Source organism: Pseudoclavibacter sp. RFBA6 (assembly GCF_002931575.1).
Classification (GTDB): domain Bacteria; phylum Actinomycetota; class Actinomycetes; order Actinomycetales; family Microbacteriaceae; genus Pseudoclavibacter; species Pseudoclavibacter terrae.
The window spans coordinates 109,564-221,962 of the sequence record NZ_PSUA01000003.1 but is presented as its reverse complement, the minus strand read 5'-3'; the positions used below and the strand labels follow the sequence as shown (position 1 = coordinate 221,962).

General features: G+C 69.3%; 105 protein-coding genes and 1 pseudogene (2 of these 106 running past the window's edge). 49 read left to right on the top strand and 57 right to left on the bottom strand.

The window, feature by feature from the left end; genetic code table 11:
* From C5C17_RS18825 to C5C17_RS18450, 3 genes are all read right to left on the bottom strand, one after another.
* Window positions 1-2,150, bottom strand: the 5' portion of a protein-coding gene (locus C5C17_RS18825) for an efflux RND transporter permease subunit (RefSeq protein WP_258065792.1). The gene continues 1,312 nt to the left of window position 1, outside the view; the window shows 2,150 of its 3,462 coding nt (coding positions 1-2,150); the start codon lies at window positions 2,148-2,150; its stop codon lies off the left edge, out of view.
* Between the two features lie 424 nt (window positions 2,151-2,574).
* Window positions 2,575-2,835 (bottom strand): hypothetical protein, encoded by a 261-nt coding sequence (locus tag C5C17_RS01615; protein WP_146079042.1) that lies wholly within the window; start codon window positions 2,833-2,835, stop codon window positions 2,575-2,577.
* A 302-nt stretch (window positions 2,836-3,137) separates the two neighbouring features.
* Entirely contained in the window at window positions 3,138-4,214 is a 1,077-nt protein-coding gene (locus tag C5C17_RS18450; protein ID WP_181028429.1) for a YdcF family protein, read from the bottom strand.
* A 186-nt stretch (window positions 4,215-4,400) separates the two neighbouring features.
* Between C5C17_RS18450 and C5C17_RS18445 the strand changes: the two genes are divergently transcribed.
* The 6 genes from C5C17_RS18445 to C5C17_RS01580 all read left to right on the top strand — a co-directional run bounded on the left by C5C17_RS18445 (window position 4,401) and on the right by C5C17_RS01580 (window position 10,106).
* The gene (locus tag C5C17_RS18445) at window positions 4,401-5,438 is read left to right on the top strand and encodes a hypothetical protein (RefSeq protein WP_181028428.1); all 1,038 of its coding nucleotides are present in this window, start codon (window positions 4,401-4,403) and stop codon (window positions 5,436-5,438) included.
* Entirely contained in the window at window positions 5,435-6,448 is a 1,014-nt protein-coding gene (locus C5C17_RS19115) for a PadR family transcriptional regulator (RefSeq protein ID WP_104251619.1), read from the top strand. Before C5C17_RS18445 ends, C5C17_RS19115 begins: the two co-directional genes overlap by 4 nt.
* A gap of 277 nt (window positions 6,449-6,725) precedes the next feature.
* Window positions 6,726-7,184, top strand: a complete 459-nt coding sequence (locus tag C5C17_RS18440) for a CrcB family protein (protein WP_181028427.1) — start codon at window positions 6,726-6,728, stop codon at window positions 7,182-7,184.
* Window positions 7,184-7,651, top strand: a complete 468-nt coding sequence (locus tag C5C17_RS01590; RefSeq protein WP_104251617.1) for a CrcB family protein — start codon at window positions 7,184-7,186, stop codon at window positions 7,649-7,651. Before C5C17_RS18440 ends, C5C17_RS01590 begins: the two co-directional genes overlap by 1 nt.
* Window positions 7,652-7,782: 131 nt before the next feature.
* Complete coding sequence (locus tag C5C17_RS01585; RefSeq protein ID WP_104251616.1) at window positions 7,783-8,628, top strand: ABC transporter ATP-binding protein; 846 nt, start codon at window positions 7,783-7,785, stop codon at window positions 8,626-8,628.
* Entirely contained in the window at window positions 8,625-10,106 is a 1,482-nt protein-coding gene (locus C5C17_RS01580; RefSeq protein WP_104251615.1) for a permease, read from the top strand. The genes C5C17_RS01585 and C5C17_RS01580 overlap by 4 nt, the downstream gene beginning before the upstream one ends.
* A 100-nt stretch (window positions 10,107-10,206) precedes the next feature.
* On the opposite strand, the gene C5C17_RS01575 is transcribed toward C5C17_RS01580, so the two are convergent.
* Window positions 10,207-11,400 carry an NAD(P)/FAD-dependent oxidoreductase gene (locus C5C17_RS01575; RefSeq protein WP_104251614.1) on the bottom strand — a complete coding sequence of 398 codons (1,194 nt, stop codon included), beginning with the start codon at window positions 11,398-11,400 and terminating at the stop codon, window positions 10,207-10,209.
* Window positions 11,401-11,579: 179 nt separating this feature from the next.
* Between C5C17_RS01575 and C5C17_RS19110 the strand changes: the two are divergent.
* Window positions 11,580-11,711: pseudogene (locus C5C17_RS19110) on the top strand (DUF3073 domain-containing protein); the annotation flags it as partial.
* Window positions 11,712-11,893: 182 nt separating this feature from the next.
* Complete coding sequence (locus C5C17_RS01565; protein ID WP_104251612.1) at window positions 11,894-12,271, top strand: SdpI family protein; 378 nt, start codon at window positions 11,894-11,896, stop codon at window positions 12,269-12,271.
* 6 nt (window positions 12,272-12,277) lie between these two features.
* Here C5C17_RS01565 and C5C17_RS01560 read toward each other — a convergent pair whose 3' ends face one another.
* The 10 genes from C5C17_RS01560 to C5C17_RS01515 all read right to left on the bottom strand — a co-directional run bounded on the left by C5C17_RS01560 (window position 12,278) and on the right by C5C17_RS01515 (window position 23,783).
* Window positions 12,278-12,481, bottom strand: a complete 204-nt coding sequence (locus C5C17_RS01560) for a YbdD/YjiX family protein (protein ID WP_104251611.1) — start codon at window positions 12,479-12,481, stop codon at window positions 12,278-12,280.
* A 25-nt stretch (window positions 12,482-12,506) separates the two neighbouring features.
* The gene (locus C5C17_RS01555) at window positions 12,507-14,771 is read right to left on the bottom strand and encodes a carbon starvation CstA family protein (protein WP_104251610.1); all 2,265 of its coding nucleotides are present in this window, start codon (window positions 14,769-14,771) and stop codon (window positions 12,507-12,509) included.
* A 117-nt stretch (window positions 14,772-14,888) separates the two neighbouring features.
* Entirely contained in the window at window positions 14,889-15,380 is a 492-nt protein-coding gene (locus tag C5C17_RS01550) for an FBP domain-containing protein (RefSeq protein WP_104251609.1), read from the bottom strand.
* Between the two features lie 25 nt (window positions 15,381-15,405).
* The gene (locus tag C5C17_RS01545; RefSeq protein ID WP_104251608.1) at window positions 15,406-16,086 is read right to left on the bottom strand and encodes an alpha/beta fold hydrolase; all 681 of its coding nucleotides are present in this window, start codon (window positions 16,084-16,086) and stop codon (window positions 15,406-15,408) included.
* 496 nt (window positions 16,087-16,582) lie between these two features.
* The gene (locus tag C5C17_RS01540) at window positions 16,583-17,890 is read right to left on the bottom strand and encodes a M20 family metallo-hydrolase (RefSeq protein ID WP_104251607.1); all 1,308 of its coding nucleotides are present in this window, start codon (window positions 17,888-17,890) and stop codon (window positions 16,583-16,585) included.
* Window positions 17,880-18,998, bottom strand: a complete 1,119-nt coding sequence (locus C5C17_RS01535) for a DUF917 family protein (RefSeq protein ID WP_104251606.1) — start codon at window positions 18,996-18,998, stop codon at window positions 17,880-17,882. Before C5C17_RS01535 ends, C5C17_RS01540 begins: the two co-directional genes overlap by 11 nt.
* A complete protein-coding gene (locus C5C17_RS01530) occupies window positions 18,991-20,880 on the bottom strand; it encodes a urocanate hydratase (protein WP_219820448.1) in 1,890 nt (629 codons plus the stop codon). The genes C5C17_RS01535 and C5C17_RS01530 overlap by 8 nt, the downstream gene beginning before the upstream one ends.
* Window positions 20,873-21,715: an IclR family transcriptional regulator gene (locus C5C17_RS01525; RefSeq protein WP_104251604.1), complete on the bottom strand. Its 843-nt coding sequence runs from the start codon at window positions 21,713-21,715 to the stop codon at window positions 20,873-20,875. The genes C5C17_RS01530 and C5C17_RS01525 overlap by 8 nt, the downstream gene beginning before the upstream one ends.
* 2 nt (window positions 21,716-21,717) lie before the next feature.
* The gene (locus C5C17_RS01520; protein WP_104251603.1) at window positions 21,718-23,106 is read right to left on the bottom strand and encodes a dihydroorotase family protein; all 1,389 of its coding nucleotides are present in this window, start codon (window positions 23,104-23,106) and stop codon (window positions 21,718-21,720) included.
* A 194-nt stretch (window positions 23,107-23,300) separates the two neighbouring features.
* Entirely contained in the window at window positions 23,301-23,783 is a 483-nt protein-coding gene (locus tag C5C17_RS01515) for an Lrp/AsnC family transcriptional regulator (RefSeq protein WP_104251602.1), read from the bottom strand.
* A 141-nt stretch (window positions 23,784-23,924) separates the two neighbouring features.
* Here C5C17_RS01515 and ald point away from each other — a divergent pair, with 141 nt between their 5' ends.
* Window positions 23,925-25,046, top strand: a complete 1,122-nt coding sequence (ald, locus tag C5C17_RS01510; protein WP_104251601.1) for an alanine dehydrogenase — start codon at window positions 23,925-23,927, stop codon at window positions 25,044-25,046.
* 272 nt (window positions 25,047-25,318) lie between these two features.
* Here ald and C5C17_RS01505 read toward each other — a convergent pair whose 3' ends face one another.
* The 5 genes from C5C17_RS01505 to C5C17_RS01485 all read right to left on the bottom strand — a co-directional run bounded on the left by C5C17_RS01505 (window position 25,319) and on the right by C5C17_RS01485 (window position 30,695).
* Window positions 25,319-26,080, bottom strand: a complete 762-nt coding sequence (locus C5C17_RS01505) for an ABC transporter permease (protein WP_104251600.1) — start codon at window positions 26,078-26,080, stop codon at window positions 25,319-25,321.
* Entirely contained in the window at window positions 26,080-26,805 is a 726-nt protein-coding gene (locus C5C17_RS01500) for an ABC transporter permease (RefSeq protein ID WP_104251599.1), read from the bottom strand. The genes C5C17_RS01505 and C5C17_RS01500 overlap by 1 nt, the downstream gene beginning before the upstream one ends.
* Window positions 26,802-27,866 (bottom strand): ABC transporter ATP-binding protein, encoded by a 1,065-nt coding sequence (locus C5C17_RS01495; protein WP_104251598.1) that lies wholly within the window; start codon window positions 27,864-27,866, stop codon window positions 26,802-26,804. Before C5C17_RS01495 ends, C5C17_RS01500 begins: the two co-directional genes overlap by 4 nt.
* Before the next feature lie 49 nt (window positions 27,867-27,915).
* Window positions 27,916-29,598 (bottom strand): aromatic amino acid ammonia-lyase, encoded by a 1,683-nt coding sequence (locus tag C5C17_RS01490; RefSeq protein WP_181028426.1) that lies wholly within the window; start codon window positions 29,596-29,598, stop codon window positions 27,916-27,918.
* Window positions 29,599-29,759: 161 nt separating this feature from the next.
* A complete protein-coding gene (locus C5C17_RS01485; protein ID WP_104251596.1) occupies window positions 29,760-30,695 on the bottom strand; it encodes an ABC transporter substrate-binding protein in 936 nt (311 codons plus the stop codon).
* A gap of 244 nt (window positions 30,696-30,939) precedes the next feature.
* Between C5C17_RS01485 and C5C17_RS01480 the strand changes: the two genes are divergently transcribed.
* On the top strand, window positions 30,940-31,881 hold the full coding sequence (locus C5C17_RS01480) for an asparaginase domain-containing protein (RefSeq protein WP_258065791.1): 942 nt from the start codon (window positions 30,940-30,942) through the stop codon (window positions 31,879-31,881).
* A 393-nt stretch (window positions 31,882-32,274) separates the two neighbouring features.
* Here C5C17_RS01480 and purM read toward each other — a convergent pair whose 3' ends face one another.
* Window positions 32,275-33,387, bottom strand: a complete 1,113-nt coding sequence (gene purM / locus C5C17_RS01475; protein ID WP_374953884.1) for a phosphoribosylformylglycinamidine cyclo-ligase — start codon at window positions 33,385-33,387, stop codon at window positions 32,275-32,277.
* Between the two features lie 193 nt (window positions 33,388-33,580).
* Here purM and purF point away from each other — a divergent pair, with 193 nt between their 5' ends.
* The 4 genes from purF (at window position 33,581) to C5C17_RS01455 (ending at window position 37,313) form a co-directional block, all read left to right on the top strand.
* Window positions 33,581-35,038: an amidophosphoribosyltransferase gene (gene purF / locus C5C17_RS01470; RefSeq protein ID WP_104251594.1), complete on the top strand. Its 1,458-nt coding sequence runs from the start codon at window positions 33,581-33,583 to the stop codon at window positions 35,036-35,038.
* A gap of 187 nt (window positions 35,039-35,225) precedes the next feature.
* The gene (locus C5C17_RS01465; protein ID WP_104251593.1) at window positions 35,226-35,855 is read left to right on the top strand and encodes a biotin transporter BioY; all 630 of its coding nucleotides are present in this window, start codon (window positions 35,226-35,228) and stop codon (window positions 35,853-35,855) included.
* 51 nt (window positions 35,856-35,906) lie between these two features.
* Window positions 35,907-36,608: an energy-coupling factor ABC transporter ATP-binding protein gene (locus C5C17_RS01460; RefSeq protein WP_104251592.1), complete on the top strand. Its 702-nt coding sequence runs from the start codon at window positions 35,907-35,909 to the stop codon at window positions 36,606-36,608.
* A gap of 90 nt (window positions 36,609-36,698) precedes the next feature.
* Window positions 36,699-37,313: an energy-coupling factor transporter transmembrane protein EcfT gene (locus tag C5C17_RS01455; RefSeq protein ID WP_104251591.1), complete on the top strand. Its 615-nt coding sequence runs from the start codon at window positions 36,699-36,701 to the stop codon at window positions 37,311-37,313.
* Between the two features lie 32 nt (window positions 37,314-37,345).
* On the opposite strand, the gene C5C17_RS01450 is transcribed toward C5C17_RS01455, so the two are convergent.
* Window positions 37,346-37,771, bottom strand: coding sequence for a hypothetical protein (locus C5C17_RS01450; RefSeq protein WP_104251590.1), 426 nt, complete (start codon window positions 37,769-37,771; stop codon window positions 37,346-37,348).
* A gap of 83 nt (window positions 37,772-37,854) precedes the next feature.
* Window positions 37,855-38,229 carry a sterol carrier family protein gene (locus tag C5C17_RS01445; protein WP_104251589.1) on the bottom strand — a complete coding sequence of 125 codons (375 nt, stop codon included), beginning with the start codon at window positions 38,227-38,229 and terminating at the stop codon, window positions 37,855-37,857.
* A gap of 243 nt (window positions 38,230-38,472) precedes the next feature.
* Between C5C17_RS01445 and purD the strand changes: the two genes are divergently transcribed.
* The 4 genes from purD to C5C17_RS01425 all read left to right on the top strand — a co-directional run bounded on the left by purD (window position 38,473) and on the right by C5C17_RS01425 (window position 42,717).
* Entirely contained in the window at window positions 38,473-39,756 is a 1,284-nt protein-coding gene (gene purD, locus C5C17_RS01440) for a phosphoribosylamine--glycine ligase (RefSeq protein ID WP_104251588.1), read from the top strand.
* Window positions 39,753-40,646 carry a phosphoribosylaminoimidazolesuccinocarboxamide synthase gene (locus tag C5C17_RS01435; protein WP_104251587.1) on the top strand — a complete coding sequence of 298 codons (894 nt, stop codon included), beginning with the start codon at window positions 39,753-39,755 and terminating at the stop codon, window positions 40,644-40,646. The genes purD and C5C17_RS01435 overlap by 4 nt, the downstream gene beginning before the upstream one ends.
* Before the next feature lie 180 nt (window positions 40,647-40,826).
* A complete protein-coding gene (locus tag C5C17_RS01430; RefSeq protein ID WP_258065788.1) occupies window positions 40,827-42,362 on the top strand; it encodes a SulP family inorganic anion transporter in 1,536 nt (511 codons plus the stop codon).
* Between the two features lie 52 nt (window positions 42,363-42,414).
* Window positions 42,415-42,717: a DUF1905 domain-containing protein gene (locus tag C5C17_RS01425; protein WP_104251586.1), complete on the top strand. Its 303-nt coding sequence runs from the start codon at window positions 42,415-42,417 to the stop codon at window positions 42,715-42,717.
* A gap of 74 nt (window positions 42,718-42,791) precedes the next feature.
* Here C5C17_RS01425 and C5C17_RS01420 read toward each other — a convergent pair whose 3' ends face one another.
* Window positions 42,792-44,276: an MFS transporter gene (locus C5C17_RS01420; RefSeq protein WP_258065787.1), complete on the bottom strand. Its 1,485-nt coding sequence runs from the start codon at window positions 44,274-44,276 to the stop codon at window positions 42,792-42,794.
* A gap of 92 nt (window positions 44,277-44,368) precedes the next feature.
* Between C5C17_RS01420 and C5C17_RS01415 the strand changes: the two genes are divergently transcribed.
* Entirely contained in the window at window positions 44,369-45,076 is a 708-nt protein-coding gene (locus C5C17_RS01415; protein WP_104251584.1) for a TetR/AcrR family transcriptional regulator, read from the top strand.
* Between the two features lie 188 nt (window positions 45,077-45,264).
* Here the strand turns inward: C5C17_RS01415 and C5C17_RS01410 are convergent, their stop codons facing one another.
* The 3 genes from C5C17_RS01410 to C5C17_RS01400 form a co-directional block, all read right to left on the bottom strand.
* Entirely contained in the window at window positions 45,265-46,377 is a 1,113-nt protein-coding gene (locus C5C17_RS01410) for a transaldolase family protein (RefSeq protein ID WP_104251583.1), read from the bottom strand.
* Window positions 46,378-46,602: 225 nt separating this feature from the next.
* A complete protein-coding gene (locus C5C17_RS01405) occupies window positions 46,603-47,454 on the bottom strand; it encodes a hypothetical protein (protein ID WP_104251582.1) in 852 nt (283 codons plus the stop codon).
* A complete protein-coding gene (locus tag C5C17_RS01400) occupies window positions 47,454-48,908 on the bottom strand; it encodes an AI-2E family transporter (protein WP_258065783.1) in 1,455 nt (484 codons plus the stop codon). Before C5C17_RS01400 ends, C5C17_RS01405 begins: the two co-directional genes overlap by 1 nt.
* 119 nt (window positions 48,909-49,027) lie before the next feature.
* Between C5C17_RS01400 and purS the strand changes: the two genes are divergently transcribed.
* Genes purS through C5C17_RS01385 form a run of 3 tightly spaced genes read left to right on the top strand, consistent with a single transcriptional unit; the run spans window position 49,028 to window position 50,634 of the window.
* Window positions 49,028-49,393 (top strand): phosphoribosylformylglycinamidine synthase subunit PurS, encoded by a 366-nt coding sequence (gene purS, locus C5C17_RS01395; RefSeq protein WP_104251581.1) that lies wholly within the window; start codon window positions 49,028-49,030, stop codon window positions 49,391-49,393.
* A complete protein-coding gene (purQ, locus tag C5C17_RS01390) occupies window positions 49,390-50,094 on the top strand; it encodes a phosphoribosylformylglycinamidine synthase subunit PurQ (RefSeq protein WP_068495145.1) in 705 nt (234 codons plus the stop codon). Before purS ends, purQ begins: the two co-directional genes overlap by 4 nt.
* Before the next feature lie 3 nt (window positions 50,095-50,097).
* Window positions 50,098-50,634 carry a DUF3817 domain-containing protein gene (locus C5C17_RS01385; RefSeq protein ID WP_104251580.1) on the top strand — a complete coding sequence of 179 codons (537 nt, stop codon included), beginning with the start codon at window positions 50,098-50,100 and terminating at the stop codon, window positions 50,632-50,634.
* Window positions 50,635-50,712: 78 nt separating this feature from the next.
* Here C5C17_RS01385 and C5C17_RS01380 read toward each other — a convergent pair whose 3' ends face one another.
* Both C5C17_RS01380 and C5C17_RS01375 read right to left on the bottom strand, forming a co-directional pair.
* On the bottom strand, window positions 50,713-51,741 hold the full coding sequence (locus C5C17_RS01380; RefSeq protein WP_104251579.1) for an ATP-dependent 6-phosphofructokinase: 1,029 nt from the start codon (window positions 51,739-51,741) through the stop codon (window positions 50,713-50,715).
* 183 nt (window positions 51,742-51,924) lie between these two features.
* Window positions 51,925-53,445 (bottom strand): MFS transporter, encoded by a 1,521-nt coding sequence (locus C5C17_RS01375; RefSeq protein ID WP_181028425.1) that lies wholly within the window; start codon window positions 53,443-53,445, stop codon window positions 51,925-51,927.
* 54 nt (window positions 53,446-53,499) lie between these two features.
* Here C5C17_RS01375 and C5C17_RS01370 point away from each other — a divergent pair, with 54 nt between their 5' ends.
* Window positions 53,500-54,054: a TetR/AcrR family transcriptional regulator gene (locus C5C17_RS01370; RefSeq protein WP_104251578.1), complete on the top strand. Its 555-nt coding sequence runs from the start codon at window positions 53,500-53,502 to the stop codon at window positions 54,052-54,054.
* A 187-nt stretch (window positions 54,055-54,241) separates the two neighbouring features.
* Here the strand turns inward: C5C17_RS01370 and C5C17_RS01365 are convergent, their stop codons facing one another.
* The gene (locus C5C17_RS01365) at window positions 54,242-55,282 is read right to left on the bottom strand and encodes a LacI family DNA-binding transcriptional regulator (protein ID WP_104251577.1); all 1,041 of its coding nucleotides are present in this window, start codon (window positions 55,280-55,282) and stop codon (window positions 54,242-54,244) included.
* A 190-nt stretch (window positions 55,283-55,472) separates the two neighbouring features.
* Here C5C17_RS01365 and C5C17_RS01360 point away from each other — a divergent pair, with 190 nt between their 5' ends.
* The 3 genes from C5C17_RS01360 (at window position 55,473) to C5C17_RS01350 (ending at window position 58,678) form a co-directional block, all read left to right on the top strand.
* Window positions 55,473-56,408 (top strand): dihydrodipicolinate synthase family protein, encoded by a 936-nt coding sequence (locus C5C17_RS01360; protein WP_104251576.1) that lies wholly within the window; start codon window positions 55,473-55,475, stop codon window positions 56,406-56,408.
* Between the two features lie 204 nt (window positions 56,409-56,612).
* Window positions 56,613-57,914, top strand: a complete 1,302-nt coding sequence (locus C5C17_RS01355) for an Nramp family divalent metal transporter (RefSeq protein ID WP_104251575.1) — start codon at window positions 56,613-56,615, stop codon at window positions 57,912-57,914.
* 191 nt (window positions 57,915-58,105) lie between these two features.
* On the top strand, window positions 58,106-58,678 hold the full coding sequence (locus C5C17_RS01350) for a YdeI family protein (RefSeq protein ID WP_104251574.1): 573 nt from the start codon (window positions 58,106-58,108) through the stop codon (window positions 58,676-58,678).
* 126 nt (window positions 58,679-58,804) lie between these two features.
* On the opposite strand, the gene thrC is transcribed toward C5C17_RS01350, so the two are convergent.
* Window positions 58,805-60,229: a threonine synthase gene (thrC, locus tag C5C17_RS01345; RefSeq protein ID WP_104251573.1), complete on the bottom strand. Its 1,425-nt coding sequence runs from the start codon at window positions 60,227-60,229 to the stop codon at window positions 58,805-58,807.
* 61 nt (window positions 60,230-60,290) lie between these two features.
* A complete protein-coding gene (locus tag C5C17_RS01340; RefSeq protein WP_104251766.1) occupies window positions 60,291-61,781 on the bottom strand; it encodes an amino acid permease in 1,491 nt (496 codons plus the stop codon).
* Window positions 61,782-62,012: 231 nt separating this feature from the next.
* Here C5C17_RS01340 and C5C17_RS01335 point away from each other — a divergent pair, with 231 nt between their 5' ends.
* Complete coding sequence (locus tag C5C17_RS01335; protein WP_104251572.1) at window positions 62,013-62,528, top strand: GyrI-like domain-containing protein; 516 nt, start codon at window positions 62,013-62,015, stop codon at window positions 62,526-62,528.
* 23 nt (window positions 62,529-62,551) lie between these two features.
* A complete protein-coding gene (locus C5C17_RS01330) occupies window positions 62,552-63,007 on the top strand; it encodes a nuclear transport factor 2 family protein (protein ID WP_104251571.1) in 456 nt (151 codons plus the stop codon).
* A gap of 116 nt (window positions 63,008-63,123) precedes the next feature.
* On the opposite strand, the gene galK is transcribed toward C5C17_RS01330, so the two are convergent.
* Both galK and galT read right to left on the bottom strand, forming a co-directional pair.
* Entirely contained in the window at window positions 63,124-64,269 is a 1,146-nt protein-coding gene (gene galK / locus C5C17_RS01325; protein WP_104251765.1) for a galactokinase, read from the bottom strand.
* Between the two features lie 14 nt (window positions 64,270-64,283).
* Window positions 64,284-65,456, bottom strand: a complete 1,173-nt coding sequence (galT, locus tag C5C17_RS01320; RefSeq protein ID WP_104251570.1) for a galactose-1-phosphate uridylyltransferase — start codon at window positions 65,454-65,456, stop codon at window positions 64,284-64,286.
* A gap of 29 nt (window positions 65,457-65,485) precedes the next feature.
* On the opposite strand from galT, the gene C5C17_RS01315 reads away from it, so the two are divergent.
* The 5 genes from C5C17_RS01315 (at window position 65,486) to C5C17_RS01295 (ending at window position 72,026) form a co-directional block, all read left to right on the top strand.
* The gene (locus C5C17_RS01315) at window positions 65,486-66,289 is read left to right on the top strand and encodes a DeoR/GlpR family DNA-binding transcription regulator (RefSeq protein ID WP_258065780.1); all 804 of its coding nucleotides are present in this window, start codon (window positions 65,486-65,488) and stop codon (window positions 66,287-66,289) included.
* A 313-nt stretch (window positions 66,290-66,602) separates the two neighbouring features.
* Window positions 66,603-68,978, top strand: coding sequence for a phosphoribosylformylglycinamidine synthase subunit PurL (gene purL, locus C5C17_RS01310; RefSeq protein ID WP_104251569.1), 2,376 nt, complete (start codon window positions 66,603-66,605; stop codon window positions 68,976-68,978).
* 25 nt (window positions 68,979-69,003) lie between these two features.
* Window positions 69,004-70,152, top strand: a complete 1,149-nt coding sequence (zapE, locus tag C5C17_RS01305) for a cell division protein ZapE (RefSeq protein ID WP_104251568.1) — start codon at window positions 69,004-69,006, stop codon at window positions 70,150-70,152.
* 150 nt (window positions 70,153-70,302) lie between these two features.
* A complete protein-coding gene (locus C5C17_RS01300; protein ID WP_104251567.1) occupies window positions 70,303-71,862 on the top strand; it encodes a sodium-dependent transporter in 1,560 nt (519 codons plus the stop codon).
* The gene (locus tag C5C17_RS01295; RefSeq protein ID WP_104251566.1) at window positions 71,859-72,026 is read left to right on the top strand and encodes a methionine/alanine import family NSS transporter small subunit; all 168 of its coding nucleotides are present in this window, start codon (window positions 71,859-71,861) and stop codon (window positions 72,024-72,026) included. Before C5C17_RS01300 ends, C5C17_RS01295 begins: the two co-directional genes overlap by 4 nt.
* Before the next feature lie 88 nt (window positions 72,027-72,114).
* On the opposite strand, the gene C5C17_RS01290 is transcribed toward C5C17_RS01295, so the two are convergent.
* The 3 genes from C5C17_RS01290 to C5C17_RS01280 form a co-directional block, all read right to left on the bottom strand.
* A complete protein-coding gene (locus C5C17_RS01290; protein WP_104251565.1) occupies window positions 72,115-72,468 on the bottom strand; it encodes a VOC family protein in 354 nt (117 codons plus the stop codon).
* A 100-nt stretch (window positions 72,469-72,568) separates the two neighbouring features.
* On the bottom strand, window positions 72,569-73,405 hold the full coding sequence (locus C5C17_RS01285) for a GyrI-like domain-containing protein (RefSeq protein ID WP_104251564.1): 837 nt from the start codon (window positions 73,403-73,405) through the stop codon (window positions 72,569-72,571).
* 340 nt (window positions 73,406-73,745) lie between these two features.
* Window positions 73,746-74,522, bottom strand: coding sequence for a 1-acyl-sn-glycerol-3-phosphate acyltransferase (locus tag C5C17_RS01280; RefSeq protein ID WP_104251563.1), 777 nt, complete (start codon window positions 74,520-74,522; stop codon window positions 73,746-73,748).
* 198 nt (window positions 74,523-74,720) lie between these two features.
* Between C5C17_RS01280 and C5C17_RS01275 the strand changes: the two genes are divergently transcribed.
* The 3 genes from C5C17_RS01275 (at window position 74,721) to C5C17_RS01265 (ending at window position 76,954) form a co-directional block, all read left to right on the top strand.
* Complete coding sequence (locus C5C17_RS01275; RefSeq protein ID WP_104251562.1) at window positions 74,721-75,455, top strand: triose-phosphate isomerase; 735 nt, start codon at window positions 74,721-74,723, stop codon at window positions 75,453-75,455.
* Between the two features lie 30 nt (window positions 75,456-75,485).
* Window positions 75,486-76,334, top strand: a complete 849-nt coding sequence (locus C5C17_RS01270; RefSeq protein WP_104251561.1) for a class II fructose-bisphosphate aldolase — start codon at window positions 75,486-75,488, stop codon at window positions 76,332-76,334.
* An 89-nt stretch (window positions 76,335-76,423) separates the two neighbouring features.
* On the top strand, window positions 76,424-76,954 hold the full coding sequence (locus tag C5C17_RS01265; protein ID WP_104251560.1) for a YjbQ family protein: 531 nt from the start codon (window positions 76,424-76,426) through the stop codon (window positions 76,952-76,954).
* Window positions 76,955-77,430: 476 nt separating this feature from the next.
* Here the strand turns inward: C5C17_RS01265 and C5C17_RS01260 are convergent, their stop codons facing one another.
* From C5C17_RS01260 to C5C17_RS01235, 6 genes are all read right to left on the bottom strand, one after another.
* Window positions 77,431-78,384 (bottom strand): sugar-binding transcriptional regulator, encoded by a 954-nt coding sequence (locus C5C17_RS01260; RefSeq protein WP_104251559.1) that lies wholly within the window; start codon window positions 78,382-78,384, stop codon window positions 77,431-77,433.
* A gap of 197 nt (window positions 78,385-78,581) precedes the next feature.
* Window positions 78,582-79,883, bottom strand: coding sequence for an NAD(P)H-dependent oxidoreductase (locus tag C5C17_RS01255; protein WP_104251558.1), 1,302 nt, complete (start codon window positions 79,881-79,883; stop codon window positions 78,582-78,584).
* Window positions 79,884-79,930: 47 nt separating this feature from the next.
* Window positions 79,931-80,416, bottom strand: a complete 486-nt coding sequence (locus C5C17_RS01250; protein WP_104251557.1) for a transcriptional regulator GutM — start codon at window positions 80,414-80,416, stop codon at window positions 79,931-79,933.
* A gap of 3 nt (window positions 80,417-80,419) precedes the next feature.
* Entirely contained in the window at window positions 80,420-80,794 is a 375-nt protein-coding gene (locus tag C5C17_RS01245) for a PTS glucitol/sorbitol transporter subunit IIA (protein ID WP_104251556.1), read from the bottom strand.
* 72 nt (window positions 80,795-80,866) lie between these two features.
* Complete coding sequence (locus tag C5C17_RS01240) at window positions 80,867-81,946, bottom strand: PTS glucitol/sorbitol transporter subunit IIB (protein ID WP_104251555.1); 1,080 nt, start codon at window positions 81,944-81,946, stop codon at window positions 80,867-80,869.
* Complete coding sequence (locus tag C5C17_RS01235) at window positions 81,943-82,545, bottom strand: PTS glucitol/sorbitol transporter subunit IIC (protein ID WP_104251554.1); 603 nt, start codon at window positions 82,543-82,545, stop codon at window positions 81,943-81,945. Before C5C17_RS01235 ends, C5C17_RS01240 begins: the two co-directional genes overlap by 4 nt.
* A gap of 274 nt (window positions 82,546-82,819) precedes the next feature.
* Here C5C17_RS01235 and C5C17_RS01230 point away from each other — a divergent pair, with 274 nt between their 5' ends.
* Entirely contained in the window at window positions 82,820-83,704 is an 885-nt protein-coding gene (locus tag C5C17_RS01230) for an aldo/keto reductase (protein WP_104251553.1), read from the top strand.
* A gap of 351 nt (window positions 83,705-84,055) precedes the next feature.
* Window positions 84,056-84,940, top strand: coding sequence for a helix-turn-helix transcriptional regulator (locus C5C17_RS01225; protein WP_104251552.1), 885 nt, complete (start codon window positions 84,056-84,058; stop codon window positions 84,938-84,940).
* Between the two features lie 241 nt (window positions 84,941-85,181).
* On the opposite strand, the gene C5C17_RS01220 is transcribed toward C5C17_RS01225, so the two are convergent.
* From C5C17_RS01220 to C5C17_RS01205, 4 genes are all read right to left on the bottom strand, one after another.
* The gene (locus C5C17_RS01220; RefSeq protein WP_219820447.1) at window positions 85,182-85,526 is read right to left on the bottom strand and encodes a cupin domain-containing protein; all 345 of its coding nucleotides are present in this window, start codon (window positions 85,524-85,526) and stop codon (window positions 85,182-85,184) included.
* A gap of 45 nt (window positions 85,527-85,571) precedes the next feature.
* Window positions 85,572-86,633 carry a zinc-binding dehydrogenase gene (locus tag C5C17_RS01215; protein WP_181028424.1) on the bottom strand — a complete coding sequence of 354 codons (1,062 nt, stop codon included), beginning with the start codon at window positions 86,631-86,633 and terminating at the stop codon, window positions 85,572-85,574.
* 460 nt (window positions 86,634-87,093) lie between these two features.
* Window positions 87,094-88,143 (bottom strand): aromatic acid exporter family protein, encoded by a 1,050-nt coding sequence (locus tag C5C17_RS01210; RefSeq protein WP_181028423.1) that lies wholly within the window; start codon window positions 88,141-88,143, stop codon window positions 87,094-87,096.
* 107 nt (window positions 88,144-88,250) lie between these two features.
* Window positions 88,251-88,910: a hypothetical protein gene (locus tag C5C17_RS01205; RefSeq protein ID WP_104251551.1), complete on the bottom strand. Its 660-nt coding sequence runs from the start codon at window positions 88,908-88,910 to the stop codon at window positions 88,251-88,253.
* Between the two features lie 37 nt (window positions 88,911-88,947).
* Here C5C17_RS01205 and C5C17_RS01200 point away from each other — a divergent pair, with 37 nt between their 5' ends.
* Window positions 88,948-89,850 carry an alpha/beta hydrolase gene (locus C5C17_RS01200; protein WP_104251550.1) on the top strand — a complete coding sequence of 301 codons (903 nt, stop codon included), beginning with the start codon at window positions 88,948-88,950 and terminating at the stop codon, window positions 89,848-89,850.
* Between the two features lie 79 nt (window positions 89,851-89,929).
* Here the strand turns inward: C5C17_RS01200 and C5C17_RS01195 are convergent, their stop codons facing one another.
* The 3 genes from C5C17_RS01195 to C5C17_RS01185 are packed head-to-tail and all read right to left on the bottom strand — an operon-like array spanning window position 89,930 to window position 94,872.
* Window positions 89,930-91,183, bottom strand: coding sequence for a hypothetical protein (locus C5C17_RS01195; RefSeq protein WP_104251549.1), 1,254 nt, complete (start codon window positions 91,181-91,183; stop codon window positions 89,930-89,932).
* Window positions 91,180-93,249 carry a hypothetical protein gene (locus tag C5C17_RS01190; RefSeq protein ID WP_104251548.1) on the bottom strand — a complete coding sequence of 690 codons (2,070 nt, stop codon included), beginning with the start codon at window positions 93,247-93,249 and terminating at the stop codon, window positions 91,180-91,182. Before C5C17_RS01190 ends, C5C17_RS01195 begins: the two co-directional genes overlap by 4 nt.
* A 3-nt stretch (window positions 93,250-93,252) precedes the next feature.
* Entirely contained in the window at window positions 93,253-94,872 is a 1,620-nt protein-coding gene (locus tag C5C17_RS01185) for a phenylacetate--CoA ligase family protein (protein WP_219820446.1), read from the bottom strand.
* Window positions 94,873-95,004: 132 nt separating this feature from the next.
* On the opposite strand from C5C17_RS01185, the gene C5C17_RS01180 reads away from it, so the two are divergent.
* The 4 genes from C5C17_RS01180 (at window position 95,005) to C5C17_RS01165 (ending at window position 97,844) form a co-directional block, all read left to right on the top strand.
* Window positions 95,005-95,469 (top strand): MarR family winged helix-turn-helix transcriptional regulator, encoded by a 465-nt coding sequence (locus C5C17_RS01180; RefSeq protein WP_219820445.1) that lies wholly within the window; start codon window positions 95,005-95,007, stop codon window positions 95,467-95,469.
* Entirely contained in the window at window positions 95,466-96,467 is a 1,002-nt protein-coding gene (locus tag C5C17_RS01175; protein WP_181028422.1) for an alcohol dehydrogenase catalytic domain-containing protein, read from the top strand. The genes C5C17_RS01180 and C5C17_RS01175 overlap by 4 nt, the downstream gene beginning before the upstream one ends.
* An 85-nt stretch (window positions 96,468-96,552) precedes the next feature.
* Window positions 96,553-97,554, top strand: coding sequence for an intradiol ring-cleavage dioxygenase (locus C5C17_RS01170; RefSeq protein WP_104251547.1), 1,002 nt, complete (start codon window positions 96,553-96,555; stop codon window positions 97,552-97,554).
* Window positions 97,555-97,625: 71 nt separating this feature from the next.
* A complete protein-coding gene (locus tag C5C17_RS01165) occupies window positions 97,626-97,844 on the top strand; it encodes a twin-arginine translocase TatA/TatE family subunit (RefSeq protein WP_104251546.1) in 219 nt (72 codons plus the stop codon).
* On the opposite strand, the gene C5C17_RS01160 is transcribed toward C5C17_RS01165, so the two are convergent.
* On the bottom strand, window positions 97,804-100,380 hold the full coding sequence (locus C5C17_RS01160; RefSeq protein WP_104251545.1) for an excinuclease ABC subunit UvrA: 2,577 nt from the start codon (window positions 100,378-100,380) through the stop codon (window positions 97,804-97,806). The two genes, C5C17_RS01165 and C5C17_RS01160, sit on opposite strands and share 41 nt — an antisense overlap.
* Before the next feature lie 146 nt (window positions 100,381-100,526).
* On the opposite strand from C5C17_RS01160, the gene C5C17_RS01155 reads away from it, so the two are divergent.
* Complete coding sequence (locus C5C17_RS01155) at window positions 100,527-101,708, top strand: Gfo/Idh/MocA family protein (protein WP_104251544.1); 1,182 nt, start codon at window positions 100,527-100,529, stop codon at window positions 101,706-101,708.
* A 116-nt stretch (window positions 101,709-101,824) separates the two neighbouring features.
* Here C5C17_RS01155 and C5C17_RS01150 read toward each other — a convergent pair whose 3' ends face one another.
* From C5C17_RS01150 to C5C17_RS01140, 3 genes are all read right to left on the bottom strand, one after another.
* Window positions 101,825-102,865, bottom strand: a complete 1,041-nt coding sequence (locus C5C17_RS01150) for an NAD(P)-dependent alcohol dehydrogenase (RefSeq protein WP_104251543.1) — start codon at window positions 102,863-102,865, stop codon at window positions 101,825-101,827.
* Between the two features lie 99 nt (window positions 102,866-102,964).
* Entirely contained in the window at window positions 102,965-104,632 is a 1,668-nt protein-coding gene (locus C5C17_RS01145) for a threonine/serine exporter ThrE family protein (RefSeq protein WP_104251542.1), read from the bottom strand.
* A 32-nt stretch (window positions 104,633-104,664) separates the two neighbouring features.
* Window positions 104,665-105,738 carry an aminotransferase class V-fold PLP-dependent enzyme gene (locus C5C17_RS01140; RefSeq protein WP_104251541.1) on the bottom strand — a complete coding sequence of 358 codons (1,074 nt, stop codon included), beginning with the start codon at window positions 105,736-105,738 and terminating at the stop codon, window positions 104,665-104,667.
* 263 nt (window positions 105,739-106,001) lie between these two features.
* Between C5C17_RS01140 and C5C17_RS01135 the strand changes: the two genes are divergently transcribed.
* Window positions 106,002-106,370 (top strand): hypothetical protein, encoded by a 369-nt coding sequence (locus tag C5C17_RS01135; protein ID WP_146079041.1) that lies wholly within the window; start codon window positions 106,002-106,004, stop codon window positions 106,368-106,370.
* A 45-nt stretch (window positions 106,371-106,415) separates the two neighbouring features.
* Complete coding sequence (locus C5C17_RS01130; RefSeq protein WP_104251539.1) at window positions 106,416-106,880, top strand: DIP1984 family protein; 465 nt, start codon at window positions 106,416-106,418, stop codon at window positions 106,878-106,880.
* A gap of 248 nt (window positions 106,881-107,128) precedes the next feature.
* On the opposite strand, the gene C5C17_RS01125 is transcribed toward C5C17_RS01130, so the two are convergent.
* Together C5C17_RS01125 and C5C17_RS01120 are read right to left on the bottom strand one after the other, a co-directional pair.
* A complete protein-coding gene (locus C5C17_RS01125; RefSeq protein ID WP_104251538.1) occupies window positions 107,129-107,596 on the bottom strand; it encodes a hypothetical protein in 468 nt (155 codons plus the stop codon).
* Window positions 107,597-107,701: 105 nt separating this feature from the next.
* Entirely contained in the window at window positions 107,702-108,001 is a 300-nt protein-coding gene (locus C5C17_RS01120; RefSeq protein ID WP_104251537.1) for a hypothetical protein, read from the bottom strand.
* A 26-nt stretch (window positions 108,002-108,027) separates the two neighbouring features.
* Between C5C17_RS01120 and C5C17_RS01115 the strand changes: the two genes are divergently transcribed.
* Window positions 108,028-108,564, top strand: a complete 537-nt coding sequence (locus C5C17_RS01115; protein WP_104251536.1) for a CGNR zinc finger domain-containing protein — start codon at window positions 108,028-108,030, stop codon at window positions 108,562-108,564.
* A gap of 152 nt (window positions 108,565-108,716) precedes the next feature.
* On the opposite strand, the gene C5C17_RS01110 is transcribed toward C5C17_RS01115, so the two are convergent.
* Window positions 108,717-110,018, bottom strand: coding sequence for an O-acetylhomoserine aminocarboxypropyltransferase/cysteine synthase family protein (locus C5C17_RS01110; protein WP_258065776.1), 1,302 nt, complete (start codon window positions 110,016-110,018; stop codon window positions 108,717-108,719).
* Between the two features lie 99 nt (window positions 110,019-110,117).
* On the opposite strand from C5C17_RS01110, the gene C5C17_RS01105 reads away from it, so the two are divergent.
* Window positions 110,118-111,305 carry a MalY/PatB family protein gene (locus tag C5C17_RS01105; RefSeq protein ID WP_104251535.1) on the top strand — a complete coding sequence of 396 codons (1,188 nt, stop codon included), beginning with the start codon at window positions 110,118-110,120 and terminating at the stop codon, window positions 111,303-111,305.
* Between the two features lie 27 nt (window positions 111,306-111,332).
* Here the strand turns inward: C5C17_RS01105 and C5C17_RS01100 are convergent, their stop codons facing one another.
* The gene (locus C5C17_RS01100; protein ID WP_104251534.1) at window positions 111,333-111,668 is read right to left on the bottom strand and encodes a chorismate mutase; all 336 of its coding nucleotides are present in this window, start codon (window positions 111,666-111,668) and stop codon (window positions 111,333-111,335) included.
* Between the two features lie 88 nt (window positions 111,669-111,756).
* On the opposite strand from C5C17_RS01100, the gene C5C17_RS01095 reads away from it, so the two are divergent.
* Window positions 111,757-112,399, top strand: partial view of a cation diffusion facilitator family transporter gene (locus C5C17_RS01095; RefSeq protein ID WP_104251533.1) — the 5' portion only. 419 nt of this gene lie beyond the right edge of the window; the window shows 643 of its 1,062 coding nt (coding positions 1-643); its start codon is at window positions 111,757-111,759; its stop codon lies off the right edge, out of view.

Genomic DNA, 112,399 nt, shown 5'->3' with positions numbered 1-112,399 from the left:
TGCACGGTCTCGACGCCTGGCTTGGCCCGCAGGATGTCTTCCACTTGGGAGGCGGCCTCTCCGGAGGCGGCGAGGGTGAGGTTGGGTTCGAGGGCCTGCGTCACCGTGAAGCTGTTGCTGCCGGTGTTGCCGAGGAAGTTGGTCTTCATGAGCGGGGCGAGGGCGCCCGTGAGGATGAGGATGAGGACGGCCGCGCCGAGGGTGATGAAGGGGCGACGGAGGGTCCACCCCAGTACCGGTTCGTAGCCGCGCTGCAGCCAGCTCGATTCTTCGTGCGTGGTTGCAAGCTCGGATTCGGGGCCGTGCTCTGGACGACCTGCGACGCCTGCTTCCTGTTCTGCCTGGCGGCGGCGGGCTCGGCGCGGGTGGAGCTCTTCGTCGTCGCTGCGCAGACCGAGGGGCGCGAACCTTCCAGCGTCGCGCTGCGCGCGTTCGCGGCGCGGGCGCACGCGAACGGCCTCGACGGGGCCGTCGTTGCCTGCCGCCTCCGTCCCGGTATCGGTCGTCGAGTCCTGGGTGGCGACGCCGCCGGTGGCGGGTGCGGTTTCGCTCGCGAGCACTCGCTCACGTTCTCTGCTCGGCTCCGGAGGCGTCGACGCGTCGCCGGGCTCGGTGCCGTTGCCGTTGCCTGACCAGGTCTCCGCCGTGCCGACGCGGGCGGGACGCTTGAGGTGCCGTCCGCCGAGCATCCAGTAGGCGAGCACGGGCACGATGGTGAGGGAGACGAGCAGCGACGCGAGCAGCGCGATGACGCTCGTGAGCGCGAATGGCCGGAAGAGCTCGCCGGAGATGTCGCCGACGAACGCGATGGGGAGGTAGACGGCGACGGTCGCGATGGTGGCGCTCGTGACGGCGGTGGCCACTTCACGGACCGCTTCCGAGATGACCCGCACTCGCTCGCTGCCACGCAGGCTGGCGCCTGGGTGCATCGCCATGTGCCGCTTGATGTTCTCGATGACGACGATGGAGTCGTCGACGACTCGACCGATCGCGATGGTGAGCGCCCCGAGCGTGAGGATGTTGAGGGAGTACTCGGCGGCTTGCAGGCCGATGAACGTGACGAGCAGCGAGGTCGGGATGGAGATCGCGGTCACGAGCGTCGCGCGGAACGACAGCAGGAACACGAAGATGACGATGACGGCGAAGACGAGACCCAGGAGTCCTTCGACGACGAGTGTGTCGATGGACTGCTGGATGAAGGGTGCCTGGTCGAACACGATCTGCAGGGTCGCTCCCCCGCCGATGGATGCTTGGAGCGCGGGCAGCGCATCGCGGACTGCCTGGGAGACCTCGACGGTGTTGGCGTTGGCAAGCTTCGTGACGGAGACCGTGAGGGCGTCTTCGCCGTTGACGCGGGAGATGGAGCTCGCGGGTTCCGGCCCGAGCTCGAGCGTGGCGACGTCGCCGAGGGTTGTCGTGGCCGGGTTCGCGCCGCTCAGCGGAAGGGCGGCGATGGCGTCGACGTTGTCCAGCAGCGTCCCGGCCTGCACGGTGAGGGCGTCTTCGCCCTCGGTGATCTGGCCGATGGGGATGAGCGTGCCGGCGGCGTCGAGCGTGTCCCGGATGCTCTGGATGCTGGCTCCTGCCCCCGCGAGCGCCGCCTGGTCTGGGGTGATCTCGATGCGGGAGACCGGTGCGCCGCTGACCGCCGCTTCGCGGACCCCGTCGAGTTCGGTGAGGCCTGGCACGGTCGAGCTCTCGAGGCTCGCGGCGAGCTCTTCGGCGTTGGTGCCGCCCGTGGCCGCGATCTGGATGACCGGGAAGTCGTCGATCGACCCGCTGAGCACGGTCGTCTCGGTGCCCTCGGGGAGTTGGCTCTCGATGCGGTTGAGGGCCTGCTGGATGCGCTGCTCTGCGTAGACCGTGTCGGTGCCGTACTCGAATTCGACCGTCACGGACGAGAGGTTCGCGCTGGACGTGACCTGGGTCGAGGAGAGCCCCTGGAGCCCCTGAAGCGACGTCTCGACGAGGCGAGACACGTCCTCGTCGACGATCTCGGGTGAGGCGCCCGGGTAGCTCGTGACGACCGAGACGATGGGCAGGGACACTGACGGAATCAGTTCCTGCTTGAGCGAGGTCATCGACAGGCCACCGAAGAGGAGCACGGAGAGCGTCACAAGGGCGATCAGCGCGCGGTTTCTCAAGCTCATCTCAGCGAGTTTGTGCACCCGGTCAGTCTTGCACGCACCTCCGACAGTCCCCGGAACCCCGCTGAGCGCTTCCCGAATTCACGACCCGGGAAGCGCTCAATGGCGTTTGTGCTCGCCTCTCATGGTGCGAAACCAACGATGGCAGAGCTGTAGCCGCTGGATTCCCAGAGCACGAGGTCACCAGTTCCATCGCTGCGCACGCCCAGGGCACGGCTCCCGATGGGCACGCCAGTCTCCGAGTCGAAGACAAGCTGGTGCTGAGAGCCAGTGCCCTCGTCCACGGCTACGGCGACCCCGGGTCGACCCGAGAAGTCGACAGGTGCATCAAGCACGTGGATACCCGGAATGAGCGCGGCGGCCTCGAGCAGGACAGCTCTCGTCGCCGCATCGACCACCCCCGGTTGCAGCAGATCGCCGATCGTACTCAGTGCCCCATCTCCCGACCGACGTCGACCCCCGTCAGGTCGTAGACCTGCTGCAGGGCGACTGCTGGATCCTGGGACCGCTCGATTCCCGCGACCTCGTGAGGACTGAATCGAGTCGAGACGAAGTCCCCTCCCGCAGCGCGCTCAGAGGCGAGATCCAGACCGGCCCCCTCCTGCATCTCCGCCTCACGCGCCTGAAAGGCAGCGATGTCGGCAGCCACGAGCGCAGCATCCGCTTCTGCTGCGTGTTCGTAGCTCACGCCCACGAGCCTTGTCACCCACTCCCCACTCCTGTCAGCAGGAATGTAGAACTCGCGGATCGACGAGTAGTACCAATCCGGTTGCCGATCGGCGGAACCATCCGTCGCGACCTGTTGCCCCTGCAATGTTCGACTCTCGACTTTCAAGAATTCGCCTGGCGCCAGGACGGGATCGCCTGCCTCCTGGACCTGGCGCGCACAACAGGTATTGCAGGTTCGACGGGAAAGAGTTCACGAGAGATTGTGTCGGGTGCGCAATGCGGTGCACCGATGCGCCGGGGTGGGCTCGTCGCGCGCCAAGCTCAGCTCGCCCCGAACGCCACCCAGAGGCTGAGCAGCGGCAGCGGCAGCGCGAACAGGAGCCCCGCCAGGAGGTTGAGCAGCAGATACCGCCTGAGGATCGCCGCGAACTCGCGGAGGATCGCGCTCGGCCAGTAGTAGCGAGCCACCGGCGCCTGCACGGCCTGCGCGTCGATGCCGAGCTCGCGCGCCAGCATCGCCGCTCGCATCGCGTGGTAGTTGCTCGTGGCGATGATCCCAGGGCCCGTCACGCCCTCACGCTCGAGAATCGCCATCGTGAACCGCAGGTTCTCCTCGGTGTTCGTCGACTTCTCCTCGCTCAGGATGCGCGGGCCTGCCACCGCGGGTGCGGTCTCGACGGTGGCGCGGCGGCCATGCACGTTGACGGGGTCGAGCGCCCACTCGCGCATCGCGTGCCCCTCGGCCAGCGCCTCATCACTCCCCTGGCCGCCAGACATGACGACGAGGCCCGCCCCGATACGATCCGCCGCATCCAGCCCCGCACGAATACGCGCGGCGAGGAGAGGCGGCACACGGCGCCCCCCAGACAGCCCGGAGCCGAGCACGACGACCCAGGAGCCCACCGCCCCGCGGACGAGCCGTCCGTAGAACCACGAGTACCCCAGAAACAGCACGAACGCCGCCCCGAGGTAGGCGGCGCCGAGCGCGAAGAACAGTGCGACGGCGAGAAACACGTCACTTCCCGCGAGGAAAGCTGCGAACGGCAGGGCGGCCAGGGCGGTCAGCAGCAACGCCAGCACAAGAGAGAGCAGGTTGCCGAGCGAGCGCCCCTCCCGCCGCACCATGCGAGCACCGTTGACGACGAGCAGCACGATCAGGACCAACAGGAGCAGCGGCGACAACAGGAGCGGCAGCCAAGTGAGGGCGGCGACGAGCCGAGAGACCTGCCCGTCGATGCCGGAGACCGCGGCAAGCGAGATCACACCCGCCGCGACGATCCACACGCCGTTGCTCAACCGGCGCGGCTCCGCCCGCGTTCGGTGCACGGCGATGAAGGACAGCAGGCCACCGGCGACGAGAGCGGCGAGTACCGACACCCATGTCAGATCCTGCGTCATGTCGTCGCGCTCCCTCCGTCTGCATCCGTCGGGGCTGCCGGACCGCACCAGTATGACGCACACGACCCCGCACACAGCCACGACCATCGAGCTATAGCGCGAACGTCCAGACTCGCGATATAACTTGACTCGCAGGTGCGGCGCGGAACCCCGGCAGCGCATCTTCACGACCTCCGAGGAGCAGCCATGGCCATTGAACAGTGGATCGTCGACGGGCCCCGCGTCATCGACGTGCAGACCGTCCGCAGCGTGCGCGCGAGACTGGCAGGCGGTGCCATCAGCGTGCTCGCGCACGACGAGCCGAGCACCCGCATCGAGGTGTCCGCCCTCACCGGACGCGACCTCAAGATCGCCATCGACGGAGACCAGCTCCTCATCGACCACCCCCAGCTGTCGTGGACCGACGTGCAGACCTCCGCGAAGACGCTCTGGAACCAGCCGACCGTCGTCGTGAGCGTGCTCGTCCCAGCAGGTGTCGACGTCGACATCCTCGGCGTCAGCTCCGAAGTGCTCGTCGCAGGCATCGACGGACGCATCGACGTCAACACCGTCGGCGGCGAGCAGTTCCTCGACGCGACCCGCGGCGAGCTGCACCTCAACTCGATCGGCGGCGAGATCAGCGTGCGCGGCCACGCTGGGCGAGCCGTCGTCAAGACGGCATCCGGTGATGTCACCGCGACGGGCCCCCTCGCGAGCTTCGACGGCAGCACCGTCTCGGGCGCCACCATCGTCGACGTCACGTCCGGCTCGCCCACCCTCATCGCCACCAAATCCGTGAGCGGCGCCACGACAGTGCGCCTCCCCGGCGACACGCACCCCAGCTACCAGGTCTCCACCGTGGGCTCCTCCGTGCAGCTCGACGGCCTCCACCTCGAACCGCTTCGCGGAACCACCTACCGCTCGGAGCCCGTCGAAGGCGAGGTCACCGACGTGCGCATCAGCACCGTCACCGGCCGAGTCTCCGTCATGCTCTCCGCGCGCACCCCGCGAGCGGGCGACACACCGGCCGACTTCCATGAGCGCATCGACGCCCGGATCGCGCCCGCGACCGAGGATGACCACACCAGCACGCCCGCAGCAGGGACCACGAAACCCGACATCGCGGGCGCCGATGCCGAACCGGGCGGCAACATCGAGGTCGACGCCAGCGCCGACGCCGACACCGACACCGGCACCGTCACCGACACCGCATCAGACGCCACGAAGCCGGGAGGCACCGCATGACCCCGCCAGTCTTCGCCCACGGGCACCTCCGCCTCTACCTGCTGAGCCTCCTCGAGGACCAGCCACGCCACGGCTACGAGCTCATCCAGGCCCTCTCGGAGCGCTTCGACGGCACCTACTCGCCGAGTGCCGGCACCATCTACCCGCGCCTCGCGAAGCTCGAAGAGGAAGGCCTCGTCACCAAGCACAACGACGGCCGCAAGAGCGTCTATCGCATCACCGAAGCGGGGCGCCGCGAACTCGACTCGAGACGCGACGAGCTCGCCTCCATCGAGCAGGACGTCGACTCGTCCGTGCGCCGACTCGCCGCCGACGTCCGGCACGGCCTCGCCAGCGCACGCGAAGAGCTCCGCGCCGAGTTCGCGCGCCTCGCCCAGGAACTCGGGCCAGACGCGCGTTCTGGCTTCGAGAAGGCGGCAAGCGCGGGCGCAGCTGGAGCGGCATCGGCCCGCGGGTTCTTCGCCGGCGCGGCGAAGGGCTGGAACGAACCCCGCGACGCCCCGATCTCCACCCCGGGCACGACGCCTCCCGGCTCCACCCCGCCCGAATCCACCGACGGCACTGCCGCTCCCGGCGAGCCACGCCCGCAGGACCCGCCGCAGGCCCCGCCGACGCCCTGGGCCCCGGCGGCACCAGATGCGCCCGGTGAAGCGAGCTCGGGGCACCGCACGCACGGCAGGTTCGACACCTGGGCATCGGCGACCAGCTCGCACGTCTGGAACGACGACAGCGGCAGCAGCACGAGTGAGGCTCCGAGAACCGGGCACACGAGTTCCGCAAGCAACCCGCGGCGTGACGCCGGTCGCGAGCAGCTGGAGGCCATGTCCCAGGCGGACCTCGTGCTCAACAAGTTCAGGCACGAGCTTCGGCAGGAGCTTCGCGCCGCGCAGAGTTCGCAGCACCTGTCACCCGGGATCGTGACGTTCCTCGATCAGGAGCTCGAACGAGTCCGCGAGCGCATCTCGCATGCGCTCGGGGCTCGCGACGAGAAGGACGCGCCAGGCGCCTGAATCAGGGCAACGGAGGGCCGCTTCCCGAGACGGGAGGCGGCCCTCCGGCGTCCGCCGCGTCCGCGGCAACCCGCGGCGACTCGCGCCCGGAGCGACCCCGGCACCCCGCGGCGACCGCACGGAGGATTGCCACCTCCCCCGTCCAACTTCGGTGACACGACGCGGATTCTGGCGCGTTTCGGCGCCGGACGCCGCCGTTTGTCACCGAAGTTGGCCAGCGGGCGGGACCCGCGGACACGGGCTGGCGCCGCTCTCGCCCCGGGAGTACGGTTGCCGCGTGCGAACGCCAGCCCGACTCCTCCTCGCCGTGTTCCTCGGCGGAGCCCTCGGCACGCTCGCTCGGGTGTGGCTCGGCTCGGTCGTCTCGACCGCGACGATGCAGCAGGGCTCCGCGAACCTCGTCGAGCTGTCAGCCGGGAGCGTGCACGTGCTCGATGCAGACATCGTGGCCGCCCTCATCGCCAACCTCGCGGGGTCGCTGGCGCTCGGCATCGTGGCGGGTGCCCACTGGCCTGCGCAGCGCGCCGCGTGGCGTGCTGCCCTCGGCCCTGGCTTCTGCGGAGGCTTCACGACGTTCTCGCTCGTCGCACTGGCGCTGGCGCTCGTCTTCTCCACGTCCGCGTGGGCCATCGCCGCGTTCGTGCTCGGCACGCTCGGCGGGGTCCTCGCGGTCATCCTGGGGCGGGCGCTCGGCCGCCGCATCGCTCCGCCGCCGGCGATGGGTGGAGCGCGCTGATGGACGTCCTCTTCATCCTGGCGGTCGCCTTCGCTGGCGGTGTCGGCGCCTGCGTCCGCTACGTCGCGGTCGAGGGCTGGCCGCGGGGCACCACCCCCCTCGCGGCCGTCGTGGGGCCCGGCTCTGCGGCGACGGCTGAAGCTGGGCTCCCCCGCCGCGTGGCACCAGAGTGGCGTCTCATGATCGTGAACGTGGTCGCATCGTTGATCGCCGGGTTCGCGGCGGGACTGCTGCCGCTCCCGACGGTCGCGTCGATGATCGTCATCTCGGGCTTCTGCGGGGGAATGAGCTCCTGGAGCTCCGTGATGCTCGACGCGTCGAACGCGCTCAGCGCGAGGAAGCTCGGAAAGACCGCGATCATCGTGGTCGTTCAGATGCTCTGGGGAGTGTTCGCGGCTCTGATCGGCGTGACGGTCGGCCAGCTGCTCGGCGTGAGCCTGGGCCTCGGCGCCCTCGCCTGGGAGTGACCTCACCGGTGGCATGACGCAGGAGGTCATCCTGGCGGATGACGCGCATCCCGGAATGCCCTCCTCCAGGAGGGGGCGGATGAGCCCGCAGACGGTCGAGGCACGGCCACCCCTGCAGGCACCTTGGAACCATGACTTCTCACCCAGGCTTCCAGACACCAGCAGCGCCGCAGCAGAACACGCGGCAGCAGTCCGCAGAGCAGACCCGGTACGCGCGGCCGGGTCTCGACAATGCAGCCCACCAGCCGCATCCGGGCGCTCACCCCACCGCCGGCGCCCATCAGCCCGGCGCGGTGCTCGCGGCATACGCGCTCACCAAGACCTACGGTGCGACGGTCGCGCTCGCAGGCGTGAGCATCGCGGTGCGGGCGGGCGAGGCGCTCGCGATCATGGGCGCTTCCGGCTCCGGTAAGACGACGCTGCTGCACAGCCTGGCCGGCATCATCACGCCGGACTCTGGCAGCATCGAGCTGCACGGCGACGGCGGCAGGCGTGAGATGACGGACATGTCGGAGGCGCAGCGCACCGACCTGCGCCGCACCGAGTTCGGCTTCGTGTTCCAGGAGGGGATGCTCCTCCCCGAGCTCACCGCACTCGAGAACGTCGCCCTCGCGGCGATGCTGTGCGGCATCGAACGCAAGCGAGCCGAGCATGCCGCCGGCGAGTGGCTCGCGGCTATGGGCCTCCGCGGCATGGAGTCGCGTCGCATCGGCGAGCTGTCCGGTGGGCAGGCGCAGCGCGTCGCGATCGCCCGCGCCCAGGTCACGGGTGCCCGCATCGTGTTCGCCGACGAACCGACGGGTGCACTCGACTCGGCAACGAGTTCCGACGTCATGACGGCGCTGCTGGCCGCGACCTCGCGCGCCGGTCGAAGCCTGGTCGTCGTCACGCACGACCCAGAGGTCGCGGCCCGCTGCGACCGCACGGTGCGGATGCGCGACGGCCGCATCCTCGACGACTCGGCGGCCCGCGCATGACCGCGGCGCAAGGGGCGGACTTCCTCGATCCCACCGCCGACACGCTCCCGTCCGCCGACGCGAAGCCAGCCGTCGCCTCAGCGGCCGCTCAGGCGCCGCGCATCCCAGGCCCTGCGCCTCGCGGCACCGGACGCGTCCCGGTGCTCACGCTCCTGCGGATGCTCACCCGGTCCAACACGGTCGGCGTCGCCGCGGTCGCCCTCCCCGCCGTGGCGTTCGCCGTCGTGACGGCCCTCACGCTGATCGTGGTCGGCGGCACCATCATGCTCTTCAACCCGCCCGCCGGCATGCAGTCGCACGGCTTCTTCGCCGTCTTCGCGCTCACCCTGCTGGCCGTGCCGCTACTGACGCTCGGCGTCGCCGCCGCGCGTCTCTCCGCGAGGCGACGCGACGACCGGCTCGCGACGCTGAGACTGCTCGGCGCGTCCACGACCGTCGTGACGGTGCTCGCGGTCGCCGAGGCGACGCTCATCGCCGTCGTGGGCATCCTGGCCGGGACGGCGCTCTACGCAGCGCTGCTCCCTCTCGTCGGGTTGCTGCATTTCTACGGCGGGGCCGTCGGAGCCGCGTCCCTGTGGGTCGGGTTCCCGATCCTCGCCGCGACCGCCGCTGGCATCGCCGTGCTCGCGGCCGCGAGTTCCTTCGCCGGACTCGCCGCCGTACGCGTCACACCCCTCGGCGTACGCAAGCGCGACAAGGCGCCTCGGGTGAAGTGGCTCGCACTCGCCGGCGGCGTCGTAGCGCTGCTCGTCGCGCTCGGCCTCGTCGGCATGGCCCAGGGGTTCGTCTCGGCGCTCGGCATCGTCGGCATCGTCCTCGCCCTGTTCGTGCCGTTCGCGATCGGGATGCTCGCCATCAACCTCATCGGCTCCCCACTCGTCGGGCTGATCGGCCGGCAGATGGCGAAGCGCGCGAAGACGCCGGCTCGCCTCATCGCTGGACGCCGCCTCGCAGAGGCGCCCGGCGTGGCCTGGCGGAGCGTGTCCGGTATCGCGATGATCGCGTTCGTCGCCGTCATCAGCGGCAGCGGACTCGCGCTGCTGGACATGGTTGGCGGCACCGAGGGTGTCTCAGCGGAGGACCTCACGCTCATGACCGACCTCCGGACGGGCGTCTTCCTGACGCTGTTCATCGCCTTCCTCATGCTGGCGTGCACCGTGGGGGTCTCGCAGGCCGCCGCGATCCTCGATGAGCGCAAGCTGCTCATCTCCCTCGACCGCACGGGCATGCCGCGCAGGGTCTTCGAGAAGGCGCAACGGGCACAGGTCTGGGCGCCCCTGCTGCTCGCCGCCCTCGGCGGGGCGGGCGCGGCGGTCGCCCTGGTGCTGCCGATCGTCGGCGCATCGCTGATCGTCGCGCCACTCGCGATGCTCACGATGGCGCTGTGCTTCGCGCTCGGGTTCGGCGCCGTCTGGCTGGCCCTGATCGGCACTCGCCCCGTGGTGACCTCGGTGCTCGCCTCTCCGCACCGCGGGTAGACGCATCGGGCTGACGTCCGCGAGGCGCCAGCTGGCGTGGGGCTGTGACGAGGGCGCGCAGGGCAGGGTGCCCAGTGCTGGCACACCCTGCGTGCTCCCCCTACTTGACGTCGGCGGGGGTCTCGCCGAGGCGGTCGAACACGCCCTCTGCGAGGCGTTCGGCGTCGAGCCGAGCCGCGACGGGGTTGCGGCGGTTCGTGCCGTAGCCCAGGAGCGCCACACGGTTGTCGCGGCGGCTCCATCCGTCGCGGAGGCGAGCCATGCCTCCCTGCTCGCGCAGCTGCAGGGGCGCGAGGTGCCGCATCGTGGGACGGCTGCCCGTCGCCCAGATGATCGCGTCCGCCTCGAATCGGTCGCCGCTCGCGAGCGTCACGCCGTCCGGCTGGATGCTCGCGAGCGGCCCGCGGGACACGAGCAGCCCGCGGCGGATCGCGGCGAGCGTCCCCCTCGAGAGCGGGATGCCGCGGACGCTGACCTCGCTCGGGAGGCGCTCCCCGCGCTCGACGAAGCGCACGAACTCCGCCTCGTGGCGCGCATCCATCTCACGCTGCCGCGAGTCGGTGCGGGACGGCAGCGTGAGGCGCGGGAGCTCATGGAAGTCGGGCTCGCGTCGTGTCGACCACGCGGTCGCCGCCGCGATCGGCTCGAGCTCGCGCAGAATCGTGACAGCGGAACGGCCGCCGCCGACGACCATGACGCGTTTCCCCGCGAATCCGGCCAGCGACTCGATGTGTGCGGATGGCAATTGCTCGCCGGCGAAGTCCAGTGCGCCCGGATACCAGGGCACGAACGGCGACGACCAGTCGCCCGTCGCGTTGATGACGTACCGCGTCGTGATGGTCCGGGGCGGACGATCACGCACCTGGATGTGCACCGTCAGATGGGGGGACCGACGCATCGCCTCGACCCTCAGCACCCGCACGGGCCGCGCCACGTACAGGTCGTAGGCGTCCTCGTACCGGCGCATGAGCGGCGGCATGATGTCGCGGACGATGGCCTCGGGATCCTGGTCGCTCAGCCGGATACCCAGCTCGGACAAGCCGGGAGGCCCCGTGAGGAGCGGCGTGTGACCGACCGTCTGGAAATCCCAGCCGCGTCCCCACGACCCGCCGGGCTGGGGCTCTGCATCGAAGACAACGAAGTCCCGCAGCGGACGCAGACCCATCTCGGCGAGCGTCGCGGCGACGGTCACACCTGGCACGCCCGCGCCGATGACGACGAGGTCGATGTCGGTCTTCACGCTGAGCACGTCCGGCTTCCTGTCGAGGCGCTGGGGGCGCACCTGTGCGGTCACTCGGGCGGTCGACGAGCTTCCGTCCGGTAGGGGTCAGTCTAGAGACGCAGGGTGACGTGGCCGGGTCGGCGCACCGAAGATTAGCTCGGCCGCCGTGGTAATGTGAGCGTCAGATTTTCGTTAACGACTTGCGACCGGGTGGCCATTCCTGCCCGGCCCGATTTATAAGGGGGTTACGCATGGGGCGTGGCCGTCAAAAGGCGAAGCACACCAAGGTCGCCCGTGAGCTCAAGTACTCCGTACATGAGACGAACTATGACGCGCTGGCACGTGAACTGTCCGGTGGCTCCTCGAGCTATCCGGTGACGCAGCCAGTGACTGAAGAACCAGCCGACGACATCCTCTCGAAGTGGTCCGAGTACCTCGACGATGATGACGCCGACGAAGACGACGACGCGAGCGGCTACGAGCAGAAGCGCGCGTAGGCGTCTGCGCACGGCTCCCCCGAGCCGCGCAGTCGCCGTCTGCCTCTGAGCCGAACCCGAAACCCCCAGTGATCGAACTCCAGCCACCGAGCTTTCCCGCTGCCATCGCTGTGGCGGTCATCCTCATCGTCGGCAATCTCGTGAGCATGCTCACGGTTCGCTGGGGTGCGGACGGCCGACTCGACCGCTGGGGGTATGCGGGGCTGCGGACGGCGGCGACCCGCTCCTCCGATGAGGCTTGGCGCGCTGGACACGAAGCGGCGCTTCGGCCCGCGAACACGGGAGCTGGGGCAGGCATGGTCTTCGCGGTCGTGTCCGTGCTCTCCGCCGGAACTGTCGCGCCGTATCTCGTCTCGCTCGCCCTCGCCGTCGTCGCGACGCTGGCGGGCGTCATCTCGAGCCTGGTGATCGCGCACCGCGCGGCGAAGGGCGTCGCGGGCCTGTAGGCCCCCTCAGCAGCAGCGTCCCTGCGGGTTCCTGTCCTGCTCGTCGGTGCGCTCCCTCCAGAACGCGCGCTCGCCCATCGGCTCGACGCCCGGATGCGCGCGGCGCTGGTGCGCGACGTACACCTCGTAGGCGTTGTCGCCCATCATCGATGTCACGTACCAGCGGACCGCCCGCAGGACGCGCCCGACTGTGGCCACAGCCAGGCGCATCCCGGAGGTCGGGGGGTTCGTCACGTCAGTGCCTCACGAGGTCGGGGCGCTTGTCGGCGGGGACCGCGTCCCACTGGCGCTGCAGCTCGCGCTCGGTCTTCGTCGGCAGGAACCCAGCTGGGGCGTACAGGCGAGACGGCGTCGCCGGGTCCTCCGTGCTCTGACCGAGGTCGCCCCGCATCGCGCGGAAGGTGCGGATGAGCGCGGCGACGATGACGATGATCGAGAGCGTCACGAACAGGATCGACAGCGACCCCTGCACGGTCGTGTTGCGCACGACCGCCTCCATGGCCTCGACGGTCTTCGCGTTGCCGAAGCTCGTCTCGCCAGCCGCAAGCGCGTCCCGGAAGGCTGCGTTCTGCGCCCAGTACCCGACCGCGGGGACCGGCGAGAAGATCTTGAACGCAGACGCCGTGATCGTGACGACCGCGACGAACGCCAGCGGGAGCGCGACGATCCACATCCACGTGAACAGGCCCTTCTTGGCGACGATCGTGAGGCAGATCGCCAGCGCGATGGCGGCGAGCAGCTGATTGGCGATGCCGAACAGAGGGAAGAGCGTATTGATGCCGCCCAACGGGTCGGTGACGCCCATGATGAGGATCGCGCCCCAGCCCGCCACCATGACGGCGGTGGCGATCCAGGCGCCGAGCCTCCAGTCGGGGTCGCGGAACTTCGGCACGAAGTTGCCGATCGCATCCTGCAGCATGAAGCGGGCGACTCGGGTGCCGGCGTCGACGGCGGTGAGGATGAAGAGCGCCTCGAACATGATCGCGAAGTGGTACCAGAAGCTCATCATGCCGACGCCGCCGATGAACTGCTGCATGATCTGCGCGAGCCCAACGGCGAGGGTCGGAGCACCGCCCGTGCGGGACACGATGCTCTCCTCGCCGACGTTCGTCGCCATCGTCGAGAGCGCATCCGGCGACAGGTTGACGCCCGTGAGCCCGAGCGAGTTGACGAAGGCGACGGCACCCTCGATGGTGCCGCCCGTCGCGGCCGCCGACGAGTTCATGGCGAAGTAGATGCCCCGGTCGATGGAGAGCGCCGCGACGAGCGCCATGATGGCGACGAACGACTCCATGAGCATGCCGCCGTAGCCGATGAAGCGGGTCTGCTTCTCCTTCTCGACGAGCTTCGGGGTGGTTCCGGATGCGATGAGCGCGTGGAACCCGGAGAGGGCGCCGCACGCGATCGTCACGAAGAGGAACGGGAAGAGCGAACCGGAGAAGACCGGGCCGTCGACGCGGCTCGCGAACTCGCTGAACGCAGGGACCTCGATCTCGGGCCGCACGACCACGATCGCGCCGGCGAGCATCACGATGACGCCGATCTTCATGAACGTCGAGAGGTAGTCGCGGGGAGCGAGCAGCAGCCAGACGGGGAGCACGGCGGCGACGAACCCGTAGATGATGATGCCCCAGGCGATGGTCGTGCGGTCGAGCGTGAAGATCTGCGTGCCCCACTCGGTGTCGGCGATCCAGCCGCCGGCGACGATCGCGAACATGAGCAGCACGAACCCGATGATGGAGATCTCGGTGATCTTGCCCGGGCGCAGATAGCGCAGGTAGAGCCCCATGAACAGGGCGATCGGGATGGTCATGGAGACGCTGAAGACGCCCCACGGGCTCTCACCGAGCGCGTTGACCACGACCAGCGCGAGGATCGCGACGATGATGATCATGATGACGAGCGTCGCGATCTGCGCCGCGATACCGCCGATCAGGCCGAGCTCGTCGCGCGCCATCTGCCCCAGCGAGCGACCACCGCGGCGGGTGGAGAAGAACAGCACGAGGTAGTCCTGCACAGCCCCCGCCAGGACGACGCCGACGATGATCCACACGGTGCCTGGCAGGTACCCCATCTGCGCGGCGAGCACCGGCCCGACCAGAGGACCGGCACCGGCGATCGCGGCGAAGTGGTGGCCGTACAGCACGCGACGGTCGGTCGGCACGAAGTCCTTGCCGTTCGCCTTGTACTCGGCGGGTGTGGCGCGGCGGTCATCGGGACGCGTGAGCTTGCGCTCGATGAGCTTCGAGTAGAAGCGGTAGGCGATGAGGTAGGTGCAGACGGCCGCGAACACGAACCAGATCGCGTTGACCGTCTCACCGCGGACGATCGCGAGCATCGTCCAGGCCAGCCCGCCCAGGAGTCCGATGCCAACCCAGAGGGCGACTTTCGCCGGCGTCCACCTCGGCTTCTCAGCGTCTGGGTCGAGATCCTCCACCGCTACAGGTGGGAGTTCGGGGTCGCGGAGTGCTGATCCGCTGTTCTTCGCGTCGTGGCTCACAGGTCGCTCCTCGTCGAGTGGCTGTCGTGGAATCCACGATGGACCATGCCACCGACACTCGCCACCTCCGGAAGGAGGGAGTGACCGGATCGAGACGAACCTGCTCCGCGACGAGGATCAGACCCCGTCGCGCAGGTTGCGCGCGAAACTCGCCGCGCGCGTCCGCAGGTTCTCCTTGCGCTGCTCGCGCGCCGCATCCCGGTCGTAGCCGATATACGCGGACGGGGGCAGGCGGCGCACGTTCGCCGAGCACTCGAACGCAGCGCAGACAAGCGTCCCGACGGTGTCGCCTCGCCGCCCGGCTTCCCCCGTGCGCTTCGCGCTGTAGAACACGACGTCGTTGGGCAGCGTCACGTCCTCACACCACGAGCACATCGCCCGCCGCGTCGGCAGCTTGCGCGCCCGCTCGAACACGATCCCGACGAGCTCGCCGTCGACGGGGACCACCGCGTAGGCGCGACGCCCCAGCTTTGGGTCCGTCCAGCCCAGGTAGTCGCGCCTCTCCCAGTCGACATCGTGGAAGCCGGGCGGCAGGGTCACGTCGCTGACCTCCTTGCGCGAGGCGTTCACGAACGCATCCCGAATCTGGGCCTCGGTGAGCTGCTGCATCCGACGAGCGTACCGACCCTCGAGGTCAGAGGCCGTCAGCAAACTCCGCGAGCGCCTTCGCCAGCGGGTCCGGCGCGCCGATGGCGACGTAGTGACCACCCGGCACGACAACCGCCTCGACCCCGGCGCGGTCGCGCGCATGCTGCTTCGCGAACTCGAGCGGGAAGAACAGGTCGTCCTCGGCGGCGATGAATCCCGTCGGCGTCTCCCGGCCCACTCCGGGCCACGGCGCATCCATCCAGGACCCCGTCTCCTCGCGGACGTGCGCCTTCGCATCGACGACCAGGTCGTCTGGGACCAGGTTGTAGAAGACGAGCTCGTCCTCGGAATCGACACCGAGCGCGCTATGGCCCGTGGCATCCCACCACTCCTGCATCGTCTCCCCCGGTTTCGGGATCATCCCGGCGACGTACACGAGCCCGTCGGCGTCGAGGCGCTCAGCCACGAGCGCCGCCGTGAAGCCGCCAAGCGAATGGCCCACGATGACCAGCTGCTCGCCCTGCCCGTCGCCGTCGGAGCTGTCGCCCCTCGCCTCGTCGAGCTGCGCCGACACCGAATCGGCATAGTCGACGAGCGACAGGCCCGCCTCCTCGACCGGCAGGTCGACGGCGATGGCGCGATGCCCCGCCTCCTCGAGCTTCGGCACGACCAGGTGCCAGTCCCAGCTCGACGATCCTCCACCGTGGATGAGCACAAACGTCGCCATGGTGTTCCCCGCTTCCGCATCAGTTGTCTGTGAGCGGATGCACGTGCATCCGACTGCCAAGCCTGGGGGCCGAGCCTGGACTTTCGCCCGACTCGACGCCGTCCGAGCGGTCTCGGGGTGGGGCGCGTGCGTCCCGGCGCCGATTCCGGGCGTTTCGGCGTGGGCTCCGTGAGTCTCGGGATGGGATGCACGCACGCAGATGGGTTGCAAGCCATCCCGAAGCGCGGTGCCCATCCCGAGACCACGATGACCGCAACCCGACGCCAGGAACCCATCTCGAGATGGCTTTCGCCACTCGACCACATCAACCGAGTCTCGGGATGGGTTCCGCGCACGCAGATGGGGTACAAATCATCCCGAAGCGCGGAACCCATCCCGAGATTTCGGCGAGGGGCGAGCGGCGAGGGGCGAGCGGCGAGCGGCGACCGGCGACCGGATGCGCGGGGCGCGGGGCGCGGGGCGCGCACGCGGACGCGGATGCGCCCGCGTCGCGGGCTCAGCTCGCGACGAGCGGACGCTCGCTGCGGTCGGCGGCGACAAGCGCCGTCGCGAGCACGTGGATGCCGACGGCGATGTCTTCTGCCTGCGTGAACTCCTCGGGAACGTGGCTGCGCCCGCCGACGGATGGCACGAAGATCATGCCCATCGGTCCGAGGTGGGCGAGGTGCGCGGCGTCGTGGCCTGCGCCGGAGGGCACCGCCTCCCATGTGTAGCCGAGCGCGTCGGCTGCGTCACCGAGGAGGCGCTGCACGTCGGGGTCTGCCGCGACCGGGTCCTGGTCGTTGAGCCACTCGATGGCGGTCTCGACGCCGCGCAGCGCGGCGCCCGCCGCGATGTCCTCGGCGACGCGACGCTTCGCGCCGTGCAGCCAGGACGCATCCACGCTGCGCATCTCCGCCCAGATGCGCGCCTCGTCTGGAACGATGTTGAAGGAGCCGGGTGACGACTCGATGCGGCCGGTCGTCGACACTCCGTGGATGGGGGCGCCGCACGCTTCTCGCTCGATCGTGAGGATCGCCTCTGCGGCCGCGATGAGCGCATCCTGCCTGCCCTGCATGGGCATGGTGCCCGCGTGGTCGGCGCGGCCGGAGAAGGCGGCCATGAGCCGCTCGATGCCGGCGATCGCCGTGACGACGCCGATCTGCGTGCCGCTGCGCTCGAGCTGCGGGCCCTGCTCGATGTGCAGTTCGAGGTAGGCGTGCAGCGAGCCGGGCGCCCAGGCCTGGCCGAGCGCGCCGCCGGTGTCGAGGCCGAAGCCCGTCATGGCGTCGCCGAGCCGCAGCGCGGAGTCGCCGTCGGTGCGCTCGAGATGCTCTGGCAGCAGGAGTCCGGCGATCGACCGCGACCCGATGCAGGAGACGCCGAACGAGTTCGCCTCCTCGCCGAGGAAGTCGACGACGTACAGGTCGCGCGAGAGGGCGAAGCCCTCCTCTCGGAGCCGCCTCGCGACCTCGATGCCGCCGAGCACGCCGACGATGCCGTCGTAGCGTCCGCCCGCGTGCACGGTGTCGGTGTGCGACCCGGTCATGAGGGGCTTGAGCGCCGAGTTCGCGCCGCGCAGCACGCCGACGACGTTGCCTGCCGGGTCGATGTGCGCCTCGAGGCCCGCGGCGCGCATTCGGTCTCGCACCCACTCGCGCCCCGCGCGGTACGCGTCGGAGAACACGCGGCGCGAGAAGCCCGGCTCGGCGCTCTCGACGAGCCCGGCGAGCTCGGTCAGATCGGCGAGGACCCGCTGCTGGTCGGGCCGGAGCCTGGACGGGTCGACGGCGCCGAGCAGCGCATCCGCGGTGTCAGCTGACATAGCCGACCGTCCCGCCGACGAGACCCGAGTCGCGGTACTTCAGGAAGTCGATGCCCATGATCTGCTCGATCTCCGCGAGCCCGGACTCGTCGATGGCTGACGACGACACGGGCAGGGCAGATGCGGCCACCGAGACGAGCACGACCTCCTCGCCCTCGTAGGCGTCCTTGACCGCGACGGCCTCGCCGAGCTTGGCGTCGAGGATGATGATCGTGTCCGGGTAGGTTGCGATGCGCTCGCCGCCCGACTCGATGGCCATGTACTCGTTGAGGTACGGCACCGTGAAGTCGCCGATGCGGAACGTGCCGTGGTCCCAGCCGCCGTGGGTCTCGGTCGGCACCTCGAAGCCGAGCGGGCCGCGTGACACGACGGTGCCGCCGAGGCGCTCGACCACGGCCTGCACGAACGCCTCCTGCTTGCCGGCGCCCCGCTTGCGCAGCGCCGCGGCCATGTCGCGCCCGAGGTCGAGGGCCAGCGAGATCGAGCCGTGCGCCGCGTGCTCGCGCACATAGCTCAGCTCGACCGGGTTGCGCGCGGCCGCGATGAAGCCGCCCGTGCGCACCGAGATGTCGCGCAGCACGTCATCGCACGTGTTGATCGTGCCTGTGTTCACCGAGAGGAAGTGCCCGTGGAGGGCGCGGTTGCCGCCAGACACGACCTGCGTCGCCACGTGCCCCTCGCGTTCGGCGAGGCCGAGCGAGCCGAGCTTGCCGGTCGGATGCGCACGCACGTCACCGGCCACGTCGAGCACCTTCACGCCGAGCACCGACGACTGGATCCACCCGTTGAGGGTCGTCGAGTAGCCGTTCTGGGCGGTCATGACGGCCGCGATGGGCACATCCGTCGCCCTGATGAGCTCCTGCAGCGCGTGCACGTAGTCGACCGGGCGGATCTCCCAGTTCTTCGCCGCCGGGGCGCCGATGGCCGTGACCGTCGCCACCCAGCTGTCCTCCGGCAGCTCGTCGATGCTCGCGAGCACCGGCCGGTTCAGCTCGGTCGCCATGCGGCCCATGAGCTCGCCGTGGTGCTTCCACCCGCCGCCGCCGCACGCGAGCACACCGCCCCCGAGCACTCCGTGGATGGCGTCTTCCTGGGTGAGTTCACGCACGAGCGTTCCCTTCGGGGTCGGTGTCAGAGCTGGCTGAGAGTGCTTGGGGTTCCGGGGCGGGCGCGGCTGGCCCAGCGGATGCGCCGTGCGCGGCGAGCCCGAGGGCCGCGATGGGCGCATCCCCCGTCTCGCCTCCGCGCGCGATGGCGACGCTCGCCTCCTCGTACCCCGCGGCCGCGTGGCGGATGACGCCGAGGCCCGTGTCGAGGTCGAGCGCGAGGCGCAGCCGCTCGAGGGTCTCCGGTCTGCCGTCGGCGACGATCGACACGCCGGCCGATTGCATCCACCCCGTGTAGCCGCCGCCGCCAGAGTGGATGGCGACGAGGTCGGCACCCGCGGTCGAGAGCAGCATGGCGTCGAGCAGCGGCCAGTCGGTGACCCCGTCAGAGCCGTCTCGCATGCCCTCCGTGCCGATGCGCGGATGCGTCATGCCGGCCGAGTCGAGGTGGTCGCGGCTGAAGAGCACGGGAGCTGTGAGGCGTCCGTCGGCGACGAGCTCGTTCGCGGCCTGCGCGAGGCGCGAGCGCTCGCCGTGGCCGAGCCAGCACGACCGGGCCGGCAGCCCCTGCTGCGGCACATGCACGCCCGCGAGCGCCAGCCACTCGGCGACCTCGGGGCGGTCGGGGAAGAGCGACGAGGCGAGCGCATCCATCGTCAGCTGGTCGTCGACGTCGCCCGACAGGCACACCCAGCGGAAGGGGCCGATGCCGCGCGCGAAGAGCGGCCGCAGGTAGGCCTCCATGAAGCCGGGGATGCGGTTGACCCGGGCGGTCTCGCCCTCCCCCAGGTGCTCGAGCGCTTTCACGCGCAGGTTGTTGCCGTTCTCGAACGCGACCGATCCGCGTTCCTGCAACGTGAGCATGGCCTCGACCTGCTGTGCCATGGATGCGCGTGCGAGCGCCTCGACGCGCTCCGGCTCCGTCTCGCGGGCCGAGATCCACGTGTCGAGCGTGTACTCGAGGGGCACGTAGCCGTACCGCGCGTCGTGCGCGGCGGTCTGGTCGGTGACGATGTCCGGCGTGACGCCGCGGGATGCGAGCTCGGTGAACACGGCCGCCGCGTTGGCGTGCAGCGCGACCGCCGCCGGGATCCCCTCGGCGCGCGCCGCCTCGATCAGCGCGAGCGCGTCGTCGAGAGTCGGCGCTTGCACGTCGATGCCGCCCACCGCGAGCGCCCGGTCGATCTTGACCTGGTCGATCTCCACGGTCAGCGACGAGAGGCCGAGGATTCGAGCAGAGATCGGCTGGGCCGACCCCATCCCGCCGAGGCCCGCCGTGAGCATCCACCTGCCCTCCGCCCGCGCGTCGTAGTGCTGGACGAGCACCTCGCGCAGCAGCTCGTAGGTGCCCTGCAGCACACCCTGGCGGCCGATGTACTGCCAGGCCGCGGCGGTCAGGCCGCCCCAGATGGTCTGGCCGGCGCGGTACCGCTCGTAGAAGCGGTCGCTGGTCGCCCAGTTGCCGACCGTGTTGTTGACGGCGGACAGCACCATGGGCGAGTCGCGCTTCGTCGACATGACGCCGACTGCGGCGCCCGTCTGCAGGATGAGCGTCTCCGCCTCGTCGAGCTCGAGCAGCGAGGTGACGATGCGGCAGGCCTCATCCCAGTTGCGGGCGGCCTTGCCGAGCGATGCGTAGACGATGAGCTCCGCCGCGTTCTCGCCGACCTCGAGCACGTTCTCGAACATGCGAAGCAGGCCCTCGGCCCGCCAGTTCCTGGCCCGCAGCTTCGTGCCGCGGTGCGCCGTGATGGGCTGGGTGCCGCGGGCGAGGATGGGACTGGCGAGGGGCGCGGATGCTGGCGGCGGCGTCCCACCGTTCGTGGACGTCTCGCCGCCCACGCGGGTCTGGCTGTTCGCGGGGGTCGCGGCTGATTCAGGCACTCTGATCGCTCCAGACTTCGAGGTCGACGTTCGATGGCAGTTTCGCGGCGAGCTCCGTGGCTCCCTGCTTGAGGAGCGCGATGCGCTCATCCAGTGCCCCAGTCTGCCGCTCGTCACCGACAAGCGACAGTGAGCACAGCACGCGGCCGCCCGCGAAGACGGGAACGCCGATGCCGACCATGCCCGGGGTGATCTGCCCGTACGAGACGGCGTGCCCCTCGGCGCGCACCTGACGCAGGTACGGCTCGATCATCTCTGGACTCATGGTCGCCGTCGTGTACGCGCGCAGACCGCCGGACAGCAGCTCTCGGACGACCTTCTTCGGCGCGTACGCCAGCAGCGGCAGCGCCGTGGCGCCCGCGTAGAGGCTGCGCACCTTGCCGCGTCCGAACGGGATGCGATGCTGCGGATGCGCGTAGGACACCTCCAGGCACACGGCGGTGATGTGCACCCGCACGGCGAGAATCGCGGTCATGCCGGTGAGCTCGCGGAGGCGCCGAAGCACGGGGGCCGCGTAGCGCACGAGGTGCGGCGAGGCGTCATCGCTCTCCGCGAGACGACTCGACGGCATGAGGTAGCCGTCGATCTCGATCGCGAACCCCGCATCCCGCAGCACCGTCACGTAGCGGTAGACGGTCGAGAGGGGCATGCCGAGCTCGCTGCTGATCTCGGAGATCTTCAGGCGCCCGCGGCCCTGGATGAGCTGCAGGATCTCGAGGCCACGGTGCAGCGACTTGTACGCCGCTCCACCGGTGCCGCTCCCACCGCCGGATGCGGCGGCTCCCCCTGAGATGGGTCGCCCGTTCGGGTCCGCCTTCGGTCGCAGGTCGCTCATGATCAGACCAGGACCTCTCCCCGGCCAGCGCCCGCGAGCAGCCCCGCAGTGTCCGAGTAGACCAGCTCACCACGGGAGAACGTGTGCGTCACGCTGCCACCCGGCGACATGCCCTCGTACGGTGTCCAGCCGGCGTTCGAGAGCATCCGCTCGAGCTCGATGGATGCGTCGCCCGGCGTGAACACGACGATGTCCGCGTCCTTGCCCACCTCGAGCGAGCCCTTGCGCGCGTCGAGACCGTACCGGCGCGCTGGCGCGATGGTGAGCGCATCCACCGCCTGCGACAGCAGCGCCTCGGCTGCGTCGCGACGCAGCGCCCCGCCGAGCGTCGCGGCGACGAGCGTCTGCACGCCGGGCGCACCCGAGCTGTTGTCGAGCATGACGTCGTGCTCCTTCAGCTCGCGTGACCACGGCGCGTGGTCGGAGCTGACGACGCTCACGGCGCCACGCCCGATGCGGTCCCACAGGCCCTCACGTGCGGCGGCATCACGCAGCGGCGGGTTGATCTTGAGGTGCCCGCGCTGCGTCTCGAGATCGTCCTGGGTGAAGGTCAGGTAGTGCGGGCACGTCTCGAGCGTGACGTCTGCGCCCTGCGAGCGGTACCACTCGACGAGGTCGACGCTGCGCGGCAGCGACAGGTGGCAGACGTGCAGGCGGGCGCCGGTGTTCGCGGCGACCTCGAGCGCCGTCAGCACGCCGAGTGTCTCCGAGACCGGCGGACGCGACCGCGAGTGCGACTGCGGGTCGGTGCTGCCCGCCGCCCGCTCCTCCCGGAGGAGCGACTGGATGATCTCGTTGTTCTCCGCATGCGTGCAGAGGGTGCGGCCAGCGTCCCGGACGGCGGCCATGACGCTCAGCAGCTCGCGGTCGTCGATGCGGGGGAAGCGCGTCTCGTGCGTGTGGAAGAGGGAGACCTTGAAGCCGACGGCCCCCGCCTCGGCGAGCTCGCCGGCCGCGCGCCACCCGCCCCCTGGCGCGAGGGTGCCGAGGAGCGCGACGTCGATGTGCGCCTCGTCGTTCGCGAGATCCTGCTTCGCGCGCAGCCTGTCCAGGCTGTTGATGGGGCCGGTGCCGTCGTACGGCATCTCCACGATCGTCGTCACGCCACCCGCGGCCGCGGCCCTCGTCGACGCGGCGATGCCCTCGCCGCCGTGCGAGAGCGAGTGCACGTGCGCATCCACCACTCCGGGCAGCACGTAGGAATCGCCGACGTCGACCAGCCTGGCTCCTGCGGGAGCCGCGGCGCGGGACGCGCCGGTGTGCACCGCGACGATCCGAGGCCCCGCGGCCCACACCTCGCCCGGTCCCCAGACGCCGCGCGCGTCCCGGATCCTCCCGCGCACGATGAGGGTCGCGACGAGGTCTTCCTGCGGCTGCGCTGCTGGCTCCATGCACACAGAATAAGAACGCAACGGTGGGTTCGACTAGTGCGTTCTTAGATCACGGGATGAAGTGCGGGTGCAGGCTGCCGCATGCCGGCCAGCTGGCTGCAGACCTGGGGCTTCAGCAGGCACGAGCAGCGCCGAGCACGCGCACCCCCAACGTCTGTGCCTGAGCTCGGCGCAGTCAGCGCAGGCAGCTCAGTTCAGCGGATGCGGTGGTGGTCGAAGACGATGCTCGTGCGCGTGGATGCGACGGCCGGGTGCGTCGAGAGGTTCGCCACCACGAACTCACGGACATCGTTCGAGTCACGCACGGCCACGTGCACGATGAAGTCCTCCGAGCCGCCGAGGAAGAAGATCTGCACCACCTCGGGCAGGCCCCGCATCTCATCTGCGAAGTGGGCGAGCTCCTGACGCTGCCCGGAGCGGATGTTGACGCTGATCAGGGCCTGGAGGGCGAGGCCAAGCTGCGGTAGCCCGACATCGGCGGTGAAGCGCGTGATGATGCCCCGATCGACGAGCGAGCGCACGCGCGCGATGCACGTCGACTGCGCGATGCCCACGGCATTCGCGAGCTGCGTGTTCGACTGGCGGGAGTTCACCTGGAGCAGATCCACGAGCTGACGGTCGACGTCGTCCAGCAACCCGGCATCCACGCCCCGAAGTTCCTTCGGTGTTCCAGCCATGCGCGTCCCCTCCAATCACAGATTTCTACCAATACTGACCCAAGAACCGTGATCCCTGCGGCTCTCAACCCGTTCGAAACACTTTCTGCACATGATCTCCGAAGAACAGCACCGAATCAGCACGAACACAACGAGGTCATCATGCGCATCGGGATCCCTGCCGAGATCAAGAACAACGAGAACCGCGTCGCCATCACGCCCGCCGGAGTGCACGAACTCGTGCGGCACGGCCACGAGGTGCTCATCGAGTCGGGCGCCGGGCTGGGCTCCGCCATTACCGACGACGCCTACGAGGCCGCCGGTGCACGCATCCTCGCGACCGCCGACGAGGTGTGGGCGCGCGCAGAGCTGCTCCTCAAGGTCAAGGAGCCCGTCGCCTCCGAGTACCGGCACATGCGGCCAGACCTCGTGCTCTTCACCTACCTGCACCTCGCCGCCGACCGGGCGCAGGCGGAGGCGCTCGCCGGCGCGGGCACCACCGCGATCGCCTACGAGACGGTGCAGCTGCCGAACCGCTCACTGCCGCTGCTCACCCCCATGAGCGAGGTCGCTGGCCGCCTCGCGACGCAGGTCGGCGCGTACCACCTCATGAAGGCCGCCGGCGGACGCGGCATGCTGCTCGGCGGCGTCCCCGGAACGCCGAAGGCGAAGGTCGTCGTCATCGGCGGCGGCGTCGCTGGCGAGCACGCGGCCGCGAACGCCGTCGGCATGGGCGCCGATGTCACCATCATCGACCTCAACATCCCCCGGCTCCGGGAGCTCGAGGTGCAGTTCCAGGGCAAGATCCAGACGCGTGCCTCCTCGGCGTACGAGATCGCGGCGCAGCTCGCCGAGGCCGATCTCGTCGTCGGCTCCGTCCTCATCCCGGGCGCCGCCGCGCCGAAGCTCGTGACCGACGAGATGGTCGCCGGCATGAAGCACGGGTCGGTGCTCGTCGACATCGCCATCGACCAGGGCGGATGCTTCGAGGGCTCCCACCCGACGACCCACGACGACCCGACGTTCCCCGTGCACAACTCGATCTACTACTGCGTCGCCAACATGCCTGGCGCCGTGCCGGAGACCTCGACGCGCGCGCTCACGAACGCGACGCTGCCGTACGTGACCGCCATCGCCGACAAGGGGTGGAAGCGGGCCATGCAGGAGAACCCGGCGCTCGCGCTCGGCCTCAACGTGCACGGCGGGCACATCACCAACCGCGGTGTCGCGACGGCCCTCGGCCTCGAGTACCGCCCCGTCGACGAGGTCCTCGCCGCGGAGTGACCGCCGCGCGCTGCCAGGATCCGATCCGCCCGTGTGCGCCGAGGCGAACGCCCCCGCTGCGCGCGGCCCGCGCCTCGATCGCTGCCAGCCAAATGGCCCCGGGCCCCGCGCCGACGCCGCCAGCCAAGTGGCCCTTCTGGAGTATCCAGAAGGGCCACTTGGCTGGTAGCGATCGCACTGTGTGGCCTGTGCCCGGGCCGGGGACCGGGGCGCCAGCGCATGCCGGGGCGCCAGCGCAGGCCAGGGAACCCGCGCAGACGCCGACCGCACAGCTACGCGCTGGTCGTGGCGACGCTCGTGGATGCGGCGGTCGCACCGAAGACGGCACCGGCGCTCGAGCCCGGCCCGGAACCGAAACCGGAACCGGAACCCTTCGGACCGCGCTTCTTCCGGCCGGGGACGACGAGGCGCCCGAGCAGCGCGAGGACGCCATCGACGACCAGCGCGAGGAGCGTCACGAGGATCGCGCCGACGAGCACGCGCCCGTAGTCGGTGACGGCCAGGCCGTCGAAGATGTAGCGTCCGAGGCCGCCGAGGTTGACGTAGGCCGCGATGGTCGCGGTCGCGATGACCTGCAGCACCGCGCTGCGGAGGCCGGCGACGATGAGCGGCATGGCGTTGGGCAGTTCGACCTGCCACACGATCTGCCACTCGGTCATGCCCATGGCTCGCGCGGCATCCACGGTCGCTCGGCTCACGTTGGCGACACCCGAGTAGACGCCCGCGAGGAGCGGCGGAACGGCGAGGATGACCAGCGCGATCACGGGCGGGAACAGGCCGAGGCCCATGAGCAGCACGAGCAGCGTCATGAGGCCCAGGCTGGGGAGCGCCCGGAGCACGTTGGCGGTGGCGACGATGAAGGTCGTGCCCTTGCCGGTGTGGCCGATGACGAGGCCGAGCGGGAACGCGATGACGGCGGCGAGTGCGACGGCGAGCAGCGAGTACCAGAGGTGCTCGCCGACGCGGGCCGGGATGCTCGCGGAGCCGACCCAGTTGGCCGGGTCGAGGAAGTAGGACAGCATCTCGTTGAACATCAGACGTTGCCCTTCCCGATGACGGTGTCGAGCATGGCGGTCTCCGTGCGCTCGCTGGGTGCGCGCTTCGACGCGCGCTTCGCCTTCACGCGACCGCTGCGAAGCCACGGCGTGGTCGCGACGCCGATGAGGGCGATGATGCGGTCGAAGATGAACGCGAGGACGAGGATCGTGATGATGCCCGCGAAGATCTGGTCAGGGTAGTCGCGCTGGAAGCCGGCGGTGAAGAGCTGGCCGAGGCCGCCGACGCCGATGACGGCGCCGACCGAGACGAGCGAGACGTTGGTGACGGCGACCACTCTGAGGCCGGCGACGAGCACCGGGATGGCGAGGGGCAGCTCGACCGCGACGACCCGTTTGATCGCCGAGAAGCCGATGGCGCTCGACGCGTCCTTCACGTCGGCGGGCACGGCGTCGAGCGACTCGAGCACGGTGCGGATGAGCAGCGCCGTCGAGTAGAGCGTCAGCGCGATGACCACGTTGAGAGGGCTGATGATCGGCGTGCCGACGATCGAGGGGATGACCACGAACAGCGCGAGCGACGGGATCGTGAACACGATGCTCGCGACGACGATCGCGACCGCGCGACCCCGGGGGCGCCCGACGAGCAGCATCCCGAGCGGCAGCGCGATGACGAGGCCGAGCACCGTCGGCACGACCGAGAGCATCGCGTGCTGGATGATGATGGGCCAGACGGTGTCCCAGTTCGCGATGAGCCAGTTCATGACCGGTCGCCGCTCGAGTCGGCGACGCGCGCGAACACCGTCTCGCCGCGCACGACGCCGGCGGCGACGCCGGCCTCGTCGACGACGACGGCCAGGCCCGCCGGGGAGGCGAGCACCGCATCCAGCGACCGGCGCAGGTTGTCGTCGAGGGTGACGACCGCGCCGACGGGGACGCGCAGCGAGCTCGCGCGGTGCAGCCAGGCGTCGGGGCGGCCGTTGTCGTCGACGGCGAGCGACCACTCGGAGTTGTGTGGGTCGAGGCTGATGATGCCGGCGACCGGCTCGGCGAGGGGCTCCGCGGCGAGCGCGGCATCCCGGAACGTGAGAGCGCGGTAGCCGCGGTCCTTCGAGATCATGCTGGACACGAACGTGTTCGCCGGCCGTGTCATGACCTCCTCGGCCGCCGCGTACTGGTGCAGCACGCCGCCAGGGCCGAAGACGGCGATCTTGTCGCCGAGGATGAGGGCCTCGTCGATGTCGTGCGTCACGAACACGATCGTCTTCTTCAGCTCGCGCTGCAGGCGGATCATCTCCTGCTGCAGCTCGTCGCGCACGACAGGGTCGACGGCGCTGAACGGCTCGTCCATGAGCAGGATCGGCGGGTCGGCCGCGAGCGCACGGGCCACGCCCACACGCTGCTGCTGGCCGCCCGACAGGTCGGCGGGGTAGCGGTGCACGAGCTCGGGGCGGAGGCGAACCCGCTCGATGGCGTCCATCGCCTTGGCGCGGGCCTCCTTCGCGGGCACGCCCTTGAGCCGGAGCACGGTCGCGACGTTGTCGAGCACGGTCCGATGCGGGAAGAGGCCCGCGTTCTGGATGACATAGCCGATGCCGAGTCGCAGCTGCGTCGAGGGCACATCCGCGACGTCCTTGCCCGCGACCGTGATGCGGCCGCTCGACGCGTCGATCATCTTGTTGATCATGCGCATCGACGTCGTCTTGCCGCATCCGCTGGGGCCGACGAACGCCGTGAAGGAGCCTTCCTCGATGTCGAGGCTGAGGTCGTTGACCGCGGTGGTGCCGTCCGGATACGTCTTGGTGACGCTCTCGAAGGTGATCATGCTGCTCCTTGGCTGGGGACGGGGTGATCGTGGTGCGAGAGCCGACGGCTCACGCGTCCTGCACGTGCTCGCTCAGCTCGGCGATGTCGGCGCGCACGCGGTCGATTCGCTGAGAGGTCATGATGGCGGGGTCGTTGAGCGCAAGCGTTTCACGGATGCGCTTCGAGAGCTGCACCACGAGCGGGGCTCGGTCCTTCATTGAAGGCGCGGGGGCTGCGACGCCCACTCCGACTGCGAGCAGCGCCTCGATCGCGAGGAGCCGCTCGGCGGCCTCCAGGCTGTCCTCGAGGAGGCGCACGGCGAGGTAGCCCTGCGCGTTGTGGTCCTCGACGCCATCGCCGACGACCCCGCCGAGGTGCGAGACGGGCGCCGCGAGCTGCTGGAGTCGCGCCATGAGCGATGAGGCCGTGTTCGCGAGGATGACGGGCACGAACGGATGCTCGGCGTCGTCGATCGACAGCACCTGCTCGACAAGCGAGCGCTCGGAGCGGAGGCGCCTGATCATGAGGGAGCAGCGCCGCTCGCTCATGATGCCGAAGTGCGCGAGGAGGAGGCGGACGGAATCGGCGGTGATCGCCATCTGGATCGTCGAGAAGTTGCCGTTGGAGATGATGACGTCGTTGTCGACGTCGATGTACGGGTTCTCGCTGCGCGCGTTCAACTCGACCGTGACCGACTCGCGCAGCACATCCGCCTGCTCGATGAGCGTGCCGTGCACCTGCGGGACGGTGCGCATGGAGAGCGGGTCCTGCAGTGAGCCTGCCGTCGCAGGGCCGTAGGCGCGACTCGAGCCGAGGAGCGAGCGGAACCGGGCGGCGGCGCGGATCTGACCTGGGTGGGGTCGCGCCGCTACGACCTTCTCCTGGAAGCCCTTGACGCTGCCGTTGAGGGCGTCGAAGGTGTGGGCGACGACGAGGTCCGCTGAGGCGGTGAAGCGGTCGAGTCGCACGGAGGTGAGGGCGGCGATGCCCACCGAGGCGGCGTTCGCGCCGACGAGGGCGAGGCCGTCCTTCGCGGCGAGCTCGAGCGGGACGAGCCCTGCCGTCGCGAGCGCCTCGCGGGCGGGGACGGTCTGCGTGCCCGTCTCGTCGAGCACCCGGCCGCGGCCGACGAGCACGTTGCCGATCGCCGCGAGCATGGACAGGTCCGCCGCGCCGACGGAGCCCTCTGACGGGATGGCGGGGGTCACGCCGCATTCGAGGAGGCAGCGCAGCCCCTCGAAGAGCGACGTCGTCGCACCCGAATTGCCCTGCGCCATGACGGCGAGGCGCGCGAGCATGACGGAGCGAGCCTCGATCGGGGTGAGGTTCCTGCCGACGGCCGCGTCGTGGGACGCGAGGACGAACAGCTGGAACGCGTGCTGCAGCTCCTCGGGAATCTCCTGGTCGCGCAGCGGGCCGAGGCCGCGATTCACGCCGTACGCGGGCTCGCCGCGCGCCATGACGCTCTCGATGACGCCGCGGGCCTCCGCGAGCCGGACCCGGACGTGCGGGTCGATGTCGAGGTGGCCGACCGTGACCGCCAGCCGCTCCAGGATGCGCGGCGTCATTCGGTCGCGGCCGATGACGAAGCTCGAGAGCGGCAGCGACGCCTCAGCGCTGGTCCCCGCGAGCGCGTTGACGCCAGCGGACGACCCGTCCGTGACCGAGCGCTTCGCCTGCGCGGCACGCCTGTTGGGGCGCATCGTGGGGCGCACTTGCGGCCGCTGCTCGGCGTCTGCGTGCTGCTGCATCCGGAACTCGCTTCTGGTGGATCTTGGAACTTGAGGGGTGAAGAAAGCGGGGGAGGTGGGTTTGGCGGTTGTGCCTTGTGGTGCCGCCAGGAGGTGTGGATGCGGACGGCGCTTGGCCGGCCGCATCCACCCTCAGGGCGGTCGTGCAGGTGCTTCGGTGCCTAGGCGCCGAGGAGGCCCTTCTCGGTGAGCCAGTCGGTCGCGGCCTTGGTCGGCTCGACCTTCTCCTCGCCCGAGACCCGCGTGTTCAGCGCGATGAGCTCGTCGGTGGTCAGCTGCGCCGAGATGGCGTCGATGACCTCGGCGACCTCGGGGGTGAGCTTCTCGGTGTTGCCGACCGGGACGACCTGCTGCGCCGGGAAGTTGTTCTTCGGGTCCTCGAGCACGACCAGGTCGTTCTCGACGATCGCGGGCGACGTGGTGAAGATGTTCGCCACCTGCACCTGTCCGCTGACGAGCGCGTCGACCGTTGCCGGTCCGCCACCGTCGGCGATGGGGGTGAAGGCGCTGGGCTCGACACCGTAGTTCGCCTTCAGGCCGGGCAGGCCCTGCGGGCGCTCCTGGAACTCCGCCGGGGCACCGTAGGTGATCTCGGCGTTGTGCGCGGCGAGGTCGGCGATGGTCGTCAGGTTCCACTTCTCAGCGGTCTCCTTCGTGACGACGACCGCGTCCTTGTCCTCGGCCTCGGCCGGGGTGAGGCCCGTGAGGCCCTCCGCCTCGAGTGCCGCGGTGAGACCTGTGTTGATGGTCTCCGCATCGGAGGTGTCCGCCTCGGGGTCGAGGAAGATGAGCAGGTTGCCGGTGTAGTCGGGGATCAGGTCGATCGATCCGTCCGACAGCGCCGGGATGTACGCCTCGCGCGAGCCGATGTTGAACTGCGTCTCGACGGTGAAGCCAGCATCCTTGAGCGCTTCCGCGTACAGGTTGCCGATGATCTCCGACTCCGGGAAGTTCGCCGAGGAGACGACGATGGTGTCGCTGGACGCTGCTCCCTCGTCCGTTCCAGCGTCGGGGGCGGTCGGGTTCGAGCAGGCTGAGAGGAGACCGATCGCTGCAAGCGCAGCGATGCCTCCAGTGATCAGGCGTGTCTTCTGCATTGGGGTTTCCCTATCTTCGGCGGTAGCCAGAACATCAGTGATGTGCGGCCATCTTAGGAATGTGCCCCATGAATTCGGGACGCGCTTCCCGGAAGGCGCGAATTAACTCTGTGTTACGTGCCCAACGCACGGGAAAGCTCCCGTGTTCCCTCGGCTCGCGCCGCACATCTCGATTGGATCTCGGCGACGTCGGCGAAGCCGACCCCCAACGCAGGCCCCAGCGAAACCGGGTAGACATGTGACCGTGACGACCACTGCGCCTCTTCCCCTCATCGCCGTCATCGCGACGGGCGGCACCATCGCCAGCACGACAACCGCCTCGGGGGCGACGACGCCCAGTCTCGGCGCGGATGCGCTGCTCGCAGGGGCAGACGCGCCCGGCGCCCGCCTGCGGCCCGTGAACCTCATGGCCGTCGACTCGTCGAGCCTCACCCTCGGCGAGATGCAGTCCATCAGCGACGAGGTGCGCCGCCAGGTCGAGGACGACGAGGTCAGCGCCGTCATCGTGCTGCACGGCACCGACTCCATGGAGGAGTCGTCGCTGCTCACCGACCTGCAGCTCAAGAGCTCGAAGCCCGTCATCTTCACCGGTTCGCAGTTCACCGCCGAGTCTGAGGCGCCGGACGGTCCCGCGAACGTCGCCGCAGCCCTCGCCGCCGCGCTCGATCCCGCCAATCGCGGGCGAGGCGTGCTCGTCGCGTTCGGCGGCCGACTGCTCAAGGCGTGGGGCCTCACGAAGGCATCCGCGGACCGGGCGGATGCATTCCGGAGCGTCACCGACAGGCCCGCCCGCCGGCTGCATCTGCCGGCACCGGTCACCGGAATGCGCGTCGACACCGTCGCCGTCATGCCGGGCGGCGACGCCACACACCTGCACGCGAGCCTCGAAGCCGGCGTGCAGGGCATCGTGCTCGTCGGCCTCGGCTCCGGCAACGCCAGCCAGAGCATCGTCTCCGCCGCATGGGAGTGCCAGGCTTCCGACATCCCGCTCGTCGTCTCGAGCCGCGTGCCCTTCGGCGTCCTCAAGGCCAGCTACGGCGGAGGCGGGGGCGGGCACGACCTCGCGGTCGTCGGCGCCATCCACGCCGCGGTGCTGCGTGCCGGACAGGCGCGCATCCTGCTCGCCGCCCTCCTCGCCAACGAGGCGACCGGCGAGGAGATCGCGGCGGCGTTCGCCGCCGAGTAGCGGTGCGGGGCGCAGGCGGCGCCATCCCGCCTTTGCCTTTGCCGCTGCGCGGGAGTGCGGCGGCGGACCGTGCGCTGCGGCTTTTCGACCCGGGTGAGTTCAGCCGCTACGGACGCCTGTCCAACTTCCGGGACGAGAGGGCGACGGATGCCCCACAACGCGCGAACCCGGCCGTTTCAGCACTGACCTTGGCCAGGTGGGCGCGGATTTTCCGGGCGCCGCTTCGACGTTGCGCGGACGCCTGTCCAACATCAGTGCGATATCGGGCCCGAGAGCGCCGAAACGCCCTCGGATCGCGTCTATTGCACTGATGTTGGTCAGGCCGCGCGAAGACCCGCGTGCTCGTGGCCGCGCTTCTTCGTCCGTCCGCGAGAAGCGGCGACTCCCGTCCTGCTAGCCGGCGTAGCTGCCGACGAGGCGCACGGCGCCGCCGTCGACGCCCTTGGCGCCCTGCTCGAAGCCGTCGAAGTCGCGGGCCTCGGTCGAGATGGTGCCAGCGACCCAGGAGGGGAGGCCAGCGGCCTCGAGCCACTCGACGACCGCGGATGCGCGCTGCGCGTCGACGACCGCGAACATGCCGATGCCGAGGTTCCAGGTGCCTTCCGTCGACTCGAGGTCGGTGCCGGCAAAGCCCGCGAGGACGCGGAAGATGTCGTTCGGGGACCAGGCGCCGCGGTCGAGCTCGATCCACGCGCCCTGCGGGAGGACGCGGGCGAGGTTCGCTGCGATGCCGCCGCCGGTGACGTGGCTGAAGGCGTGCACGGCGCCGTCGAGGGCTGGCTCGGCGAGAAGACGGACGAGCGGGCCGGTGTAGAGGCGCGTCGGCTCGAGGAGCACTTCGCCGACGACCCCGCCCAGCTCCGCTGAGGTGTCCGTGAAGGCGAGACCCTGGTCGGCGATGATGCGGCGAACCAGCGAGTAGCCGTTCGAGTGGAGGCCGCTCGACGCGATCGAGATGACGACGTCGCCGTGCTGCACGCGCTCTGGTCCGAGCATCCGGTCGGCTTCGACGACGCCGACTGCGGCACCCGCCACGTCGTAGTCGTCTGGCCCGAGAAGGCCGGGGTGCTCTGCCGTCTCGCCGCCGGTCAGCGCGGTGCCGGTCTCGGCGCACGCCTTCGCGATGCCCTCGACGATCGAGGCGATGCGCTCAGGCACCACGCGGCCGCAGGCGATGTAGTCGGTCATGAAGAGGGGCTCCGCGCCCACGACGATGATGTCGTCAACGACCATCGCCACGAGGTCCTGCCCGATGGTGTCGTGCTTGTCGATGGCCTGCGCGATCGCGACCTTCGTTCCGACACCGTCCGTCGACGTGGCGAGGATGGGCTTCGTGAACGACGTCAGACGCGACGCGTCGAAGAGGCCCGCGAAACCGCCGACGCCGCCGAGCACTTCTGGTCCGTGGGTCGCCTGGACGGCGCGCTTCATGAGCTCGACGGCGGTATCACCCGCGCGGGTGTCGACGCCAGCGGCGGCGTAGAGGTCGTTGCCTGACACAGGGATGCCCTTTCCTCGGGGGATGCGCCCAACAGCCTAGCCCGCCGCGCGGGTGACGCCGGAAGCGAACCCTTCCCACACTGGTGCGCGCGGACTCGCCAGCTGTGACAAAATCGAAACATCGTTCAGGGCCCCTCGTGGGCCTCCTTGAAATCGGGCCCTCACGGGCGCGCTTACCTGTGCTTGGAGCTTCCCCAGCGTGTGCGGCATTGTTGGTCACGTCTCGACCAGTCCCGTCAACCAACAGATCTACGATTCCCTCCTGCTCCTGCAGCACCGCGGCCAGGATTCGTCCGGCATCGCGACGGCTGACGGGGACACGTTCCACATCGCGAAAGTCAAGGGGCAGGTCCGCGAGGGCTACCGCACCCGTGACATGCGCAACCTGCTCGGCAACGTCGGCCTCGGCCACGTCCGCTACGCGACGGCTGGCAGCGCGAAGAGCGATGACGAGGTGCAGCCGTTCTACGTGAACGCGCCGTACGGCATCGTCCTCGTGCACAACGGCAACCTCACCAACACGCGAGAGCTGCGCAAGGAGCTCTTCAACGTGGACCGCCGCCACCTGAACTCGTCGAGCGACACCGAGCTGCTGCTCAACGTCCTCGCGAACGAGCTGCAGCACGGCATCAACGGCGAGGACCTCACCCCGGACGAGCTGTTCGACTCGATCTCCCGCCTGCACGACCGGGTCGAGGGCTCGTACGCATCCGTCGCCCTCATCTCCGGATACGGGCTGCTCGCCTTCCGCGACCCGTTCGGCATCCGCCCCCTCGTCCTCGGTCGCCGCGACGACGAGCACGGCCGCGACGAGTGGGTCGTCGCGTCCGAGTCGCTCGTGCTCGAGTCGGGTGGCTACGACCTGGTCCGCGACGTCGAGCCCGGCGAGGCTATCTTCATCTCCATGGGCGGCGAGCTGTTCTCACGCCAATGCGCCGTGAACCCGCGCCTCGTGCCCTGCTCGTTCGAGTACGTGTACCTCGCGCGCCCCGACTCCGTCATGAACGGCATCTCGATCTACGAGTCGCGCCTGCGCATGGGGAAGACCCTCGCCGCGAACGTCGAGCGCAGCATCAGCGCCGGCGACATCGACGTGGTCATGCCCATCCCGGACTCGGGCCGCCCCACGGCGATGGAGATGGCGAAGACCCTCGGCATCGACTACCGCGAGGGCTTCTACAAGAACCGCTACGTGGGCCGCACGTTCATCATGCCGGGGCAGAAGGTGCGCAAGAAGTCGGTGCGCCAGAAGCTCAACGCGCTCCCCACCGAGTTCCGCGGCAAGAACGTGCTGCTCGTCGACGACTCGATCGTGCGCGGCACGACGTCGAAGGAGATCGTCGAGATGGCCCGGCAGGCCGGCGCCAACTCGGTGACGTTCGCATCCGCCGCTCCCCCGGTCCGCTACCCGCACGTGTACGGCATCAACATGCCATCGCGCGGCGAGCTCGTCGCATCCGGCCGCTCGATCGAGGAGATCGCGTCGGTCATCAGCGCCGACCGCCTCGTCTACCAGGAGGTCAGCGACCTGTTCACGGCCATCACCGAGGGCTCGAACGTGAAGGAGCTCGACATGAGCTGCTTCGACGGCAACTACGTCACCGGAACCGTCACCCCCGAGTACCTCGCCTGGCTCGAGCTCAACACGAAGAGCTAGCCAGCCGGCGGCACGCCGCAGCCGGCGGCCGCGCCCGCGCCCGCGCATCCTTGCCGCCCGACGGGGCCATACATCTGGGAAACGCATGTTCGTCGCGCAACGAGCATGCGTTTTCCACATGTGTCACGGGACGCGGGACGCCGGGCCCGAGGCGGGCGGCAGGGCGGGGCGCCGGTAGAGTCCTCGCATGACCGACGCTCCCCTCGCGCCCCGCAACCGAACCCGCGACCTCACGCAGATCGCCGTGTTCGCGGGCATCGTGGCGGCCCTCGGCGTGGTGCCGGCCATCACGATCCCCGGCCCGGGCGTCCCGATCACGCTGCAGACCCTCGGCGTCATGCTCGCGGGGGCCGTGCTGGGCGCGAAGCGCGGGTTCTCCGCACTGCTGCTCTTCAACGTCCTCGTGCTCGCGGGGCTCCCGCTCCTCGCTGGCGGCCGCGGCGGCCTGGCCGTGCTGGCAAGCCCGACCGTCGGCTACTTCATCGGCTTCCCGATCGCGGCCTTCGCCGTCGGCTGGCTCGTCGAGCGCTTCGGGAACCCGTTCCGCCTTCTGCCCGGCATCCTCGCAACCGTCGTCGGCGGCGTGTTCGTGCTCTACGTCCCCGGCATCATCGGCGTCGCGCTCGTGGCCCAGATCACGTTCGGTGCCGCTGCCGTCTCGGCTCTCGCGTTCCTGCCGGGCGACCTGGCGAAGGCGGTCATCGCGGCGCTCATCGCCCGTGGCGTCCACAAGGCGTACCCGGGGCTCATCTCCGGTCGTCGGCACCGGCGGAACGCCGCGTCCAGTGCAGCAGCGGCACCGGCAGTGGATGCGTGACCTCTCGGCCCCCGCGTCCCCGCACCTCCGCCCGATGAACGAGGCCGGCGCATGATCGAGCTGCACGGCGTGAGCGTCGCGTTCGGCGACGGCGCCCAACGGCGATGGGTGCTCGACGACATCTCGGTCGCACTCGGCGAGCAGCGAATCGGGATCATCGGCGCCAACGGCTCAGGCAAGTCGAGCCTCGCGAGGCTCCTCAACGGACTGCTGCTGCCGACGAACGGAACGGTGTCCGTCGACGGCTTCGACACGAAGCGGAACGGGCGAGAGGTGCGACGGCGCGTGGGGTTCTGCTTCACCGACCCCGACTCGCAGATCATCATGCCGACCGTCGGCGAGGACGTCGCCTTCGGTCTCGGGCGGCGGGGCCTCAGCAAGGCCGAGATCGCCGCACGGACGGCCCACGCACTCGAGCGGGTCGGGCTCGCCGACCGCGCCGACCACCCCGCGCACCTCCTCTCCGGCGGGCAGAAGCAGCTGCTCGCCCTCGCGGCGGTCCTCGTGACCGAGCCGAGCATCCTCATCCTCGACGAGCCCACGACCCTCCTCGACCTGCGCAACTCGCGCGCCATCGCGGCCCGCATCGCACGCCTGCCGCAGCAGGTGGTCCTCGTGACCCACGACCTCGACCTGCTCCGCACCTTCGATCGCGTGCTCGTGGTCCACGAGGGGCGCATCCACTTCGACGGGTCGCCGTCGGAAGCCATCGCCGCGTACCGGGCCGCGGTCGAGGCCGAAGGGGCGCCGTGAAGCCCGCATCCCGGCAAACGGAGTTCTGGGACGCCCGCCTCGACGGCCAAGGGCGCGCCGTGGGGCACCCGCTCTCGCCGGGCACAGCACGTGGCTGACCGCACTTCGCCGCTCGCGGTCTACGTGCCCGGGGCATCCATCGTCCACCGGCTGCCGGCAGGGGCGAAGCTGCTCGCGCTCGTCGCCGCCGGCGCAGCGGTGCTCGCGATCGCGTCGCCGCTCGCCGCCGGCATCGCGGTCGCGACTGCGCTGCTCGGGTTCGCGGTCGCGCGACTGAGCCTGCGCTACGCCTGGCGCGGCGTGCGGCCCATGTGGATCTTCCTGATCGGCATCTTCGCCTTCCAGTGGTGGAGCGCCGACCTCGCCCGGGCTCTCGGCGTCGTCGGGTCGATCGTCGCGCTGTTCCTCGCGGCCACCCTCGTCAGCCTCACGACCCGCACGACCGACATGATCGACGCCATCGTGTGGCTGCTCCGGCCGCTCCGCCGCCTGGGCGTCAACCCCGACAGAGTCGCCCTGCAGCTCGCCCTCGGCGTGCGAGCGGTGCCGCTCGTCGCCGAGCTCGCCGAGACCGCGAGGCAGGCGCAGTACGCACGCGGCCGCCGCGGCAGCCCGCGTGCTTTCGCCGTGCCGCTTGTCGTGCGAGCGCTGCGTCGCGCCGACGCCATGTCAGACGCGCTCCGCGCACGCGGCCTCGATGACTGAGGCCCCCGTGGCATCGGAACCCTCGAGAGCGCCTAGCTGCGGTTCTCGAGCTCGTCGGCGCGAATGAGACGCGCGTCGACCGACTGCTTCGCGGAGACCCGACCCGCGATGTACCCGGCGAGCCCGCCGAGTGCAAGCGTGACGGGCACCGTGAATGCGAGGAGGAACGCGAACACCTGGATGCGCGTGAACGCCTCGTTGGGAGGGAACGCGAACGTGAGGATCGTCACGAGCACCACGCCGACGATGGCACCGAGCACCAGGAAGCTGCTCATGCGAGGGACTCGGTGCACCTTCGCGTCCATCTCCCGGACGCCGTCATCCTCGTCTTCGTCGATGAGCTCGGCGAACTCGGCCGAGTAGCCGTCCAGCTCGCCGCCGGCTTGGACCGTGCGGTCAGCCGTCGGTTCGGCACCACCTTCAGGTCGCGGCGGAGTGGGTTCGTTCTCGCGGAGCATGCATCCATTGTCGCGCAGTTCCCGGTGAGTGCGCGCAGGATGAGCGGTGGCCGAGCTGGCGGCTCAGTCGCGGCACGACGCCCTCAGCGGCGCACGAGCGGCAGCCAGGCCGAGACGTCGGCGCGGGTCCCTGAGGCGCGCACGCGGTTCGCGTCGAAGGCCTCCCGCCATGAGGTCCGGCCCGTTGCCAGCTCGAGCCAGGTGTCGGCGTCGAGCTCGATGACGTTCGGCGGCGTGCCCCTCGTGTGGCCCGGGCCCTCGACGCATTGCACGGCCCCGAACGGCGGGACGCGAACCTCGACGCTCGCTCCAGGCGCGCGGTCCTCGAGGGCCTGCAGGGTGTAACGGACGGCAGTCGCGGCATCGGCGCGAGGGGTCGGGCGCCCCTGGGCGCGAGCTTCAGACCATGCGGTGATGGCTCCGAGGCCAGCGGCGTCAGCGATTCGGGGTTTCGGCACGTCCTTATTGTGCTCCAGCCGCACCCACGGAGTCGGTGAGCGACGCACCTCGCCGGGGCGGGCTGCCAACTTCGGTGACTCTTCGGTGTTTTCGCTCCGCCGACGCCGTGATCCGGGGACGCAGTCACCGAAACTGGCGACCGGTGCGCGACGAGACGCTGAAAGAAGCGCCGCCGGTGTCGCCGGCCGGTCATCTGCGTTCACGCGGGAGCGGGAGCCGTCGTCCCCGGTTAGGCTGGTGCGGTGAGAATTCTCGTCCTCGGATCCGGTGCCCGCGAGCACGCAATTGTTGCCGCTCTCCACAGCGAGCGCGCACACTCGATCGTCACGGCCCCGGGCAACCCGGGTATCGCCGCCGAGTCTGAGGTGATCAGGCTCGACGTGAACAATCCGTCCCTCGTGACGGAGTTCGCGAAGGACGAGGGCTTCGACCTCGTGGTCATCGGCCCGGAGGCGCCGCTCGTCGCGGGTGTCGCCGACGCGCTGCGCGACGCGGGCATCCCCGTCTTCGGTCCGTCGAAGGCCGCGGCCGAGATCGAGGGTTCGAAGACCTTCGCGAAGGACGTCATGTCCCGCGCCGGTGTGCCGACGGGCGGCGCGCGCCTCGCGACGACGCTCGACGAGGCTGCCGCGGCGATCGACGAGTTCGGCGCTCCCTACGTCGTGAAGGCCGACGGCCTCGCGTCCGGCAAGGGCGTCATGGTGACGGAGAGCCGCGAGGACGCGCTCATCCACGCCGAGCACTGGCTCGCGGCCGGCCCCGTGCTGGTCGAGGAGTTCCTCGACGGCCAGGAAGTGTCGCAGTTCGTCTTCTCCGATGGGGTCAACGTCCGCGCCCTCCCGCCCGCGCAGGACTTCAAGCGCCTCCTCGCCGGCGACGGTGGCCCGAACACGGGCGGCATGGGCGCGTATACGCCCGTCCCGTTCCTCGGCGACCGCTTCGGTGGCGAGCGTGCCTTCTCGAAGCTCATCGTGGACCAGGTCGCGAAGCCCGTCGTCGACGAGATGCGCGCGTCCGGAACGCCGTTCGCGGGGCTCCTCTACTGCGGACTCATCGTGACGAGCGCCGGCATCCGCGTCATCGAGTTCAACGCGCGCTTCGGTGACCCCGAGACGCAGGCCGTGCTCGAGCGCCTCGGCCAGCCGCTGTCCGAGCTGCTGTACGCGTCGGCGACCGGCACCCTCGGGCACCTGCCAGAGGAGCTCGCGATCGCCGACAACGCGGCGGTCACGATCGTGCTCGCGAGCGAGGGCTACCCGGAGGACGTCCAGTCGGGCCGCACCATCACAGGTGTGCAGGATGCGCTGGCCGAGCCGAACGTGAAGGTGCTGCAGGCGGCCACGACCCAGCGGGACGATGACACTCTCGTGACGAGCGGAGGCCGCATCCTCAACGTCGTCGGCACGGGCGCGACCATCGCAGAGGCTCGGGCGTTCGCGTACCAGGGGCTCTCGCGCATCCACGTCGACGGCGCGCAGTACCGCGCAGACATCGCCGAGCTCGCGGCCCGCGAGCAGCAGTCGTGACCGGCGCCGCGCTGACTCCCACGCTCGAAGGGTGGTCGCACGTCTCGTCCGGCAAGGTGCGCGACGTGTACGAATCACCGTCCGATGACCGCGTGCTGCTCGTGGTCGCGAGCGACCGCGTGAGCGCATTCGACCACATCCTGTCGCCCGGCATTCCCGGGAAGGGCGCTCGCCTCACGGCGTTGAGCCGGTGGTGGTACGACCGCATTGCAGTGCCGAATCACCTGCGCGAGCCGTCGGGGTGGGATGCCCGCCTCCCGGCCGACGTGGCGGCGCGGTCGATGCGCGTCGCACGTCTCGAGATGTTCCCCGTCGAGTGCGTCGTGCGCGGCTATCTGACCGGTTCGGGGCTCATCGAGTACCGCGAGCACGGCACCGTGTGCGGAATCGCACTGCCGACCGATCTTGAGGACGGCGACCGACTTCCGGCGCCGATCTTCACTCCGGCCTACAAGGCGCCCCAGGGTGAGCACGACGAGAACATCAGCTTCGAGAAGATGATCGAGCTCGTGGGCCTCGACGATGCAGTCGCCCTGCGTGACCTGTCGCTGCGCGTGTTCCGCGAAGCGTCCGCGATCGCCGAGCAGCGCGGCGTGATCCTGGCCGACACGAAGTTCGAGTTCGGGCGCAATCCCGCCAACGGCGAGATCACGCTCGGCGACGAGGTGCTCACAAGCGACTCGTCACGCTACTGGGACGCGAAGCTGTACGCCGACACGGCGCTGCCCCTGAAGCAGCGGCTGTCGTCGTTCGACAAGCAGATCGTCCGCGACTGGCTGTCCTCGAACTGGGACAAGCAGGGTGAGCCGCCCGCGCTTCCGTCCGGGATCATCGAGCGCACCCAGGCCCGGTACGCGGAGCTCTTCGATCGCCTCGGAGTCGACGCCTAGCCCGAGCCTCCCCGGCCAGGCCGCTGCCGTGCGGACGAGCGCGCCCCTTGCTCGGCGCGCGCAGCGGACTTAGGGTCGTCATTCCGCGGTCTCAACGACCTCAACACCGCCCTGGAATTCCGCTGCCCCTCATGGACGCGCGGGTCCTCCTGCTTCCTCACCCTCGAGACTGGACCCGCCGTGCCCTCCTCCCCCACATCCGCACCGGCGTCGGCCGCACCGGTCGCCATCTCGCCCGAGGAGCGGCAGTCGGTGCTGCGCACGCTGCGCTCGCCTCGCCTGCTCAAGGTGGAGGTGCTCGGTGGCCTGGTCGTGGCGCTCGCGCTGATTCCGGAGGCGATCGCGTTCTCCGTCATCGCGGGCGTTGACCCGCGGGTGGGCCTCTTCGCCTCGTTCACGATGGCGGTCTCGATCGCGATCCTGGGCGGCCGACCCGCCATGATCTCCGCGGCGACCGGTGCTGTGGCTCTCGTCATCGCACCCCTCATGGCCTCGCACGGCCTCGACTACCTGATCGCGGCGGTGCTCCTCGCCGGTGTGCTGCAGGTGCTGCTCGCCGTGATCGGGGTCGCGAAGCTCATGCGGTTCATCCCCCGCCAGGTGATGGTCGGGTTCGTGAACGCGCTCGCGATCCTCGTGTTCCTGGCGCAGGTGCCCGAGCTGCTCGGGGTCCCGTGGCTCGTGTATCCGCTGACTCTGCTCGCGCTCGTCATCGTGTTCGGTCTGCCTCGGCTGACGACGGTCGTGCCAGCCCCGCTCGTGGCGATCGTCGTGCTGACGCTCATCACGGTGCTCGCGTCGCTCAGCGTTCCGACAGTTGGCGACAAGGGCGAGCTGCCGAGCACCCTGCCCGGGTTCTTCGTGCCGGACGTGCCGCTCACGTTCGAGACGCTGCAGGTCATCTTCCCGTTTGCGCTCGCCATGGCATTCGTCGGGCTGCTCGAGTCGCTCATGACGGCGAAGCTGGTCGACGACATCACGGACACCCGTTCGAGCAAGACCCGCGAAGCGTGGGGGCAGGGCGTCGCGAACGTCATCACCGCCTTGTTCGGCGGCATGGGCGGGTGCGCGATGATCGGGCAGACGATGATCAACGTGAAGGCGTCGGGTGCTCGGACTCGCATCTCGACGTTCCTCGCCGGGGTCTTCCTCCTGCTGCTCGTGGTGCTGCTGGGCGACGTGGTGGCGCTCATCCCGATGGCCGCGCTGGTCGCCGTCATGATCTTCGTGTGCTGGGCGACGTTCGACTGGCACTCGATCCGCCCGTCGACGCTGCGCGGGATGCCGCTCAGCGAGACGGCGGTCATGCTCGTGACGGTGGTCGCGACGGTCGCGACGCACAACCTCGCCATCGGCGTCGGAGCCGGCGTGCTGTGCGCCGTGCTGCTCTTCGCGCGTCGTGTCGCGCACGTCGTCGACGTGCGGCGGACCCTGTCGGATGACGGCGCGCTCGCCTCGTACGCGGTGACGGGCCAGCTGTTCTTCGCGTCCTCGAACGACCTGTACGCGCAGTTCGACTACGCGTCCGACCCGGCGCGGGTGGTCATCGACCTGAGCGCGGCGCACGTCTGGGATGCGTCGACCGTCGCCGCGCTCGATGCCGTCATCGAGAAGTACGAGAGGCACGGCGCCACTGTGGAGGTCGCCGGCTTGAATGCCGAGAGCGAGACTCGCCTGCAGCGGATGCGCGACGTGCTGCCGGGCGGCGGGCACTAGCCCTTCGCGCCGGGGCCTCGCCTCGGCCGCTCTCGTGCGCGATCATGGTCGCATGGAGTTCTCGTTCTCGAATCCGCTGTGGAGATGGGACAGGCGGCGTGAGCTGTGGACGTTCGTGAGCCTCAGCGAGGACGCGTCCGACAGGATCGCGGCCGCCACGGAGCGCTTCACGCACGGCTTCGGCTCGGTGCGGGTGGAAGCGACGGTCGGGGGCTCCACCTGGCGCACGTCGATCTTCCCGAGCGACGACGCCTACATCCTGCCCATCAAGAAGGCCGTGCGCGAAGCCGAGGGGCTCGAGCTGGATGCGCCGGTGGTCGGCAAGGTGCGTCTCGTCGACCTCGGGGAGCGGTGACCTGGGACACCTGAGCATGCGCCGGGTGCGCGCGGACCGTGCTCGCGTGAGGCGCGCACCCGGAGCCCGAGGGACTAGTGCGAAAGGGCCGGCTCTGTGGCGTCTTCCGCCTCGATCTCGCGGCTGAGCGAGAGCCCCTGGTTCCGACGTCGGAACAGCAGCGCGGAGACGACGGCCCCGAGGGCGAAGAAGCCTCCACCCCACCAGTAGGCGGCGGCGTAGCTGGCGATCATGGCGTCGCCGACAGCATCCCGGCCATGCTCGAGCAGATAGTCGGTGGCGGCCGTCGCGGCGAGCGTGTTGAGCAGCGCGGTCCCCACCGAGCCACCAACCTGCTGACTGGTGTTGACCATCGCCGACGCGACCCCCGCGAACTCGCGGTCGACGCCGAGTGTGGCCGTCTGCATGGACGCCGGCATGATCGTGCCCATCGCGAATCCGATCATCATCAGCGGCGGCATGACGTGCGCCGCGTACGAGCTGGTCGCGTCCAGGAATGTGAGCAGGACCATGCCGCTCGCGGCGATCGTCATGCCGATCGGTACGAGGATCTTCGGGCCGAAGCGGGGCACGAAGATGTTCGTGCCCAGCTGTGCGGCGAGCACGAGCATCGCGATCATGGGCAGGAACGCGAGACCCGTCTGGATGGGCGAGTAGCCGAGCGTCAGCTGCAGGTAGTAGGTGACGAACAGGAAGATGCCGAACATGCCGGCACCCGCGATCATGACCGACAGGTAGGCGGCGCCACGGTTGCGGTCGCGAACGATGTGCAGCGGCAGCAGCGGATGCCCGGCGCGGGTCTGCCAGAACGCGAACGCCGCGAGGAACACCACTGAGCCGGCGAGCATGCCCCACGTGAGCGGCGCACCCCATCCGTCGGTCTCGGCGTGCGAGAAGCCGTAGACAAGCGCGAAGAGGCCTGCGGAGACGAGCAGCGTTCCGGGGATGTCGAGCTTGGGGCGTGGGCCCGTGCGGGCGATCGACGGCACGAAGACGAAGGCGCCGACCAGCGCGACGGCAGCGATCGCGACGTTGATGTAGAGGTTCCAGCGCCAGTCGAACGCCTCGGTGAGCACGCCACCGAGGAGCAGCCCGACAGCTCCGCCCGCGCCAGCGATCGCACCGAAGACGCCGAACGCCCTGGCCCGCTCCTTGGGGATCGTGAAGGTCGTCGTGAGGACGGCGAGGGCCGTCGGCGCGAGCAGTGCGCCGAAGACGCCCTGCAGGGCGCGAGCCGCGACGAGCAGCTCGAAGGACGGGGCAGCGCCGCCGAGGGCGGAGGCGACCGCGAAGCCGATGAGGCCGATGACGAACGTGCGCTTGCGCCCCATGAGGTCGGACAGACGACCGCCGAGGAGCAGGAGGCTGCCGAAGGCGAGCGAGTAGGCCGTGACGATCCACTGCCGCTGGCCGTCGGAGAAGCCGAGGTCTGCTTGCGCGGACGGCAAGGCGATGTTGACGACGGTCGCGTCGAGCACGACCATCAGCTGGGCGAGGCCGACGACGACCAGCGTCAACCAGCGGCGGCGGTCCGTCGCGAGTGCAGAGGATTCAGACATGCGCATCACCATATCCGAGACTGAGCGGTTTCGGATACACTCAGTTCCGTAATGTGCACGGCTAGTCTGTGCAACGACGAGAGGCGGTTTCGATGACGGAGACTAACCTTGCCGACAGCTCCCCCGAAGCGCCGGCGACACCAGACGAGGCAGCGACGGCAGCGACGGCAGCAGCATCGGGCGATTCCGACGGCGAAGCGAAGCCACGGCTCGGACGCAAGCGCGACCACACGCGCGACACCGACATCCTCGAGGCCGCACTGGACGTGCTCGCCGAGACGGGGTACGACGGCATGACGATCGACATGGTGGCGACCCGGGCGAAGGCGGGCAAGGCCACACTGTACCGTCGCTGGGTCTCGAAATCGGACCTCGTGCTCGATGCGGTGGCCTGCATGAAGTCGAAGGACCTCGACCTCGACGCGCTCCCCGACACGGGCACCCTGCGGGGCGACCTCATCGCCCTCGTTCGCCCCCCGAACATCCGCGACGCCGAGCGCAAGCTCAACGTCATGACCGGCGTCGTGTCGATGATCGCGCGCGACCCGGAGATGGCCGCCGCCGCACAAGCGGCGATCGTCGCTCCCCGTGCAGCCGCGAACCGCGTCATCTTCGAGCGAGCGATCACGCGGGGTGAGATCGCCGCAGACGTGAACCTCGACACCCTGAGCATGATCGCGCCAGCCATGGCCGCATTCCGCACGCTGATCCTGCGCCAGTCTCCAGATCGCGACTTCCTGATCGGCATCATCGACGACGTCGTGCTTCCAGCCGCCCATCGCAGGACCCCCGCGCACTGACGTGCGCACGCACGCGAAAAGGGAGAGCCCGTCGGCTTTCCTCGCGAGAAAACTACGGACCCTCCCCTGCGCCGCCACGCTGATTGAGCAGCAGGCGGAATGAGCTCGGCGCGCCCCGGGTGTCGCGACGCGGCGCGGCCGAGCTCAGTTCAGGAAGCGGCTGGTGGCGGAGAGCCGCCGTGGATGCCCTACGCGGCTGGCACCAGGATCTCGCGCACCAGCGCGTCGAGCTGCGCATCCGCGTCGAGGAACTGACGGAGCGTATTGCGTGCCGCGCCGAAGTTCTCGAACTCCTCCGGCGCCATGCCTTCGACCTCGTAGGCGCGACGGAACTCGCTGAGCGTGCCCAGCTCCTCGAGGATCGCGGCGTCGACGGGCACGTGGATGCGCTCGGAGACGGGGAGGTTGTTCTCGTTGATGCGGGCCTGCCAGTCGAAGGGCGGCGAGACGACGACGTCGCCGCCGACGAGCTCGGACCACTGCAGCTGGTTGCGGAAGGCCGCCGACAGCACGCGGCTGCGGTAGCCGCGCTCCTGGAACACGGCGTGCGCGCGCTTGAGCGCCGCGACTCCTGCCCATTCCAGGATGCCGGGGGTGACGAGGATGCGGTTCGCGGTCGTCCACTTCTTGAGCCAGTCATCGAGACGCCCACCCATGATCGTCACGACGTGGCCGAACTCCTGCTCGGGGAGGCCATCGGCCGCACGGCGGTCGAGCGCCCGCTCGAGCGCGGCGCCGACGGCAACAGCCTGCGGCACGGTGAAGCTCAGGGTCGCATTGATGCTGACGCCGCGGTAGGCGGCCTCTTCCATCGCCTCGATGCCCGTCTTCGTTGCGGGGATCTTGACGATGATGTTCTTCGCGAGCTTCGAGAACTCCTCGGCCTGGTCGGCGAGGGCTGCGGCGTTGCGGTGCAGGCGCGGGTCGGTCTGGATGGAGAGGCGGCCGTTGCGCCCCCCGCTTCGCTCGAACTCCGCCTCGAGGAGTCGAGCCGCGTCGATGGACAGGTCGCGGACAGCCTGCCAGCCGATCTCCGACTCGCCCCACGTCGGGTTCTGGGCGGCGATCTCCGTGATGCGCGGGCCCCAGACGTCCGGGCGCTTCTTGATGGCCGCGAACGCGATGACGGGGTTGCAGGTCGCACCGACAGCCCCGAACTCGATGGACTTCGTGAGCTCATCGGGGTCCGCCGAGTCGTTCCACAACGCGGTCTTCGTGTTCTGCGCGGCCCAGGCGAGGGGCGCGAGCTCCGTCGCCGGGGTGCCGTTGTCGTTGGAAGGCGCTGTTTCGAGCAGGGTCATGCTGGTCTCCTCATCGGTGGCTGTGGGCCGGGTTCGCCGGCGCCGCGGCAGACGCGAACCCGGGGTTTCGGGACCTCGAGCCTCGTGCGCCAGCACCGACGCGGAGGCTCGCCCTCGAGTCCGCCTCGGCATCAGCACACCGCCGCATATGTCCTGACATTAGCACAAGTAGATGCGCGCCTGAAGGGTTGCAGAGCCGGGCCGGAGACCTCCGGGCACGTGCCGCTACTTGCCACCTCGATACGTCGTACGCTCCACGCGTGACATGCCCTTCTTCGGACGCTGCAGGATGATGACCGCGACGACGGACGCCACGAGCAGCAGTGCACTCAGCATCCCGAGCACCCAGAGGACGTCGTAGAGGTAGCGGTCCCACCATGACGGCTCGAACTCGACCACCGCGCGCCACACGTTGACGAACGCTTCCGGAGCACTGTCGGCACGAGCGTTGTCTTCGCCAGCGACCCACAAGGCTGGCGCGAGGAAGACCAGCATGAGCATGCCAGAGAAGGTGAGGCGCACGATCCGCGCCTGTGCGAGGCTTCCCTTCGGCACCTCCTCGCCATTGATCTCGGCGGCTCTGGCCGGGTCCCTCCAGGAGAGGACCGGCAGCACGATGAAGACGAGACCGACAAGAGCCCCGAGCATCACGGCGGCGATGCCGATGAGCCACGTGAGGAAGACGTTGAGCAGCACTTCCGCGACCGGACTGCTCGCCTCGTTGAGGACCGGCACGATGCCGCCGGTGAGCGTGAGCACCACCAGGAGCACTGCGCCGACCAGCAGCGCCGCCGTGAAGAGGAGCGGACCCACGACGAGGGTTCGGACCATGAAGCGACCGAGGAACGGCTGCTTGGTCTGCGGGCCCAGCAGTTCGACGCTGAGCCAGATGCCGAGGAGCGCTGGTGCCCCCATGCCGACATACGACCACGTGGACGCGTCGTACGGGAACTGCGAGATGTCCGCGACCGTGTACAGCGTCCAGACGCCGACGAGGACCGTCACAGCGATGCTCGCCGAGCTGAGTTCAGCCAGAACCCCCTTCTCCCGAGCGCCCCGGGTCAGCCGCTCGAACATCAGACGTCGATGCTCGAGCCCTTGGCGCCTGGGGCGGCGTCGGCCGGGGCATCGTCTTCGTCGAGGTTCTTGCGCCAGGGCAGCCTCGTTCGCATGTCATCAGGCAGGGCGTCGTCTTCCTGCAGCTTCTCGAGGGGCTCGTACCAGGCGCGGATGAGCGCCCAGCTGACCGCCGCGACGGGCACGGCCAGCAGCGTGCCGACGATGCCTCCCAGGATCGTGCCGACCGTCAGCGCGATGAGCACGACGAGCTCGTGCAGCTTGAGCGACTTGCCGAGCACAACCGGCTGGAGGAAGTTGCCCTCGAGCTGGTTGACGAGCACGACGATGCCGACGACCACGATGGCGGGGACGAGCCCGTTCGTGACGAGCGCGACGAGCGCCGCGAGGATGCCGGCCAGCGTCGCTCCCACGATCGGGATGAACGCGAGGATGAACACGAGCACCGCGAGTGGGAACGCCAGCGGCACGCCGACGATGGCGAGCCCGATGCCGATGAACACCGCATCCACGAGCGCCACGATGACCGTGCCTCGCACGTACCCGCCCATGACCTCCACCGCACGGGACCCCATGAGTCGCGCGCGGCGCTTGTTCGCGCCCTTGAGCGGCTTCGTCAGGAAGCCCCAGATGAGCGGCCCGTCTTTCATGAAGAAGAACAGGATGACGACGAAGAGCACGCCGCTCGTGATGAACGTGGTGACGCCGGAGATGCCAGCGGTAAGCCCGGTCGCGGCCGCGTTGCCGAACTGGCTCGTGAAGATGAAGTCCTGCGCCTGCCCGATCCACTCGTTGATCTGGTCCTGGTCGATCGCGATCGGGAACGTCGCGTTCACCCACTCGATGGCCTGGTTGAAGCCCTGAACCGCCTGCTCCGACAGCTCCGACCACTGATTGCGCACGAGCAGCACGACCATCGTGAGCGCGCCGCCGAGGAACACGATGATGGCCAGCAGCACGGTGATGGTCGCGAGCGCCGGCGGCCATCTCTTCGAGGTGAGGAATCGGATGATCGGCCACGCGGCGGCCGACACGATGAGCGCCAGCAGCACGGGGATGACGACGATCGTGACCTGCAGACCGGCGAAGATGAGCAGGATCGCAGCAGCGACGATGACGAGCCCCTGCAGCGCGCGAGTCGCGACGCGACCAAGCTGGTCCGTCCACATGACGCCGACGCTCGTGGGGCGACGGCCGCGACCCTCGCCGTCGTCTGGCGCGTACGCCTGGACAGCATTGCCGCCGACCATGACCTCATCTCGCGCCGGAGCATCGAGGTGCTCGATGGGCGGCGACGACTGCGCCGCCAACTGGGCCGCGACGGACGACGCGGAGGGCGCGGGCAGCACTGGTGTGGGACGCCCCACCCGCTTGTCGCCGCCGAAGAGGCGCTTGAGCTTGTCGCGCATGGATGCTCCCGAGATGTCAGCGATGCGGCCAGCGGGGATGCCCACGGCCGCGAATGTGGGTCAAGGCTATGCGTGTGCACCGACATTCTGGACGAGCCTCGCGCATCCGCGCCTGACGGTAAGCTGGGGGCGTCTCTTTCCTCCACCGATCGGAGCCGCTCCCGATGCCCAAGATCGTCGTCATCGTCATGCCAAAGCAGGAACTCCTCGACCCGCAGGGCAAGGCCGTCGCCGGTGCCCTCTCGCGCCTCGGCAAGGACCACCTGCACGACGTGCGCGTGGGCAAGCGCTTCGAGATCACCACTGACCGCGAGGTCACGGCAGAGCTCATGGAGGAGATCTCGCAGGTCGCCGACGAGCTGCTCGCCAACGGGGTCATCGAGGACGTCATCTCGATCGACGTGCTGCCAGACGGCACCGAGTCGGCGGAAGACGCCGACGAGATCGACGACGTCGCCGGAGCCGACACCGAGGCGTCCCTCGCATCGGTCATCGCGGCCGAGGTCCAGTCGAAGGGCTCCGCTTCATGAGCCCCCGCGTCGGCGTCATCACGTTCCCGGGCTCGCTCGACGACCGCGACGCGCAGCGCGCCGTGCGTCTCGCGGGCGGCGAAGCCGTCGCCCTGTGGCACGGCGAGCACGACCTGCACGGCGTCGACGCCATCATCCTCCCCGGCGGCTTCAGCTACGGCGACTACCTTCGCGCAGGCGCGATCGCAAGCCACTCGCCGATCATGGCCGAGGTCATCACGGCCGCCAACGCCGGCCTCCCCGTGCTCGGCATCTGCAACGGCTTCCAGATGCTGACCGAGGCGCACCTGCTGCCCGGCGGGCTCATCCGCAACGACCACGGCAAGTTCGTCTGCCGCGACCAGGTGCTGCGCGTCGAGAACAACGACACCGTGTGGACCAACGCGTACGAGAAGAACGCCGAGATCACCATCCCGCTGAAGAACGGCGAGGGCGGATTCATCGCCGACGACGAGACGCTCGCTCGCATCGAGGGCGAGGGCCAGGTCGCGTTCCGCTACGTCGACGTCAACCCGAACGGCTCACGCAACAACATCGCGGGCCTCACGAACGAGCGCGGCAACGTCGTCGGCCTCATGCCGCACCCCGAGCACGCGGTCGAGCTCGGCTTCGGGCCGGACACGGCGACCCACATGGCCTCCGGCCTCGACGGCCTCCCGATCTTCCGCAGCGCCGTCGAGGCGCTGCTCGCCCGCGTCTAGACGGTGTCAGAAGCGAGCACGACGGCCGGGCGCACGGCGCAGGCCACGGCGACCGGATCGACGACCCCCTCCGACGGCCGGCGCCTCACGCCGCGAGTCCTGCTGCGGGCCGTGTCGATCGGCGAGGCCATCACGTGGGCCCTGCTGCTCACCGGCATGTTCCTCAAGTACGTCACGCAGACCACCGACCTGCTCGTGTCGGTCGGCGGATCCCTGCACGGCGCCATGTTCATGGTCTACCTGGTCGTGACGGCGTTCGTCGGCGTCAACCAGCGCTGGCCGTGGTGGATGTTCGGGCTCGGCTGGTTCGCGGCCATCCCGCCGTTCGCGACGCTCGTCTACGACTGGTGGGCTGAGCGCCGCGGCGCCCTCGAGGGCGGCTGGCGAGACGCACCATCGAAGGGCTTCTCGCCGCAGCGCATCGTGCGCTGGTTCGTGGACCGGCCGATCACCATGGGCGCGGCCGTCATCGTGCTCGCCGTCGTCATCCTGACCGGCTCCCTCAGCGGCGCCCTCGTGGGACCCACCGGCGCCCACTGAGCACCTGCGCGACCACGAAGAGGGCGGATGCACCTGCATCCGCCCTCTTCGTGCATCTCGGGTCAGCGACCCGACGGCCTAACGGCCGAAGAAGATCTTCGCCTGGTCCCAGCGGTCCTGGGGGACGGTCTTGAGACCGTCGAGGGCCTCCTCGAAGGCGACCGTCTGCATCTCGGTGCCGCGCAGCGCGACCATGTTGCCCCACTGCTTGCCGTTGACCATGTCGACGGCGTACTGGCCGAAACGGGTCGCGAGCACGCGGTCGAACCCGGTCGGCGCGCCACCCCGCTGGATGTGGCCGAGCGTCGTGTTGCGCGTCTCGATGCCCGTGAGCTTCTCGAGCTCAGCGGTCACGTAGTCGCCGACTCCGCCGAGCAGCGGCCGGCCGGAGACCTCGGTGCCCTGCGAGAGCACCTCGTCCATGCCCTCTGGGATGAAGCCCTCCGCGACCACCACGAGCGGCGAGCGTCCCCGCTGGTGCACCTCGGAGACCCACTCGGCGACCTGCGTCATCGGCACCTTCTGCTCCGGGATGAGCACGGCGTGAGCGCCGGCTGCCATGCCGGAGTGCAGCGCGATCCAGCCGACGTTGCGGCCCATGACCTCGGCCACCATGACGCGGTGGTGCGACTCACCGGTCGTGCGGAGACGGTCCATGGCGTCGGTCGCGATCTGCACAGCCGTGTCGAAGCCGAACGTGTAGTCCGTGGCCTGCAGGTCGTTGTCGATGGTCTTCGGCACGCCGACGACAGGGATGCCCGCGTCGGCGAGACGCTTCGCGCCTGCCAGCGTGCCCTCTCCGCCGATCGCGATGAGCGCATCCACCGAGTGGCGCTCCATCATGACGGCGATGTTCTCGGGACCCCCGTTGGGGCCGTCGAACGGGTTCGTGCGCGAGGTGCCGAGGATCGTGCCACCCTGCTTCGCGAGGCCACGCACCTTCGTGCGAGGAAGATCCATGACGTCACCCTCGATGACCCCACGCCAGCCGTCTCGGAAGCCCACGAACTCGTTGTCATAGGTCTTGATGCCGTGGAGCACGCTGCCACGAATGACAGCGTTGAGTCCTGGGCAGTCGCCGCCGCTGGTCAGCAGTCCGATCTTCATGCGTTGGTTCTCCTCTGGGTGTGGCAATACACGCAAACAGCCATCACGGTCGAGAAGCCCACCCACTGCGGAACGGATTCAGTGCAGAAGCGGATTCCTGCGTTGGAAGACGGCTCGACAGCGACAGTACCGGGTCGCGGTGTCTCGCGCGATGTTCGGACGAGCGACGAGGCCCGCGCCCCACTACGCGGGCGTCTTGCTCACCATGCGCAGCGCGAGGAAGATCGCGCCGACCATGAGCACAGCGCCGACCGCCGACGTGACCGTGCTGCCCGCGTCGAAGGCATGGAAGGCCGAGTCGAGGAGGGTCTGCGCCTGCGACGCCATGCCACCGGCTTCGAGCTCGCCCGAGACGTTCACGGCACCGGCGAGGGTCTCACGCGCCGCATCCGCCTGCTCCGCGGTCACGCCTTCCGGGACGACCATCCCGGAACGGTAGCTTGCCGTCAGGACGCCACCGAGAACGCTGGTGCCGAGCACCGCGCCCACCTCGTACGCCGTCTCCGAGACAGCAGACGCCGCGCCAGCCTTCGCGGGAGGGACGCTCGCGATGATGACGTCGTTCGAGAGCGTCTCAGCGATCGCGATTCCCGCCGCGAGCAGCGTGAACGCGGCCACGAGCATCCACAGCGGAGCCGAGCCGCCCGTGATCGCCAGCGACAGGTAGGCGAGAAACGCGAGGCTGAGGCCGAACGCCATCGCGATATGCACCTTCACGCGGCGCACGACGCGCACGATGAGGAGGCCGGCGACGATCATCATGACCGTTCCGGGGAGCAGCATGAGGCCAGCCTGCAGCGGCGTGAGTCCGAGGATGAGCTGCAGGTGCTGCGAGAGGAAGAAGAGCAGACCCACCAGCGCGACGACGCTCACGAGGTTCACGAGCACCGAGCCGGTGAAGGCGGGCACCGCGAACAGGCGCATGTCGAGGATCGGGTTCTCCTGCTTCAGGAGTCGACGCACGAACAGCCACCCCGACAGGAGTCCGAGCAGGAGCGAGCCCACCGAGATGAGGTCGAGACCGTCGGTCGCCGTGTGCTTGATGGCGAAGACGACGGGCGCGAGCGCAGCCATGGAGAGCAGGATCGCTGGCACGTCGATGGGGCCAGGGTTCGGGTCGCGCGACTCGGTGACGAGCAGCGGCGCGAAGATGAGGAGCGGCAGCAGGAACGGCACTGCGATGAGGAAGACGGAGCCCCAGTGGAAGTGCTCGAGGAGCACACCGCCGACGATCGGCCCGATGGCGGTGCCCGCGGAGAAGCCCGTCGCCCAGATGGCGATGGCGAGGCGGCGCTGGGCGCGGTCGTGGAACATGCCGCGGAGCAGCGAGAGCGTGCACGGCATGATCATGGCGCCGAAGACACCGAGCAGCAGGCGCGAGAGAAGCAGCATCTCGGCAGAGACGGAGAAGGCCGCGAGCACGGAGACGAGCGCGAAGCCCGTCGAGCCGATGAGCAGTAGCTTGCGGCGGCCGATGCGGTCGCCGAAGGAGCCCATCGTGACGAGGAGGCCCGCCAGCACAAGCGGGTAGATGTCGATGATCCAGAGCTGCATCGCGGCGCTCGGCTGGAGGTCGAGCGCGATGTAGGGAAGGGCGAAGCTCAGGACCGTGTTGTCGATCGACACGAGGAGGACGGGGAGCATCAGCACCGCGAGGCCGAGCCATTCCTTCCGGCCTGCGCGCTGTTCGATCAGTGTGGTCATGGAAGAGGACTATACCGACCAGCCGGTACAGTTGGCAACTGTAGGATATCGGCCATGACCTCCGCCAGAGAGAAGATCCTCGACGCCTACGAGGAGTCCCTGACCACCGTGGGCGTCGCCGCGACCACCCTCGACGCCGTCGCCCGCATCGCGGGCGTCTCCAAGGGCGGGCTCATCTACCACTTCCCCTCGAAGGAGGCACTGGCGGATGCGCTCATCGAGCGCTTCACCGGCATGGCACGGACAAGCGCGGACCAGCTGCAAGGCGACGCGGCTACGACCGTCCGCCACTTCATCGAGATGAGCAGCTCCGTGGGCGACGAGCTCGACACCGCCTGGCTCGCCGTCATGAACCTCTCCCGCAACGGGAACCAGAGCGCCACCCGCGCCGTGCTCGAACTCGAGCGCTCGTGGCACGACGCGATCCTCGAGTCGACCGGCAGCCCACTCGTCGCCCACATGACCAAGCTCCTCGGCGACGGCCTCTACCATTCGACGTCGTTCGTGAGCGAGTCACGCGAGAGCCTCCCCGAGGCCGCGAAGCTCCTTCCGAGCGACGGGGAGCGCGAGGCAATCATCCGCACGCTCCTCGATCTCCTCGACGAGTAGCCCCGCGCTGCGGCAGCCGTCCCGCCGCCACCCGAGCCAACCCCGGCCAACCCCGGGCCACCTCTGACCAACATCAGTGCAGAAGTCGCGCGAACGACGGCCTTACGGGCAGAATGCCGCCATATCGCACTGATGTTGGACAGGGCCGGGCTCAATCGGCAGCCGCGGCGGGCCAACGGCGCCGCGGTCAGCGCGACGGCGGACAGCTGGACGCGCGCGGGATGAGCGTCGGCATCGCGCGCCGGATGACGGGTCCGGCGCCGGGAGCCAGCAGCAGCTCGAGCGCGGTCGTGGCGATCTGGTCGAACGACGTGCGCACCGAGGTGAGCGGCACGGGCAGCGCCTCGGCGAGGGGGACGTCGTTGTAGCCCACAAGCGCGAGGTCGGTGCCGATTCGCAGGCCGTGGCGGTGCGAGGCGGCCATGACGCCGAGGGCGAGGTTGTCGTTCGCGGCGAAGATCGCGGTCGGCGGGGTGTCGGCCCCGTCGAGGATGCGCTCGGCCGCGGCGGCGCCGTGTTCGATGCGGAACCCGTCGCCGGCGATGCGGTGCGGCGGGATCTCGATGCCGGCCTCGCGCGCAGCACGCAGCGCCCCGGCGAGGCGGTCTCGTGCGCTGGAGGTGAAGTCGGGGCCGGTGACGAGCGCGATATCGCGGTGTCCGAGGTCGATGAGGTGACGCACGGCGAGGTAGCCGCCGACTTCGTCGTCGCCGAGTGAGGACGGGCTCACGCCGTCGGTGCGCAGGACGAGCGCGAGCGGGATGCCGGATTCCTGCAGCGACTGCGGGAAGGAGTCGACGCGTCGAGACGAGGCGATGATGAGCGCATCCACGTTGCGGTCAAGCAGCACCTGTGCGGCGCGCTGCTCGCCTTCGGCGTCGTCGCCGGTGGTCGCCACGACGGCGACGTAGCCGCGTGCGGCCGCCGCGCGCTCGATCGCCTCGTACATGAGCGCCATGACCGTGTCGCTGAGGCGCGGGACGAGCACTCCGATCGTGCTCGTCGAACCGCGGCGGAGCTGGGACGCGAAGACGTTGCGCCGGTAGCCGAGCTCGCTGGCGATCTCGCGGACGCGCACGGCGGTCGCCGACTGCGAATGCGCGGTGCGCTCGTCGAGGATGCGGCTGACCGTCGAGATGCTGACGCCGGCTTCGGCGGCGACTTCCTTGAGGGTCACGACTCGGCGCTCGCCCGCTCCGGGGGCAACAGCACTGTCGTTTCGCCTCATGCGGAGGAGTGTATCCCGGTCGCTGACGCTCCTCCGGCAGGAATCCCAGGATTCGGGGGTTGACACCGGGAACGTTTGCATCAAGAATTGCAATCGTTCCCGCAAACGTTTGCACTTTGGTAGAAGCAGAAGCAACGCCAGCTCGCAGCGGCCGGGACCACCACCTCAACGATGAGCAAAGGAAGACAAGATGTCGATCGATCTCCGCGGCCTCTCCCCCGCCCCCGTCACCCCCTTCACCGAGGACGGCGCCGTCGACTACGACGCCATCCAGCGCCTCGGGTCCTGGCTCGGCTCCGTCGACGGCGTCAAGAGCCTCGTCGTCCTCGGCCACGCCGGCGAGGGCACGTTCCTCACGCAGACCGAGCAGGCGAAGGTCATCACGGCCTTCCGCGAGTCGGTCGACTCCCGCGTCCCGATCGTCGCCGGCATCACCCAGGAGGGCAACGCCGTCGCCGCCGAGGAAGCCAAGCGGGCAGTGGATGCCGGCGCATCCGCTGGCCTCGTGTACCCGTCCCACGGGTGGCTGCGCTTCGGCTACCAGGACGGCGCGCCCCAGACGCGGTACCGGGACATCTACGAGGAGAGCGGACTGCCGCTGATCCTCTTCCAGTACCCCGACAACACGAAGGCCAGCTACAACCTCGACACGCAGCTCGAGATCGCCGGCCAGGAAGGTGTCTTCGCGACGAAGAACGGCGTGCGAAACATGCGCCGCTGGTACACCGAGATCCCCGCACTCCGCGCCGCCTACCCCGAGCTGCAGATCCTCTCCTGCCACGACGAGTACCTGCTGCCCACGATGTTCGATGTCGACGGCCTGCTCGTCGGCTACGGAAACATCGCCCCCGAGGCGCTCGTCGAGCTCATCGAGGCCGGCAAGGCGCACGACTACGACCGGGCGCACGAGATCCACGAGCGCCTCCTGCCCGTCACGAAGAACGTGTACCACCGGGGCTCCCACATGGAGGGCACAGTCGCCCTCAAGTGGGGCCTCGTGCACCGCGGCATCCTCGACCACGCCACCGTCCGCACCCCGCTCCTGCCACTCGCGGACGGCGCGGACCGCGAGATCGCGGAAGCGTTCGCCCTCGCAGGGCTCGACCGCGTGACGGTCGCCTCCTAGCAGAGAGGGGCGGCGACAACAGCGTCGCTGCCCCATACGCTTGACGTCGACTGCTCGACGATCGACGACACACGCCGCCACGCACACCACGGAAGCGGCACCGGTCCCGCCGGTTCCCCCAACCTGCGCGACCCCCAAGTCAAAGACGACTTCGCGGCCGGATGCCCCGCATCCGACCAGCCGCACTCCACGAAGGAGACCCCCATGGGCGACACCCGCCTCCACTCGACGCCGGGCACCGGCCACGCACGCATCTCGACCGAAGCAGTCCGCACGATCGTCGAATCCCGCCGCACTCGCCGCCGCTTCTGGCAGCAGCTGGCCCTCATCGGACCCGCCTTCGTCGCGGGCGCCTGGCAGTTCGGGCCTGGCAACCTCACCACCGCCGTCCAGGCGGGAAGCTCCTACCAGTACACGCTCATCTGGGTCATCGCCGTCTCGACGGTCCTCATGATCTTCCTCACCGACATGAGCGTGCGCCTCGGCATCAAGTCGCCGGTATCCCTCATCGCCTCCATCAAGGACCACCTGGGCAAGCCGCTCGGGATCGTCGCCGGCGTCGGCGTCTTCCTCATCACGCTCTGCTTCTCCGTCGGCAACGCGGTCGGCTCCGGCCTCGGACTGTCGATGCTCGTCGAGGGCTCGTCGCCCGTCATGTGGACCGCCATCTGCACCCTCGGCGTCGCGGCCGTCCTGTTCATCCGCAGCATCTACAACGTCATCGAGAAGGTGCTCATCGGCATCGTCGCCCTCATGGCGATCTGCTTCGTCGTGAGCGCGTTCGTCGTGAACCCCGACTGGGCGGAGGCGGGCCGCGGGCTCATCCCGACCGCACCAGAAGGCTCCTGGCTGCTCATCGTCGCGCTCGTCGGCACGAACTTCTCCATCAACGCCGCCTTCTACACCTCGTACGGCACGAAGGAGCGCGGCCGCACCGAGGAGGACTACCGCGACGTCACGCTCGTCGACACGATCCCCGGCATCATCGCCCCAGGCATCATGACGGGCCTTGTCATCGTCGTCGCGGCGGGCGCCCTCGGCAAGACCGCGGAGACCGCGACCTCGATCACCGGTCTGGCGGCCATCTTCGAACCGCTCGCGGGGCCCGTCGGCGGCTTCATCTTCGCCCTCGGTTTCGCGGGAGCAGCGTTCTCATCGATGATCCCCAACGCGATCGCCGGCGGCACGATGCTGTCCGACGCGTTCGGCAGGGGCGCATCCGCGAACACCATCACGGCCCGCGTCACCAGCGGCTTCATCCTCGCCTTCGGCCTGGCGGTGACGCTCATCTTCCAGACCTCGCCCGTCGAGCTCATCGTGCTCGCCCAGGCCCTCACCATCCTGGTCGCGCCCATCCTGGCCGCGCTCATCATCATCATGGCGAACCGCCGCTCCCTCATGGGCGAGATGCGCAACAAGTGGTGGCAGAACGCGCTCGGCGTCCTCGGCCTCGCCGCGGTACTCGCGCTCTCCGTGCGGCTGCTCATGAGCTTCATCGCCGGGTAGGCGTCGCAGGCGAAGCGCCTCGGCGGCTTGGGCCGACGATCAGGGCCCGTGCTCAGCTTTCTGCTGGGCGCGGGCCCTGACCGATTTCCGTGATGAAGCGGGCCCGGATGCGTCCCCGGTGGCCGGTGGGGCGCATCCATCACGGAAGTTGGACAGCGCCAGCCTGTCCGACTGCCTCCTAGGATGACGGCATGGTGAGCTTTGCCGACAAACCCATCCACGACTTCACGGTCGAGCAGTGGGAGGCGTTCCTCGCGGCAGGGCCAGACGACGGCGGCGTGCGGCTGAAGCTGCGCAAGAAGCTCTCGAAGGCGCCGGGCATCACCTGGCAGGAGGCACTCGAGGTGGCGCTCTGCTACGGGTGGATCGACGGCCAGTCGGCGCGGTTCGACGACGACTACATGCTGCAGGCCTTCACGCCACGGCGGAAGAACAGCCCCTGGTCGCAGATCAACGTCGGGCACGTGGCCCGCCTCATCGAGGAGGGGCGCATGCAGCCGGGCGGCCTCGCGGAGATCGAGCGGGCGAAGGCCGACGGCCGTTGGGACGCCGCCTACCGGGTCAAGGACGCGGTGGTTCCCGCCGACCTGCAGGCGGCACTCGACGCGAACCCAGCCGCGTTCGCCTTCTTCGAGGCCATGAAGAAGCAGGAGCGCTTCCAGGTCATCTTCCGCATCACCGGCATCAAGACGCCAGCCATCCGCGCCGCGCGCATCCGGGACGTCGTCGAGAAGGCCGCCCGCGGGGAGCATCACTACAAGTAGGCGCCCGCGCCGAGGGCGAGTCCCGGCATAGCCCAACGCAGACATGCGAGAGATGCAGGCTCCCGGAGTCAGGAGCATGCATCTCTCGCATGTTTGCGGCCGGCTGCGCGCCGGCGGATGAAGCGGCTAGCGCAGCACGCGCTTCGAGATGAAGTCGCGCAGGAGCTGCTCGTCGTCGTCGAGCTCGACGACCCGTTGGGGGGCGTCGAGGAGAGCCTGCGTCTCCGCATCCGCGTCGACGGGCGAGCCGAGCGCCTCGGAGATCGTGTCCGCGAACTTCTGCGGCTTCGCGGTCTCGAGCACGAGCATGGGGACGCCGTCCTCGAGGTGCTCACGCGCGACCTTCACGCCGTCGGCCGTGTGCGGGTCGATGGTGACACCGGATGCGTCGTGCACGCTGCGGATCGTCGCGAGGCGGTCGGCGTGGGTGCTGGTTCCGCTGACGATGCCGAAGAGCGGCTCGAACGTGTGCTGCGCCACCGACAGGTCGATCTCGCCCGTCTCGGCGAGCTCGCTCCACGCGGCAGCGGTGCGTCCGCCGTCGCGACCGAGGAGCTCGAACACGAAGCGCTCGAGGTTCGACGCGCGCGACACATCCATCGACGGGCTCGACGTGGCGAGCGTGTTCTCCGCGTTGCGCGGGCGGTAGAAGCCCGTGCGGAAGAACTCGTCGAGCACGTTGTTCTCGTTGACGGCGAGCACGAGCTTGCGAACGGGCAGGCCCATGAGCTTCGCGTACAGGCCGGAGAGAATGTTGCCGAAGTTGCCGGACGGCACCGCGAACGACACCTCGAAGCCCTCGCGAGCATCCGCCGACAGCTCGTCGGTGGCGCGCAGCCACGCCCACACGTAGTAGGCGATCTGCGCTGAGATGCGGCCGAAGTTGATGGAGTTGACGGCGCCGATGTTGTTGCCGCGCTTGAAGTCGATGTCCTCCGCGAGGCGCTTCACGAGGTTCTGGCAGTCGTCGAAGACGCCCTTGACGGCGATGTTGTGCACGTTCTCGTCCTGCAGCGAGTACATCTGCGCGCGCTGGAACGCGCTCATGCGGCCCTGCGGGGACAGCATGAAGACGGAGACGCGCTCGCGTCCGCGCAGCGCGTGCTCAGCGGCCGAGCCGGTGTCGCCCGAGGTCGCGCCGAGCACGTTGAGCACGCGGTCGCGTTTTGCGAGCACGTAGTCGAGCGTCTGGCCCAGGTACTGCATGGCCATGTCCTTGAACGCGAGGGTCGGGCCCTCGGACAGGCCCACGAGCGTGAGCTGCGCATCCAGCTTCTGCAGCGGCACGACGTCCTCAGAGGCGAAGCGGCCCTCGCCGTAGGCGTGCGCCGTCAGCTGCTCGAGGTCTTCGCGCGGGATGTCGGTCGCGAACAGCGCGAGCACCTCGGTCGCGAGGCCCGCGTAGTCGAGCGGCCGCCACCGCTCGAGGTCGTCGTTCGTGAACTGCGGCAGCAGCTCCGGGACGGCGAGTCCGCCGTTCGGGGCGAGGCCCTCGAGAAGAACGTCGGAGTATGCGCCGAGCGTGCCGCCGCGTGTTGAGATGAATTGCAAGATCTGGCGCCTCAGTCGTCTGTCGTGCCGGGAGTGTGCGTCCCCATCGTATCGGGGCGGGTCAGTCGCGCGGGGTGCCCTTGACTTCCGGCGTACGCCGGCCCGCCTGCACCTCCACTGCTCGCGTCTCGTCGACGAGGTCCGCACGGCGCTTGCCGGCCGCGCCCACCGCGAACTGGTACGCGACGAGCAGCAGCGCCAGCCACACGGCACCGACCAGGAGTGCGACGCGCGTGTTCTCGAACCAGCCGAGCACGCCGAGCACGAACACGAGGAACCCGAGCGTCGCCCACGACGCGTACGGCCACAGCGGCACGGGGAACTCGGATGCGCTGCGTCCGCCGCGCGCGATGTCCCGCTTCATCGCGATGTGCGAGCAGACGATCATGATCCACACCCACACCGTCGCGAACGTCGCGATGGACGCGATCACGAGGAACACGTCCTCGGGGATCACCGCATTCATCCACGCGCCGACCGCGAGCGCCGCGACCATGAGCGCGACCGTCGCCCACGGCACTCCGTTCTTCGAGACGCGCAGAAACACGCGCGGCGCCTGCCCCTGCTCGGCGAGGCCGTAGATCATGCGGCCGGCCCCGAACACGTCCGAGTTGATGGCCGAGAGTGCCGCCGTGATGACCACGAAGTTCAGGATGTGCGGGGCCGCTGGAATGCCGAGGCCGTCGAAGATCGAGACGAACGGGCTCGCGTCTCCCGTGATCGTGTTCCACGGCGCGAGCATCACGATGACCGCGAGCGCGCCGACGTAGAAGAGGAGGATGCGCAGCGGCACGCTGTTGATGGCCTTCGGGATGACGCGCTTCGGGTCCTGCGCCTCGCCCGCCGTGATGCCGATGATCTCGATGCCGCCGAACGCGAAGACCACGATCGCGAAGGAGGCGATGAGGCCCTCCACGCCCATCGGGAAGAACCCGCCCGTCGCCGGGTTGAAGAGCGCGCCGATGCCGGAGGCGTCCGGTGATTGATTGCTGAAGCCGAAGATGATGATCGCGATGCCGCCTGCGATCATCGCGATGATCGCCGTGACCTTCACGAGGGCGAGCCAGAACTCGAGCTCCCCGAACGCGTGCACGCCCAGCAGGTTGATGGCGGCGATGAAGAGGATGACGGCCACGATCCAGACCCAGCGGGCCACGTCCGGGTACCAGAAGCCCATGTAGACGCCGAAGGCGGTGACGTCGGCGATCGCGACGACGATCATCTCGAACGCGTACGTCCAGCCCGTGATGAAGCCCCAGCGCGCGCCGAGGTAGCGGTTCGCGAACTGCCCGAACGACCCCGTCACCGGGTGCCGTACCGTCATCTCGCCGAGCGCCCGCATCACCATGAAGACGGCGGCGCCCGCGATCATGTAGGCGAGCAGCACGGCGGGGCCGGCTGCCTGGATCGCGGCCGACGAGCCGTAGAAGAGGCCCGTTCCGATCGCCGAGCCGAGCGCCATGAAGCGGATGTGCCGGGCCGTGAGCGCCCGCGCGAGGGGCCGCTTCTGCGTCGCCCCGGTGTCGATGCCGGTGTTCTCGACGGTGTTCATGCGCAGCTCGTGTCTCTCGTGGTTCCGGTGGCGCATCCACCGACCGTCTCCTGCGCCGGCGCGCCACCTGCGCGATCGTAGCGCCTCAGCCGCGCACCGAGCGCGTCGAGCTTCGATCCTTGTGGAGAAGTTCCCGCGAGTACGCCGAACCTGGCGTTCGCACACGGCTGCTTGCCCTAGGTTGGCGTCAAGCATCTGCCCCCGCCTGCGCGGGACGTCGAGGAGGACACCATGCCAGACACACTTCCGCTTCCCGAATCGCCCCGTCAAGGCGTCGAGCGCTTCGAGCTGGCCGCCGTCCCCCTCGCGGTCGCGCGCTACGACAACGTCAGCATGGGCGACCTGCGCACGCTCTTCGACACGACGTTCCAGGCGATGGGGGCCGCGATCGGCGCCGACAAGGTGCATCCTGCGGGACCCGCGCTGGCGGTCTACCACGGCGACCCATCGCAGACCTTCGACGTGGAGATCGGCTTCCCCGTCTCGGAGTCGGTGCGGGAGAAGGTCATCGTCGGCGACACCGCCATCCAGAATTCGTGGTTGCCGGCCGGTCCGGCGGCCGGCGCCACGCACCTCGGTTCGTTCGATGGCCTCGGCGCATCGTGGGGTCGCCTCATGCAGGACGTGCAGGACTCGGGCGACGCCCCCGGATCGATGGTCGAGATCTACGTCACCGAGCCGAACCCCGACATGAACCCCGACGACCTGCGCACTGACCTCATCGTGTCGCTCGCCCCGCGCGAGTAGAGGCGCGAGCAGGGGGAGATGGGATGCTCTACGCGCGCATAGTTGAAGGAAAGGTGCGAACGACCTTCGCGGAGATCAACGCCGGCAACTACATGGCGATGGTCGACAGCCTTGGGACGCCGTTCGTCTACAAGTTCCACGGTGACCATGCGCTCGGCGGAAGCCGGACCACGCGACAGGCGATGGTGCGGTGGTGGCAACGTGTTGGCGACCTGCTGCCCGGTGCGCAGTTCACGATTCTCGAGGTGATGGTGCGTGGCGGCCCTTGGCACACACGTGTTGCCGTGCGCTCAACCGTCCGAGGCCCGCTGCCCGATGGGGCTGAGTACCGGAACACAGTCGTTCAGTTCATGACGTTGCGCTGGGGGAAGGTTGTCGACGTTGAAACCCTCGAAGACCTCCAGCACCTTGCTCAGGCTCTCGCGGCGGTCGCTGCAACCGGGAATTCTGAGGCCACTGCAACGGCGATCACCGACTGACGCACTCGGCCGGCACCACCCAGGCGCGCAGACCTGGGGGGTGCGCATCCGGTTCCTTGGGAGCGGTGCGTGAGCCCCAGGTCCGTGACGAAATGGCCCCAGCAGTTCGGGACAGACTAGACGCGGGTCGCGCCCTGCGACGGGAGCACCTCGAACGTCGCCGGCTCCGTGAAGCCCGCCGAGGCGAACGCCTCGTGGATGCTGCGCGAGATGGAGGCGAGGTCGCCGCGTTCCACGACCGCGATCGCCGCTCCCCCGAAGCCGCCGCCAGTCATGCGCGAGCCGATCGCTCCTGCAGCGACAGCCGTCGATACAGCGAGGTCGAGCTCCGGCACGGAGATCTCGAAATCGTCGCGCATCGATGCGTGCGACTCGGCGAGCAGCGGGCCGATGCTGCGCGGGCCGCTGCCGCGGAGCGCATCCACGACGGCGAGCACCCTCGCGTTCTCGGTCACGATGTGGCGCACGCGGCGGAACGTCTCCTCGTCCAGGACCTGCTCGGCGCCCGCCAGGTCCTCGATGGTCACGTCCCGCAGCGACGCGACGCCGAGGCCAGCGGCACCGCGCTCGCACGACGCGCGCCGGTCGGCGTAGCCGCCATTGGCGTGCGCGTGCTCGACGCGAGTGTCGATGACGAGCACCGCGAGTCCCTGCGCCTCGAACGCGAGCGGCACGATCGTCGACTCGAGCGAACGACAGTCGAGCAGCACCCCGGAGTCGCGCTGCCCGAGGAGCACCGCCGACTGGTCCATGATCCCGGTCGGGGCGCCGACAGCCTCGTTCTCGGCGAGGCGCCCGACGCGGGCGAGCGTGCGCCGGTCCAGCCCAAGACCCCACAGTTCGTCGATCGCGACGGCCACGGCACCCTCGAGCGCAGCGGATGAGGACAACCCGGCCCCGAGCGGCACGTCCGATTCGACGTGCAGGTCGAGCCCCCGTACCTCGCTGAGATCGACGCCCAGCTGGCCTGCCGCCCAGATGACCCCAAGTGCATAGGCGGACCAGCCTGCGAGCGCATCCGGTGCGAGGTCGTCGATGCGGATCTCCTCGACGCCCTGGCGGAGCCCGCTCGAGACCCGCACGAGCCGGTCCTCGCGCAGCCTTGCGGCGACCACCGTGTGCCGGTTGATCGCGAACGGGAACACGAAGCCCTCGTTGTAGTCGGTGTGCTCGCCGATGAGGTTCACTCGTCCCGGCGACGACCAGAGGCCGTCTGGCGCGCCGGCGTGGATGCGCGCGAACGCATCCGTCGCCGCCGTCACCAGCTCTGGCCGGGTCACGCTGCGTCCACCTTCGCGAGCGCCGCGCGCAGGAGACCCGCCGTGGCTTCCGGCGGGACGTCGCCGATGAAGGCGCCCATCGCTGACTCGGAACCGGCGAGGAACTTGAGCTTGTCCTCCGCGCGGCGAGGCGAGGTGATCTGCAGCATGAGCCTGATGTCATCCCGATGCACGTTGACGGGCGCCTGGTGCCAGGCGGCGATGTAGGGGGTCGGGGTGTCGTAGATCGCGTCGAGGGCGCGCAGCACGCGGCGGTACTCGCGGGCGATCTCGTCGCGCTCCTCCGGCGTCGTCTCGGCGAGGTCGGCGACGTGGCGGTGCGGGAGCATGTGCACCTCGAGCGGCCACCGCGCGGCGAACGGCACGAAGAACGTGACGTGCTCACCGCGGATGAGCACCCGTTCGGAGGCCTGCTCGAAGTCGATGATGTCCTGGAACAGCGTGGGCCCGTACTTCTCGACGGAGCGGATGAGCGCAGCGGTGCGCGGCGTGACGTAGGGGTACGAGTAGATCTGGCCGTGCGGGTGGTGGAGCGTGACGCCGATGTCCTTGCCGCGGTTCTCGAACGGGAAGACCTGCTGCACGCCGGGCAGCTGCGAGAGCGCGGAGGTGCGGTCGGCCCAGGCTTCGACGACCGTGCGAGCGCGCGAGAGGGAGAGCGACGCGAACGACCCCTCCGATTCCGGGCTGAAGCAGACGACCTCGCACCGGCCGATCGACGGCTTCGTGCGGCCGAGGCCGAGGGATGCGAGCTCCTCGAGCTCGCCCTCAGGGCTGAAACCGTCACCGGCGAGCGTCGGGCCGAAGGAGGGCGACTTGTTCTCGAAGACGGCCACGTCGTAGGTGCTCGGCACCTCGGTGAGGTTCGCGGGGGTGGACGGCGCGAGCGGGTCGAGGTGCTTGGGCGGCAGCATGACGCGGTTCTGCCGTGCGGCGGCGATGGAGATCCACTCACCGGTGAGCGGGTCCTGGCGCATCTCGGCGACCGGAGGGCGGTCGGCGGGGATGCGGCTGTCGAGCGCGCGCTCGGGGTCGAGCGTCGTGTCGGCGTCGTCGAAGTAGATGAGCTCGCGACCGTCGGAGAGCAGCGTCTGGCGCTTGACGATGTTGTTCGTGAGGAGATGCACGCTCCGATTACGCCACTTTCGATTTCGAAAGTCAAGTACCATATTGCTTGCGAAGGCGTAAGCTATAGATCGTGGTGAACAACGACTCGACCCCAGACCGCCCCGCGGAGGCGCGCAGAGCCGACGTGGTCGCGCTCGTCAAACGTACCGGTTTCGCCAGGGTCGCGGATCTGAGCCGCGAGCTCGGCGTCTCGGAGGTGACGGTTCGCTCGGACCTCACCGCGCTCGAGCGCGAAGGGCTCCTCGGTCGCGTGCACGGCGGTGCGATCTACGGTCACGGGCCAGCAGGCCTCGAGACCTCCTTCGAGACCGCGCAGCAGAGTGCCGCCGACGAGAAGCGCCGCATCGGCGTCGCCGCCGCGGCGCTCGTCACGAGCGGCTCCAGCGTGCTCCTCGATGTCGGGACGACGACCACGGCCGTCGCCGAGGCCCTGCTCGCGCGGGACGACCTCGACGACGTCGTCATCATCACGAACGGCCTCTCGATCGCGCTCGCCCTCGAGTCGGCCATCCCGCGCTTCACGGTCGTCGTGACTGGCGGCACCCTCCGCCCGCTGCAGCACTCGCTCGTCGCGCCGTACGCATCCGCGATGCTCGAGCGCATCCACACCGACCTAGCCATCATCGGCTGCACGGGCGTGCAGGTCGGCGCGGGCGTCACCAACGTGAACCTGCCGGAGTCGGAGCTCAAGCGCGCCATGCTCCATGCAGCTGACCGCTCGGTCGTCGTCGCCGACGCCAGCAAGCTCGGTCGCGCCCATGTCGGCGTCATCGGCGGCCTCAGCGAGTTCGAGAGCCTCATCACGGGCACCGAGGCAGACGCGCGCGAAGTCGAGGCACTGCGCGCTGCCGGCTGCGACGTGCGGCTGGTCTAGCTGCCCCGCGCCGGGCCGGTCGGCACCGCACCGCGAGCGCATCAACTCCGATGGCGCCCGGGACTGTCCAACATCAGTGCGATATTTGCCGTTTCAGACCCCCAGGCGCCAGATACGGCAGAAATCGCACTGATCTTGGTCAGAGCGGTGACGCCCGAACAGACCTCGCGAGCGCACGTGGCCAGCGCCGGACAGACCCCGCCCCCGCGCCCATCCACACCCCTTCGCGCGGGCGCCCGCGGACGCCGTAGACTCGTCCGGTGCGGACACGCCCCGACTTCTCCGCATCGCGCCGCCAGAAGGAGCCTCGCCAGTGAGCAGCCAGACCACCACCCCGTCTTCCGAAGCAGTTGGCCCGGACACCGTCGACAACGCGAAGGCGACTCCCGAGAAGGAGCAGCCGTACGGCGCCCTCGGACTGAAGCCTGACGAGTACGACAAGATCCGCGAGATCCTCGGCCGCCGCCCCACCTCGGGCGAGCTGGCCATGTACTCGGTCATGTGGTCGGAGCACTGCTCCTACAAGTCCTCGAAGAACTACCTGCGCCAGTTCGGCCAGAAGGTCTCCGACGAGATGAAGAAGAACCTCATGGTCGGCATGGGCGAGAACGCTGGCGTCATCGACGCCGGCGAGGGCTGGGCGGTGACCTTCAAGGTCGAGTCGCACAACCACCCGTCATACATCGAGCCGTTCCAGGGCGCCGCGACCGGTGTCGGCGGCATCGTCCGCGACATCATCTCGATGGGTGCCCGCCCGGTCGCAGTCATGGATGCGCTGCGATTCGGCGCCATCGACGAGGCCGACACTGCGCGGGTCGTGCACGGCGTCACGAGCGGCATCTCCTTCTACGGCAACTGCCTCGGCCTGCCGAACATCGGCGGCGAGACCTGGTTCGACAGCGTCTACCAGGCGAACCCGCTGGTGAACGCCCTCGCGGTCGGCGTGCTCCGCCACGAGGACCTGCACCTCGCGAACGCGCGCGGCGCCGGCAACAAGGTCGTGCTGTTCGGTGCTCGCACGGGTGGCGACGGCATCGGCGGTGCCTCCATCCTCGCCTCCGACTCGTTCGACGAGAAGGGCCCCACGAAGCGCCCCGCAGTCCAGGTCGGCGACCCGTTCGCCGAGAAGGTGCTCATCGAGTGCTGCCTCGAGCTGTTCCGCGAGAAGGTCGTCGAAGGTATCCAGGACCTCGGCGCCGCCGGCATCTCCTGCGCAACCAGCGAGCTCGCAGCCGCCGGCGACGGCGGCATGTACATCGAGCTCGACAAGGTGCTGCTGCGCGACCCGAACCTCACGGCTGAGGAGATCCTCATGTCGGAGAGCCAGGAGCGCATGATGGCGGTCGTGGCACCAGACAAGCTCGACGCGTTCATGGCGATCGTCGACAAGTGGGACGTCGAGACGAGCGTGCTCGGCGAGGTCACCGACACCGGTCGCCTCGTGATCAACTGGCGCGGCGTCGAGATCGTGAACGTCGACCCGCGCACCGTCGCGATCGACGGCCCCGTCTACGACCGTCCCGTCGCCTACCCGACGTGGATCGACGCGCTCCAGGCCGACTCCGCATCCGCGCTCCCCCGCCCCCAGTCGGGCGAGGAGCTCCGCGAGCAGCTGCTCGCCCTCATCTCGTCCGCGAACCTCGCGAACCCCGAGTGGATCACCCAGCAGTACGACCGCTACGTGCTCGGCAACACCGCCTTCGGTACGCCGGAGGACGCGGGCATGGTGCGCATCGACGAGGAGTCCGGGCTCGGGTTCGCGATCAGCCTCGACGCCAACGGCCGCTACGCGCAGCTCGACCCGTCCGCCGGCGCCAGGCTCGCGCTTGCCGAGGCGTACCGCAACGTCGCAGCCACGGGCGCACGCCCGGCCGCCGTCTCCGACTGCCTCAACTTCGGCAGCCCCGAGAACCCCGAGGTCATGTGGCAGTTCGCGCAGGCCGTCGAGGGCCTCGCCGACGCCTGCCTCGAGCTCGGCATTCCCGTCACGGGCGGCAACGTGTCGTTCTACAACCAGACCGGTGATGTGCCCATCCACCCGACGCCCGTCGTCGCCGTGCTCGGCCTCATCGACGACGTGGCCCGCCGCGTCCCGTCCGGCTGGCAGGAGGAGGGCGACAACCTGTACCTCCTCGGCACGACGCTCGAAGAGCTGTCCGGTTCCGTCTGGGCGGACGTCGTGCACGGGCACCTCGGCGGCCTGCCCCCGCAGGTCGACCTCGAGCGCGAGAAGGCGCTCGCCGACCTCGTCATCGGCGCCGGCCAGCAGGGCCTCCTCACCTCGGCGCACGACCTCTCCGAGGGTGGCCTCGCAGCGGCGATCGTCGAGTCGTCGACCCGCTTCGGCGTCGGCGCGCGCATCGTGCTCGACGGTCTCATGCAGAAGGAGGGGGTGGATGCGGCTACCGCACTGTTCAGCGAGTCGGCCGGCCGCATCCTCGTCTCCGTCCCGCACGACGATGACGTGCGCTTCCAGGCGATGTGCGAGGCGCGTGACTTCCCCGTCACCCGTGTCGGCGTGAGCGACGGCATGGGTGCCGACGCGAAGCTCGAGGTCCAGGGCCTCTTCGAGTTCACGCTCGCCGAGCTCTCCGAGGCGCGGGGCGCGACGCTGCCGAAGCGCTTCGGCGACGTCGTCGGACCGAACTCCGCGCCGATCTCCGCCGCCGTCGCGGCCGCGATCTCCTAAGGGCCGCCGCGCTGTGAGTCTCGGGATGGGTTCCTCGCTTCGGGATGGGTTGTTTCCCATCCCGAAGCGAGGAACCCATCCCGAAACTGTTGGTGCGGCCGAGGTCTTCGCGAGCATCCTTGCGTCAGCCACGTCCGCGGGCTTCGCGCTCGACAACGGGCAGCGGATGGTCGCCGTGCGGCTCGCAGGCCTCGGCGCGCAGATCGTCGGGCGCGACTCAGTCGCCGACGCCGAAGCGGATGCTGACGCTGACGCCGACGCCGATCACGCCACCGCAGTCGCAGAGGCGTCCGACGCTCCCCGTGGCCTCTACTTGTGGGGGCCGGCGGGCCGCGGCAAGTCGTGGCTCCTCGACGCGTTCTACGATGCCGTCCCGATGGAGCGGAAGCTGCGCGTGCACTTCCACTCGTTCTTCAACGAGCTGCACTCGCGCATCTTCGCGAACCGGGGCTCGGACGCCGTCTTCTCGAATGCGGTGGAAGAGCTCATCGGCGATGCTCGCCTGCTGCTGTTCGACGAGTTCCATGTGCACGACCCCGGGCATGCCACACTGCTCACCGGTCTGCTGCGTTTCGCCCTCGAGCGCGACATCACGGTCGTCGCGACCTCGAACTACCCGCCGCAGGGTCTCCTCCCGAGCCCCGTCTACCACCACATCTTCGAACCCGGCATCGAGCTCATCGAGCGTGAGCTCGACGTCGTCGAGCTTCCCGGGGAGGTCGACTACCGGCGCTCGCGAGTCGAAGCTGTCGAGCGCCGCGGATTCGCGACCGGCTCGTGGCGGCACGTGCCCAGCGCGTCCGCATCCGAGCGGCCGTCGCCGGCCGAGGCGACGTCGCTCGAGCTCGGCGGGCGCACCTTCGAGGTGACGGCCGCGCGCCGCCGTGAGCTGTGGGCGACGTTCGCGGAGCTGTTCGTCGTGAAGACGTCGTCGCTCGAGTACCTGCAGTGGGCGCGCGACTTCGACACGTGGCACGTGCTCGACGTGCCCCTGCTCGCATCCGTCGGTCGCGACCCGCAGCAGCGCTTCGTGAACGCCGTCGACGTGCTCGTCGACTACGACATCGAAGCGCACTTCCACGCGGATGCGTCGTTCGACGAGTTCGTCGCCGCCGCGGCGGGCCGCGCGGATGCGTTCCGCATGGTCAGCCGCCTCCACCTCCTGGAGCGCTGACGCCCGGCATTCGGCCGACGCCGCCCCGTCGCGAATCACGATTCGATGCCAGGCATGCGAGGTGCACCTCGCATTCACTAGGCTCGTCGGGCAAGCAGAGCGCTTGTCGTCGCACGCGCACCCGCTCACGACGCTCTTGGGGGATTCTCAATGACGACATCCACGACAACCGAGGTCAAGCCTCGCGAGCAATGGACCGGCCAGACCGGGTTCATCCTCGCCGCCATCGGCTCCGCCGTCGGCCTCGGCAATATCTGGCGCTTCCCTGGGGTCGCGTATGAGAACGGCGGGGGCGCGTTCCTCATCCCGTACCTCGTCGCACTCATCACCGCGGGCATTCCGATCCTCTTCCTCGACTACGCGATCGGGCACCGGATGCGCGGGGCCGCACCGACCGCCTTCCGTCGCGTTGCGAAGTGGATGGAGAGCCTCGGCTGGTTCCAGGTGTTCATCTGCTTCGTGATCGGCCTGTACTACACGGCGATCATCGCCTGGGCGCTGAGCTTCTTCGTGCTCTCGTTCAACCTCGGCTGGGGCGACGACCCGGCCGCGTTCTTCACCGGTGACTTCCTGCAGCTCAGCGACCCCGGGGTCTCGATGCAGTTCGTGCCCTCGGTCCTGATCCCGCTCGTCGCCGTCTGGGGAGTGACGATCTTCGTGCTCGCGGCGGGTATCGCGAAGGGTGTCGAACGCACGAACTTCATCTTCCTGCCGCTGCTGCTCATCTCGTTCCTCATCCTCGTGGTCCGCGCGCTCTTCCTCGACGGTGCCGCGGATGGGCTCAACGCGTTGTTCACGCCCGACTGGGTCGCGCTCGGCGACCCGAGCGTCTGGATCGCCGCGTACAGCCAGATCTTCTTCTCGCTGTCCATCGCCTACGGCATCATGGTCACCTACTCGTCCTACCGCAACCGTCGCTCGAACATGACGTCACCCGGACTCGTCGTCGCCTTCTCGAACTCGTCGTTCGAGATCCTGGCGGGCATCGGCGTCTTCGCGACGCTCGGATTCATGGCGCACCAGCAAAACGTCGCGGTGGGCGAGCTGGAGGGGCTGACCGGCCCCATTCTGTCGTTCGTGACCTTCCCCGCCATCATCTCGGAGATGCCCGGGGGGCAGATCTTCGGGGCGCTGTTCTTCGGGTCGCTCGTCATGGCGGGATTCACGTCCCTGCTGTCGATCCTGCAGGTCGTCTCGTCAGCCTTCCAGGACAAGTTCGGCTGGTCGCCCCGCAAGGCGGCGGTCATCCTCGGCAGCGTGAGCGCCGTCATCTCGATCCTCCTCTTCTCGACGACGACGGGCCTCATCGCCCTGGACACGGTCGACATGTGGACGAACAACATCGGCATCATCGCGTCCGCCATCGCCACCTGCGTCGGCGTCATCTGGGTCGCCCGCCGCGGCGAGGAGATGCGCCTGCATCTCAACTCCGTGTCGACGTTCCAGGTCGGCAAGTGGTGGCTCGTGTTGACCGGAATCATCGCGCCGGTCGTGCTCACCTACATGCTCATCGAACAGATCAGGACGCTCATCGTCGACGGCTACGAGGGGTACCCGCTCTGGTACATCGGCGTCTTCGGCTGGGGCGCGGTGCTCGTCATGCTGCTCGCGAGCGCGCTCATGACGTTGATCCGCTGGCGCAACAGCCCAGACAAGTTCACCGCCTGGCCGACGTCGGCTGAGCTGCGCGAGAAGGAGACGGTCCGATGACCCCAGAAGCCATCACGATGCTCATCGTCGCGATCGGGATCGTGTGGGGCGGATGCGCAGCCTCCGTCATCGCGCTCCGTCGGCACCCGGAGCGCGCCGACTACCCGGCGGGTGGCCACGACGACGGCCGAGCGGAACACGCCCCGGTCACACACGACACCTGATCGGTGAACCTCGGTCCATCTCAGCACCGACGGAACCCCGCCCGCGAGTCTCTCGCGGGCGGGGTTCTCCTTGCACGACCGCGCCGCGTCAGCCCTGCATCTTGCGCTGCCAGACGCCGAAGCGGTTGCCGAGCGGGTCGCGGAGGTGCGCGAACTTGATGGTGCCGTTATCGACCAGCGGGATGACGGTCTCCGCGCCGTTGGCAGCCGCCTGCTCGAGCTTCGCCTCGATGTGGTCGACCTCGACGTAGAAGACCGCCCAGCTGCCCCCGCCGACGGTGTTCGAATCCCAGAGCCCGCCGCCGTTGCCGGCGCCGTCGACCATCCCGTAGCCACCCGGCTCGAGCGAGCCGAACGTCCAGCCGAAGGTGTCGCCGTAGAAGGCCTTCATGGCCTCCGGATCGGTGGTGCCGATCTCGAAGTAGTTCACAGTGTTCGACATGGTCGTTGTCCTCTCGTTCGGATCCACCGCCGCGCCCCTGCGCCGCGGCGCCGGCCTCTGCGCCGGTGATCCGATCGTGAGGTCTCACACAGTGTGAGAGTCAAACCGCGATCGGCACGTTCACCTCGGTGACCCAGTTCTCGGGGTTCGGGTCGCGGCCGGGGCCGTGCACGTAGACATTGAAGATCGGCCCGACTCTCGTGCGCTGCTGATCGGCAACCCAGGCACCCGCGGTGGCAGTCGCCTCGCTGATCGTCTCGAAACCGCCCCGATGTGTGACCGTCGCGACGCGCTGCTCGGGAAGCTCGACGACCTCATACCCATCGGGTACGGAGGCGCCGCGGTACTCGCGCCAGATCGCCATCTCGACGTCGGCATCGCGGTACTCGTCGTCGAAGTAGGTTGCACCACCCAGGTCGCCGAAGGCCTCCGGGTTGCGGGAGGTGAGTTCGGCGACCGGGCCGCGGAAGTTGACCCAGAGCGCCCCCTCAGACGGGTAGTCGGCGACGGTCCGCCGCAGGTAGAGCACGCGCAACGCCGGGAACGTGCGCTCGACGACGTCCAGCCGCCGCGCTCGCGCCTCGAGCTCCCCGAGCAGGTTCACTGCGAGTGCCTGCTGCTCGGCCACCCGCTGCGCCTCCGCCTTCAGCTCCTCGAGGTGCGACTGCAGTCGAACTCGCAGCACGTCGGGAGACTCGAAGAGCGGCAGGAGCTCAGCGATCGCCGGGATGCCGCAGCCCGCGTCGCGCAGCATCCGCACCCGTCCTGCATCTTGAAGTTGCCCGGGTGCGTAGCGTCGGTACCCGCTGAACTCGTCGATTTCGGCTGGTGCCAGCACTCCTCGATCCGCGTAGTGCCGCAGCATCCGCACGCTCAGGCCTGAGTAGCGCGAGAACTCGCCGATGCTCATCAGGGTTCCGGGAAGCTCACGGTTCATGCGCCAAGTCTGGCATCGGGTTCCGTCTGCCGCCGATCACTGTCCAACATCAGTGCGATATCTGGCGCTCGGCCCGGTTTCTGCCCCGGATGGGCCAAATCTGCACTCATGTTGGACACGGATCGCGGGTAGTCGCACCCGCTGCCGCCCAGGAAGAGTTCGCCACCGCCGCACCAGCGTCCGTAGCCCTCGCCCTTCGGCCGACATCCGTGACGAACGCCCCGCGGACGTGGCTTTCGGGGCTGGAAGCGCCCATCCATCACGCGAATTGGTCAGGCTCCCGCCGCCCCTGGGGGCGACGATCTCGCCGCGCGGCTGCGACGCGCTGCCGACGTGCGTCCTACTTCCGGGCGGTCTGCGCGGCCCGGGCCGCCTCGCGCCTGAGGTCGCGCGCGGCGTCGGCCGCTGCGGCCTCCTCAGGTGTTGGCGCGGTACCGCCCAGCACGCGCGGCTGCCACCACTTGCCGGTGCCGTCTTCGGGGTAGCTCGCCTGCAGCTCCCCGAGCAGCTCCTCCATGGTCGACTTCAACGCAGCTGTGGCGGTCGCGGGGTCGTCGTCAGGGGCCACGTGGATGGGGGCGCCGAAGGAGTAGTGGACGGGGATGCCGAAGCGCTCCCTCATCCTGATCTTGCGGTTCTTGGTGAGCAGCCGGTGCCCGCCCCACACGGCCACCGGGATGACCGGCACTCCGGCCTGCGCCGCGAGGCGCACCGCCCCGGTCTTGAAATCGCGGATCGTGAACGACGCGCTGACGCCCGCTTCCGGGAACACTCCGATCAGCTCTCCGTCGCGCAGTGCGTCAGCGGCCTCGGCGAAGGCGTCGGCACCCGCCTTCATGTTCACGGGGATGTGCCGCATGCTGCGCATGAGCCGGCCGACGATTGGCTTCTGGAAGACGCTCTGCTTCGCCATGAAGCGGATGCGGCGGCGGTTGTGCAGCCATGTCGCGCATTCGACGAGTGCGAACTCGAGGTAGCCGAAGTGGGTCATCGCGATGACCGCGCCGCCCGTGTCGGGGATGTGCTGCCCGCCGCGAACGGTGTGGCGAACGCGGAGCGCTGCGAACACTGTTCGACCGACCCCGATGGCAAATGAGTAGACGGGTTCGCGAGTCATGGGGGCTCCCTGGTCCAGGTGTGGGATGCCACCTTATTCGCGGCACCTGGGACGATTTCTGCACGCGCGCGGGGCCGGATCCGCTCCCCGCATCCGGCCCTTGCCAGTTGCTCTGCGCGGGTGCGATACTTGCCTCACTGCACGTTCGTACGATTCATAGTGCAACTTTGTGCATTTATCCGCTAGGAGCAACTGACAATGGCTGTCCCCATCCCTGTACGGAGCCCGTTTCTCATCGTCAACCCGAAGGCTTACCTGACGGGCAGCGAGCTCATGAGATTGGCCCACCTCACCGACGAGCTGGCCGGAGACTTCGACATCGACGTCGTCTTCACCGCGCAGCACATCGACCTTCGGTCAGTCGTGGCCGAGACGACGAATCTCTGCGTCACGGCGCAGCACGTCGACCCGATCGTGCCAGGCCGCGGCATGGGGCACATCCTCGCCGAAGGCCTCGCGGAGGCCGGAGTCAAGGCCGTCGTGCTCAACCACGCCGAGCATCCCCTCACCTTGGCCGACCTCGACCGGGCGATGCGCCGTTGCGAAGAGGTCGGTCTTGCAACCATCGTCTGCGCCGACTCCGACCTCCAGTGCCGGGCCGTCGCCGACCTCGACCCGTCCGGCATGATCTGCGAGCCCACCGCCAACATCGGCACAGGGCAGATGGATGCGGGCGACTACATCGAGCGCACGACCCAGATCGTGAAGAACGTCGACCCGGCGATCCTCGTCGTGCAGGCAGCCGGCGTCAGCCGCGGCGCCGACATCACGCGAGTCCTGCAACAGGGCGCGGACTGCTCCGGCGGAACGAGCGGCATCATCAAGCACCCCGACTGGCGCGAGATCCTCACCGAGATGTTCCAGGCGCTCGCCGACCACCGAGACGCTCAGGCGACGGGTACCGCCGCATCCACAACCGCCCCGGCCAACTAACGCCCGCTCCCTCAGAGAAGAGACCCGCACATGCTCATCGGACTCGACGAAGCGCTCCGCTACGCACAGAAGAACAACATCGCCATCGCGGCGGTCAACACCCCCTACTTCGAGGGGCTGCTCGGCACGATCGCCGCCGCCGAGAAGGCCGGAGTTCCCGTCATCCTGCAGCACGCGCAGGTGCACGAGAGCACCCTCTCCATCGACGACATCGGCCCGGCCATGTTGGCCCTCGCGACCCGCAGCGAGGCGCCGTTCGTGCTGCACGTCGACCACGGCGAGGACATCGACTACATCGCGCGTGGCCTCGACATCGGGTTCAACTCGGTCATGATCGACGGATCCACCCTCCCCTACGAGGAGAACGTCACCCGCACGACCGAAGTCGTGAAGCTCGCGAAGGCGCGCGGCGTCGGCGTCGAGGGCGAGCTCGGCGTCATGACCGGCAACGAGAACGGCGACCCCAGCCAGGGCATCGCCGACGAGACCCTCTACACCGAGCCAGCGCAGGCGAAGGAGTTCGTCGAGCGCACCGGCGTGACCGCGCTCGCCGCCTCATTCGGCACGGTGCACGGCATGTACCACCAGGAGCCGAAGCTCAACTACGCGCTCATCGAGCAGCTGCGCGACGCGACAGGCGTGCCCATCGTCATGCACGGCGGCTCCGGCCTCAGCCTCGACGAGTACCACCAGTCCATCACCCGCGGCGTCCGCAAGATCAACTACTACACGTACGCGGCGAAGGCAGCACTGGATGCGGCACTCCGGGCCGCCGAGCAGCCCAACACGATGCTGTTCCCCAAGGTCGCGAAAGCCGTCTCGGCGCAGGTCGAAGGCGACGTCGCCGAGTTCATCCAGGCGCTCCGACCCGGCGCCTGAGCGTCGGCAGCCGATTCCCCCGGCCAACTCCCCACTGACACCCGTCCGTGCGCCGAAGCACGCGCATCCACGACCACGAAGGAACACCGATGACCGTCACCCAGACCACCCTCCAGCTGCAGTCGCACGGGGGCACCCCCAGCTACATCGACGTCACGGCAGAGGTGAAGGAGGCGATCACCGCGAGCGGCATCACGGCCGGCACGGTCACCGTCATCTCGCCCCATACGACGTGCGCCGTGTTCTTCGAGGAGTTCGTGCACGACCGCCTCGAGGACGGCACGGAGTTCCTGCAGGCCGACCTCGATGATGTCCTCGAGCGCATCGCCCCAAACCAGACCGCTGTGCCGCCCGAGGGCGAGTACCGGTACCCGGGGCCGGAGCACTACGCCGACGTGGAGTCGTGGCCGGATGCCGAGGTGTACCTGCCCGGTGGCGACAAGACGGCGCTACTCAACGCGGAAGCGCACATCAAGGCAACGATCCTCGGGTCGAGCGAGGTGTTCGCGGTCATCGACGGCAAGTTGGGCGTCGGCGTCACCGGCTACATCTACTTCGTCGACTTCGACCGCACCCGCGCCCGCGCCCGCAAGTGCCAGGTCGTCGTCATGGGCGAGTAGGTCGCCGGCTTCCTCGATCCTGAACGCCGCCAACGCCGTCGGCGCACCGACACCGCCGGTCGGCCGTGACGCTGATCCCCCATCAGCGTCGCGGCCGGCCGGCGGTGTTCTACGTCCTGGGCTTTTGGCTCTGGCCTCTGGGCTCCGCCACGAGTCCCGACTCCGCACGACTGCGCCGACTGCGCAGCCTGCGCGTTGAACGCGGCCAGCCAAATGGCCCGAAAGCTCGCGCGAGAAGGGCCACATCACTGGCAGTGATGACAGCCACGCCGCAGCAAAGGGCCATTTGCCTGGCAGCGTTCGCACCGAGCCCGGGACCGCAACCACCAGCATTGATCGACCCGGCGGCAGCGGCAGTGGCAGCAGCGGCAGCGCAGCAGCAGCGGCAGCGGCGGCAGCGCAGCAGCAGCGGCAGCGGCGGCAGCGCAGCAGCAGCGGCAGCGCAGCAGCGGCGGCACCGCGCGGCGGCGGGTCGGCTAGACGAGGTCCACGAGGGCGCGGGCGAGATCTTCGTCGAGGATGACGCTGTCGAGGGCACCCGTGTGCAGCGAGCCCGCGACCCCTGGGGCCTTCTCGGCGCCGGCCGCGAAGCCGACGACTTCGGGAATGGCGGCGAGCTGCTCGAGGGTGATGCCGATGACGCGCTCGGAGACGGGCGATCCGAGGGCGCGGCCGGATGCGTCGAAGAAGCGACCGCAGATGTCGCCGACCGGCTGCTGCGCGTCGAGGTCGGCGCGCTCGTCGTCGCTGAGGCGCATAGCGGAGACGATGTGCCGCGACGCGTGGAGGCCGTACGAGCCGATGCCGACGAACGCGAGCTGCACATCCGTCGCGCGCTTGATGGCGGACGAGATCGACGACTCGCGGGTGAGTGCGGCCCAGGTCTGCGGCGACTCGACGACGGCGGGCGATTCGAAGCGGAACGCCTTCGCACCCGATTTCTGCGACAGGCGCTCGAGGGCGGTGTTCCCGGCGGGCCCGGAGTCGAAGGGCATGCCGCCGACCAGCGGGCAGAGAGTCAGCGCGCGCCCCGTGGACTCGACGTGGATCTGCTCGACGAACGCGTCGATCGACTTGCCCCAGCTGAGCCCCACGGAGCCGACGGATGGCACTCGTTCCGCGAAGTAGTCGGCCGCCGCACCCGCCACCACGTCGAGCGGATGCCGTCCCGGGAGGTTCGCGACGACGACGGCGGCGGCGACGCCGAACGCATCCACGATCTGCTGCTCGAGCTCGCTCACGCGGCCGACGACGTGCGGGTCGTGGATGCGGATCTCGACGATGCCCTGGTCCCGGGCCGCCGAGAGGATGCGGGAGACGCTCGCGCGGGAGACGCCGAGGGCGCTCGCGACGTCGCTCTGGGAGAGCCCGTCGAGGTAGTAGAGGCGCGCTGCTCGGACGAGGGTCTCGGCGTTGCGAGGTGCTGGCATCCCGTCTGCTCCTTCGTCGTGGTGCGGCGGCGGCGGTGGATGTTGCGTGCGGGCGAGGCCCTGGACGACCGCGGCTCCCGAACCGTGCGTCCGCACTGCTCGGGAGCCGTTCCGGTACCGCACGCGAGGCGCGGCACCGGTGGTCCGGTTCACATGATCCTACCGAGCGGCAACCGCGCGGCAGGATGAGGAGGCCCTCAGACGCCGATGACTCCGGCGGCGACGAGCGAGTCCTGCAGGCGGCGCATGGCGATGAGCGGGCGGGTCTCGTCGAGCTCGACGTCGTCGTAGGAGACGATCTCGCCCGCCTTGATGTCGCGCTTCAGGATGCCGCCGGAGATGAGGCCGATCGGGATGGAGTTGTTGGCGCGAGCCTCGTCGGCGTCGACGGCCCAGCCGTGCACGTGGTGCCCACCCATGCCCTCGAGCTTCGTGCCGGCGGCGAGGTCGAACTTCGCCTTGGAGGCGACCTCGGTGCGCCAGGTGATGGTCTGGAAGTCGGCGCGGCGTTCGAGCACGGCCTCGCTGATCGAGAGGATCGCCTCGACGGATGCGAGGTGGTAGGGCCGGTAGAGGGCGTAGTAGGGCCCCTTGCCGAGCTTCAGGTAGTCGAGCTCGTGCGTGACCACGTCGTCTTCCGACTTCACGACGACGAAGACGCCTGGTGCGACGTCACCCTCGACGGTGTACTCGACGGCCGGGGTGGAGGTGAGCACGCCGCCGTCCTCGACGGGGATGAGGGTCGTCGCGAGGGTCGCGATGTCGGCGGCGGGGCCGTGCATGCCCGGCTTGTTGACGGGGAAGCCGGTGGCGTTCGACAGCGACGCCATCTCGATCTGCGTCTTGGTGCCGTCGGTGAACTCGCACAGGATGCGCGGGTTCATGTTCTTCGCCTTCGCCTCTTCCATGACGTCTTCCGGCACGTCGGTGGGGCGGTTGGGGTTGTTCTTGCCCTTGCCCGCTGCGACGACGGTGAGGCCGAGGTCGGTGGCGTGCTCGACGAGCTTGAGCGCTTCGACGGGCTCGTCGCCGCGGCAGATCGTGTAGACCTGCTCGCCGGCGTTGGCGATGCTCGCGAGGAACAGGCCGACGGTCACGTCGGCCTCGACGGTCATGAGGGCGACGTCCTTCTTGCCGAGGAGCGACGCGTAGGCGACCTGCGCGGCGATCTCGGTGACGCCGGACACCTCGAGGACCACGTCCACTGGCAGCTTCGGGATGAGGAGGCCGTCGTTGATGACGACGGGGCGGCGGGCCTCGATGTGCTCGGCGACGACGGCGAGGTCGTTCTCGACCTGCACATCGGTGCGACCGGCCCGGGTGTACGCATCCACTCCGCGCTCGACGGCGATGTCCGCGACGACGGCGACTTCCATGCCCTTGGCGCGTTCGATCTGGGCGATGAGGCCTGAGCCCATCTGACCTGCCCCCACCACGCCGACGCGGATGGGTCGGCCGAGTTCGGCTTCGCGCTGGATGAGGCGCTGCGTGTAGTTCATGTGCGTTCCTTTTGTGCGTGGTTCGTGGGCCTGGTGGCTGGTGCGGGCTAGTTGCTGACGCGGGAGAGACCGGCGAATTGCTTCGGCGCCGCACCCTTGATGGCGGTGGGCTGACCGCGCTTGGCCTTGCCCTTCGCGGGCGGCAGCGGGACCTGCGCGCGCACCTGGTGGGGCAGCATGCTGATCGCCTGGCGCACGGCGGTTCCGAGGTGCTTGTGGCGGGCGGCCGCGCGGTCGAAGACCGTCTTCAGTGGCCCCTCGAGGTCGGGGGCTGGCTTCAGGCGACCGAAGACGCTGAAGCCGACGAGCGCGCGAGCCTCGACGACCTCGAGGGTCGTGGGGTCGACGAGCAGGACGACGATCGCGCCGCGGAAGGCGCCCTTGCCGCGTCCGCTCACGAGGTTGAGGTTCTTGCCCGCGTTGGCCTTCGCGATCTCGTTGACCTGGCGCATGTAGGCACGCATCTGCACGACCGACATGAGCATGCTCAAGACGAGTGCGAGCACGAGGACGGCGGGGAATCTCCAGTCCATGATCTAGGCCTCGTTCCGGCGCACGCTGACGGATGCGCCCTCGGTGGGGGTGGAGAGGGAGCCGGACGCCTGGATGGCGCCGGGGAGGAGCGCGGTGTCTTCCGCGTTCAGATAGAGCACAACGTGGCCGAGCTCCTGCAGGTTCGGGTTGGCGAGGTCGCCGACCGCGGTGACGGTCACGGCGTCGTCGCCGATCACGAACTCGTCACCCGCCTGAACGGGCACGAACTCTCCCGTGTGCCCCTTGTGCACGAGGCTGACCTCGGCGAGGGCGTCCGGCACGGGTTCTCCGAAGAGGATGTAGACGCCACCCTCGAACATGTCGTTCGCGTCGGGTCCGATGCGGGCGATTTCTGACTGCCAGATGGTCGTGGACACGTTGTGGTCCCTTTCTTGGTTCAGGTTCAGTGGATGCGCGGGCGGGCCGGCGTGCGGCCCGCCCGGCAGCACCTAGACGAGGAGGAAGGAGGCGAAGTAGGCGAGCACGACCGCGAGGGGTGACGTGATCTGCCTGGAGAAGAGCACGGCGGGAACACCGACCGCGACCGTCTCCGGCTCCGCCTCGCCGAGGGAGAGACCGACGGGGATGAAGTCGCAGCCGACCTGGCCGTTGACCGCGAAGAGCGTCGGCAGCGCGTACTGCACCGGCAGCGCACCGGCGGCGATCTGCGTGCCCATGAGCACGCCGACGACCTGTGCGATCGCGGCACCTGGGCCGAGGATCGGCGACAGGAACGGGAGGCCCGTGATGACGCCGAGAAGGATCAGGCCGATCGGGTTCGACGCGAGCGGCGACACCGCGTTGGCGATGAAGTCCGAAGCTCCCGTGTACGTGACGACTCCGATGAGGAGCGACACGTACGCCATGAACGGCAGGATCGTGTTGAGCGTCAGCTTGATCGCCTGGCGGCCCGAGGAGAGCAGCGTGTTGATGAAGTAGCCGATCGCGTTGCCGAACTTCACGACGAAGCCCGTGAATCCGCTTCCCTGAGCTGCGACCCTGGCGCGCGCATCCGCCTTGGCCTTCGCCGCGATCTCCTCGGGGCTCTGCGCCGGCTTCTCCTGCGCGGCGGCAGCGCCGGCCGCCGCGGTGGCGTCGGCGTCGAGCGAGATCACGTCGCGTGGCGCGACGTCGGAGACGAAGATGTCCTCGGTGATGAACTGGGCGAGCGGGCCGCCTGGTTCACCGGGGTACACGTCGACGGTCGGGATGCGCTTCTTCGGGTACACGCCGATGCGCGCGGTGCCGCCGCAGTTGATGACCGCGCAGAGCACGTTCGCGTCGGGAACGTTGTTCTTGAAGCCGTCGACCGCCTCGGCGCCCGTGAGCTCGGCGATCTTCTGCGCGACGGGGTGGATGCCGCCGCCCGTGACCGAGAGGACGATGTTCTTCTCGGCGTTCGGCACCAGGGTCAGGCCGTCGCCCCAGCCGCCGCGACCGCGGTTGACCTTGACGCCCTTGTAGTCGGCCGTGCCTGCTCCGCCGTTGTCGGCCGTGCCTGCGTTCGTGTTGTCAGCGTCTGTGCTCACAGGACACCACCTTCGGTCTTGGAGCCCTGGAGGTGGCCCTCGGCGTACATCTCGTCGAAGCGAGCGAACGTCGCCTCGTGGCCGCCGCGCTTGATGAGCACCTTCGTGATCCACTGCGTGGTTATGCCGCGGATGAAGATGACGACGATGCCGACCATGAAGTAGAGGGCGGCGAGGGTCGCGTACTTGTCGGGCGCGATGGAGAGGACTCCTGCGGAGATGCCGGTCCAGACGAACAGCTCACCCGCGTTGGCGTGCGGGAGGAACGCTGTGACGGGGTGCACGAAGGACACGGCGGAGTCGTAGAAGGCCGGCTTGTAGCGCTCCGGGAGGAAGCGGCCGAACGTGTACGCCATGGGGTTGGTCAGCATGATCACGGCGATGATCGGCATGACCGTGTAGCGCGTGATGGCGTACTTGCCTGCCCAGCGAACGGCGCGCGTGACGCGCTCTTCACCGATCCACGTGGTGACGGCGTACATTGCCGTGAGCAGCACGAGGAGCAGAGGGAGGATGCCGGTGATGAGACCCATGAGGCTCTCGGCGGAGGCATTGAAGAGGCCGATGAAGTTCTCGGCGATCCAGGTGATTACTTCCATGCCGGCTTCCCTCCCGACGTGTTCGCCGAGCTGTGCTCGGCGGTGCTGGCCGCGAGGGCGGCGAGCGGCGACTTAGACCGCATGTTCTGACTCCTTTGTCGGGGTGTGCACGAAGTTGCAAATAGATCTGATCGTTTGTGCACCTGCCGAAAGTGTAGGCACGAGTGCCCCCTCGCGCAAGAGGAGATTTGCGGCTGTTCGAAACGACTTCGATTCAGCTGACGGGCACTGACAGAACCTGTCTCTCACCGGTCGCTCGGCGTAGCGTTTCGGCATGAGTACCACGAACCTGACCCTCAACAACGGCGTCGAACTGCCCACCATCGGATTCGGCGTGTACCAGTCAGCACCAGAGGAGACGGCGGCCGCAGTCGCCGAAGCCCTGCGCGTCGGCTACCGGCACATCGACACGGCGGCCGCCTACGGGAACGAGCGGGAAGTGCGGCAGGCGATCGCCGCATCCGGGCTCCCCCGCGACGAGATCTTCATCGAGACCAAGATCTGGATCAGCGACTACGGCTTCGACGAGACCCTTCACGGCTTCGAGAAGTCTGCCGCCAAGCTCGGCGTCGAGCAGATCGACCTCCTGATCCTCCACCAGCCACTCCCGACCGCCTGGGAGAAGACGATCGGCGCCTACCGTGCCCTCGAGCGCCTCCTAGCCGTCGGCAAGGTGCGCGCGATCGGCGTGAGCAACTTCATGCCGGACCACCTTGCGGCGCTGCTGGAGGCGACCGACGTCGTGCCAGCCCTCAACCAGATCGAGCTGCACCCCTACTTCCAGCAGCGAGACGTGCAGGACGCGGATGCGCGCCACGGCATCCTCGACCAGGCCTGGTCGCCCATCGGCGGCATCACGTTCTACCGCGACGGCGACGGCGGGAGCACCCTCGAGGACTCGACCATCGGCGCCATCGCCGAAGCCCACGGCAAGAGCCCGGCGCAGGTCATGCTGCGCTGGCACGTGCAGGAGGGGCGCTCGGTGATCCCCAAGTCAGTCAAGCCGCACCGCATCGCCGAGAACTTCGACATCTTCGACTTCGAGCTCACCGCCGACGAGGTCGCCCAGATCGATGCGCTCGACAAGGCGGTGCGCCGCGGGCCCGAGCCCGAGTCGCTGACGCTCGAGGCCTACGGCATGCCCATCCCGGAGGCCTGATCGGCGGCGGGGCCGGCTCAGGCCGAGCTTCAGCTCCGCTCCTGTCCAACTTCAGTGCAGAATCGGCCCTTCCCGCCGCTTTCAGCGAGTTTCAGCCGGAATCTGCACTGATGTTGGACGGCCCGCCAGTCGCGGCCCAGGTCGGACCCCGCACCACTGAGTGCGCGGTCCCACCGTCCCGCTGCAAACTTCGGTGACTATTGACTGGTTCGCGTGAGCTTCGCACACTTCCGCGCGAAGAGTCACCGAAGTTCTCCGCGTTGCGAGAGACCACCGGACTGAGGGCGCGGCGGTCTGGGCAGGTACTCGCGGGGCCTCCCTCACTCGGGCCTGCGGGCGTAGCTTGGACGCATGAACGATGTGCGCGAGCAGGTGAAGGAGTTCCTCAGCTCCCGCCGGGCGAAGATCACCCCGGAGCAGGCTGGCCTGCCGGCGTACGGTGGGAATCGCCGAGTCGCGGGGCTGCGTCGCGAGGAGGTCGCGATGCTCGCGGGCGTCTCGGTCGACTACTACGTGCGGCTCGAGCGCGGCAACCTTTCCGGTGCGTCCGAGAGCGTGCTCGACGCGATCGCCTCGACCCTGCAGCTCGACGAGGCCGAGCGTGAGCACCTGTTCAACCTCGCCAGGGCGAGCGCACCGTCGCGTCGCGCGTCGAACAAGCAGCGCGGTGGCGAGCTGCGTCCGGCTGTGCGCCAGATGCTCGACGCTTTCTCCGAGGCTCCCGCGTGGGTGCGCAACGACCGGCACGACGTGCTCGCGGCCAACCGTCTCGGTCGGGCACTGTACTCCCCTGTCTTCGACGACCCGCGCCGCCCGGTGAACACGACGAGGTACATCTACCTGAACCCCGCCGCCCGTGACTTCTGGGTGGACTTCGACCGCATCGCCGCGGACGCCGCATCCATGTTGCGTATGGAGGCGGGCCGCAACCCGCACGACCCCAAGCTGCACCAGCTCATCGGCGAGCTGTCGACGCAGAGCGAGCTCTTCCGCGAGATGTGGGCTGCGAAGGACGTGAAGTTCCATCGCAGCGGCGTGAAGCGCCTGAACCACCCGGTCGTCGGCCTGCTCGAGTTGAACTTCGAGTCGCTGCCGCTGCCGAGCGAGCCCGGCCTCACGATGAACGTCTACACGGCCGCGGAGGGCAGCCCGAGCGCCGACGGGTTGCGCATGCTCGCGTCCTGGGCTGCCACGGAGCTCCCCGCAGGTGCGTCGCTGACCCACCAGCAGCAGTAGCGCGAGCACGTCGCGGCGCGCCTCCTGCCCGGCGCCCCCCTCTCAGGCAAGAAGAGTGCGCCAGAAGCATCCGGAGTCGTTGCTTCCGGATGCGTCTGGCTCACTTTTGCGAGGCGAAGTCCGGCGAACAGAGCATCGGCGCCAGCGGCATCCCCCCTCGTCGCTGCTCCTGAGCCGCTAGGGCTGCGGGTACTCCTCCGGCGTCAGCAGCTCGCCCCAGACCGTCTCGGGCTCGTCGGAGTCAGCCCCGGGTGCCTCCCAGAGGGCGGTGGCACATGAAGTTGTCGGCGGACGCGCCGTGCCAGTGCCACTCGCCGGCCGGTGTGTACACGGTGTCGCCGGGCCGCAGCTCGATGAGCTCCTCGCCCCGCGACTGCACGTAACCGTAGCCCTCGGTGACGTGCAGCGTCTGGCCGACCGCGTGGCGGTGCCAGGCCGTGTGCGAACCCGGTGTGAAGCGCACCAGGTTGAGGCGGGTGCGCGACGGCTCGGTGCCCGCGTAGTAGGCGTTGAAGTAGACGTCACCGGTGAACCACTCGGCTGGTCCCTTGTTGGTCGGGCTCTTCGGCTGAAGTTCTGTGCTCATGAGGGGGTTCCTTTCTCGGGTTGTGGTGCGCACGGCCGCGGCCGGCTACATCTGGACGAGCACCTTGAGGGCTTCGCGCGCGTCCATCGCGGCGTAGCCCGCGGGCACCTCATCGATGCCGATCGTGCGGTCGAAGACGCGACCCGGATTGATGTCGCCGGTCAGGACCTGTTGGATCGCGGGTTCCATGTAGGCACGCACGGGGGCCGGCCCGCCGGTGAGGGTGACGTTCTTCCCGAAGAGGGAGCCGAAGCCGATGGGTGCGTCCTCGTACTGGGGCACGCCGACGCGCGAGATGACGCCGCCGGGACGGACGATGCCGTAGGCCTGCTCGTAAGCGGGCATGTGGCCGACGGCCTCGAGGACGACGTGGCTGCCCTCGCCGTTCGTGAGGTCCATGACCTTCCCGATGCCGTCGTCACCGCGCTCGGCGACGACGTCGGTTGCGCCGAAGTCAACGCCGAGGTCGGTGCGCGAGGTGTGACGCCCCATGAGGATGATGCGCTCGGCACCGAGCTGCTTGGCGGCGAGCACGGCGGAGAGCCCGACGGCGCCGTCACCGATGACGGTGACGGTCTTGCCCGCCTCGACACGGCCCATGTGGGCTGCGTGGTAGCCGGTGAGGTACACGTCGGAGAGCGTGAGGAGGCTCGCGGCGAGCTGTGCGTTCTCCCCGCGGCTGAGAGCGGCGGCGTCGACGCCGGGCACGACGACCAGGCTTCCGTCGGCCTGCGGGATGCGGGCGAGCTCGGCTTGCAGGCCGCCGATCTCTGGGCTGCCGTAGAAGCCGCCGTGGATGCACGACGTCTGCACGCCCTCGCGGCAGAACACGCACGTGTTGTCCTGGAACGCGAAGGGGGCGATGACGAAGTCGCCGACCTTGAGGGTTGAGACGGCGGCGCCGATCTCCTCGACGATGCCGATGAGCTCGTGCCCCATCGGGGAGCCTTGCTCGCTGGCCTGCATCGAGTGGTAGGGATGCAGGTCCGAGCCGCAGATGCACGCCTGCGTGACGCGGACGATCGCGTCGGTCGGCTGCCTGATGGTCGGGTCGGCGACGGTCTCGACTCGGACGTCGCCTGCTGCGTACATGAACGTGGCCTTCATGGGTGCCTCTCGTTGCGGTTCCGGGAACTGTGGCGGGCCACGCCGCCCTCTCGAGAGCGCCGGCCGCCGCCGTTCCTCCATTGGATGGCTTCCAGCCTGCGCCCGGGAGGGGCGGTCGTGCCAGGTACTGGCATGCCCTGCCTGGGACGGTGGGCCGACGACACGTGTCCAACATGAGTGCAGAATCGGGCTCCGGGCGACGTTTTCGCGACTCAGGGGCCGATATTGCACTGATGTTGGACAGGCAGTGCGAGGCACGGCGCTGCGCGCCGGCGTCGGCGCCGGCGTCGGCGTCGGCGTGGGCGTGGGCGTGGGCGTGGGCGACTGTGGCCAGCTTCCATGTTGATGCGAGCTCGCCGGGCGCGAAGGGCGCATCCGGGGCCGTCTCATCCGGGAAGGTGGCCAGCAGAGGCTGGCGGACGCGGCGACTCGGGCCAGGGCAGCACCCTGCACGCCACGCCTATGCCTCGCCGGTGAGTCCTTCGTGGATGCGGCGGAGGTCTTCGATGAGCGAGCCGATGAGCACCCAGCTGCCGCCCTTCGGTGCTGAGACGACGAGCGGCGCGGTGAGTGCTGGAGGTTCGAGGATGGACGACTGCGGCTCCCCCGGTTCGCTTGGGATCAGGATGCGCGTGTCGTGAGCTGCCCGCCGCAGCTGCTCGGCGATGGCGATGGCCTGCGGCTCTTCGGCGAGGGTCGGCTCCCAGTGCTCGGCGACGGCGCGGGTCATGCCGGTGAGCTGCGTGACGATGGGGCGGAAGCGGTCGAGCAGCTCTTGGCATTCGACGAGTTCTTCGTGATGCCTGGACTTGCGCGGGTTGAAGGTGAGCGATTCGAGCCCGTCGGCGATGGAGTTCTCGGCAGCACCCGCCATGGGTCTGAGAAGGCGCGCCTTGAGGAGCAGCTCGGTGAGGCTCGCGGGGGTCTGCGGCTGCTCGATGGCGTCGGCGAGCCGTTCGAGCGACGCGGCGATCTCGTTGCCGAGCATCGCCGTGTCGCGCTGGGCCGGGGCGACGAGCACGGGCGGCAGGATGACGGCGTTGATGAGGAGACCGAAGGCGGCGCCGATGAGGGTCTCGAGGATGCGGTCGAGCGCGTACTCGGGGGTGGATGCGCCGAGCGCCAGCACGAGCATCGCGCTGATCGCGACCTGGTTGCTGGTCGTGGAGGTCATGCGCAGCAGCCACGCGACGAGCATCGCGACGACGATCGCGAGGAGGATCACCCACGACTGCGGGCCGAGGACGAGCGAGATGGCGCTCGCGACGGCGACGCCGATGACCACTCCGGCGCTGCGCTCGAGGGCTTTCGCGAACGACTGGTTGACGCTCGGCTGCACGACGAGCAGCGCGGCGACGGCCGCGAACACGGGCAGGGGACCTGGGATGAGCCAGCCGGCCAGCAGCCATGCTCCGACGGCGGCGATGGCGGTCTTCGCGACTTGCAGTGCGGGCACGCGCTTGCTCGCCTGAATCCGGTCGAGGCCGGTGAGACGGGTGAGGGAGCGCACGAGTTCAGCGTAGGACGCCGGGCGGCGGCCACGCCCAGGCGTCGCCCAGCGGCACGGCTACCTCGGCGAGGCACCGGCCCGGCCGGCCACCAGCGCCCCGTGGCGGGTCAGCCCATGACCGCCGTGAAGACCACGAACGCCAGCACGGTGATGAGGATGATCACGAGGACGAAGACGGCACCGGCGATCAGCAGCGCGAAGGCGATGGGATGCGCCTGCCACCAGGGCACGAGGCGCGGGTCGCGGGCGCGCAGCTGCGGAGGGGTGATCGGCTCGGGGACGGAGATCCACGGCACCCCGCGGCTCGCGAGGTCGTGCATGATGGCCGACAGCTGCTGGGTGGTCCACATCTGCCCCACGAGGATCAGCAGACGACGGTCGCGACCAGTGACGATGAGGTGGTGCGTCGGAGCGCCCGAGAAGCCGCCGAACGACATGCGGTCGACCGTGACGACGCTCGTGGCCTCGGCCGCGGCGAACCGGCGGGTGCGGAACATCCACTTGTGCTCGATCCAGCCGTCGCCGAACCGGATGTAGGTCTCCCGCATCGCCCAGCGCGCGAGCCAGATCGACAACGGCAGCGACCCGCCCACGAGCACGACGACGAGCACCCCGTAGCCGAAACCGAGCCAGAAGTCCTGGAGCGAGAAGATCACGACGAGCGCCAGGAGGATCGGCGCGAGGAAGGCGAGGCTGATCCAGGCTTGCCGCGCGTTCAGTGCGACGGCGCGGCGCTGGGTTTCCTCGGAGAGGCGTAGCTCGTGCATCAGATGAGCCTAGGGCGTGTGCCCGTATCGTGGGCAGATGCCGAGACGCTCGCTGACCGCACCGCACGGGGTGGATGCGACGAACTCCGCCGTTGCCGGACCGCACGGCCGGGTTCCGGTGCGGACCTATGCCCCCGCCGACGGCTGTGCTGCGCGCTCAGCGCGTCGCCCTGTCGTCTGGCTGCACGGCGGCGGATTCTACTCCGGCGGCCTCGACCAGCCGGAGACGCACGAGGTCGCTCTTGCCTTGGCGCGGGCGGGATTCGAGGTGACGACCGTCGACTACCGGCTCGTGCCCCTGGGCGGCAGGGTCCGGGCAGAACGCACGGGCGCGCCGGGTCCGAGCTGCGCCGGCGCCGGCCGTCAGCTCCGGCCGGAGGTCCGCTTCCCGATCCCGCTCGACGACGCGATGGCGGTGATCGACAGAGTCAGTGCTCGGAGCGACGATGGGGTCGTGCTCGGCGGAGCGAGCGCCGGGGCGTGCCTCGCGGCGGCCGCGGCGTTCCGCTACGAGCGCGCTGGGGCGTCTCCCCTGCGCGGGCTCTTCCTCGCCTACGGCACGTTCCACGCTGAGCTGCCGGAGCGTTCGCCCGAGCTGATGAGTCGTCTGCGTGGCAGCCGCCGCTACGTCCACACGCCGTGGCTGATCGGCGCGATGAATCTCAACTATGCGGGCAGCGCGGACGTCCTGCCGCTTCCCGACGCGTTCCCAGGCGGGCACGATCTCACCGGGTTGCCGCCGTCGCTGGTCGTGGACGCGGACCGCGACGCGATGCGCGCATCCGGTTCCCTGTTCGCGAGGGAGCTCGCTGCGGCGGGCGTCGACACCGAGTACCGCGTGCTGCCCGGCAGTACGCACGCTTTCCTGAACCGGCGCCGCGACCCCGCGTTCACGCGCGGCGTCGACCTGATCGCCGAATGGATGCGCGGGCTGGGCTGAGCAGACGTCGCTTGGGTTGAACAGCCTCGCGGCTTTCCGCAGCAGCAGCCGCAACCGCAGCTGCAACCGCCGGTGCGGGTCAGCGTCGAGGCGCGCGCGGCGGGTTCGGGTCCCTGGGCACGCCGACCCGCGTGACGAAGAGCGGCACGTCGCGGCGCGAGAGCCCGAGTCGGTAGCGCAGCTCGCCCTGCGCGAGCGACGAGTCGATGATCTCGGAGGCTGGCGCGAACGCCGCCCCGCGCGCCGTGGCCAGCAGCCACAGCCGCATGAGCGCCTGGCCTGCCTCGAGCACCCGCTCCGGGGGCAGCCCGAGCGGGGAGTTGAGCACGCGGGTCACCTCCGCACCCGATCCGATGTCGAGCAGCTTCGTGTCGGCGACCAGGGCGAAGGCCGTCGCCGCGGCGGGCGCGTCCTCACCCGCCGCCGAGACCGGCACCTCGAGCAGCGCGCGGCGCCACAGCTCCCCGACGGGGGTCACGACGCGCACCGCAGCTTCCCGGAGGCGGCGGTTCCGCGTGAACGCCGACGCGAACCGCGAGGCGACCGCGGGAACCCCGAGCACGCGGTCGTTGAGCCCGTCGACGTCGTACCGCGGATGCGAGGGGTGCAGTCGCAGCCAGTGCGCCAGCTCGCGCGCAACGCCGGGTTCGCGCACAGTGTCGGCGGTGCCGAGCGACGAGAAGTGCCGCAGGTCGTCCGCGTCGACCGGCACCAACCGCAGCCAGTCGGGCAGCGAACTGGCGAGCTCGATCACGAGCCCCTTCGCGGGCTCGAGTCCACTGCGCACGGTCTTCCGCGATGCCAGCAGGTGTCGGTCGGGATCCGGGCCGCCTGACGACGCAGGTGACGCGGCGCCAGCAGGCGCGAGTCGGCTGCCGGGCGCGTCTGTCGAGCCGTCGTGCCGGTCGGCGGCGGTGGTGCGCACGTTCGGGGTGCCACCCCCTGCGCCGCCGCCCGTGCCGTCGTCCGTGCCGCCGCCTGTGCCGCCGCCTGTGCTCTCTCTGCCTTGGTGCAGCTGGATGCGGAGCACGGGGTCGTCGCTCCTCGCGTGCACGATCGCCTCCGGGTCTGCGAGCGCGGGCAGGAGCTCGACATCGAAGTCCACCCGGTGCACGGCCGCACTGACGCTGAACGCCTCGAGCCAGGCGCCCAACCCGAGCAGGGTGTCACGCCCGGTCGGGTCCGAGGCCGGCAGGGTCCGCTTGCGCGCGACCCGGAGCTCGACCGCCGCCCCGTCGCCGATCATCCGCGGCGACCAGGGCTGGGTGTTGTGGGCCGACGGCGCCGACGCCGCGTCGGCGATGATCCGGTTCAGCGTGTGGATGCTGGTCATCGTTGCTCCCCCTCGTTGCTTGGGCGCGGGCTGGGCATGCCGCCGACTCGCTTCCGGTAGAGCACCGTGTGGTGCAGCGTGTCGCCGCCCATCCGGCTGAGCTGCCGCGCCGACGCTGGGTTGTCGTGTCCGATGTAGGTGGAGCGCAGCGCCGTGTACCCGCCCTCGATGAGCGCCTCCCCGACCGTTCGACCGAGCAGCGTGCTGATGCCCCGGCCCCGCGCTTCGGGGACGGTGCCCTGGATGGTGAGCACGGCTTCTCTCGGCTGCCGCTTCTGCCGCCAGATCTCGAGCAGCTGTCGTGGCCCGATGCGACCGGAGGAGCGTTGCACGATGCGCGTGACGTCGGGGACACAGAGCAGGAACCCGAGCGGCTTCCGGGTCTTCGCGTCGACCGCGAACACCCAGATGCTGGGATCGATGATGGCGACGAGCCCGCTGGTCGCCTCGCGCATCTGGGCCGGGGAGATCTGCGTGTAGTAGGGCAGCTCGGCGAACGCGGCGTTGACCAGCTCCCGCTGGCGTGCGACGGCGCGCGGGAACCGCAGCCGCGACGCCCGCTCGATGACGACGCCGGCGGCTGCGAGCTCCCCATCGGTGGGCGCGGTGAAGGCGTCGCTCTCGATCTGCCCGAGGTGACCTTGTTCGAGGCGTGCGATCCAGGTCGCCGACTCGTTCCAGGTCGTGAAGCCGAGCCCTTCGTAGGCGGCGGGCACCCAGTCGGGGTTCCAGGCTCCCTCCACGAAGCCCCGCTCGTTGAAGCCGCTCGTGATCACGCCGCCCACCTGGTTCGGGAGCAGCGTGACGGGGCCGAGCAGTTCCCGCCGCCCGGTCTTCCCAGCGCGTTCCTCGACGGCGGCGATGATCGCGCCGAGCGACTCCGCGTCGGCGGCCGCGACGGCTCCGAACAGCTGCAGACTCGAGTCGAGCTTCGCCTCCAGCGCGACGCTCGTGTGCGCGACCGCGCGGGCCACCGGCTCCCCGCCTCGGTAGGCGATGAGCAGCTCGACCCTGGACTCGTGCGCCCCTTTGCCCTTCCACCAGGAACGGAGCGTGGACTCGAGCACTGGCACCTCGCGGCTCGGGTCGGACACGCGTCCCGGCAGCTCGACGAACTCCAGGAATTCGAGTTCCGACTCCACGCGCTTCACCTCGATGCCGGGATGGGGACCGGACCGGGCGGCCCCGCCCGTCACGACGCTGTTCCGGCGATCGGCCGCGTCCACCCGACCGTCACCGCCAGCGGCGCCGTCACCGCCAGCGGCGCCGACGCCAACGCCGTCGCCATCGCCGCTGTTTGCGCGCGCGCCAGAACCCACCCCCTCAGCCGCCTGCGTCGCGCCACCCTCGACGCTCGCCAGTTCCTCCTCGCTGGCGAAGAGGCGGATGAAGCCGGCGTTGGCGTTCTTCGTGTCCTTCACGATCCACTGCATGAGGTGGCGGTGCTCGGGCATCCTGGCGAAGCGGATGAGGGCGTCGCGCGTCGAGAAGTTCGCGAGGGTCCCGAGCGTCCACGGTGCTTCCCAGTAGATGCCGTGCCAGCAGTAGTCGGGCATCCGTCGCATCTTGCCGGTCATCTGCCCCCAGATGCGCCCCGTGACGGCCCATGCGAGGGGGGTCGTGTAGCGGGTCGCACCGACGAACATCGATGCAGTGTCGAAGATCGTGTGCGACGCCGGCGGGATGGGGGTGGTCAGCTTCTTCGGCTTGCGCGTGGGCTCGGCGACGAGCGGCGGAGTGCGACCCTGTTCCCGTTCCTTTGTGCCGGGCGCGAAGTGCGGGTTGTGTGCCATCTCGCCGGGTGGCGGTTCCGGATCGGCCCGCCAGATGCCGTTCGAGTAGCCGCGGGTCTCGGCGAGCAGCAGCTTCGTGCGTCCGGGATGCGCGCCAGCAACTTCTCGCGCTCGCCCGACGCTCTCGAAGAGCAGGAGCTCGCCGACGACTCGTCGGTCGCGGAAGCGGTGCCGCCAGATCGCGTCCTCGCTGTCGGTGCTGCGCCCCTCGACGATGACCAGCGCCTCGGCCTGTCCTTGGATTGGCGCCTTCGAGAAGTCCGTGGTGAACACGGCCTACTCGGCGTTCTTGACGACGTAGACGTTCTTGATCTTCGCGTTGCCCCCGGTGAACGGCCCCGTTCCGAACGGGTGCACCTCGATGCGGAGGTCTCCCGTCGATGGGTCCTCGTCGAGCGACTGCGCGAAGTCGCGCGAGACGGTGGCCAGGTGCTCGACGATGCCGAGCCGGGTCGTCTCGCTGAGCGTCGCGATCTCCTCGTCCGTCAGCGTCGCTCCGTCGCGCAGCTGGAGGTGCACGACTGGCCGCTGCTCGTGCCCGTCGAGCTCGAGCAGACCGAGCTTGAACGATTCGATGTCGGCGGCGTGCCGGTTGTCACGGTAGAGCCCGTTCTCGATGTCGATCGGGTACAGGTTGGCGCCCATGTAGGAGATGGTCGAGTCCTTCCGGCCGAAGAGCAGGAGGAAGGGCAGCTTCATCCGCTGCACCGCGAACGCCCGGTGGAACGCCCTCGACAGGGCCGGGTCGAGCTCGGCGATCGTCTCGCGCACCTCGGGGAACGAGACGATCTTCGCCTCGTCGCCGATGTTGTAGCGCAGCTTCGGGCTCAGCACGGCAGACGAGTTCAGCGTCACGACGAGCTCGTTGTCGTCGTTCGTCTCGAGGTAGGTCTCGAGCGGGTTGTACTGGAAGACCATCGGGATGCGCGACTCATCCTCGCCGAGGAGGGTCCGCCGCAGACGCTCGTCGGCGAACATCGCGCGGCGAAGCCAGACGCACGCGTCCGACTCGCCTGCCATGCCGATCGTGAGGTCGGACGCCCCGTAGCCCGAGTAGACGCGCCCGAAGCGCTCTTCCAGGTAGTCGCGCAGCCCCTCCGTCATCGCCTCGCCGCCGACGAAGCCGTTGAGTCGGTGCTTCGACCAGTCGAACCACTCCTCGCCGTCGAGCCGGTCCCGCAGGTGCTTGAGGAACGGCGGGTACGCGCTGACGAGGTACTGGTACCTCGGCCCGAAGTGGCGGATGGTGTCGACGATCTTGTCGATGTCGGGTCCCGTGTTCTTGACCATGGAGATCTTGGACAGCGCGTGCCCGGTGTTGGTGCCGGTCGCCCACGCCCCCATCGAGAAGGCGTTGATGCCGAAGAGCTTCTTGGTGCCGAACAGCAGCGTGATGTACCCGGCCACGTTGTTGTGGATGGTCTTCAGCTCGTGCCGCCCGCGGATCCAGTTGAAGGGCGAGCCGCTCGACCCGCTCGATTCGTCGACCACGGTGCCCACGGTGTCGATCTCACCGCCCCAGCAGCGCTCGTCTTCCGTGTAGCGCTTGACGTAGTCGTCCTTGCTCGTCTCCGGGTAGCTCGACAGCTGCCACCAGCGGAACCTGAAGTCGTTCTCGTGCAGCCAGCGCTGGTAGGCGGGCACGTCGAGGTTCGCGCGCTGACAGATCATCCACGCGTTGAACTTCGCGAAATCGCCCATGGCCGGCACGTAGTGACGCGCGGTCCAGCGCCAGATGGCCGGATGCAGGTGGTAGAGGTCGTAGGTCTTCGTGAGTGCACCCGACCCCAGGCGCAACAGCGACTGCCGAAGCTTGGATGCGCGCTGAAGGCCAGCGGGCCCCGGGCCCGCCGCGACGCCTGTTCCTGACCCCTGACCGCCGAACTGCTGAGTCACGTCGCCGCCCCGCCTCTCGCCTTCGCTGAAGTGTGCGCCTAGCTAAGCACGAGCCACGGACATCCCGCCTGGGACATCGACGGTGTTGCGTTCCATGGAACATAATTCCGTGGAATGTGGTTGTATCGGCTCATGACCGCATCGAAGGCCCCATACTCCGACTTCCTGCAAGCGCTCGTGAGCGCTGAGATCCAACTCTGGAATGACGCCGACGCGGCCCTGAAGCCCATGGGAATCCCCCTCTCGCACCTCTACGCCCTCAACGCGATCGCCGAAGCTGGCACCCTTCGCGCGAGCGACCTCGCCGCAGCCATCGGCATCACCGCCGGGGCAGCGAGCAAACTCATCGACCGCCTCGAGCGTGATGGTCACTGCAGTCGCAGAGCGAACCCCGACGACCGCCGTTCGGCTCTTGTCGAGCTGACCGCCGCTGGCACACGCACGCAGCTCGACGGGTCAGTCGCCCTCGAGGAACACCTGTCCTCGCGCCTCGGCCCCACGCTGACCAGCGAGGCGCGGGACGGACTCGCCCTGCACCTGCGCTCGATCGCGACCCCGACCACAACCCCCTCAACACAGGGAAAGGCCAGCAGATGACCGATCTGATGCGCGCCGTCGTCATCCGCGAGTTCGGCGGACCCGAGAAGCTCGAACTCGCCACGATCGAACGACCACGCCCTCGTCCCGGCGAGGTCCTCATCCGCGTCCATGCGTTCGGCCTCAATCGCTCCGAGTACCACTTCCGTTCCGGTGTCGCTGAGTCAGGCGTGCTCCCCCGCGTACCTGGCATCGAAGCGACGGGCATCGTCGAGGACGCCCCGGGCACCGACTTCAGACCCGGCCAGCAGGTCGTGACCATGATGGGCGGCATGGGCCGATCCTTCGACGGCGGCTACGCGGAATACGTGACGGTCCCGCATGCCCAGGTCATCCCGTTCCGAAGCGCGCTCGAATGGTCGACACTCGGCGCGATTCCCGAAATGCTCCAGACCGCCTGGGGCTCGCTCTCCACAGGCGTCCAGGCCAACGAGGGCGACAGCATCCTCATCAGAGGAGGAACGTCGTCGGTCGGACTCGCGATCGCCGCCCTCGCCGTGATTCGCGGGATGCGGGTGTTCTCGACAACCCGCAACCCCGATCGCTTCCAGCACCTGCGCGACCTCGGCGTCGAGCATCCGCTGCTCGAGAACGGCGAGGTCGCAGCACAGGTGCGCGAGATCGCCCCCGACGGCGTCGACGGGGCGGTCGAGCTCGTCGGAGCGACGACCCTGCGCGACACGCTCCGCGCGGTCCGCACCGGCGGAACGGCATGCTTCACGGGCATGCTCGCCGACGACTGGATCATCCCCGAGTTTTACCCCATCGCCTGGCTCCCCAACGGTGTCAGACTCACGGCCTACTCAGGCGAGGCCAACGACCTGCCCCAGAACGTGCTCCAGGACTTCATCGACGCCGTCGAGCGGGGAGACGCGCGCGTGCCGATCGGGCACGTGTACCAGATGGACGAGATCGCCCAGGCACACACCGACATGGAGTCCGGACGCTACGTCGGAAAGCTCGTGACCGTGCCGTGGAGCGGATCTGACCTCTCATAGGCAACCCGTAGCGCCGCCATAGGCGCCTGACTGGCGGTCGACTCATGCTTGCTCTCGTTCCACACCGCAGAGCAGGAGAGCCGACATGATCAAGATCCCCGAACCCGACATCACGCCAGAGGGCCCCGCGTACGAGGGCAGGCTCCTCGACCGCGCTGACGAGGAAGTCGTCGACCAGGGCGTCTCATTCGACATCGGCACGCTCATGTCGCGCCGTGGCCTGCTGAGCATCTTCGGCGTCGGAGTCGGGACGGTCGCACTCGCCGCCTGCACCCCCGCAGGGTCGGGCGCAGGCAGCACGGCCGCCGCGACGGCAGCAGCCACCGCGAGCGCCTCCCCGACCGCGAGCGCGACGGCCGGCATCCTGCCCGCCAGCGAGATCCCAGACGAGACAGCCGGCCCCTACCCGGGTGACGGGTCGAACGGCGCGGATGTGCTCGAGCAGTCTGGCGTCGTGCGCAGCGACATCCGCACGAGCATCGGCAGCAGCACTGCCGCAGCAGGTGTGCCCATGACGCTCACCCTCACCGTCCTCGACATGGTGAACGGCGACAGGCCGTTCGAAAACGTCGCCGTCTACGTCTGGCACTGCGATGCCACGGGCGGCTACTCCATGTACTCGGAGGGCATCGAGAACGAGACCTACCTGCGCGGGGTGCAGGTCGCCGATGGCGCTGGCAGCGTCACCTTCACTTCCATCTTCCCCGCCTGCTACACGGGCAGGTGGCCCCACATCCACTTCGAGGTGTACCCGACGATCGACGACATCACCGACTCCACGAAGGCCATCTCGACCTCCCAGGTGGCGCTGCCCGAATACGCCGCGACCGCGGTCTACACGCTCGGCGGCTACGAGGGCTCGGCGTCGAACATGGCGCAGGTCAGCCTCGACTCGGACAACGTCTTCGGCGACGACGGCGGCGCGCTGCAACTCGCGACGGTCACGGGCGACGCGACAAGCGGCTACGACGTCGCGCTCACCGTGCGCGTCGACACGACGACCACACCGACCGCGGGATCCGCGCCATCAGGCGGCGGCGCCGGTGGCCCCGGCGGTGCTGGCGGCCCGGGCGGCCCAGGCAACTGACCCCGGCGCAACCCGCCAGACGGAACTCTCCAACGACTATCCCGCAGACCCCACGACGAAAGGCCACCATCATGCTCGCGAACCTCACGGGCTGGCACGGCATCGCCGTGCTCGCCATCATCGTGCTCATCTTCGGCGCCTCGAAGCTGCCTGCCCTCGCGAAGAGCGTCGGGCAGTCGATGCGCATCCTCAAGACGGAGGTCCGGGAACTCGACGCGGAGCTGACGCCAGAGGCCGGCAGCGCCACCCTCACACCCCGATCGCCGAGAGCCGCTCCACCGCGGCCTTGAGGTACGCGGACGTTGCACTGCCCTCCACCGCGGCGACCTCCTGCGGGGTGCCCTGCGCGACGATCTCGCCACCCTCATCCCCTGCGCCAGGGCCCATGTCCACGACCCAGTCGGCCCCCGCGACGACTCGCATGTCGTGCTCGACGAGGATGACGGTGTTGCCCAGGTCGACGAGGTCGTGCAGGTGCCCGAGCAGGCGATCGGAGTCGGCGGGGTGGAGCCCGGACGTCGGCTCGTCGAGCAGGTAGAGGGTGTCCCCCTGCTGCGCGCGACGCAGCTCCGCGGCGAGCTTCACCCGCTGCGCCTCCCCTCCCGACAGCTCGGGCGCAGGCTGGCCGAGCGACACGTAGCCGAGGCCCACATCCGCGAGCGCGTCCAGGTGCTGGAGCACGTCGGCGCGACCGGCGAACTTCTCCCGCGCGGCGGTGACGCTCATGTCCAGCACGTCGGCGATCGAGGACCCCTCGAACTCGACCTCCAGCGTCTCGGCGTTGTAGCGCCTGCCGCCGCACGTCGAACATGGCGCCTGCACCGTGGGCAGGAAGAGCAGCTCGACCTCCATCGTGCCCTCGCCCTTGCACGTCGGGCACCTGCCGCTCGGCAGATTGAACGAGAAGCGGCTGGCGCTGTAGCGGCGTCGCCTCGCCTCGTCCGTCGACGCGAACAGCGAGCGGATGCGGTCGAACAGTCCCGTGTACGTCGCGACGTTCGAGCGGGAGGTGCGACCGATGGGGGCCTGGCTGACCTGCACGATCCGCTTGAGGCGGTCGGCTGGCCCGACGGCCCGGCCCTGTGTCGCCGCCGCTTCGACGGCGAGCATCGGGTCGCCCCGCTCCGGCTCGTCGGCGGCGGTCGTCTCCCCGACCTCGCTCGAGAGACTCGCGCGCAGCAGGTCGGGGAGCGCCTGGTTGACGAGCGTGGTCTTGCCCGAACCCGAGACGCCCGTGACCGCGGTCAGGCAGCCGAGCGGGAACTCCACCGAGAGGCCCCGGATGTTGTTGCGCACGACCCCGTCGAGGGCGACCCGCTGCTCACGCGGCCGCGGCGCGCGGGTCGTCGGCCGCGGGGAGTCGGGGCTGTCGAACAGGTAGCGACGGGTCACCGATCCCTCGGCGCCCTTCAGCCCGTCGAGGTCACCGGAGTAGACGATGCGGCCACCCGAGGCACCAGCCCCGGGGCCGATGTCGACGATCCAGTCGGCCTCGCGGATGACGTCGAGCGAATGCTCGACGTAGAAGACGGTGTTGCCGCGGTCCCTGAGACCGCGCAGGATCCCCAGGAGCGCCTCGGTGTCCGCGGGATGCAGGCCGGCCGAGGGCTCATCGAGCACGAACACGACGCCGAACAGGCCGGCGAGGAGCTGGTTCGCGAGGCGCAGCCGCTGGAGCTCGCCGCCGGACAGCGTGCCGGTCTGCCGGTCGAGTGAGAGGTAGCCCAGCCCCAGATCCGACAGGGGCGCGAGGCGCGCGCCGAGCTCACCGGCGAGACGGCGGGCCGCGAGCACCTGCTCGGGGGCCAGCGCTGCTCCCCGCGAGCGCTCCCACTGGGGCCCGAGCACCGTGTTCATGAGCGTCGCGAGCTCGCGCAGCGGCATCGCCGCGATCTGGGTGATGTCGTGCCCCTCGAACGTCACCGCGAGCGCATCCGGCTTCAGCCTCGTCCCGCGACAGTCGGGGCAGACCACGCTCTCCATGAACGCGGCTGCCTTCTCACGCATCCGCTCGCTCTTCGAGTTCGCGAACGTATCGAGCACGTACCGCTTCACGCCGACGAACGTGCTCATGTACGAGGGCTCGTCGCCCGCCGCGACAGCCGCACGAACCTGCGCCGGCGTCCTGCCCGCGTACACCGGCACCTGCGGCTTCTCGGTCGTGTGCAGCAGCCAGGAGCGCTGTTCGGCGGGGACCTCACGCCACGGGATGTCGATGTCGTAGCCGAGCGAGACCAGGCTGTCGCGCAGCTGCTTGCCGTGCCAGGCCGTCGGCCAGGCGGCGATCGCCCCATCCCGGATGCTCAGGGAGGCATCCGGGACCATGAGCGACTCCGGCACCTCGTACACGCGGCCGAGACCATGGCAGTTCGGGCAGGCACCCTGCACGGTATTCGCCGAGAAGTCCTCCGCGAGCAGCATGGGCGCGCCAGCCGGGTACTCGCCCACCCTCGAGAACAGCATCCGCACGACGTTGGCGATCGTGGAGGTGCTCCCCACCGTCGAGCGCGCACTGCCACCGCCGCGCTGCTGCGGGAGCGCCACCGCAGGGGGCAGCCCCTCGACCGAGTCGACGTCGGGCGGCGAGACCTGGTTCATGAGGCGGCGCGCGTATGGCGCAACCGACTCGAAGTAGCGGCGCTGCGCCTCGGCGTACAGCGTGCCGAACGCAAGCGAGCTCTTCCCCGAACCGGAGACGCCCGTGAACGCGACCAGGGCGTTCCTCGGGATGTCCACGTCCACACCGCGGAGATTGTGCTCGCGGGCACCCCGCACGACCACTCGATCCGGTGCCCCAGCTGACGTCTGTCCCTCGGCGAAAACCATCGACCCAGCATGACGGCCGTGCGTGCGTCGAAACTGGGCGCCTTCAGGTAACGCAAGGTTACGCAGAGCTACGACGTGGGCGGACAGAGTAGAAATGTCTCGTTGTCCGAACATATGACAGCTCCAACCTGGACAAAGGAGTTCCCATGACCGACCAGACCGCCACCAGCCCCCGCACCATCGGAGTCGGCCTCATCAGCGTCGGCTGGATGGGCCGCCTCCACTCGCGCGCCTACCGCGCCGTGCCAGACCACTTCCCCGAGCTGGGCATCAAGACGCGGCTCGTGGTCGCCGCCGACCCCGTGCCGGAGGCGCGCGCGCAAGCAGAGGAGCGCCTCGGCTTCGAGCGCACCGTCGCCGACTACCACGAGGTGCTCGCCGACCCCGAGGTCAACGTCGTCTCGATCTGCTCGCCCAACTTCCTCCACGCCGAGATGGCCATCGCGGCAGCCGAGGCCGGCAAGCCCTTCTGGATCGAGAAGCCCATGGGGCGCTACGCGTCCGACTCGCGGCGCATCGCATCCGCTGTGGATGCAGCCGGCATCGTGACCGCCGTCGGGTTCAACTACCGCAACGCCCCCGCGATCGCGCACATGAGGCAGCTCATCGAAGAGGGCGCGATCGGCCGGGTCACGAACGTGCGCGGCGCACTGCTCGCCGACTACTCATCCGACGCCCTCGCCCCGCTCACGTGGCGCTTCGAACGCGAACGCGCCGGATCCGGCGTGCTCGGCGACCTGCTCTCGCACGGCCTCGACCTCGCCCAGCACGTCGTCGGCCGCATCGGCAGCGTCTCGGCGACGGCGGAGACGTTCATCACCGAGCGCCCCGCGCCGGGCACGGGCATCGTCGACCGATCGGCGCCGGGCACCGGCGAGCTGAAGCTCGTCGAGAACGAGGACTACGCGGCCCTCCTCATGCGCTTCGACAACGGCGCCATCGGCATCATGGACTCGAGCCGCATCATGCGCGGGCCGCGCGCCGAATACGCCCTCGAGGTGTACGGCACGAGCGGCTCGCTGCGGTGGGACTTCCAGCGCCTCAACGAGCTCGAGGTCTGCCTCGACTCGTCGACCCCGTACGGCTACACGACCGTCTACATGTCCCCCGGCCACGGCGAGTTCCACCGCTTCCAGCCGGGCGGAGGAACCGGCATGGGCTTCGACGACCTCAAGACCATCGAGGCCGCCCGCTTCCTGGAGAGCGTCGTCACCGGCAAGCAGGTCGCGCCGTCGGTCGCCGACGGGCTCGTCGCCGCGCAGATCGTCGAGGCCGCAGAGGCCTCCATCGAAGACGGCCGCTGGCACGACGTCCCCGCCCGCGCGTAACTGCGGCGGCACTCATCCGACGAGTCTCGGGATGGGTTGCGCGCTTCGGGATGGATTGAAACCCATCTGCATGCGTGCAACCCACCCCGAAATCCCGCGGCACTCCCGCGCCGCCGCTAGAAGGTCGTCGCGTCGATCACGAAGCGGTAGCGGACGTCCGACTTCAGGACGCGCTCGTAGGCCTCGTTGATCTGGGCGGCCTCGATGAGCTCGACCTCGGGTGCGATGTCGTGCTCGGCGCAGAAGTCGAGCATCTCCTGCGTCTCGCGGATGCTGCCGATCGTCGACCCCGCGAACGAGCGGCGGTTGTTGAACAGCGTGAACGCGGTCACGGGGATGGGCTGGGCCGGCGCGCCGACGTAGACCATGGTGCCGTCGAGCGTCAGCAGGTTCAGGTACTGGTCGATGTCGAGGTTCGCGCTGACCGTGTTGATGATGAGGTCGAACGTGTTGCGCAGCTCGGTGAACGTGGCCTCGTCGCTCGTCGCGTAGTAGTGCTTCGCACCGAAGCGCAGCCCGTCTTCCTGCTTGCTGAGGGTCTGCGAGAGCACGGTCACCTCCGCGCCCATGGCGACGGCGATCTTCACAGCCATGTGGCCGAGGCCGCCCATGCCGACGACGGCGACCTTCTTGCCTGGGCCCGCCTGCCAGTGCGCGAGGGGCGAGTAGGTGGTGACGCCGGCGCAGAGCAGCGGGGCGGCCTTCTCGTAGGGGATGCTCTCGGGCACGCTGAGCACGAAGTCGGCGTCGACGACCACGTTGGTGGCGTAGCCGCCCTGCGTGATGCTGCCGTCGCGGTCCTTGCCGCCGTAGGTCATGACGTTTCCGTTGGTGCAGTACTGCTCGGATCCTGCCTTGCAGTTGTCGCACTCGCGGCACGAGTTGACCATGCAGCCGACGCCGACGCGGTCGCCGACCTTGTGCTTGGTGACGCCGCTTCCGACCTCGGCGACGGTTCCCACGATCTCGTGGCCGGGGGCGAGCGGATATGGCACCTCGCCCCATTCGCCGCGCACCGTGTGGATGTCGGAGTGGCAGATGCCGGAGTAGGCGATGTCGATGAGCACGTCGTTCTCGCCGACGGCGCGGCGCTCGATGGTGGTGGGCTCGAGCGGCTCGGTTGCTGAGGGGGCGGCGTATGCCTTCGCGGTCGTCATTCGTGCTCCTTCGGGTTGTGCTTGGAGGTCGTTCGCTCGCCTGCTCCGGTTCTCAGAGCGCGGCGGGACCGAGGAGACTCTATGCCTCGCCTCCGACAGTCATTCCCCGCGGGCGTTCAGGTCGCCCCGCTTGAGGGCGACGTTGGGATGCAGAGGCGTGGGAGGGGCGGCGGCCCCGACGTCCGCCTGCCCCGCATCCACGACTTCATCGACCGACACGATGCGCAGCATGCCCGTCTCGAGGCCGACGGCGACCTCGTCCGGGATCATGTAGAGCGCGCGCGTCTCCGGGCCTGCGCTTGCGGTGCCGCGGAACTGCCGCTTCGACATGACCATCGCCTCCGGCGTCGCGGTGCGGCGGCGACGGCGGGTCCTGAACTGGCGGGCGAGGAAGCGGCCGAGGGTGACGCCGCCGGCGATTCCGATGCCGATGGAACCTGCCTGCACGAGTCGCAGCACGCCGTCGTCGGAGGTGTCGCTCGAGGTGATGTCGAGCATGCCCTGGTAGATGGCGAGGCCCGGCAGGAGCGGCACGGTGCCGCAGACCGTCGTGATGGTGGCGGGGATGTGCAGCTTGCGGGAGAGGCCTTCTCCCAGGATGCCGATGATCAGCGCCGGCACGGCGGTCGCGACGAGCGGCTCGGTGCCTGCGGTGACGAGCACGTCGTAGCCGAGGTAGGCGATGCCGCCGAAGATCATGACGACGAAGGCGGTGCGCATGGTCGCGTAGGAGGCGAGCGCCCAGGCGGCGGCCGCGATGGCGGCGCCGATGACCTGCACGGCCGACGGCCACGGCTGCACGGATCGTTCGACGAGGCGCAGGTCGATGCCGAGTCCGCGGGCCACGTCGAGCACGATGGCGATGCCGACGATGAGGCCGAGCGTGAGCAGCACCACTTCGAGGAGCCTGCCCATGGCGGTGATGGGGAATCCGTTGATGGCATCGTCGGCGGCGCCGACGAACGACATCCCGGCGAGCAGCACGACCAGGCCGGATGCGACGACCAGCGCGGGCGGGAGGGCGGCGAACTCGACGGGGAGCACGGGGAGCGCCGCGAGGAGGCCGACGGCGACGCCGGTGGCGATCGCGGCGCCGGCGATCTGGAGGAAGAAGGCGGGCAGGCCCCAGCGTCCGAGGGCCTGCAGAACGAGGTCCACGACCACGGTCGTGGCGGCGGAGAGGAGGCAGACGAGGGGTCCGCCGCCGAGGAGGAAGCCGACGCCTCCCGCCATGAGGGCGAGCCAGAGCGTCACCATGGAGCGGCGGAAGCGCTGCGGGGCGACGAGGATCTCGTCGAGGCGCTGGTGGAACGACTCGAGCTGGTTGAGTGCTTCCTCGAGCTTGGCCGGGTCGTCGATCGTCTCGGCGACGTCGATGTCGTTCGGGTCGGCGGCGATTTCGCGCGACAGCTCCATGACGCGCGTGAGGCGGTCGTAGTCGGGGAGGCGGCTGTTGACGACGCGCAGCAGGCTGATGCCGGCCCCGTCGTTGACGCCGTCGTGGACCACGAGAATCGACGTGAACGTGAGGTCGATCTGGCAGTCGACGCCGAAGGCCTTCGTGGTTCGGCGGATGGCGTCGGTCACGTCGGTCGCCGACGCGCCGAGGGCGAGCATCGTCTCGCCGACGCGCACGGCCAGTTCGAGGACTTCGCGGATGCTGCGCTCGGCCAGGAGGGCACGCTGCGCGCGGCGCCCCACAGTCGTCGACGGGGTCTTGCCGCCGACCTTTCTGGCCAGGTTGTCGAAGAAGTTCTTACCGCGCACGGCGGGAGTCTAGTTGCGGGATAGGGTCCGCGTCAGCGCCCTGTGACGATGTGCACGAGGCCTCTCAGCGCCTCACCCAGGTGCTCGACTTCCTCGGCGGTGTTGTGGACGTGGAAGGAGAGTCGCAAGTTACCGGCGCGGTTCGCGGCCATGACGTCGAGCCGCTCGAGCGTGTCTCTGATCTCGCCCACCGCCCCCTCGACGGGGGCGAGGGCGAGGATCGCGGAGCGTGCATCCGGGAGCCCAGCCGCAGACGCGAACGCGGCGCTCACTTCGAGCGCGTGCGCCTCCAGTTCGGGGGCCCCGATACCGAGCAGGAAGTCGAGCGAGGCCTCCGTGCCCACCCACGCTTGCCAGGCAGGCGAGACGTCGAAGCGGCGTGCGTCTGCGGCGAGCCGGAGCGGCAGCCCGTAGATGCTCGACCAGGGGTCTTCTCCCGCGTACCAGTTCGCGGCGAGGGGGCGGATGCGCTCGTGCAGTTCCGGGTCGAGCGTCAGAAACGCGGTGCCGCGCGGGCACAGCAGCCACTTGTAGGCGGCGCACACGGTCGCATCGAACCGGCTCGCGTCGACGTCCTTCCACCCGGCGGACTGCGTGAGGTCGATGAGGGTGCGTGCGCCGTGCCGCTTGGCGGCGGCTTCGATGGCGTCGAGGTCGGCGGCGACGCCGTTGCGGGACTGCACGGCCGACACGACAACCCACGCCGTCTCCGGTCCGATTTCCTCCGCGATGCGGTGCATGGGCACCTCGCGCAGGCGCAGCCCCCGGTCGGCGTGGGCCGCGAACGGGAAGCTGATGCTCGTGAAGTCGTTCTCAGCGAAGAGCACCTCGGCGCCATCGGGTACGGATGCGGCGATGAGCCCGACGAGGGGTGAGACCTGGTTGCCGATCGCCACCCACGGGGCGGGCGCGTGCACGAGCTCCGCGTAGAGCTGCCGCGACCGGCTGACGGTGCCGTCGTAGTCGTTCGCCTGCCTGCGCCCCGCAGCCCAGCCGACCAGTTCACGCGTCAAGGCGTCCGTCGTCGCCTGCGGCGGCAGACCCATCGACGCGGTGTTCAGGTAGAGGGGTTCCGCCGAGAAGGCGGCCGAGTGGATCCAGGACATGCCGCCAGGCTAGCGACCTGAGCGTTGCAGCGGCAGTTGACAGTGCTTCCTTCGTCCGCGCACGACCAATACATTGATGCCCTGACCATCCCCTTGCGGAATGAACGGGAAACTGCGCTCGCGAGAGCGGCCGGCGCAACGCTCGCGTGCCTTGCGCTGCTCACCGGATGCGCCGCCAACGCGGCCGTGAAGCTGCCACTTCCGACCCCCTCGAGGGCCTCCCTCTAACGGCGACGTACGAGCTGGAGCCCGTCGCTCCACGCTTGGCGACTGAGACGGAGCGGGAGGACGCGCAAAGCCTGTGGGCGGAGGGCTATGAGACGGAGCGCGAGCAACTGGGGATCCCGCACAGGGCGGTTTTCCTCGACGAAGGCGGCACGATGTTCCGTATCATCCGGATCAGCTCCCCCGACCTCCAGTGCGGGACTGCCCCGCTCACCTTGGAAGTCGTCGGTGACGCGGCGATGCGCATCACCATTGGCACAGCGCCGGGCGGTGGCGGCAATTGCTTGGCCATTGGCCACACGGTCGTCGACGAGCTGGAGCTCCCCCGCGAAGTCACGGGCCGACCGATTTCTGTGGAGCTGGTCGAGAGCGTTCCTTCGCCCGGGCTCTACCTGATGGCGGAGTGAGCTTCCCAGAGCGTGACCGAACTCTCCACGTGAGATCGTGGACGCATGAAACTCGCCGAAGCGCTCCTGGAGCGCGCCGACCTGCAGAAGCGCATCGAGTCACTGCAGGCTCGCATCATCGCGAACGCCTCCTACCAGGAGGGTGAGCAGCCGACCGAAGACGCCGCCGAGCTCCTCGACGAGTGCGCGACGCGCCTGCTGCAGCTCGAGCGACTCGTCACGTCGATCAACAGCACGAACGCCACCGCGTCAACGGAGGACGGGCGCACGATAACGGCCCTTCTCGCTGCCCGCGAGACGCTGCGCAGCCAGCACAGCATCCTGGTTCGGGCGGCGGATGCGGCGGCAGGGTCGTGGGGGCAGCGGCAGATGCGCAGCGAGCTGCGGCAGATGTCGGCCCTGCCCGTGCGCGACGTGCGAGCCAAGGCGGACGGGGTCGCCCAGGCGCTGCGGGAGCTGGACGTCGTCATCCAACGCACGAACTGGGAGGTCGAGCTGCTGGAGGCCTGAGGCCAGAGGAGCAGCGAGCAGACGAAGACGCGGTGAGTCGGTAGGCGATCGGCGCGAGCACACCGAGGGCTGGCGGTTTCCAGTCCACCTGTCGACGCGGTGGGCAGCGTCACGGCTTCGGCCGTCACACCTCAGCCCAGCACCCCTCACCGGGAACCGCGCACACAGGACACCTCATCACCATGTGCTGGCCGGGCGTCGAGGGCGGGATCGGGGACCTCACCGCGACGGGCCGGAGCGACGGCGCTTCAGACCTGCTGGCCCGACTGCACGGAGACAGCGAACCACTGCCCGTATCCGTCTTGGGCGAAGGTGAGCGTGGAGCCTCGCTCGACGACCGTCGTGTCGTGCGTCCCGCACATGGACACGTCCTGCGTGTCGTAGGGCACCCCTGGACGCACCTTGCCGTCGATGACCGGCAGCAGGGCGATCGGGCCGTCGGTGTTGAGCCCGGGCAGGTGGCGGTCGCCGATGCGGAACCGGTTGCGGTCGATGCCGGAGTTCGCGGCGAGCGCGTCCACGTCGCTGTACGGGCAGCCGAGCACGAACGCGGATGCGTCGTCGGGGAGCAGCTCGTCGATCTCCATCGTGGCCGAGAGCTCGTTCACCGAGAGGTGGTCGAGCAGCCGCACGGGCTCGGGCGTCGCGCACGCCGAGAGCGAGGTCGCGGCGAGCACGCTGAGGGCGGCGAAGGCGACGGATCGACGGGGGTGCACGTCTTCGACCCTAGGTGTTGGACCGGGTCGAACGCGTCATCCGAAGTGGTGAACTTGGTCATCCCGGAGATGGATGCGGCGCGGACGGGCAGCGTGCGTGCGCGTTCATGCCCCGGGGGACTGCGCTGGGTCGCTCGCGATCGCGCGTGAGATGGGTTCGGGGAAGAGGGCGCGTGCTTCGAGCAGCTCGGCCCGGTGCGCCCCGCAGGTTGCGCATTCGCTGTAGATCACCGTGCCGAGCGAGGTCGAGTGGCGCGATGCCGTCGTCCAGCCGTGCTCGACGCAGCCCGTGGCGGATGCGCGGGAGTCCTGGTGAAGGCGGGAGTCCTGGTGGCCGCGGCGGGCCGCGTTCGGGAGCCGGATGGGGCGTGTTGCGGAGTCGCCTGCGGGGGTCAGCTTCTTCATGCCCTCGAGCCTGGTGTAATAGCCTTATGCATCTCAACCCTTACGGCGAATACGCGGTCGAGCTCGCCGCATCCCTCGCCAACGACTGGCCAGCAGACCGCCCCGCCCTGCTCGCCCGAACGCGCGAACATGGCATGACGATGCCGTTCCCGCCGGAGGCCGACGACCACACGCGCACACGCGCTGTGATCGATGACTGGCTTAGGGTCGTGGATGCGCCCACCGACGAGCAGCGCGCTGACGTGCTGAACACCCTCATGGCGTCAGCCACGGCCTATCCGCGCCTCACGAACCACGACAACGAGGGGTGGCACCTCCACTACCGGGACTGGGACATGTCGCTGCCGGACATCCTGCTCGCAGTGATCACGGTGGGCACGGCCCTGCACCTCACCACGCGGGGGATGCACCGCCTGAGCAGGTGCGCGGCCGGGCTCGACGCCAGCGACGAGTGCAGGAACGTGGTCGTCGACACGACCCGCAACGGGCGCCAGCGGTACTGCTCGGTGCGATGCGCGAACCGGGCAGCCGTTCGCCGGCACCGGGCCCGCGAGCGTGCGTGATGGGTTTCGGTGAACGGTGATGGCGAAAAACCCATCAGCGTCACCAAAACCCATCACATGCTTCGCCGAAACCCATCAAGGACGCAGAAACGCCGCAAACTCACCTGGATGGGGCAACCGGTGCGACCGGCTGGCGGGATGCGCGCGCCCGGTTACGCCTTGGTCGCCTCGAGTCCCCGCTCGAGGTCGGTGAGGATGTCGTCGATCCCCTCGATGCCGATCGACAGGCGGATGAGCCCTGGCGTCACCCCGGCCTCGTCGCGCTGCTCCTGCGAAGAGCGCTTGAAGATCGTCGACTGCATGTGGAGCGCCAGCGTCCGCACGTCGCCGATGTGCGTCATGTGGCTGACCAGCTCGAGGGCCTCCACGAACTTCCGCGCCGCTTCCGGCCCGCCGGGCAGGTCGAAGGAGACCACCGAGCCTGCCCCATCCGGGAGGTACTTCTGCGCCAGCTCGTAGTAGGCGTTCGATGGCAGGCCCGAGTAGTCGACCGAGTCGACCTCGGGACGTGCCTCGAGCCACTCCGCAACGCGTTGCGCGTTCTCGACGTGCCGTTCCATCCGCAGCGACAGCGTCTCGATGCCGTGCAGCAGCAGGAACGTGCTCGTCGGCGGCACCGTGGGGCCGTAGTCGAGCACCGTCACCGACTTCACGTAGCTGATGAACGTGTCGGCGCCGTAGCGCTCGATGAACGACGGCGCCCCCTCGAAGGAGCCCTTCGTGAAGTGCGGGAACCGTTCCGAGTTCGCCGCCCAGTCGAACTTGCCGGCGTCGATGATGACGCCGCCGATGACCGAGCCGTGGCCCGACAACCACTTCGACGTCGAGTGGATCACGATGTCCGCGCCCCACTCGATGGGCCGACACAGGTAGGGCGTCGCGACCGTGTTGTCGACGATGAGCGGAACGCCAGCCTTCGCCGCGACGCGGCCGAGGAGCTCGAGGTCGACGACGTCGTTCTTCGGGTTGGGGATCGACTCCGTGTAGACGGCGCGCGTCTCCGGACGCACCCGGGCGAGCCAGTCCTCCTCGGTCGCCTCGGCCGTGAGGAACTCGAAGTTCAGACCCTGCCGAGTGAGGCTGCCATCGAAGAGCTGACGCGTGCCGCCATACAGGCTGGCCGTGGAGAGGATGTGGTCACCGGATGCGGCAAGCGAGAAGAGCGTCATCGCGATGGCCGCCTGCCCGCTCGAGACGACGAGCCCGTTGCGCCCACCCTCGAGGTTCGCGATGCGCTTCCCCGCGACGACGTTCGTCGGGTTGTCGCCGCGCGAGTACGCCCGTCCGACGCTCTCACCGGAGAAGCGCGCCTCAGCCTCGTCGTAGGACGGGAAGACGTACCCCGCGCTCTGGTAGATCGGGGTCACGCGCGCGCCGACGTCACTGTCGACGACCGCGCCGGCGTGGATCTGCCTGGTCGCAAAGGTCTGTTCGTTTCGCTCTTCAATGGCCACACGGTCAACGTACGGAAGTCGGGTCCGCTTGTGGAGCCGCGGCGAAACCTTTGGAAATACGCGGAGGGCCCCACGCGTTCACGTGGCTACGCTTCCCCCATGCCCTCGCCCATCAGCAAGACCGAGTCCACATCACGCTTCGACGCGATCACCCGCGACGAGCTCGACCGCCCCGACAGCCGAAAGTGGAGCCTCAACGAGGGCACGATCGGCGCGTGGGTCGCGGAGATGGATTTCGGGACGGCCTCGAACGTGCGCGAGGCGATCCTCGGCGCCGTCGCCAAGGACGAGCTCGGCTACCTCGCCCCACCAACGTGGGCGCGGACCACGGCGGCGGCATCCGCCTTCTTCGAACGGCGCTACGGGTGGGCGGTCGACCCCGAGCGCATCCACCACATCGCCGACGTCATGGGCGCCTTCGACGTGTTCGTGCGCCACTTCACGGCGCCGGGCTCCCCCATCATCGTGCCGACGCCCGCCTACATGCCGTTCCTCGTGACCGAGGCACTGCAGGGGCGTGAAACCATCGAAGTGCCCGGAGTCATCGAGGACACCCGGTGGACACTCGACTTCGACGGCATCGAGCGCGCCTTCGCGAACGGGCCCGCGAACGTCGTCCTCGTCAACCCGCACAACCCGACCGGCGCGATCTACACACGCGAGGAGCTGCTCCGTCTTGCCGACATCGTCGAACGCGGCGGCGGCCGCGTCTTCGCCGACGAGATCTGGGCACCCCTCACCCTCGACGGGCCGCCGCACATCCCCTACGCATCCATCTCCGCCGAAGCCGCGCGTCACTCCGTCACGTCCACGGCGGCGTCGAAGGCCTGGAACGTCGCCGGCCTCAAATCCGCCCAGATCATCTTCACGAACGACGACGACCTCGAGCACTACCGAACGTTCGGATTCGGCGTCGTCTGGGGGTCCTCGATCCTCGGCGCCTTCGCGGCCGAAGCCGCGTACAGCAGCAGCGACGAGTGGCTCGACGACGTCAACGGGGCGCTCATCGAGAACCGGGAGCTCCTCTTCGCGCTCATCGCCGAGCACCTCCCCGGCGTCCGAGCGGTCGTGCCGGAGTCGACCTACGTGGCATGGCTCGACGTGTCAGCGCTCGCGATCGACGGCCCGCCGGCCAAGTTCTTCCTCGACAACGCCGGCGTCACCCTCACGGCCGGCGCCTCCTGTGGGGCCGGCTTCGAGCAGTACGTGCGCATCGTCTTCGCGACGCCCAAGCCGGTGCTGGAGGAGATCATCCGACGAATGGCGGACGCGCTCGCCGCCCGCTAGAAGCGGGCACAAGCGACACCTCTACCGCTAGCCCTGCTCCGCGATGCGCTCGTGGTGGCGGATCACCTCGGCGATGATGAAGTTGATGAAGGTCTCCGCGAACTCGGGGTCCAGGTGCGACTCCTCCGCGAGCTGACGCAATCGGAGGATCTGACGGCGCTCCCGGTCGGGGTCGGCGGGAGGGAGGCCGTATTCAGCCTTCAGCTCACCCACCAGCGTGGTGAACTTGAAGCGCTCCGCGAGCATGTGCACCAGCGCGGCGTCGATGTTGTCGATGCTTCCCCGGATCGAGGTCAGGCGACGCAGCGCCGCGTCATCCGCCGCGTGCTCTGCGTGGGTGGGGGCGTCGGTCGAAGAAGGCATGGGACGAGCCTAGCGGGGGTCGCCAGACGACGAGAAGTCGCCGACCCCCAAGATTGTCAACAATCGACATTCGAACTACCCTGGGCACATGCCAAGCCCCCACGAGCCAGACGACGCCACCCCCCAGGGCGACCACCCGTCGGAGCACGACCACGCGGGCGGGGAGGCCTTCAGCCCCGCGCATCCGTGTGTCGACCGCGCACACGAGGGTGACGACGGGCACGGCCACAGCCACGGCCTCGGCGACCACACCACGGCGACGGGCAAGCACCGCAAGAAGCTCGTCATCGTGCTCGCAATCACTGCAAGCGTGTTCCTTGTGCAGGTGATCGGCGCCTTCGCCTCGAACTCGCTCTCCCTCCTCGCCGACGCCGGACACATGCTGACCGATGCGGCCGGCGTCACCGTCGCGCTGCTCGCGAGCTACGTCGCCACGCTGCCCGCATCCTCGCGCCGGACCTTCGGTTTCCAGCGCGCCGAGGTGCTCGCCGCGCTCACCAATGGCCTCATCCTCGGCGTCATCGCCGTGACGATCTTCATCGAGGCCATCCGACGCTTCGGGCAGGAGGTCGAGATCGAGTCAGGCATCATGCTGGCCGCCGCCGTCATCGGCGCCCTCGCGAACCTCGTGTCGCTGCTGGTGCTTCGCTCTGGACAGAAGGAGAGCCTCAACGTGCGCGGCGCGTACCTCGAGGTGCTCGGCGACCTGCTGGGTTCAGTCGCCGTCATCA

What these genes read in the sequence shown, in the direction of transcription:
- C5C17_RS01365 (WP_104251577.1), bottom strand. Translation starts at nt 55,282, where the DNA reads ATGAGGCGAAACGACAGTGCTGTTGCCCCCGGAGCGGGCGAGCGCCGA.
- C5C17_RS01300 (WP_104251567.1), top strand. Translation starts at nt 70,303, where the DNA reads ATGACGACATCCACGACAACCGAGGTCAAGCCTCGCGAGCAATGGACC.
- C5C17_RS01195 (WP_104251549.1), bottom strand. Translation starts at nt 91,183, where the DNA reads ATGACCAGCATCCACACGCTGAACCGGATCATCGCCGACGCGGCGTCG.
- C5C17_RS01490 (WP_181028426.1), bottom strand. Translation starts at nt 29,598, where the DNA reads ATGCAGCAGCACGCAGACGCCGAGCAGCGGCCGCAAGTGCGCCCCACG.
- C5C17_RS18450 (WP_181028429.1), bottom strand. Translation starts at nt 4,214, where the DNA reads ATGACGCAGGATCTGACATGGGTGTCGGTACTCGCCGCTCTCGTCGCC.
- zapE (WP_104251568.1), top strand. Translation starts at nt 69,004, where the DNA reads ATGGGTTCCTCGCTTCGGGATGGGTTGTTTCCCATCCCGAAGCGAGGA.
- C5C17_RS01415 (WP_104251584.1), top strand. Translation starts at nt 44,369, where the DNA reads ATGACGGAGACTAACCTTGCCGACAGCTCCCCCGAAGCGCCGGCGACA.
- C5C17_RS01270 (WP_104251561.1), top strand. Translation starts at nt 75,486, where the DNA reads ATGCTCATCGGACTCGACGAAGCGCTCCGCTACGCACAGAAGAACAAC.
- C5C17_RS01335 (WP_104251572.1), top strand. Translation starts at nt 62,013, where the DNA reads ATGCCAGACACACTTCCGCTTCCCGAATCGCCCCGTCAAGGCGTCGAG.
- C5C17_RS01100 (WP_104251534.1), bottom strand. Translation starts at nt 111,668, where the DNA reads ATGCCTTCTTCGACCGACGCCCCCACCCACGCAGAGCACGCGGCGGAT.
- C5C17_RS01290 (WP_104251565.1), bottom strand. Translation starts at nt 72,468, where the DNA reads ATGTCGAACACTGTGAACTACTTCGAGATCGGCACCACCGATCCGGAG.
- C5C17_RS01560 (WP_104251611.1), bottom strand. Translation starts at nt 12,481, where the DNA reads ATGCGCCTGGCTGTGGCCACAGTCGGGCGCGTCCTGCGGGCGGTCCGC.
- C5C17_RS01405 (WP_104251582.1), bottom strand. Translation starts at nt 47,454, where the DNA reads ATGTTCGAGCGGCTGACCCGGGGCGCTCGGGAGAAGGGGGTTCTGGCT.
- C5C17_RS01255 (WP_104251558.1), bottom strand. Translation starts at nt 79,883, where the DNA reads ATGAACTACACGCAGCGCCTCATCCAGCGCGAAGCCGAACTCGGCCGA.
- C5C17_RS01230 (WP_104251553.1), top strand. Translation starts at nt 82,820, where the DNA reads ATGAGTACCACGAACCTGACCCTCAACAACGGCGTCGAACTGCCCACC.
- ald (WP_104251601.1), top strand. Translation starts at nt 23,925, where the DNA reads ATGCGCATCGGGATCCCTGCCGAGATCAAGAACAACGAGAACCGCGTC.
- C5C17_RS01220 (WP_219820447.1), bottom strand. Translation starts at nt 85,526, where the DNA reads ATGAGCACAGAACTTCAGCCGAAGAGCCCGACCAACAAGGGACCAGCC.
- C5C17_RS01550 (WP_104251609.1), bottom strand. Translation starts at nt 15,380, where the DNA reads ATGCAGCAGCTCACCGAGGCCCAGATTCGGGATGCGTTCGTGAACGCC.
- C5C17_RS01235 (WP_104251554.1), bottom strand. Translation starts at nt 82,545, where the DNA reads ATGGAAGTAATCACCTGGATCGCCGAGAACTTCATCGGCCTCTTCAAT.
- C5C17_RS01120 (WP_104251537.1), bottom strand. Translation starts at nt 108,001, where the DNA reads ATGAAGAAGCTGACCCCCGCAGGCGACTCCGCAACACGCCCCATCCGG.
- C5C17_RS01140 (WP_104251541.1), bottom strand. Translation starts at nt 105,738, where the DNA reads ATGTCCTGGATCCACTCGGCCGCCTTCTCGGCGGAACCCCTCTACCTG.
- C5C17_RS01330 (WP_104251571.1), top strand. Translation starts at nt 62,552, where the DNA reads ATGCTCTACGCGCGCATAGTTGAAGGAAAGGTGCGAACGACCTTCGCG.
- C5C17_RS19115 (WP_104251619.1), top strand. Translation starts at nt 5,435, where the DNA reads ATGACCCCGCCAGTCTTCGCCCACGGGCACCTCCGCCTCTACCTGCTG.
- C5C17_RS01115 (WP_104251536.1), top strand. Translation starts at nt 108,028, where the DNA reads ATGCATCTCAACCCTTACGGCGAATACGCGGTCGAGCTCGCCGCATCC.
- C5C17_RS18445 (WP_181028428.1), top strand. Translation starts at nt 4,401, where the DNA reads ATGGCCATTGAACAGTGGATCGTCGACGGGCCCCGCGTCATCGACGTG.
- C5C17_RS01495 (WP_104251598.1), bottom strand. Translation starts at nt 27,866, where the DNA reads ATGATCACCTTCGAGAGCGTCACCAAGACGTATCCGGACGGCACCACC.
- C5C17_RS01160 (WP_104251545.1), bottom strand. Translation starts at nt 100,380, where the DNA reads ATGGTTTTCGCCGAGGGACAGACGTCAGCTGGGGCACCGGATCGAGTG.
- galT (WP_104251570.1), bottom strand. Translation starts at nt 65,456, where the DNA reads ATGGTACTTGACTTTCGAAATCGAAAGTGGCGTAATCGGAGCGTGCAT.
- C5C17_RS01175 (WP_181028422.1), top strand. Translation starts at nt 95,466, where the DNA reads ATGACCGATCTGATGCGCGCCGTCGTCATCCGCGAGTTCGGCGGACCC.
- C5C17_RS01420 (WP_258065787.1), bottom strand. Translation starts at nt 44,276, where the DNA reads ATGTCTGAATCCTCTGCACTCGCGACGGACCGCCGCCGCTGGTTGACG.
- purQ (WP_068495145.1), top strand. Translation starts at nt 49,390, where the DNA reads ATGAGCCCCCGCGTCGGCGTCATCACGTTCCCGGGCTCGCTCGACGAC.
- C5C17_RS01540 (WP_104251607.1), bottom strand. Translation starts at nt 17,890, where the DNA reads ATGTCAGCTGACACCGCGGATGCGCTGCTCGGCGCCGTCGACCCGTCC.
- C5C17_RS01215 (WP_181028424.1), bottom strand. Translation starts at nt 86,633, where the DNA reads ATGAAGGCCACGTTCATGTACGCAGCAGGCGACGTCCGAGTCGAGACC.
- C5C17_RS01380 (WP_104251579.1), bottom strand. Translation starts at nt 51,741, where the DNA reads ATGAAGATCGGACTGCTGACCAGCGGCGGCGACTGCCCAGGACTCAAC.
- C5C17_RS01150 (WP_104251543.1), bottom strand. Translation starts at nt 102,865, where the DNA reads ATGACGACCGCGAAGGCATACGCCGCCCCCTCAGCAACCGAGCCGCTC.
- C5C17_RS01370 (WP_104251578.1), top strand. Translation starts at nt 53,500, where the DNA reads ATGACCTCCGCCAGAGAGAAGATCCTCGACGCCTACGAGGAGTCCCTG.
- C5C17_RS01350 (WP_104251574.1), top strand. Translation starts at nt 58,106, where the DNA reads ATGGTGAGCTTTGCCGACAAACCCATCCACGACTTCACGGTCGAGCAG.
- C5C17_RS01155 (WP_104251544.1), top strand. Translation starts at nt 100,527, where the DNA reads ATGACCGACCAGACCGCCACCAGCCCCCGCACCATCGGAGTCGGCCTC.
- C5C17_RS01505 (WP_104251600.1), bottom strand. Translation starts at nt 26,080, where the DNA reads ATGTTCAACGAGATGCTGTCCTACTTCCTCGACCCGGCCAACTGGGTC.
- C5C17_RS01200 (WP_104251550.1), top strand. Translation starts at nt 88,948, where the DNA reads ATGCCGAGACGCTCGCTGACCGCACCGCACGGGGTGGATGCGACGAAC.
- C5C17_RS01355 (WP_104251575.1), top strand. Translation starts at nt 56,613, where the DNA reads ATGGGCGACACCCGCCTCCACTCGACGCCGGGCACCGGCCACGCACGC.
- C5C17_RS01265 (WP_104251560.1), top strand. Translation starts at nt 76,424, where the DNA reads ATGACCGTCACCCAGACCACCCTCCAGCTGCAGTCGCACGGGGGCACC.
- purS (WP_104251581.1), top strand. Translation starts at nt 49,028, where the DNA reads ATGCCCAAGATCGTCGTCATCGTCATGCCAAAGCAGGAACTCCTCGAC.
- C5C17_RS01450 (WP_104251590.1), bottom strand. Translation starts at nt 37,771, where the DNA reads ATGCTCCGCGAGAACGAACCCACTCCGCCGCGACCTGAAGGTGGTGCC.
- C5C17_RS01375 (WP_181028425.1), bottom strand. Translation starts at nt 53,445, where the DNA reads ATGACCACACTGATCGAACAGCGCGCAGGCCGGAAGGAATGGCTCGGC.
- C5C17_RS01515 (WP_104251602.1), bottom strand. Translation starts at nt 23,783, where the DNA reads ATGGCTGGAACACCGAAGGAACTTCGGGGCGTGGATGCCGGGTTGCTG.
- C5C17_RS01260 (WP_104251559.1), bottom strand. Translation starts at nt 78,384, where the DNA reads ATGCCAGCACCTCGCAACGCCGAGACCCTCGTCCGAGCAGCGCGCCTC.
- C5C17_RS01170 (WP_104251547.1), top strand. Translation starts at nt 96,553, where the DNA reads ATGATCAAGATCCCCGAACCCGACATCACGCCAGAGGGCCCCGCGTAC.
- C5C17_RS01180 (WP_219820445.1), top strand. Translation starts at nt 95,005, where the DNA reads ATGACCGCATCGAAGGCCCCATACTCCGACTTCCTGCAAGCGCTCGTG.
- C5C17_RS01280 (WP_104251563.1), bottom strand. Translation starts at nt 74,522, where the DNA reads ATGACTCGCGAACCCGTCTACTCATTTGCCATCGGGGTCGGTCGAACA.
- C5C17_RS01205 (WP_104251551.1), bottom strand. Translation starts at nt 88,910, where the DNA reads ATGCACGAGCTACGCCTCTCCGAGGAAACCCAGCGCCGCGCCGTCGCA.
- C5C17_RS01545 (WP_104251608.1), bottom strand. Translation starts at nt 16,086, where the DNA reads ATGGCGACGTTTGTGCTCATCCACGGTGGAGGATCGTCGAGCTGGGAC.
- C5C17_RS01285 (WP_104251564.1), bottom strand. Translation starts at nt 73,405, where the DNA reads ATGAACCGTGAGCTTCCCGGAACCCTGATGAGCATCGGCGAGTTCTCG.
- C5C17_RS01485 (WP_104251596.1), bottom strand. Translation starts at nt 30,695, where the DNA reads ATGCAGAAGACACGCCTGATCACTGGAGGCATCGCTGCGCTTGCAGCG.
- C5C17_RS01520 (WP_104251603.1), bottom strand. Translation starts at nt 23,106, where the DNA reads ATGGAGCCAGCAGCGCAGCCGCAGGAAGACCTCGTCGCGACCCTCATC.
- C5C17_RS01105 (WP_104251535.1), top strand. Translation starts at nt 110,118, where the DNA reads ATGCCCTCGCCCATCAGCAAGACCGAGTCCACATCACGCTTCGACGCG.
- C5C17_RS01165 (WP_104251546.1), top strand. Translation starts at nt 97,626, where the DNA reads ATGCTCGCGAACCTCACGGGCTGGCACGGCATCGCCGTGCTCGCCATC.
- C5C17_RS01250 (WP_104251557.1), bottom strand. Translation starts at nt 80,416, where the DNA reads ATGGACTGGAGATTCCCCGCCGTCCTCGTGCTCGCACTCGTCTTGAGC.
- C5C17_RS01580 (WP_104251615.1), top strand. Translation starts at nt 8,625, where the DNA reads ATGACCGCGGCGCAAGGGGCGGACTTCCTCGATCCCACCGCCGACACG.
- C5C17_RS01225 (WP_104251552.1), top strand. Translation starts at nt 84,056, where the DNA reads ATGAACGATGTGCGCGAGCAGGTGAAGGAGTTCCTCAGCTCCCGCCGG.
- C5C17_RS01425 (WP_104251586.1), top strand. Translation starts at nt 42,415, where the DNA reads ATGGAGTTCTCGTTCTCGAATCCGCTGTGGAGATGGGACAGGCGGCGT.
- C5C17_RS01460 (WP_104251592.1), top strand. Translation starts at nt 35,907, where the DNA reads ATGATCGAGCTGCACGGCGTGAGCGTCGCGTTCGGCGACGGCGCCCAA.
- C5C17_RS01130 (WP_104251539.1), top strand. Translation starts at nt 106,416, where the DNA reads ATGAAACTCGCCGAAGCGCTCCTGGAGCGCGCCGACCTGCAGAAGCGC.
- C5C17_RS01500 (WP_104251599.1), bottom strand. Translation starts at nt 26,805, where the DNA reads ATGAACTGGCTCATCGCGAACTGGGACACCGTCTGGCCCATCATCATC.
- C5C17_RS01585 (WP_104251616.1), top strand. Translation starts at nt 7,783, where the DNA reads ATGACTTCTCACCCAGGCTTCCAGACACCAGCAGCGCCGCAGCAGAAC.
- C5C17_RS01275 (WP_104251562.1), top strand. Translation starts at nt 74,721, where the DNA reads ATGGCTGTCCCCATCCCTGTACGGAGCCCGTTTCTCATCGTCAACCCG.
- C5C17_RS01360 (WP_104251576.1), top strand. Translation starts at nt 55,473, where the DNA reads ATGTCGATCGATCTCCGCGGCCTCTCCCCCGCCCCCGTCACCCCCTTC.
- C5C17_RS01410 (WP_104251583.1), bottom strand. Translation starts at nt 46,377, where the DNA reads ATGACCCTGCTCGAAACAGCGCCTTCCAACGACAACGGCACCCCGGCG.
- C5C17_RS01465 (WP_104251593.1), top strand. Translation starts at nt 35,226, where the DNA reads ATGACCGACGCTCCCCTCGCGCCCCGCAACCGAACCCGCGACCTCACG.
- C5C17_RS01590 (WP_104251617.1), top strand. Translation starts at nt 7,184, where the DNA reads ATGGACGTCCTCTTCATCCTGGCGGTCGCCTTCGCTGGCGGTGTCGGC.
- C5C17_RS01525 (WP_104251604.1), bottom strand. Translation starts at nt 21,715, where the DNA reads ATGAGCGACCTGCGACCGAAGGCGGACCCGAACGGGCGACCCATCTCA.
- C5C17_RS01340 (WP_104251766.1), bottom strand. Translation starts at nt 61,781, where the DNA reads ATGAACACCGTCGAGAACACCGGCATCGACACCGGGGCGACGCAGAAG.
- C5C17_RS01295 (WP_104251566.1), top strand. Translation starts at nt 71,859, where the DNA reads ATGACCCCAGAAGCCATCACGATGCTCATCGTCGCGATCGGGATCGTG.